This window comes from Acinetobacter sp. BIGb0196 (assembly GCF_011759595.1).
GTDB classification, from domain to species: Bacteria; Pseudomonadota; Gammaproteobacteria; order Pseudomonadales; family Moraxellaceae; genus Acinetobacter; species Acinetobacter guillouiae.
Window position 1 is genome coordinate 1,845,481 of sequence record NZ_JAAOZA010000002.1, and the last position, 107,331, is coordinate 1,952,811.

The following is a 107,331-nucleotide window of genomic DNA, read 5'->3' on the forward strand; positions in this document are numbered from 1 at the left end:
GCTGGACTGTTGGTTCGCGCTGATGTCTTCTGGATTGATTTCCTAAGAACTCAATTGAATATAAAGAAATTTCAAATACACATTACCTCAATGAAGCCATAACGCTCTAAGCGCGGGCATTAAAAACATAAGTCATTACGAGAGGACAAAATGAAATTAAAACTCATTTTTTCATTGTCAGGCAGTGTCTTGCTGACTGCCTGTAGTAGCGCATTTGAATCAGAATTTAAGGATGGCTGCCGTAACTTTGGTGGCAATCGTAGTTTCTGTTCATGCAGTTATAACAACGTAGAACAACATTATGGTGAAGATCGACTTAAGCAGATCAAGAACCTCATGCAATTTCCTGAAGATTGGGAAGATCAAGTACAACAAGCAGGTTTAGCCTGTATGTCTGAATTGGATTAGGAGAGTCTAAGTATGAGAAATCTATTGATCACTTATCTATTGATCATGTTGGGATACTGGTTCAAATTGATCTGGAGCTTTCCAGCTGGCTATTCCAAAGCCTACCTTTTGGGCAGAGCCTTCGTCTGGCCTTTTACCTTCTTAGAATGGCTATTTTCTTAAAACTCACCAAGAAGCATAACAATGACAAATACAAATCAAAGTCCCACACCAAAACCTTACTGGAAAATCATCGGCGTAGTTTTGGTTTTAGTAATAATCGGTGCTTATCTATTGAACCAGCATCTACAACGTAAAGCAGAGCTACAGTTAGCGCAACTGGTTATAGAACAGACCAAAGCCCAAAAAACTCAAACTGCTGACGTAGCCCAAGTTTCATCTGATTCAGCCGATCAAGCTTTACCTGAAGATGCAACAACACAAACTGAGCATTTAGGCCCTAGTGAAGATGACGTTGCTGGTGCGGTCGCAGCAGTGGAAGAGGCCAAAGCCTCGCAAAACTCAGCGACTGAGCATTTAACCATGCAAATCGATTCTGAATACCATGACGGAAAAACCTTAAGTTCGAATGCTGCCAAGTATGGTTTAAAGCCGATCAAAACTGCACCAGCTGATCTTAAGGCAACCGTTTCAAGTATTGATCAAATGTTAGCGTCACATCTCATCGATGTCTGGGGACGATCTAGCCCAGATCAGGTGGCTAAGCGTGTTGAAGGTTGGAGTCAACAGGGCAACAGCATTGCTTACCGTGCAGCATGGGACTCAGATCGTTATCAATGTACCTGGTATGTGGTGAGTTGGAACCAAAGCAACAATCAAGTTTTAAGCGAAGGCTATAAACCTTGTTTTTAAATCATTAACTTTTTTAGAAATTGAATTTTAAAACACCTTTATATCTATTTAGAAACAGGAATATCACGATGAAAAATCTCAAAATAATCAGCTGTGCTTTATTCAGCTTATTTTTAACAACAACAGTGATGGCAAAGACAGAACAAATCGTTTTAAAAAAAGAGGTGGGATTTGGTGAAGAAGCGGTCATTTTTCCAACCACCAAGGGCGAAGTGATCCTTAATCGTTATGCACTTTCAGCAGCCGTTGCCAAACAGATCAAGCCCTATAAAAAAGGACAATGTTTAGAAATCCAGTCTCAACATGGATTCTTTAAAGACACTGGGGATGGGCAATATATCCAGCGTATCCGACCATGTAAAAGTCCATCTGGTTTGGCCATACCTAAAGTCAATCGATAAGCTACACACGTTTAAATCTAAACCGAATCAATCCTAAAAACCACGAGCTGATGCTCGTGGTTTTTTTATGTCTATTTATTCATGAATCAAGGAAAAAACACCATGCAGCAATGCCCCTATTGCCATTCACCGCATGTGCAATTACTCAGGCAAAGTCAACAATCACAATCCAAAACTAAGTTCACGTTCTCATCGTGCTCACCAATGTCACTGGCAACGGTAGGTATGCAAATATCGAAACGGCTGGGGATTAATCCCTTTGTTGGTGGTTTTATTGGTTTAGCCGCTGGAGGGATGTTTTTACTTTACATCCAAGAGCAAGACAATTTGATCACCCTACATTACCAGTGCGAGCAATGTCAGGAACACTTCGAAATTCAACACACTGAATGAATCTAAACAGTCTACTCAATATCTCACTGTGAAATATTCACACTGAATTGATTCAATTCATTATTCACTTAAAAAGAAGGAAAGGCCTTATGGCACATCAACTTGAACAAATGGCTTATGTTGGTCAAACCCCTTGGCATGGTTTAGGTAATCAACTCAGCCCAAATCAACCCATCGAAGTCTGGGCAAAACAAGCTGGAATGGACTGGCAGATTGAAAGCTCTAATGTCAGTTACATGGCAGAAAATCATAAAGGGCAGAATCTGATCCTCCCTCACGATGAGCAACGAGTGCTGTACCGCTCAGATACCCATGCACCTTTATCTGTGGTCAGTCAACGTTATCAAGAAGTCCAGCCTAAACAAATTCTAGAGTTTTATCGTGATTTGACTGAACAATCCGGCTTCGAACTAGAAACTGCGGGGGTACTCAAAGGTGGTAAGAAATTCTGGGCATTGGCGAGAACAGGGCAAAGTACTGCACTCAAAGGTAAAGATGTTAGCAATGGCTATATTCTGTTAGCTACGGCTTGTGATGGTACGCTCGCCACGACAGCACAATTTACTTCAATTCGTGTGGTGTGTAATAACACCTTAGCCATAGCACTAAAAGGTCAAGATGCTAATCGAGGTGTGGTCAAAGTCCCTCACAGTACCAAGTTTGATGCAGACAAGATCAAACAGCAATTGGGAATTTCTGTAAGAGCATGGGATGAACACATGTATCAAATGAAACAGCTGAGTCAACGTAAAGTCACACAGCAAGAAGCGGCTGCTTATTTTGATGCCGTGTTTAATAACACTAGTCTGAGTATCGCTGAACAAGATGAGCGTTTTATTCAATATTACAGGCAAGTTGCCAATAGCGCAGATGCCAATAAAACCGAACCGAATGGACGGGCAATGTCAAAAGTCATGACCATGTTTAATGGGCATGGACGAGGGGCAGAATTATCCTCAGCCAAAGATACTGCCTACGGTCTATTATGCAGTATCACGGAATTTGCTGACCATGAACGTCGAGCCATGAGTCAAGATCATCGACTTGATTCTGCATGGTTTGGTGCAGGGGCAGGCTTAAAACAACGTGGACTAGAACAAGCCTTAAGGATGATTGCTTAAAACAGGTATCGAGATTTTATTTAGACAATATTGCCATCACGCAGAGAATTTGATGACAGATGACAGCCTTGAGTACAAATTTAAGATTGGGGATTTAGTGGTTTTACTTTACCCCATTCAGGGTGTGCAGGTGAGGACAGTGGATGAAATACCACACCCTCAATATCTGGCCTTAGATGGATATCGACACATCTACCATACTGACTTTATCCGTCTTGCAACGTTTGACGAAATTAAGCTGAGTTATCGCATCGACTAAATACCATTTAAACATACTGATTTCAATTCTAATCCCATGCCAAAAAAGTATGGGATTTTTTTATGTCTTTCAAATTAGAAGTTAGAGGAATACATCATGAGAGAAAATAAGGCAAATTTATCCCAACCCTTCATAGGTTCTGTAATAGGATCAAAAGCTTATTCATTACCTTCAAGAAGAAAAAAGCACCCCAAACGCCTAGCTGAAACCAAAACCATGTCACAAGCCGAATGGCTCAATGTACGTAAACAAGGCATAGGCAGTAGCGACTGTGCTGCAGCCTGTGGACTGAATCCCTATATGTCAATGCTTGAACTGTGGATGATTAAAACAGGACGGATTCAACAAAATATTGAGGATGAAAGTGAAGGACATGCGCCCTTATATTGGGGCAAACGCCTAGAACCTTTAGTCGCTGAATATTACAGTCTCCACACCAACTACAAAGTACGTCGGGTCAATGCCGTATTACAACACGCTGAACCTGATAAACACTTTATGTTAGCCAACTTGGATTACTCCGTGGTCGGTGATGCAGATGTACAAATTCTCGAATGTAAAACCGCAGGGGAACATGGTGCCAAGCTTTGGCGAGATGGGGTACCTCTATATGTACTTTGCCAAGTACAACATCAACTGGCGGTGACAGGTAAGAAATCAGCGCATATCTGTGTGTTGATCTGTGGGCATGAAACCCGAATCTTTAAAGTGACCCGTTCAGAATCGGTGATCCAACACATCATCCAAGCAGAACGACACTTTTGGGAATGCGTTGAAAAAGATACCCCACCTGATGCTGATTCATCTGAATCAGCAGCCAAAGCCCTACAACAGCTTTATCCTGAACATGTGCCACTGACAACCACTGATTTATCTGAAGATACGCAAGCCAATCAACAATTTGAACAATTGATTCAAGCACGCCATCAAATCGAAAAACATCAGGAGCAATTTGATCTACTTAAACATCAACTGCAAGCCAAGATGCAACAGGCTGAACGAGCGATCTTTAAAACAGGTTCAGTGACTTGGAAAAAGTCTAAAGAATCTATCAGCTTAGACAGTAAGGCTTTACTCAAATCACATCCTGAATACTTAAACCAATTTCCACAAAGCAAACAGGGTTCACGGCGTTTCAACATCTATGCAGATGATGCTTGAAAGGTCATTAGCCTAAGCAAAACACGAGACTCCACCTAGACATCCCATACCTGAGCGCATGGGATTTTTTTATGCCAATTCAATTTTATAGAAAAGAGGAAACTACCATGATTAAAGGTTTAGCGATTACACCACCAATACTCGGCAGAATCAGTATCGGTAAAGTCGTGGAAAAGAATGGAAAACGGCTGCCTGAGCGGGATGACCAATTTACCATTACTAGCCAAATCCAAGGCAAAGATGGATGGGTGAAACATCCTTTGGATGAACAGCTTCGAGCCAAAGCCCCTAATCAAAAACTTCGTATCATTCCCGTACGGATGATCTTTAATGATCCTGAGCTTAACCTTCGAGCAGAATATACTTTATTTGATCGGCAAACAGGGCGACCTATATGTATCGGGAATGGTGAAACCTGTCAAAGACAAACCAACCAAGGCGTAGAACAATACCCATGCCCATCACCAGATTTATGTCCACTAGCACAAGGAGGTAACTGCAAACCCTTCGGCAGATTACATGTGAATTTAGATGAATCGGATGAACTTGGAACATTCATTTTTAGAACCACTGGCTTTAATAGCATTCGTACTTTGGCAGCGAGACTCAGTTATTACCATGCTGCATCGAATGGCTTACTTTCATGTTTGCCACTGCAACTCACACTCAGAGGTAAGAGTACGACACAGAGCTATCGTACTCCTGTGTATTACGTGGATTTAACTTTAAGAGATGGAAGCAATTTACAACAAGCGATTCAAATGGCTACGGAGATTGACCAACAAAGCAAAGCTTCAGGATTTAATCAAACTGCGCTTGATCAAATTGCACGGCAATGCTTTAGTAATGCGCGGTTTGAAGTGAATGCTGAAGAGGGATTGGATTTGGTGGAGGAGTTTTATATGGAGGAAAATTCTGAAGCTGAACAACAGCCTACAGACTCAAAAACTAAGATAAAGTCTAAACTGAAGCTGGGCGAGTGTTCTGTTCAAGATGTTCAGCAGGGGCTACAGCAATCTGTAAGGTCTGTAAACTAAAGTGTAGGAGAGTTTAAAGATTCTCCTACATTTATTTATTGTTATCTTTTTTTGTTTATCTACAAATAAACATTGAAATTGTGATTAATAATGCTTAATATTAAATTAGTGTTAATTGATTAAGGTTTTATGTGCTCATGTTTTCCCCAAAGCATGAGCATTTTTTTATTCCCTTTTATATACCTATGTTCTCCAATTCATAGGTATTTTTTATTTAAAGATCAGCGTCCTAATTTATTTAAATATAAAATGCACAAAACAAGTTCGCTTTGTATTTTAATTGCACCATTAAGGTTCATTTGTTAAATTATCTTAAATAGTATAAATAGAGTGAGTAATATAAATAGAATTAAAAACAGTATTTTTTTAAATAAAGTATTTATATTTTAAATAGTTAAATTTAGTTTTTTAACAATTGCAAAGAAATAATTATCAACATATTGTGAATTATTGATAAATAATTATATATTTGTGTTGTTATCCTAATATTAAAATAATTATGAATATTCGTAAAATTAAAAAGTTATTTTTTTTACCATTGGTTTACGCTTACCCAATTTTTTTATACGCTGCAGATATTTCTTCAACTTCTGGTATTGTGGATTTAACACAAGAAATCATTCGTCAAGATCAGCGTTTAAATGAAATCGAAAAAAAGTTAAACAATGAAAATATATTATTAGCCCCACAACAAAAAATTGAAAAACTCGGTCGTGATCATGTTGTTGTTACTGAAACACCATGTTTTGAAATAAAACAGCTCCAATTCATCATTAATGACCCCCTGCAAAGTAAGAATCAAAATATTTTCAATGGTTTGTTCTATGACTTAAATCAGCCTAAGTTTGTTATCGGGCAATGTATTGGCACTCAAAGCCTGCAAAATCTGGTGAAATATGCTCAAAACGAGCTGATCAAACAAGGGTTGATTACCACGCAAATTGTGGTCAATCCACAAGATTTGACTCAAGGAAATTTGGTTTTAAATATACATGTAGGGCGTATTCACCAAATTATCTCTAAGGATAAATCTGTAAATAAAATTGAGATATTCACAGCTTTACCAATAAAAAATAATGAAATCTTAAATCTTAAAAATATTGATCAGGGCCTAGAAAATCTAAAACGCACTTCAAATCGAGAAGTGGATATCAAGATAGAACCGGCTGTAGCTCAAGATGGTACTGAATTGGTTGGCTATAGCGATCTTATTGTGACATCTAGACCTTATAAAAAATTAGGATTGAGTTTAGGTGTTGATAACTCGGGATCAAAAAATACAGGGCAATATATCGGGAGTCTAGGGGTTAGTTTAAACAATCCTTTGCAGTTGAATGATTCACTGAATATCAATTTAAGTCATTCATTGGATGATTGGAAAGAAGACTTTAATCAAAGCTTTTATATCAACTATTCAATCCCATTTCGAAACTATGAGTTATCTGCAACCCATAATGAATATAAGTATGAACAAAAGGTCGCAGGCTTTAATGCACCGATTTTATATAGTGGAAAAACCAAGCAAAGTCATTTGACACTTTCACGCATGATCAGCCGTGGTGCCCACCATAAAACCAGTTTTTATACCAAGGGTTATCATAAAGAAAATCAAAATTTTATTGAGAATCTAGAGATCGGTGTACAGCGTAGAGAAACTGCGGGGTGGAATGCGGGTATTCAACATCGACAATATATTGGTCATGCATTACTTGATTTGAATCTTGATTATCGACGTGGCACAGGGGCATTGGGTGCTCAGTCTGCGCCTGAAGAAAGAATTGTAGATATCAATGGCCGACCTTTGGCTGTTGAAGGATATGCCCGCGCTCCTTTGTGGAGTGCTGATGTTCGTTATTCCCAACCTTTTAGAATTTTAAATCATCCTGTTCAGTACCGTCTAAATTGGCGTGGGCAATTTGCACCCAAAATTTTAGTTCCTCAAGACCGTTTTTATATTGCTGGGCGTTACAGCGTTCGAGGCTTTGATGGTGAGGTCATGCTGTCAGGTGATAACGGTCACTATTTACAACAAGAGTTAAGTTGGAATTCTCCTCTTCCTGCGACTCAGTTTTATGCCGCTATCGATCAGGGATGGGTCAATGGACGGAATAGTTATTCTGGACAACGTCATCTGATGGGAAGCGTATTTGGTACACGTAGTTATTTTAAAGGTGTGTATTTAGATACCTTTGTGGGTCATGGTATCGAGGCACCAAAGCTCATTAAAAAAGAATGGGTTACTGGCTTTAGTTTGAATTTTTCATATTAATTAAAATTTTAGGAATCAAAGAAATGAATAAAAACCGTTATCGTATTATTTTTAGCAAAGCAAAAAATATGTTTATTGCTGTAGCTGAAAATATCAAAAGTCAGAGTAAAGCTACAGGTCAAAGTACACATTCAACTCCAATTGCAGAGTCTGTGAATATACAGGATTCAAAATCATTTCATCAATTGTGGCAAGTGAAAAGTATTGTCGCATCGATGAGCTTATTTATGGCATTTTCACCTGTTTATGCTCAAATGCAGGCAGATCCAAATGCTGCAGCTGCACAAAGAGCCAGTATAGGGGTAGGGAAAAACCAACAAGGCCAAAACGTACCTGTGGTGAATATTCAAACACCTAAAAATGGTGTGTCACATAACGTCTATAACCAATTTGATGTATTGCAACCCGGTGTAGTGTTAAACAACAGCCGTAATGGTGCAGGTTCAGTGATTGTGGGGCAAGTAGGGGCTAACCCTTATCTACAAACAGGTGAAGCAAGGGTTATTCTCAATGAGGTCAACTCTTCGGCAGCATCTCAATTTCGAGGAAATCTAGAGATTGCTGGGCAGCGAGCAGATGTGATTATTGCCAACCCATCAGGCATCAATATTCAGGGTGGTGGTTTTATCAATGCCAATAAGGCGATTTTTACCACAGGTAAGCCACAGCTGAATGCTGATGGAAGTATTAAGCAGTTTGTGGTGAATCAAGGGAAAGTCAACGTTAATTCAACAGCAAATAACTTAGGGTTGGGTGGGAATAACAACAATGCCGACTATGTTGATATCTATGCCAAAGCAGTAGAACTCAACGCTCAAGTACATGCCAATCAAGCCTTACAACTGATTACGGGTTCAAACACAATAAGTGAAGACTCAACGTCAATCACACCGAATCAAGCGAATAGTACCACACCAACATTTGCACTCGATGTGAAAGCACTCGGCGGGATGTATGCCAATAATATTTTTATCATCGGTACAGATAAAGGCTTAGGGGTGAGCAATGCAGGGACAATCCAAGCTCTGAACAATCTAGTGATTACTTCTACAGGACAAATCGTCAATTCCGGTCTTATAAGTTCAACCAGTAAAAAACATGGACTGTTAAGTATTAAAACGACAGAAACTGGTACAGCTGGAGATATTAATACCTCTGGGACTATTAGTAGCAACACTTTGATTAATATAGATTCAGGGAATAATCTTAATTTAAATGCTAATCAAATCATCCTTAACAATGGCGGTGTTGTTTCGTCCCCTTTACTCATTAATACCCAAGGGAATCTTAATTTAGCCAGCAATACCCGAATAATGAATGACTCATCAAATGCAGATTTGTATATTGATGCTGCAAACATCAATCTTGCAACAAACTCGGAGATCAGAAGTAATCGTGGTTCTGCGAATATAAACATAAAAAATAATCTAATTGCAGCGCAAAATGCTGGATTGGTTGTTAGTTACGACTTAAATATTGCTACTGGGAATAAGCAAGAACTGAAGGGCAGTCTATTGCAAGCAACTGTAGGCGCAATCAACTTAAAAGCGGGTTCAAATAATAGCAAAGGGTTAATTAATATTCAGGATGGCACAGTCTGGGCAGGTACAAATCTAAATTTAAACAGTTCAGGCGATATTGCGATAAAGAATATGGGGCTGGTTGCAGATAATGCCGTCAGTAAAGTCAAAAATATTAATGCTTATAGTGATCAGAATTTAACATGGGAACATACTGGCACAGCCTTAGCTAAGATTTCAGGTAAAGTACAATTGGATGCTGCAAATAAGCTTAACCTTTTAAATAGTACTCTTTCAGCCAAAGATGATATTAACCTGCAGGCGAATCAATTGGTTTTAGAGAGTGCCTTAACTTCTGATAAGTCGATTAATATTACATCCAAAGTCGGTGATTTAACTTTAAGTCATGCATTGACCGCCAACGGTAATATTAATGCTTCTGCTGATAAGGGCAGTTTAACCACCAGTGGTTTAAAAGCCACATCCAATGGTGGGAAACTTTCCCTGATGGCAGGGAAAAATGTAACGCTTACTCATGCAGGGCTGACCCGATCAGTATTATTGGGTGCTCAGGGAGTTAATGTTGCCTCAGTAGGGGACGGAAATGTTACATCATTATCTACAGATTTATATTCCAATCAGGGCAATGTTTTAGTCAGTTCTAATCTTCGAAACACTTTGACTGACACGACATTAAATGCCACTAAAAATATTGAGGTTTTTGCAAAAGATAATCTGACTTTGGATGGTGTGATTACATTAGGTAGAGCACATACGGCATTAAACTCTAAAAAGAATATTTATATAAACAGCATTGCAGGTGCAGCAGATGTACCTGTCTTTAGTTCAGCCAAATCCTCACAATTTGCATCTACAGGTAGTTTGTCTGTTACTAGTGGTGCAGATATTAATGTACAAAATGCAAAATTGACTGGTGGTGCTGTACTTGTTGAAGCAGGTGGAGGTTTTAACCCAAATACAGCAGTTGAGCTAAATGCAACAGGCAGTGATTTATTAAAAAATGATACGAAGATTAATAGTATTAATGGTGATTTAAGTGTTCAAACGAATAAAACATTAAATATAGATCCTAAAAAAATCACCTTAAAAGTTACTGGTGATATTGAATTAGTCTCTAAAGCTGGTGATTTGAACTTACTTGGTTATGGTGGGGTAGCTGGAAATGGTTCTGAGCAAGTTGTTAAATTAAATACCCTTAATGGTGGGATTAGCTTAACAGGCCAAAATGTAATGCTACAGGGGGCGGAGCTTAAAGCTAAACAAGACATAAATCTTGTTGCAACAACTGGTAATGTTGTTGTGGATGGAGTGAAAAATACTTTAACAAACAAATCTAATAGCACCAATGTTAAAAAAATAATTGAAAACTTAAATGCAGACAAAATACGCATTGCGTCTTTAATAGAGCCACTACATTCGAATCAAATTATTAAGGACTTCATGATTCTAATGGACAAATATCATCTTGCCTATACGCCAAGATATATTGGACATATAGATAATCCTCCTACAGACATGGCAACTCGTAAGCGAATTTTTCAGCTCAGATATGATGCATTTCTACAAAATTATCCTATCTTAGTGTCAATCAATAAGGTTCCAACTAATCTTAATTTCTCTCCACCGATGAAACTGACTTTTGATGGAATTAGTTACAATCCATATTTTGAGGATGTTAAAAATCTGAAAAACAATTTTGATATGGAAGCTTTATTTAGGGGATTATTCAACCTTAAATATTCAGATAAAGATTTAAATCAAATCAATAATGATATTAACTTTTTTAACCAAAATTTAAATGGTTATGAACATTCAGGTTCAAACTTAATATCAAGTGATGGAAATATTACACTTGCTTCGGCAAAAGGGATCAGCATTAGCGGGTCAAACTTCGATGCCCAAAAAGGAGCCGTACGAATTGAGGCGGCGGGTACTTTAGTTGGAGAGGAACATAAAATCCAAGGAAAATATCAAAGTACAGTTCCTACAAGTGTAAAACAAGGTACGTTAAAAGCAAGTGTAATTGTAGATGGATTGCAAGATTCCTATGAAATAGGTCAAGTGGCAAATGAAAATTATCGTTGGAGAAGTCCTGTATCGATAACTACAATTAATGGTGATAAAGGAGTCAAGATTCTTGCCACGGGGAAAGGTGCAACAGATAATTTAATTTTACAAGGTGTAGGAATTACAGCCAATAATGGTGATGTAAACATAGAAGCCTATAAGAACATTATTTTTGATGTAGCGATTGAGAATGGTTACGATAAAAGTAAAACTACTGAAACAAAAAGAAAGTGGTATGGTAAGAAGAAAACCACGACTACTGTAGAAACAGCTGAGCAGAGCGGTGGTGTCTCAGTTGATATTGCTGCAAAAAATATCAATATTAAAAGCCAAGAAAAAAATACAGATAAAATGACGGGTCAAAATCGTACCAGTATCGATATGTACTCGAGTCAGCTTACAGCAAATGGTGGAAAAATAAGTATTCAAGCTGGAGGTGATTTAAACTTTTTGACTGCAAATGACGAGTCATTGAATACGACGGATATCAGTAAAAAAAGTTCATTTATCGGGATTAAACTGAATAATTCTAGGACCACAAATACACGTAATATTAAATCGGAACTCCCTGCAGTATTGAATGCAAATTACATAGGAACGAAATCTGGATTTGATACTCTTTTAAAAGGAACAGTATTTAATTATTTAGATGGCGCTGATATTCAAGCTGGTGGCAACATCAGCTTAGAAAATGCTTCAACAATAGTTTCAGACACTTCGACGAAAAAGAGCAACAGTGTTGTTTGGCAGTCTATGCAAGACAAAGGCTCAATCACTGAAACGGCAAAATTACCAAGTTTTAACGGGCTAACACCGCCAGTTTTTAAAGCAGCAGGGGGGATTAGTGTACAAATACCTGTGGGCGAGAAGGATCAGAATAAAGTACAAATTAGAGATGAGATATTAAGATTAGCAAACCAACCAGGGAATGAATATTTAAAAGATTTAGTTAATCGTAACGATGTTGATTGGAATAAAGCCATTCTTACTCAAAAGGATTGGGATTATAAGTCACAAGGTTTAACAGGCGCTGGCGCAGCAATAGTTGTAATTATTGTTACTGTTTTAACGTCTGGTGCTGCTTCTGGTGCAGCAAGTGCAATTTCAGGTTTAAGTGGTAGTCTAGGTGCTAGTGCTGGGGCCAGTGCTGCAATAGGGGCAGGTGCTGGTGCGGCAGTAAGTACTCTCGCAACACAGGCGAGTATTAGTTTGATTAACAATGGTGGCGACATTGGAAAAACCCTTAAAGATTTGGGAAGTAAAGAATCTGTAAAAGGATTAGTCGCTTCAGTTGTAACAGCAGGCCTATTAAAGCAAGTAGGTACTACACTTGGTTTGAAACCTGAAAGTACATTATTCCCTGATCGTTTAATGAATAATTTTACAAATGCTGTTGGTTCAACATTAGTGCAAACTGCAATTAACGGAGGAGATTTACAGGATAATCTTGAAAAGGCTTTATTGGCAGGTTTAGCCGGTGCATTGCAAGGTGAGTTCGCTAGTCAAATCGGTGGTTCAGGTTTAGATAAAGTTGACCCTAGTACATTTGAATACGTATTACATAAAATTGCACATGCAGCAGCTGGATGTGCAGCCGCAGCTGCAACCAAAGCGAGTTGTGAGGCTGGAGCAATTGGTGCTGGTGTTGGTGAGATTGTTGCAGGTCTTATGATTCCAGAAGGCAAAACAGCATTAGATTTAACGGATGATGAAAGAACACGTATTAAAGATACCAGTAAGATTATTGCTGGAACAACGGCAGCATTTGCTGGTTATGACGTTAATACTGCTGCAAATAGTGCAGATATTGCTGTTACTAATAATTCATTACCCAAATTAGCAACATCAGGTGCAAAAATTGCGAAGAAAGTTATAGATCAAATCAGAAGTTGGCCAGCAAATAAGCCTTTGCAGTCAAGTGATGTTTCTAAAATGTTTAAAGATGCTGGTGTCCAAGAAATCGTCGATGTTGCTGATAATATTAAAACTTTAATCAGCCCAACAGCAACATGGTTTGATAAAATTTCAGCTGCTGTTGATTTAGCTGTAGGGGTTGATATCAAAGCTGGTAAGGATGTAGCTTTGGCAATGAAGGATAAACATATCATTCAGCTTAAAGACCCAGGGCCAATTCACCATATTTGTACTAATAAGAACTGCTTAAGTTCAGCGAGAGGCGGACCTTGGACACCACAATTTCAAAAATATTTTGATGGTGCTGGATTAGATATTAATACGGCAGTTGAGAATTTAGTTGCTTTACCGAATCATAAGGGACCGCATCCAAAAGAATATCATGCTTATGTGGAAAAGGAATTAAGATTAGCTGTAAGTAGTAAGAAGGCAAATACGAAAGAGTATCGTGATGCTGTGATTGGCACATTAGGAAGAATAAAATCAGAAGCTCTGGTCTCTGGTTCACAAGTAAATAAATGGTTAACGAAATAATAGGAGAATCTAATGAACTACTATGAAATTAAAACAGACTTTTATGAATTTCCTCATCAAAATTTTATTACAGAGATCGATGGTTTTGATAATCCAAGAGCCCAGATTGATTGGGATGAGTTCTTAATAGACTACCTACCAAATAGGCCCAAAAAATATAGAGCAACTATAGAAAGTGGTCATGAAGAGGTAGACTTTACTACAACATTTTATGGATTCTGCGTAATTAGTGATAAATTTGCAAAACTATTAGAGAAAGAAAAAATTAGTGATTGTCTAGTTATACCCCTAATTTTTAATAAACAATTATCTCAGCCCTTCTACCTTTTAGTAGATGCTTTGCGGTATGAATGTGTTGATGAAACTAATTCTGATTTTCAAAAATTTCTTGAAGATGATCCTGTAAGGCCTGATCTTGCAGGTAGGTATAGGGCTTTCTTTAAATTAATTATTGATAGTTCAAAAGTAGATAATGCTGACTTTTTTAGATTAGAAAATGAGGATGCAAGTGTTATTGTTAGCCAAAAAATAAAAGATATTTATGATGTTAATCATTTGACAGGTGCAAGTTTTACAAAAGTAACATTAGACTAATTTACTGATGAGGCTGTACTAGATTAGCAATGTCTAATCTATGGAAATGAAGCTAACCAGTTGTAAATTAAATAAGAAAACTCAATTAAAAATGCTAGAGTTTTTCGTACTCGGTGTAACTGCAAGAGCAACTGCTGATTTATTAGAAATTCATCATAATTCGGCTGTTCTTATCTGGGTTTGTGAGTAATTATTAGCTTTTGAAGCGACTTTTCTATCTAGTGTAAGAATTAAATTTGTACCACTACCATTGAATCATCCAACAATATAACAATGGCGTGCTTGGCCTGTTAAATAAATAATGTAAAAGGTGTAGATAGATGAAAGTACAATTCAGCTTTAACTGGACACAAGAAGATGAAGGTGGAGAAATTATTCATTTCCCTGTGGCTGTAATTTATACTGAGGATAGCAGTGGTGAAAAACAATATTGGTCTGATGCTACTCATTTCGTAAGCTCTTTTAATACGACTGAGTCTGTGTATAGACTTTTAAAGATTATTAACCTATTTCAACTTGAAAATATGATGCGAAAAGTTGAGATCTCACACTGGAATGATTTTGAAAAGGCAATTATTGAAGAATCTCATATTAAGTTTAAAGAAAGATTTGGTGATTCTTACCATAATGAACTTGACTTAGAATCCTTTGAGAAAATACTGAACAAATGGATAGAGTATCTATTAACAGTTGATAAGCAAAAAGTTAGTTTTGATATATAACTTAGTTGTGAATACTAGGACCTCCACTGACACTCGTGTATGGCTAAAGGTAGGACAGCGGCAAATCCTCATCTTGGTGCTGGAGGAGGAACTCAATATTTTATTGAAAACTCAGATAAAAAAATCTAACTTCAACAGGTAAAATAATTAAATATGGAAAATAAATTGAATTTACAAATTATATTGGATGAAAAAAATTTAAAAATTGATAACTTAACTATTGATTTAGATAATATTCATTCTTTAAATTTTTTGAAAAAAGAATCAATAAATGGCAAACAACACTACTTTTATAATCAAATAATTTATTTAAGTGATATGGTTGATTTGAAAGTATTTCTGAAAACAGAAAATATGATTTATATATTGTTTCAAACCCCAGAGTTTTTTGAAGAAAACTTGCTTAACTCAAGGATTTTGAAAAGATTCATGAAAAAATATAAATTAGAGCATAGTAATTTCGATGTAGAACATCCTACTAGAGTTATTTTGAATAAAGAAAATCACAAATGGAATTTAGTCGAGTTTACTTACGATCCCAAACAAGGCGATATTTCCATGAGTTTGGAGTTTTAAAACGTAATAATAGAAATTATGCGTTTATTTAAACTATAGCCTACGACCTGTTTTGTATAAAGATCTTTTAATGCCGCTAAATATAACCAGCCCTCATTTGTCCAAATGTATGTAATGTCACTTATCCATACTTGATTTGGGACACTCATTTTGAATTTTTGCTCCAATAAATTACTGTACACAGCACGATCATGATTACTATTTGTCGTTCTTTTAAAGCGCTTATGCCGTTTACAATAAAGTTGATTGAGCTTCTTTATCCTACGCACCGCATATTGGCTGATATCAGAGCCTTGTGACTGTAAATGTTTGCTCAAACGAATATAACCATAGCTTTGCTTAGTCTCTTGATGCGCTATTTTCACCAATAATGTCTGCTGAGCTCTTTGTATCTTTCGTTGACTTAAACCGATTTTCAACCAGTTATAAAATCCTGAAACTGATACTTTTAAAAGCTTTCCCATTAGAACAATAGGGAAGATGTTTCTATGCTGCTTCATGTAGGCGTACCTCACTGATTTTCTTTGGCAAAGTACGCTGCTGCTTTTTTTAGGAATTCTTTTTCCATTTCAGCATTCTTGAGTTGTTGTTTCAGCTTTTTATTTTCTTCAATCAGATCGACAAGATCTGCAGAATACTGTTGTGTACCAACCAGTGTTCCAGATTTGGCTTTATTGTACCAATTTGAAAGAGTTTGCATGGAAATACCAAGGTGTCGTGCTGTTTCTGAAACATTGCCCTTATTTGAATCAATAGCTTTGATTGCTTCAGCTTTAAATTCCGCTGTATAAAACTTTTGTTTTTTTGCTCATGGTAAACTCCTGATGAATGTGTTTAGTTTACCAAGTTAAAGTCTCCATTTTTAGCAGCACACATCAAATCGAATTAAGCTGATTAGTTAAGTACATCCAATGATTGAGTCTCATCATAAATTTTCTCTAAACTTTTTACCCTTCTATTTTCAGTTAAATCTGTAAAAGAACGATCCCTAAGAGAGTTAATCGCACTTGCTTCTTCGCTGGAAGCTAGATTAGAGTTTAAGATATTGTTCCGATTCTCTATATATAAATCAACTTTATCTTTAAATTTTCTCCTTTGTTGATCAACAACTTCCATACGTTCAGTAATTTCTGGTCCAACAGCATTTAATCGTGCTTCTTTAATTTCAAGTTCAGACCCACTTCTGTTTTTTATATTTTGGATTTCATGGTTTAGCTCATTAAATTTTTTATTGAATTTAAGTGCTTCACGAGATTTTTCAGGGAGTCTGTTGATTGCATCATCTACCCGGTGGTTAATTTCTGCTTTACTTAAATTAGGAGAATCTTGTATTTCTAGAATACTTAATTCGTAATCTTCCATTTTATCTTGATCGGAAAATAAGGCTTTAATTTCCACTGAAGTGAAAAAACTAATCCTAAGGCTACGTACAGCCTGATTAAGTTTTTTAACGTTTTCGGTGCTAGGTAATAAAGTAGAAAATTGACGATGAAGTGACATGGTGCTGTTTACATATTGCACATATCTTTTCCATAAATCACCTATGAGTGTTTGACTTGGTTCAGTTAATATTTTACTGAAATAATTAAGACCAAATTCGATAGTACCCATTGCCGTTCTGTTACTATTTAAAAGCTTATCGAAACAGTCTTTAGTTAAATTGTCTAAGATAAGTTTTTTATCTGAATCAAAACTCAATGAGCACTGAATGTTGTTACCAAACGCATCAGTACCTAGGGGTATAAAGTCTTTTAACATTGATCCAATAGTTTGATTATTGATTGCTGACGTATTTTGAATATTGCTAGAAGCACTTTTTTTATCCTCTTGTTGTGTTTGAGATTTAGACCCCATAGAGCGCATTGTAAAAATACCAATTACGATTAAAAAGAATACTAAAATTAGTAAAAGCTTATTTTTCATTAATAATAATTTTCCTTGTTAGATCAGCCATACTTTGTAAAAGAGCCAGCAGCTCAAAGATTTTAATACTGAGTATTGTCCTAAATTCACTAGTTTTAGATTTTAAGACAATACCTTGATAGTGTTTATTGAATTGATCAGACTGTTATAATTAAGCATAAGATAATAAATTTTTACCCTTCTTTATTTTCCAAGGTTTTTAAGGTAGTAATATGTGCCTTTAATACATCAATTGGATTTGGCATAGAAGCCCACTTCGTTGGTTCTTGCCATTTTTGAAGTCCGAACCAAGCAGTTTTAGTAATGTATTGATCATAAGTTCCCATTTGTTCGATATGAGGCCAATTATATATTCCTTTTAAATTACCTAATCGAGCACTACATACTGCAACAGTTCCATCATTTGCTTGTTGGTTTGGGAATAACTTAGTGTCAAAATTGTCAATTTTACCAGTCCAAGAAGTCATGTAGATTTTATAATTATTATTATCAGTACCCTTAATTGTATAAATGTCCGGTGTTCCTACAGTATTATAATCAGCAATATCACTACTTGTTGGGTCTTTGCATAGAGATGTAGGAACACCTTCAGGATAGTTGTCTTTATTATTAAAATCGTCAGCTTTTGTGCTTGAATTTGCTCGTATAGCAGCAAGAATATTCATATAACCTGTTTGTTTCCGTCGTTCCGCTTCATCAGGAAATCTACGGGCATCTTTATCACTTGCATATAATAAATAAGCAGTCACCTCGTTAAATATTTTAATATCATTTTCGTTGAATCGCCCATCAACAATTTTATCGAAGGAACTAAAAATACGACCAGTAAACAGGTTTTGAGCAAAATTGATGAGGGATTGAACAGTTGACCCACCAACTGTTTCTGAAATATCTAATTTACCACTTTTGTTAAAATCTGCTAGAACTGTGTCTGCTGATGGTGAGCCACGGTGTGGGCTCCCAATAGTTGCAATAGAAGAAACCAACTCAGGTGTAGTGCCAGCAACGTAACGAGATGTTGGCCCACCTTGGCTATGTCCAACTAAATTAAATTTAGTTTTGTCATTATAATAAAAAGTTTTTATATATTGTAAATTTTTAATTAATTCTTCTCCTCTAAATTCATTGCTATTAAAGGGCGATATTGTCACAGCAATTGCAGGTGTATTTTGAGCTGCTAAAACAGCTAAAGTAGAGCCCCAATATTCGAAAACAGTGATTACTCCAAATATTTTTATTTTTTCTGCACCAAACAAACCATGTACCAATACAACAGGATTTTGCGTACTCTTGCTTTCATAAGTGCCAACAACACTGTTTACATTAAAGCTTGCAAATGTATAGCTTGAAAAAAGCAAGCATGTAGTTAAGCCAAGAGATTTAGAGATTAATTTGAGTTTCATAGATATTCCTTATCTAGCCAGTTTTATTTGAATCTTAAATTTAATCAAATAAACTAACCATGATTATTTAAGTGGCTTTTTTATTGATAATTCAAACTGCCACAATGATTGACCTTTTGTTGTGATTAAATTTTTAATCAAAATCACACTCAGCTGGAAAAAAACTAAAATTTATCAGCAGATTTTATATTTAAATAGTCTAAATCTTGTTTTAAGAGAATAGAGCTATTCACTATTTAAAAAATAATTCTACTTGATCTAAAGATTTATTTTTTCAACTGAATTATTTTGTTTAGTTTAAAGATTGAAAATATATTTCTATATTACGTATCTATTAATATATTTTTTACTAAAATTTTTATTAAGTCAAGTATGTTTTTTGAGGATTTTTTGTGTTTTAAAACACATTTATGTCGCTATTTTATATTGTTAAAGTTTCATATGAAAATTAAAAAAATATTAATGTATTTTATTTATTTTAAAGAAATTTATTTTAAAGAGATATGCGGTTTTTTATGGTTAATTAAAATAGATTTTTTAAAAATAAAATATGTATTTAATTTGAGGGGTTATTTGAATGGAATGTCATGTTTTTTATAAAAAACAATCTAGCTATTTTATTGTGTACTTAAATTGCCATACTTTAAATTATGTTATAGCTTAAGAATAGATAGGTATAAGTTAAAGTCAAAATTATTAATTCGATATGTGAGGAGCATCCACCCCTTATAGCTGAGCGGTTGTAGTGTTTAAGGTTTGTGAAGAACACGAATGTAAGTAAAAAAATTAAAGTCTAGGAAGGATGATAAAAGATGAAAAAATAGTTTTGTTTCTATGACGATGGTTTTAATTTTGAAAAAGATGACTTTTTATCCATTGAAAAAATGTTGTTCAATACATCAGAAAATCTGATTGGGCATAAAAATCAGATATATTTAATTAATCAAAGAGTTATCCAAATAGATTATTGGAAAATTTTTTACACAAAGAAATTAATGTTTAAGAATATTTTTTAATTATCTAGAAACTAGAAATATATAACACTCGATAATAATTGAGAGGAATCGAAACATGAGTCCAGAATTGATTACCATATTTTTACCAATCGCACTTGCTATTATTATGGCAGGATTGGGCTTGGAATTGACTGTTAATGACTTTAAAAGAGTACGACAACATCCTAAAGTGGTCTTTATCGCATTATTTTGCCAATTGGTTGTTTTGGTGGGTATAGCTTTTGTCATTTGTAAGCTGTTTGATTTACCACCAATGCTCGCTGTGGGATTGATGCTACTTGCTGCCTCACCTGGGGGGCCAACAGCTAATTTATTTAGTTATCTATACAAAGGAGATCTTGCGTTAAATGTTACTTTAACGGCAATTAATTCAGTGCTTGCTGCATTTACCCTTCCGCTAATTGTCAATTTTGCTTTACAGCACTTTATAGATAATGGACAAAATGTCGGGTTACAGTTTTCTAAAATTGTTCAGGTTTTTCTAATTATTTTAATTCCAGTTGGTATCGGAATGTTGATCCGTCACTTTGCACCACATGTGGCTGAAAGATTAAATAAACCAGTACGTATTTTTGCGATTGTATTCTTGGTCTCTATTATTGCACTTGCGATAGTGAGAGATTATCAAAATCTAATGACATATATTGGACAAATTGGGTTGGCAACTTTTGTGTTTTGTGTGTGTAGTTTGGTAATTGGTTATTTTGTTCCTCGGTTATTTGGCGTGAATAGCTTTCAGGCAAAAGCCTGTGCTTTTGAAATTGGGATTCATAATAGCACATTAGCTATGACGATTGCCTTGACCGTGATGGCAAGTAGTATGGCGGCGATGCCTGCAGCAGTTTATTCGTTATTTATGTATTTTGTTGCTGCGATTTTTGGCACATTGCTGAATCGTTTTGAAAAAAAAGAAATAGCATAAATATTAATCACGATATTAAGCAGCGTTTTAACTTTTGAGCAAGTGCTTAATTATCATTTAGTTTCATGGTGAAAATTACAAAATGGTACTTCAAGCATACTGTTGTTAATTGTGAAGCATGCTGATTTCTTCAGGGCATTATAGAACCAGAAATAGTGCAATATCTGGGCAATCTAAAGTTGATCTCACATTTCTTTAGTTTTTAGATGACATTAAATACTGGTTCAATATCGCGATACCTTTAACGCCTTGCAATGAATTAATCAGTACATAGGAGTGTGCTGATTAAATGAAAAATATAGCCTGTTTCTGAATAGTGATTGAATTTGCTGTATGGAGGTAGGCTATTTATCTAAATAAAACATGGAAGAGATTGTAATGTTAAATAATAAAGTAAAATTAGCAACAAGTTTAATCATGACGATGAGTGTTGTAACTGGAGTCAGTGCAGCAGGGCTTGAGCGTTCACCACAACAAATAGACGTTTTATTTGAATCAGGCACTTATGCAGATATTGGTTATACCCATATTTCTCCTGAAATTAAAGGGACTGATGTAAATGATAACCATATTTCAGATATAGCAGAAGATTTTCAAACCTTAAATTATGCAGTCAAAATGGATTTAACACCCGGCTTTCGTTTAGCTGTTATTTATGATGAGCCGTATGGTGCGAAAGTAAAATTTAAAGGAGATAGTAATTTTATTGCAACCAATTTACCTGCTACAAATGCCAATACACGAGTTGAAGTGAAGTCGAAAAACTTGACCACTCTATTGGGTTATAACCTAAATAAAAATTTTATGATTTATGGTGGTCCTGCACTACAAGAACTTAGTGCTGATGTACATTTGAGGGGGGTAACTTATCAAGCTTCTAGTGGTTATAACAACAGTTTTGATGATATTGCAATAGGCTGGGTTACGGGTTTGAGTTATGCTTTGCCAGAGATTGGTTTTCGTGCCTCGTTAACTTATCGCTCTGAAGTTGATCATAATACTACAATTAAAGAAGATGTCCCGTTAGCAGATCTAATTGAATTCCCATACTCACATACAAATAAAGGCAACATTACAATGCCAGAGTCCTTGAATTTAAATTTACAAACTGGTTTAAATCCAACCACTGCGTTGTTTGCTAAAGTTCGCTGGGTACCATGGGGCGATTTTTCTTATTTTGCTCCTGTGTTAAAAGCAACTACTGCGTCATTAGGGTTAGTAGGTGGTAAAGGTGTCCCTCTATTAAAATATCATGATGATCAAACGGCGATAGAGGTGGGAGGGAGTAAACGTTTGAGTTCAAAACTTGCAATTTCAGCTTCAGGATTGTGGGACTCTGGTGCAGGTGCACCAGCGCCAACTTTAGGACCTGTTGATGGTTATTGGGGAGTAGGTTTAGCAGCCAAATATAATATCAATGACAAATTAGCCTTGAGTTTAGGTGGTCGCTATATGTGGTTTGGTGATGTGAAGGGTGAGGTATCTGATGGTCGTATCGTTGGAGATTTTCGTGATAATACAGGCTATGTCATTGGTACTAAACTTTCATATCAAATGAAGTAATAGGTAAATTTAGTATTATCCTAAATACGAAACTAAGCATTAAGTGAAGGGGGAATTGAATAGAAGGGGGAGTCTTATGACTCTTCCAGATATTTTGAATATTCCTATTTTTTAAGTTGTGGATTTATAGTTACTCTTAATTCACTTTAATTATCTGTTCCTACAGCAGATAATAAGGAAGAAAAATATACTTTAAGCTTTCAGTTGGCTTTGTTGCACAAACCTATCTCTAAAGGCTGATTCCACACTATAATTTTCAAATGAATAAGCCTCGCCCTAAAATTTACCGTACTCTTAATTGGTCTTCATACAACCGAGCTCTCATTAATCGTGGAAATATTGCCATTTGGTTTGATCCAAATACTCAGTGGTATGAACAACCGCATGGCAAACAAGGTCGAAATCAAATCTACTCCGATATAGCTATTCAATGCTGTTTAATGATCAAATCTCTCTTTCGGCTCTCTCTACGGATGGTTACAGGCTTTGTTCAAAGTCTGATTAAACTTTGCGGATTAGACTGGATAGCGCCAGACTACACCACGCTTTGTAGAAGACAAAAATATATTGATATTGTGATTGATTATCAAAAAAGTAGAAATGGGCTACATCTACTCGTAGATTCTACTGGCTTAAAATTTCTAGGTGAAGGTGAATGGAAACGCAAAAAACATGGACCCGAATATCGCCGCCAATGGCGTAAACTCCATATTGGTATTGATGCTAAAACCTTGCAAATACGTGCTGTACAGCTCACTACAAACAATGTCAGTGATTCACAAGTACTAGGAGATTTACTTGCTCAAATTCCATTGGATGAAAAGATTGACTCTGTTTATACCGATGGTGCTTATGACACTAAACACTGCCGAAAAGTCATTTTAGATCGACAAGCACATGCAGTGATTCCTCCAAGAAAAAATGCAAAGCCATGGAAAGATCAGCAAGCGAGGTCTATAGAGCGGAATGAGTTATTGAAAACAGTCAAACGGTTAGGAAGATCCCTTTGGAAAAAGTGGTCTGGTTATCACCGTCGAAGTTTGGTGGAAACCAAGTTGCATTGCATCAAATTATTAGGCGATAAATTAACATCAAGGAGTTTCCCTAGTCCGGTGAATGAGATTCATGCACGCGTAGCAGTCTTGAATAAATTCACAGAATTAGGTCGCCCTCATACCCAAGTTATGCCTTAAATTTGAGTGACTTGGGTAAATATTAACTTTTAAATCTTTGTGCAACAAAGCCCTTTAAGAATCTAAGGAACGCCCTCATCTTAACTGAACCCTATAAGTAAGAAACAAGTTATAGAGTTTTTAATGCCTAAATAAAATTAAGATCACATTTGACGAAATTATTTAAAATAGTTTTTAAAAACAGATGGGTAGCTTGTACAGATGAAAGATAAATCCATAAATAATGGTCAAGCTAGATAGCTAATTTTTCCTTTGTATTGGTGACAAAATATTGATGGATGCATGATATTCATAGACAGAAAGTTGTTGGTAATCTCAGATGAAATGAATATGAGATCAATAAATATAAAATTTTATCCCGTAGATTGATGACACATGATGAAGTTTTTTGTTATTGATAATAAAATTTTTTAGTTAAAAAAGAATACAAGGAATTAGGATCTAATTAAGCACAAATTTACCAGTATGCTATAATTCTTAAATAAAGAAGTGTTGGATGAAATTGTAAATAGTTCAACAAGTTTAAGATTGTGATAAAATTAATTTAATTTTTAATAATATTAGCACTTAAATTTTTTTTTGTGAATTATATTGTGTGTTTTAATGGTGGGAAATTGAATGCGTATTAATTTTAGGGTATTATAATAATAGATTTTATATTCTCATATTTCACTATGAGGGTGGATTTTTTAAGGTGAGTTATGTGGGAATTTATTAAAAGCTTTAATACAATAGATACTTATTTAATTGTATCTTTAATTTTATTAATTATTGTAATAGCTTTGTATTTTTATTGATTTATAAATGAAAATATAATTTTTAAATAGTAATTAAAATAATTTTAATTTTTTAAAATGTCTGTTAATATTAATATTTTTTTAAATTTTATTGAATGTTTCCTTTTTTAATTGTTAAAAGGGCTGTTGTAAAGCTCTTTATATATTAAAAAGCATAGCCAATATGCTATAACACAAAGAATTCCAATAACTACAAGTATAAAATCTGAAATATTATAGCCGTATATCGATAGGGTAAAGAAAGTAGAAAAATTAATTGTGTGTAATAGTTTGATTGTTAGATGGCGCATATTGGTTTATTGTAAATAGAATTATTTTATATTTAAAAAGCTTGAAAGGAAAGTTGTTTTTAATTAAATACATATTTATTTTTATATTTAAAAATTTAGTTTTTTATAAAACTATATTTTTCAGCTTTCTAGTTTTAACTTAAATTATTTTGAGGAGAGATTGCTGTCTATTTAAGCTGTTTTAGTAAATAAGGATGGTGGCGAAGAATTTATTTTTACTTCAGGCTGTGAATCTATAAATTTATTAAAATTAGTTAAGTTATGCTCCACCAGTTGGATGGATAATCTATTTATTATTAAGTTGATAATGAGTTAATTATAAATTTAAAGCTGATTATAATGTGAGCTGGTATTGGATTAAGCTATATTGGAATAATTAAATTAAATTTATTTTAATTGTTGGGTTTATATGGTCAATAAGTTGAAATTCAAAATAATTTATTTATAAATTTAGCTAGCTTTCTGAAGCTTAATATAAATCAAATTAAAATTACAAGATTAAGTTGTAAGTATAAATAGCAGAGTTACCAGGGCTATTCTTCTATTTTAACTTTTCTTGAATTGCTGGCTTAAGTTGATATATACTCTAAGTGTGATTATTTGTCATTTCTGGTGATTGATAAGTTGAAAAGCTATAGAGTTCTGCTGGACCCTTCTAGAAGTTTTGATTAATTAATTTTTTAAAAAAGAGAACTTTAGTAGCTATTAACTGACTAAAAACTTTTGATTTAAAATGGGATAAATATATAGTCAATACATATTTATAATGATGTTGATTTATGAATTATATTGACATCCTTGGACATGATTTTAATCGTAGTTTAGAATAAAATTAGCAGTTGAGTTTGCTCTACCCGCTGTTACATTTTTATTTATTGCAACATAGTTAGCGAAAAAATTTAAACGAAAATCCGTAGTATTATTAATTTTCGTTGGACTTGTGAAAATTCCAATTGGTAAAAGAAGACGATCTTTATCTAAAATTTGTATAGCAACATTTTTTGCAGTTGATTCATTTGATAAAGCTAAAAACTGAGGGTTGGTTGCGTATTTTGGTCCATCAAATGAAATTGAAACAGTTTTGGCAGTACAATCCAATAAGCGGATTGAAAAGGGTATAGGCCGTGTTTGATCACCTATATTGATCATATTTTTAGTTCCCCATGTCCCCAATGCTACATCTATACTTTTACTTTCAGGTGCTACAGTGCAAGTACGATCTACAATCAGCGCTTTAAAGCGTAAATTGATTTTTACTAAAGGGTCTGCATATGAAAGAGGTGTGAGTAATATAGTGCTAGCTATAAGAAATTTTAAAATATTCATTAATCTGCCTTGAATTGCATGTGGTTTGTTATTGAAAGTCAACCCGTATGTGACCTTGCGCCGCCACAGGTCCAGCTTGAGGAATTTCGCCTGTTACACTGACTGGCCAAGATTTAAGTATAAAACTACTACGTGCATTATCATCTAAACGAAATGGAATATAGCTATTAATATTATTCGGTATCAGTACTCGGTCACTATTATCAGCTATTTGAAAACCAACATCCGAATTATTTGAAAGAATAATATTATCTTTGGGATTAGCGACTTCAAGTCGTGCGGATAACATTTGTTGCGCATCAATATTCTTACAATCTATTCCAATGTTTTTAGTGATTGTATTAACACCTCGAGCTCTGTTTCCAGCACCTACTGAGAATGCACCTGATGAAATTTGCCCAAAATCAAACTCAATAACATCGCCGACATCAAAACTGCAAGACTGTGGTACTGTAAATGTTGTATTTAACCTAATAATTGCGATGGGTTGTGATGGGTTGTCATTTACCCCACTAGCAGCATAAATCAATCCAATATCACGATTGACTAAAAAAGATTGCCCAACAAACTTCTTTTTAATTCTAAGTTTAATATTGACTCGTCCTCCGGTTCCGTATGGTGGTAAGCAGCTTCCATTACATTCATTACTGACTGAATTTTGTGGAATATTTACAAATGTTTCACGACCTCCTACAATATATACTTGCATAGCGATTTGTAGATAATCGTTATTTGATACATTAAACCATTGAGCCCCGCCATCACTACCAGCAGGTGTTAAGCCTAGTGCTTCTTTAAATGTAAAGTAGGTATTGTAAACATTTCCTGCACATGGACCACCCATGTTATATTTACCACCTATATTTATTTCTCTCCAAGGTGTTGAAAACCCAATATAGTTTTGTGATGAATCAAAACTGTAATCAAAATTGAATTCATGAGGAGAACCAATGGGATAACAGTCTGCTGCATATGCTGAATCAATACTAAGCATCGCCATCATAAATAAAACTGGTTTAATTAAGTTGTTTAATGAAGGTTTGGTCATTGGTCTCATTTAATTATTTCCTATTGGCAATTTAGTTCAAGTGTTGCAATGCCTACATTTGATATTTTTTTATCAAATGTATATGACGTGCTACAGCTTTCGTTTTCAGTCAAGCCCCAAGAAATTTTTAATGTTCCGTTTTCTGCTAAACCACTTAAATATGTTTGTCCATCTTGACCGACGATGCTCGTAATATTTTGTTTTTCTTCTGTCACAGTTGAACCATACGGTACATAAGTACCTAGGTTTTTAATCGTAATAAGTGCTCTTTGCCCAATACGTGTATCAAATTTAGCGTGTACAATAGCTCCTTTCATTGGAACCAGATTCTGTACATTATTTAAAATTTCAGTCTGATCATCTAGAGTATTCGTTTCTAATGCGATACGATTTAAACGGTAGTTTTCAGCAAAAGGTAAAATGGCATAACCTTTTGAATTAGTATGAATATTGGTTGAATTTTCCAGTTTTACATTTTTTGCGCCTTGTGCATCCACTAAAACATTGGTGTCACCCAGTGTTTGGCCTAATGTCAAACCACCTGAATGCAGAATCATGCCGCCAGCAAGATCATAGTTAAAGCTTTTTTCTTTACCGCCGTCACTAAAACTAAAACCAACTCCAGCGCTGCCATATTTTGTTTCTAAGCGAGCAGAAGCTGTACCAAAACCACCTGTATCATTATGACCTTGTTGAAGGTTATAACTGAGTTGACGATTTTCCCCTAAAGAACCGTTAATACCAGTTTGTATTGAATCATTACCAGATGAGTTTTGAACAACACTTGAGTTACTGTATATATCATTACGCACACGATCTCGATGACCAAAAAAGGCATTAAGCGGTATTGCGATACTGGCAGCAATAGAATTGTTTTTATCATTATAAATGTTTGGTGAATCTTGCATTAACCATGATAATGAATAAGTAAAATATTTAAGTGAATTTGAGTAACCAACTTGATAGTTCTTCGATGGTTTTGGCGCATTCCAGTATGATTGATAATTCGCTGAAGCATATAAAGAGCCGTACTGACCTAAGTTTTGATTAATGTTGAGTTGAAAACGGCCTTTTTTAACATAATTTAAATTGTAATATGAACTTGGGTCATAATGAATATTACCAAAGTTATCAAATTTCTCTTCAGGCTCAAATTGTTCCATCGATTTATATGCAACATCATTGAGTGTATAAAAGCCTTTAGTTGAATATCGATAACCTAAAAGTTGTAATGTTGTTCCTAATTTATTCAATGATTTTGAGTAAAGTAAACGATAAGATTGGCCTGTATAATCCTGTTTGTCAGCTAAGGTACTATCGGCATGAGTCATATCAAAAGAAAATGCCCCCCATTCGCCCATATTCTTACCAATACCAAGCAACGCAGATTTATAATTTGAAGCTAACTGTGTTCCTCCAAAAAGTGTAATACCACCACTAAAACCACGATTTAATGTTCCTTGGAAAAATAAGGGATTATCTTGATCTTTATTACCAGTCCTAAACTCTCCCGCTGTAACATCAAAAGTTGTCCGTCCTTCACGTAATAGCATTGGAATACCTGAATACGGAACAATAAAATGTTGTATCGGACCAGCACTTTCTTCTACAGTAACATCTAAATCGCCACTTAATGCCATTGCTGTTAAATCAGTAATTTCAAATGGACCGGGGTTTACATTAGTTTGATAAACAATATAGCCATTTTGGCGAATGGTAAGGATACTTTTACTATTGGCAATGCCACGTACGACAGGGGCATAGCCTTGCATACTGCTTGGCAACATGGCTTCAGAACTATATAAGCGTGCGCCACGAAAACCGGTGCTGTCGAAAATCATGTTTTGAACATTACTGTCGCCAACAATTAATTCACTTTTGAGTGGGATAATTGATTTTTCGACATAATTTTGAACATTATTCCATTTAGATTGATGAGCATTAGCATCTTGATGATTAAAGTAGTTATAGGTCGAAATATTTTTAAATCTGAAACCTGCTAAATTGAATCCAGAATTTAGTGATACAAAAATGTTGTCACTTTTACTAGTTGTATTACCATTTAAATTATAATTTAAGTAAGCAGCAGTAATCCCAGAATCCCATTCAGAAGGGGGAATATAACCTTGTGCATGACTTTTCATCCAAAGTTGTGGAATACTGATATCAAGTCGTTGTAAATTAAAGTTATAAACTACATCTGCATCTAGAATATATTTTTTCAAATCGATACATTTTTCTTCTTTTAATTGTTCTACTTCTGGAAGGTCATATATTTTAACACCTAATAACAATAACCATTTACTATCTATACATGGAGCTAAACCACCAGACACCGAATCACTTTTTTCGGTTTGATTAAAGTTTAATTCTTTACTGACAGTAAAGTTATCATTGACATATACATTAACTCGATAGTTACCTGGTAATTGAAAGCCTTGTTCAAAATTAGATAAATCAGCAACCTGAGAGTTTCCTGTATTTAATAATAAAGCAGGATTAAAATAGTCTTGTGCTTGCACTAAATTAATAGTGAAAAAAAGAGAGCAAAAAGCAGTATTAAAATATAATATTTTTCTGAGGGAATGTAGCTCTATCATGTTATTTACTCTTTGCTTTTATTGGATATTGATTTTCCGCTCTTGGGTAAATGCACCATAATCATTAATTGTTTGGAATGTTATGTTGTGGCCGAAATGGTCTAAAGGCTTTTCTGAAAAAGGATCTAACATAAAAGTAGTTTGTGGTTGAGTATCAACTGTTAAATTTGCGACAGTCATAAAATATGGTGTCGGATTTTTCATTACGACCTTATTTTTTTGAATAGAAACCTCTAATAAACTTGGCGCATCCTCAATACGAATTGATAAATTTTCAGGGCGAATCATCATTTTTATTCGAGATAAAATGGCCAATTGAAGAACATTTTGTTTTTCTAATTCTTCTTTACTCACAGATGGTATTGCTTGAACATTTAAGTAATACAGTGTTTCTCGATCACGCGCTAAAGTTTGATTTGTATTAATAATACGTAACGAACTTTCAGATTTAGCTTCACTTACAAACATTGGTGGAGTCACGATGACACTTTTAATTTTTTTTGATGATGCATCTTCAATCCAAGTATTAATTAAAAATCTTTTATTCGTGGTGCTATTAATCACAGGCATAGAAGCTTGTTTTTTATCTTGTTCGTAAATTAATCTCGTTGCACCTAAAGCGATGCCACCGTTAGCATATGTCGCATTAATACAAAATACTGATGTCACGACAACACTTGAGATGAACTTAAAATAGTTACTTAACATTGTTTGTAATTCCAATATTTTTAGTCAATCTAAACTAGATTAATATAAGAAGGTGCCCCTACTTTAAATAAGAGCACCCAATAATTAATTAGTTATAAGTAATTGTGAAGTTGGCATCAGCATAAGCCTGACCAGCTGTTGCAGCTGCAGCAGTTGATTTATAACGAGCAATGAAATTAAAAGTGTTATTACCATTAATAAGGCTTTGTGCGTTAGAAAGAACAGTACCGTCTGGCGTTAAAATACCACCTTTGCTATCAGAAATTTCTACACCAACTCCAGTAGCACTAACCGCATTCGCAGCAGGACCTGAATGAATTTTTAATAAGGTCGCATCAGTTGTATCTTGAGGACCTGAGAATGCAAATTGAGCAGTTTTAGAAATTGCTGAATCACAGTCAACTAACTTAATTTGAAAAGGTACATTTGAGGTATAATCACCAGCTTTAGTGATTTTAGCAGTACGATGTTGACCAAGATCTACAGTTTGATTTGCAGTATCTGAACTCACAGCACAAGCAGCATTAACAAATTCACCTTTAAAGTGGACAGTACCACCTTCAACAGTTGGTGCTGCTTGAACTAAACTAGATGCAACAAGGGTTGTTGCTGCTACTAAAAAAGAAATTTTCATTTATAACTCCGATGTTTTTTGTTTAGTGTTTCAATTCATAAAAAATAAATAAAATGCATATTGGAACGCATTTTTTGTTGCTCAAACATTAGACTAAATTAAATTTAAAATGTAAAGAAATGTATATTTTTAATAATTAAATACACTTAAAAAATTTCTAGTTTTTATTTTAAGCTAATGACTTATAAATATTTAAATTAAAATATAAGTTCTTTTTTATGGTTTTAATTATGATCTATTTATAGTCGCTAGTGAATACAGTTTTTATAAAGTTAGTAATGCAATGTTAGAAAAGTTTTAAATTAAAATGATTATTACAATGGCAACCCAAGATAGCCTCAGATTTTTCTGAGGGTTGTTTTATTTGAGTAGATCGATATAGAATATTATAAAAGATATGAATTAGAATGAATTTTCATTTTCTAAATTGCTCTTTCATTCATTTGATACAGTACATTCTCTCTATTTAGTGGCTTTGTTGCACAAACCTATCTCTAAAGGCTGATTCCACACTATAATTTTCAAATGAATAAGCCTCGCCCTAAAATTTACCGTACTCTTAATTGGTCTTCATACAACCGAGCTCTCATTAATCGTGGAAATATTGCCATTTGGTTTGATCCAAATACTCAGTGGTATGAACAACCGCATGGCAAACAAGGTCGAAATCAAACCTATTCAGATACAGCAATCCAATGTTGTTTAATGATTAAATCCTTATTCCGTCTGTCTTTACGTATGGTCACTGGCTTTGTTCAAAGTCTCATTCAACTTTTTGGCTTGGATTGGGCAGCACCAGATTACTCCACCCTTTGTAGAAGACAAAAGCATATTGATATTTCGATTTGCTATCAAAGAAGTAGTGGTGGACTCCATCTACTGATTGACTCTACTGGTTTGAAATTTTTAGGTGAAGGTGAGTGGAAACGTAAGAAACATCAGCCTGAATATCGTCGACAATGGCGTAAATTACATATTGGTATCGATGCTGAAACCCTGCAAATACGTGCAGTTCAGCTCACTACAAACAACATCAGTGATTCTCAGGTACTCGGTCATTTACTTAATCAGATTCCACCAGCTGAACCACTTGATTCCGTTTATACTGATGGAGCTTATGATACGAAACAATTTCGAGAAATGATTTCCGATCGGCAAGCTCATGCAGTAATCCCACCCAGAAAAAATGCTAAACCTTGGAAAGATAAAAAAGTTCATTCGCAAGAGCGAAATGAATTACTTCAAACAGTTAAACTTTTAGGTAGGACACTATGGAAAAACTGGTCTGGCTATCATCGCCGAAGTTTGGTTGAAACCAAGATGCATTGCATCAAATTATTAGGCGATAAATTAACATCAAGGAGTTTCCCTAGTCAGGTGAACGAGATTCATGCACGTGTAGCAGTATTAAATAAATTCACAGAATTAGGTCGCCCTCATACCCAAGTTGCCACTTAAATTTGGCTCACTTAGGGAGGCTCTGCCTTTCAAGCCTTTATGCAACAAAGCCATAATGATGTAGAAACTGTTTATAGATATTATTCAAAAGTTATCAAATAAAATTGTTGGACCTCATAACTTAAATTTTTGAGTAAAAAGTTTAAAACCAAAAATAAATTTAAGTTTTTTTATAATTCTACTGGTATATGTGTATTTAAATGTGGTTTTTATATAGGTAAATTTGCAATAGTAAGTAATTAGTGTTACTTATTATGCATTATGTTGTGTTAGTAAAACTGTACGTTTATATTGAATTGTTGAAACTTCAGTATGTTAATATTTTGATGATAGACATTAATATTAATAATGAAAATTTTAGAAGTGGTATTTTATATAGAGAATGAAGATAGTAATAATTTTCTATGTTGGGAATGAATATGTTTCACGTGAACATTTTTTTAATTATTTTTTCGGATATAGTTTATTTTCTAGTCCTGATTAATATGACGTTAAAATTTGTTTGTGGAAGGGTATAGGGAAAGCAATTTCTATGCGGATAGAATAATGACGGAAGACATTTGAAATTTAGTGACATCATTTTTTTGAATATAAAGGTTTAAGAGTTGAAAACGTTGTTTTTTAAAACATTATGATAATGAATTTAATAGTTAGGGAACGAGTCAAAAATAAATGATTTATTTATATTAGCTTATATTTTTATTGATACAGACTATTGATTTTGGTCAACATGTAAAAGTGTCATACCGTATCCCATTCTCTTCCCCAAGGGTTTGGGATTTTTTTATGATAAACCTTGTTTAATTTGTCTGTTTCAAACGAATCTATAAAATATTTTTTAATCAATACCAATTTTTTAACATCTCTTACACCTTTTAAAACCTAATTTGACTGCTAAAAAGATTGAATATGAATTAAATGTTATGTTATAACGTAATTGTGTTTTGGAAGCAGCCCAATTAGAGGACCTAATGTGAAAGTCATAAAAAAAAATTATCAACTGAGTGCCTTATTGATTAGTGTATTTTTATCAGCGTGCGGAGGAGATGACTCAGCTAAATCTTCAACTGAAGTAACTTCAAAACCTCAAGAAGTAAAACAAAGTAATGAAGGACGCTTACTAATCGCCAACGCTGATACTGTACGTCCATTATTATCAACTTTTGATTTAAAGAATCAGAAAGTTATTAATACGATAAGTTTGAATTATGCGCCTTCAACTATGTACAGTAGTCCACAATTTCGTTATGCGGTGATGTTAAGTCGAAATGATGGTGTAGTTCAGTTTGCTGATAGTGGTATATTTAATAAAAATAATAGCATACAGAACAATTTACCTCATCTATTGGCATTTCAGCTTAAAGGGGCTACACCAGCCCACTATCGTAGTTTTAACGGTTTAGCTGCACTGTTTTATGACGGGAGTGATACTGAAGTTTCTAGATTCGATATATTTAATGATTTAGGAATTGAGAAACAGGCAATATCTAGCCACAAGTTACCAAAAAAACATCATGGTGTAGCCGAACCTCGAGGAGAATATGTGCTAAGTACGTATTTACCAAATAATGAAAATATTTTAAGTAAGGTGAAAAGTTACGAAATACATGGAGATCATTTTCATGAAGAGCAAACTTTAGTCAATGGGTGTAATCGACTGCATGGTGCATCTTCAATTCAGCAATATGCTGCATTTGGTTGTGAAGATGGTGTCTTGGTAGTTGAGCAAAAAGGGAGTCAATTTACTGATAAAAAAGTTTTTATTGACCAACGAATTACTACCGTTATAGGCCATGAAAAATTAGAAAAATTTGCAGCATTTGCGACAGGAACACATGCTTTATTTGTTGTTGATCCTAAGAATTTAAACGCTGTAAGTTTAGATTGGTCATCTTCTACAAAAGAGACAGATGGAAATACTCCCGTCAAACGGTTGCAACAAGTGGTTGATTTATCAGGTCATTACCTTGCTATTTTAGATAGTGTGGGTGTGGTGCATGTGATTGATACTCAAACTTGGCGTCGTGTTGGACATATTAAAGTAATAAATAGTATATCTAATACTGAGCTTGCTAAAAGTCGCTTGGTTGTAGCTGGGACATCAGGGATTGTGTTTGTGAATGATACTCATGCAAGAACGATTGTTGAATTAGATTTAAAAGATCTAAATATCAAAAGAACCATACAACTTACAGATGTACCAAATACCTTCACATGGCTAGGCGTACCGCAAGTATCCTAATATTGTGTATAAAAACCAGTTACAAGAAATTGGCTGGTTTTTTGTTTTAAATAACTATAATAAAAAATATAAAATTTTAAAGACTCTAAAATATGAGACAAGTAAACCTCTTTAAATTCAGTACACATCATTGGACGACGTTTTATATAATCCACTCGATCAAGAATTTTATTTGAATAGAATAAATTATTTTAGAATACATCTATAATTATTAAAATTTAATGTGTGTCGGAAAGGTTTTTAAAAATATGCTGCAGGGTGTTTAACAATTTTTCAACTTGTAAAGGAGGAAGGCCATTAAAAGATTCAGCCAAAACAGCATTACTAATTTCATTTATACTTTGAATTGCACGCTCACCTTTATATGTCAATATTACCCGAGTAAACCTAGCGTCAAGAGTGCATGAATAAGTACCAATGTATCCCTCATCTCTTAATCGATGCACAATTTTAGTAGTTGTCGATATTTTGCAAGTTATTATCTTAGATAAGTCTGATATTGAAGCCTTATTTTTACTTTTTAAAGCGAGTAAAATTTGACGTCGTGAATTATCTAAGCCGTATATTTTTAATGCATTGTCAACATTTTTAACATATTGATTATGAGTTTGTGTAATCCAGTAATATGGTGAATTTATTAAATTAAAATCTGATGTTGATGAAAAAAATTTACTATATTTTTTATTCATATTTTAAACACCTTGCTTAGAAAGTCTAGATTTCAATAATAATTAAAATTATTAAGAAAACTATATGAATTTTAAGATATCCTATCACTATAATATGTTTTTCTTTGAGGTTTTTCAATGTTTATTTTAATGTATTTTATTGTGTTTTAATTATATAAAATGCAATTAATAATGTTTTATTTGAAATATTTTTATTTAACAACATGAGAGGGGTTGGAGCTTTCTAATTTACCAGAATCAATTATAAGTAATGACTTAAGTTAGATAAATATTTAGAGTCATTTTTAAATGGAAGCCTAAAAAGAGCTTATTTATTTAGTTTATACTACACGAAAAGGCTCGTTTCCACTTGTTTAAAGTTTTTAACTCAGGAGTGAGAAGATAATATTTTTTAGGACTACTAAGAATTAATATAATACTTATGTTGATCTGAAGATCTTATTATATATTTAAATATAATTAAAACATACTGTGTTTTAATTATATTTTTATTATTATTTTTTTAATAAAAACAATATTGTAAGTAGATATTTAAATGATTGGTTCTATATTTATTGAACGCTTATTGAGCATATGTGATTATGTGTTCTCTTTCACACTTATTTGTGTGAAAGTTAATGAATAATGCATATCACTGGAAATAATATGAATATTTTTACAAAATTGACGCTAACTGTATTGTTAGGCACAGGATATATCGCAACTGCACAAGCTGCTGTTACTGGTCAAGTTGATGTAAAACTCAATGTTTCGACGGGTTGTTCTGTTGAAGGTTCTGAAGTCGCTGGAGCTATGAACCAATTTGGTAGCTTGGATTTTGGTAAAACTTCTGGTACTTGGACTAACGTTTTAACGGCTCAGGTTGCTTCAGCAGGTACAGGTAATCACCTGACTGTAAAATGTGACAGTGCAGATCCTGTTGGATTTACTGTTGCAATTGATGGTGGTCAGCGCGCTGATCGTAGTCTTAAACATGCCACTGCTACAGATGTAGTTAGCTATAACGTCTTCCGTGATGCAGCACGTACCAACCCATATTTAATAAATACAAATCAGGCTTTCACTGCTGCGAGTGGTGAATCTCAAGAAGTTCCAATTTTTGGTGCAATTGCTGCAAATAGCGGTACTGCAAAAGCACAAGGTGATTATACAGACACTTTGTTGGTAACAGTTAATTTCTAATCAGTATACGTAACAGTGAACAGGTTTGTTGTATAACAAACCTGTTTTAAGGAGGAACGTATGCGCCTGATACTTAAACAATGTGTGGGATTACTGGTGTGTAGTATTGTTTCGTCACTCAGCAGCGCTGGGCAGTTAGCCGCTAAGTTAAATGTTCAACTTGAATTAGAGCCTTCATGCCAGATTAACAATCAGTCTGTAAATAATGGAACAACTGGCTTGAATTTCGGTCAACTGAATTTCGGAGAAACTACCGCTGCATTTAATCGTGTGATTGAGACGAGCTTAAGCAATGCTTCCGCATCGGGTTTGACCATTCAATGCCCTGGCAATTCTCCGATAAAAGTTACTTTTGGTGCGGGACAGAATGACAGCAAGGTTCCAGCATCTTTCAGTGCAAATTATTTCCGTGCTATCAGTAATGGTACCGATTTCCTTGCCTACAACATCTTATATGGAACTGCTCGGGAAGCATTAAGACCGAATCAAACCATCACTTTGACCAACAATGGTCAGCCACAGACGCTTAATCTCATCGGTCAAACTGTTAATAATGGTAGGTCAGTGTCTCTTGGGCAATATACCGACACTATTCCAATAACCATTGAATTTTAAAGAACAAAATCATGAAAAAAATAGGTTTAAGTGTTCTACTTATGCTGGCTGGGCCATGCGTATTTGCTGAAACAACAGCAAGTTTTAGAGTGCAGGCGACCATTGAAAATGGCTGCAAACTCAGCAATGTTGAGCAACGACTTGATTTTGGTCGTCATCCTGTTGTGGGACAGGGAAAGTTAACTGGGGAACAGATCAATACTGCACAAAGCTGGAATATCCAGTGCACTGCACGGTTACCAGTAAAGGTCATGTTGAATGGTGGAGATCACTTCTCAAATAATTCTCGACGGATGAAACATGCGCAACAGAATGAATTTGTGACCTATCAGCTTTATCAGAACAGTAATTTGCAGAATGAATATGCCAGTGGGAATAGTTACTCACTGACGCCAACCACTACATCGAATACCCTACTGGGTTTTTCAGTTTATGGTGTTGCAGATTTGAATAATAACAATCAACCACGATCAGCAGGCCTTTATAAAGATACGGTCGCAATTACGATTACATGGTGATTCTATGAGTTTAAATAAAATGAAAATATGGTCGGGCAGGACTTTTTCTGCAGCCACAATATTGATGGTTACCTCACCCGTATTCGCACAGGCTACTTTTTTAATCTGGCCAATTTACCCCAAAATTGAAGAAAATGAAAAGGCCACTGCGGTATGGCTACAAAATACAGGTAGCTCTGATGCTATGGTGCAGATCCGAGTGTTTAAGTGGGATCAGAATCATCAGCAAGATGCTTATGAAGAGCAAACAGAGATTATCCCAAGTCCGCCGGTGGCGAAGATCAAGGCTGGTGAAAAGCATATGTTGCGTTTGACTCGGGCAACCTCTGTACCTGATACAAAAGAACTTGCCTATCGGATTATTGTCGATGAATTACCAATCAAGCTCAATCCGGAAAACGATAAAGAAGCTTCTACAGTCAGTTTTCAGATGCGTTATTCCATTCCCTTGTTTAGCTATGGTAAAGGGCTTGGCAGTGGCTTGACTGAGGTTTCACAAAAAACCAATGCGAAAAACCCTTTGGCTAAACCGATATTAAGCTGGTGGGTCAAAAATAATGAACAGGGCAAACCCGAACTTTATATCCAAAATACGGGTTCAAAATTTTCACGACTTTCAGGAATTAAATTGACTCCAACTTCAGAGCAGATGGCTTTTGGAAAAACTGCCTTTGGTTATGTGTTGGCAAACAGCACCATGAAGTTTGATCTGGACAGCAAGATACTCAACAGCCTGAGTGGTCAAACGAGCTTGTATGGAATCGACAGTTCAGGGGTACAACAGGAATTGATTGAGATTAAAAAACAAGGAGGGGGATAATGGGTTATTTATCTGGTTTAAATTCACCTTCTTTTTTATGCAAAAGCCTGACCTTTATATTGATCTCGAATATACCTATGTTGAGTTGCAATGTGTATGCAAATGGCTTACCTCCACCACCAAGAGATGTTTCAGAAGTCAATGGGTTATTTAAGCTCTATTTGGATTTGGTGATCAATCAATACTCGACACAGCGGGTTGTTCCCATCATAGTCAAAGGTGATCACTATTTTATCCAGCAGTCTAAATTGGATGAGCTACAGATCAAGCTGCCTGCGGATGTACTTCAGCAACAGACCGAAAAAAACCTGACCGATCTGGATGTGTTTACATTGGGGTTTTCAGGTCAAGCCTTGGATTGGGTCAGCCTCAATCAGATCCCAGAATTGAAGTATGCCTACAATTCAGCACAGCAGTATTTTAGTTTGGATCTACCAGCCAGCTGGATGCCAGTGCAGATACGAGGCTTGGACTCTTGGTATCAACCTGAAACAGCTCAGTCGGGTATCGGCTTATTAAATAACTATGACTTTTATACCTATCGGCCAGAGAGTGGCGGTTATAGCAGTACGCTATTTACAGAACAACGGTTTTTTTCACCTTATGGGGTACTAAGAAATTCTGGGGTTTATAGCAAAACAGATTTTAAATCTGTTGGAAAAGACTCAAATCAAAATAATGATGGCTACCGTCGCTATGACACCACTTGGCAATATGATGATCCAGTCAGGGTACTCTCATTTTTAGCAGGCGATGTGATTACGGGAAGTAAAAACGCATGGGGAAGTTCAGTCCGTTTAGGTGGATTACAGCTACAGCGTAATTTTGGTACTCGTCCAGATTTGATTACTTATCCTTTACCACAATTTAAGGGGCAGGCAGCCTTACCCAGTACAGTGGATTTGCTGATCAATGGACAGAAAGCCAATTCAACCGATGTACAGTCCGGTCCCTTTATTCTCAATAATGTTCCGTTTATCAATGGTAAAGGCGAGGCGGTGATTGTTACCACGGATAGCGTGGGTCGTCAGGTGGCCACCTCAGTGCCATTTTATATTTCGAATACTTTGCTTAAACCTGGATTATTGGATTATTCCGTATCGATGGGGCAAATCCGTGAAGATTATGGAATCAAAAACTTTTCATATGGTAAGTTTGCTGGTTCAGCGGATGCACGTTATGGGATTAACGATTGGCTCACCGCTGAAGGGCGGGTTGAACTTTCAGATTCAATTCAGTTGGCTGGACTGGGTTCAGTGCTCAAGCTGAATCAGTTTGGTGTTGTTAGTGGTTCGGCAACCCAGAGCTGGACTGATGGGGAGCTTAATCAATTTAATAATCAGAACGATATTGGTGGTAAAAACCTTAAGGGAAATCAATATACTTTAGGCTATAGCTATAGCCAGCAACGTTTTGGGTTTAGTCTCAATCATACCCAACGCGATCAGGATTATTATGATCTTTCACGCTTACAATATAGCGATTTGATTTCAGCCAATAGTCAGAAAAGTTGGGTTGCAAATACCTATTTTGCCACTGAGAAGTCGGGTACTTTTGGTGTGGCCTATATCCAGACCCAGAACCGAGACATTAAAAATAAACTGATGAACTTGTCTTGGGCGCCAATACTACCTTCCTATATGCATGGTGCGACGGTGTCTTTAAGCGCTAATCGAGATTTTGTGGAAAAAGACTGGAGTGCTGCATTTCAGTTGTCGGTTCCATTTTCCAAGAGCAGATCCACTGCCAGTCTAGGCTATAGCCAACAATCCAGTGGCGATTATGGTTATGTTAACTATAACCGTAGTACACCGTTGGCAGGTGGTGTTGGTGTTGATTTAACTCGACGTTTTAATGAAAACAGTGATGATTTTAATCAGGCACGCGTCAGTTACCGTAACTCATATTTTAATACCGATGTCGGCATGTCGGGTAGCAATGATTACAACTATTGGTTTGGACTGTCAGGTTCGGTGGTGCTGATGTCAGGTAATGTCTTCGCTGCCAATCGATTGGGTGAATCTTTTGCCCTGATTGATACTAACAAGATTGCAGATGTTCCAGTACATTATGAAAATAGTCTGATTGGTCATAGTAACTCGAAAGGTTATATTTTCGTGCCATCAGTGACGCCTTATTATGCGGCTAAATACAGTATTAACCCAATAGATTTACCTTCCAACTTTAATGCAACTCAAGTTGAAAATCGGATTGCGGCAAAACGAGGCTCAGGTGTTGTGATTGGATTCCCAATCAAACAGTCTTATGCGGCAAATGTGTCTTTATTGCAAAGCAATGGGCAGCCCATTCCGGTGGGTGCAATGGTACATCGTGCAGATCAAGCATCGAGTTATGTGGGAATGGATGGGATAGCTTATCTTGAAGATCTGGGTGCAGAAAACAGCATAAGAGTTCAACTGCCGGATCAGCGCATATGTGAGGCGAGCTTTCCATTGGATTTAAAACAAGCGCAGCAACAGATTGTTGTGATTAAATCAGTTGTTTGTCATGAGGTGGTTAAGCCATGATTACGTTAAAAAAAATAATACCTGTAAGTTTATTATACACTGGGTTGATGTTGATTACAGTCCACAGTTATGCTGATTGTAACGTTAGCTCAAGTGGTAATGTTTCGATTGGTACAATTCCTTCAATCATGTTAGCAGAAACTGGAATAGCATCTAATCAGTTTAGTGCAGGCTTAAATTGTAGTGGGTTTAGTTTGGCTTTTGCAAATATGACTTACTTAAAATATCGAGTGGATCAAATGCCAGTAAACTATATAAATAGTGTAACTGGTGAGCGTCTTATAGTGAATTATTTAGATACTAACAATAATCCAATCACTTTGGGGCAAGAAAGGGACATGAGTAGTTTTACAATCGTTAATTTTTTTAGTGGTCCTAATGGTTCACTTCCCTTCTATGCCAAAATTAATTCAGGCCATGCTGTATCCCCTGGGATCTACCGAGCTGAAACACCATTTAAAGTCAAATGGTATTATTCTGTGCCACAAGTTGCTTTCATAGGATTTGGAAGCTTTTTTCAAAGTCATAATTTTAGTCGTGGATTCCTTGGGCTTGGCTTTAGTTGGGGGGGAGGGAGTGATGCATCATTAAACTTGAGTTTAACAGTTTTGCCCGATTGCCGTATTTCGACCAATGATGTGAATTTGGGAACTGCTGCTTTTGCGGATGCCTTTGTACCTGTGCAAACTTCCATGGGCATACGTTGTTCTGCCAAAACATCTTATAACGTGGGGTTGAATAATGGTCTAAATCCTCAAGGGAGTCTTCCTGCACGTGCTATGAAATCTGAATTAGGAAATAATTATTTAAGATATGAAATTTATAAAAATTCAAGTACTGAACGTTGGGGCAGTAATGGGAGTGAGCGATGGTCAAGTGCTAATGCGACCACAAATGCTGGTAATTATGATGCGATAACTCAACAGGGTTATACCTTCACAACAAAAATCCTTGAAAATAATTTAGATAATTTACCTGCTGGTAAATATAGTGATACTGTGACAGTACAAGTTGAATTTTAGAAATGCTGATGATGAAATTATAATGATCACTCAGACGGCATTATGATTTCATCAAATAATAAAAAATAAATTTATATCTAATAAAATTACCATTTATCGGATTTTAGATCCATAGATACATTATTTAAAAATGAGATTTATTGTGGTTTGTTTTGGTGTTTTTTTTATTTAAGTGGGCTGGATATTCAAATAAGGATTATTCATCTTGCTGATTGTTTTATTTGAAAAAATAAATTATATATTTTATTGTGTTTAAAACAATATTTAATAATAAACATATGTTTTTTTTGTATAAAAAATATTATAATTAAATTTTATAAGGAGTTATTTTAGTGCGAGTTTATACATATTTTCGTGTCAATGTTTTTTCTGAAGAGAAGGATGATTATAATAGGTTTCTATCAATGGTGGGTTGTAAGATACCGGAAAGCAGAATGATTCTTGAAGAAGTTAAAGAGGATGTTTCTTTAAAGTATAGAAATAAATTTCTAGATTTAATAAATCACTCTATAGAAAATGGAGATTATTTATTTATAAGTGGATTGGATTCTTTAGGGAGTAATTTTAATGAAATAAATTCAAGTTTAAAGCTGATTTTTAAAAAAAAAGTTAGATTAATATGTTTTGAATTTTCTGGAAATGAAATTAGTGGTGATATTAAAAAACTTTTCATTCATTTTTTTAAAATGGCTTCTGATTTTGAAGAAAGGGTACAAGAATCAAGAAAAATAGTGACTAATAAGAATTTAAAAAGGGCTGGTAGACCCGAAATTCTTAATAATAAACAGAAGGATGAAGCAATGGCTTTATTTAAGAAAGGTCAGAGCGTTTATTCAATTGCAAAACAATTTTCTGTTACTAGAACTGTAATTTTACGATTAATTTCAAAAAAATCTATTGAAATTACATCAGAGGCAAATTAAGTGGACAGTAATATTGGTAATTACAAAACGAGTAGATTTGCAATTGCGCGAAAAAAAAATGATCTTAAAAAAAATATTATTGTTAAGCTTATTTATTTTATAACTTTGCAATCAAAATCTAAAAATAATTATAAATTAAGTCCAAATATTAATAACTGTATTATTAATGTGGAGTCTATTAGTGGTTCGGTAAAGTATGAGGTTTTAGAAATTCAATTTAAAATGAAAATGATATTTTTTTTGAATTTAGGTGAGGTATATTTTATTGATTTAAATCAATCGATTTTTGATCTTGTTCGATAAGATTCTTAGATTTGTTGAAATAATATTTTTAATATATTTCAAAAAGTAAGTATATTGAATTTTATTAAAAATTATTTGTTATTATTTTTATTTAAATTTCTTAAAATAATAATTTAGATATTTAAATTAAATATTAATTTGTCAAATTTTTACTAATTATCTATTAATCATAAAATACTTACTATGAAAGTTATCATGTGGTGTTATAATATAACATATCAATCGATTTAAACAAAGAAAAATCTGCATTAATTAATTACTGAAACTATTGATAATTTTGTCTTATTTCTATTATTAGTTTTGATAAATAAACTAAGTTATGAATTAAAATTCATAACTTAGTACTAAAAACTGTGTCTTTAAATCAGTTCTTTGACATTTGAAAAAGCTTTTCTAAGAATAAAAGATATTTTCAAATTACAATATTAAAGACTAAACCTCTTTCATAAATCAAAAAACGCTCATCTTTTTGTTTAATATTCATCCTGCAAAATTTAAGATTTTCAAGCATAATCTGTGTATGAAATATCTCGATTCAAAAAAAGCTTTCTGATTCTCAGTTTAAGCGTTATACAAGCATATTTTTGTTCGACATTTTCTCTAATGGTTGAACAAATGCAGATGCAAATTCCTTCTAAAGGCAGGCCACCGAAACTCTGTCTTGAAGATCAAGTATTACTCTGCTTAAGCTATTGGAGAGAATACCGAACCTTATTTCATGTTGCTGCAAGCTACGGTGTATCAGAGCCAGCAGCTTCCAGAATTGTTCGTCATGTTTAAGATAGTTTAATCCAGTCAGGTTTGTTTAATTTACCCAAAGATATCCCCAAAGATGAAGGTATAGACTGGAATGTTGTGATCGTAGATGCCACTGAAATTCCAATTCAAAGACCTAAAAAAACAGAAGAAAAGCTATAGTGGTAAGAAAAAGGCTCACACCTTTAAGGTACAAGCAATCCTTCACTGTAAAACTCAGCAAATATTAAGTTTATGCATGAGCAAAGGCGCTGTACATGACTTTGAACTGTTCAAAGGCAATCTGCATTTAGTCCTAACAAATTCATTAATTCTGGCAGATTATGCTATATATCCTAATAGCTTGTTACCATGTAAGGCTAAAAAACGTTGTGAATTAGATCCTTTGCTAAAAACATATAATCGAGAAATTAATAAAAGAAGAATAGGGATTGAGCATGTATTTGGTACATTAAAAACTTTCAAAATCCTTGCAGAGCGTTATCGAAATAGAGGGAAAAGACTTGGCTTAAGGTTCAATTTGATTGCAGGAATTTATAATTTGGAACTGAGTAAAAAGTGAGTTATGAAAGAGGTCTATTGTTGATTTTTATAAATATATGATAATAATTTAAAATTAAATGAGTGAATTTAAATTAAAGTGTGTTTGTAATAATTTGTTTTTATATATGAATATTTGTGAGATAGGTTATTGAAAATTTTCAACAATGTTAATACTTGCTTTTTTGTAGATTGATAATTTCAATTATTTTAAATGTTATTGAAATTATGGAATTTATGTTTTACTAGTAAGTGTAATTTTAAACCATTGGTTATTTTATTTTGGAGTGTAGTATTTATAATGTGTTTTAAATGGTTTATTTAATCGCTATTGCTAGTAAATTTAATAAATATTATTTTGAATATTTTATTTATTGTTTTTTATAAAATTATTTTATATCAGTAACTTATTTTTTATTATTTTAATGTTAAATAATTGTAACTTTATTTTTTATCCATTTGTCTGAAAATTATATCTTTTTGTTTTTTATATTAATTTGAGTAATTATAATGAAATCGTAGTGAGTTTTTCAATTGATGTTGATATTATAATTTTGCAAGGATGTTTACGTGAAAAAAAATTTGTTATGTATTTTTCTTTGTTTTAATTCAGTAGTAATATTTGCTGATAATTTAAAAACTCTGACTGATGAAGAGATGTCATCTATTAATGGGCAGGCTTTGCTAACCTTAAGTAATACGGATGATAAAATTCAAGGGTTTAATTTCTATAAATTAGGACTTGAAGCCGATTTAGCTCTTAATATGAATATTAAAAAATTACAATTAGGGTGTGGTGGCATTAATGGAGAAAATGGGTGTGATATAGATTTTGCTGATGTTTCTTTTGGATGTGTTGAAGGTAGTTCTGGTCAATGTATAACATTGCCTACTACAAATTTAGGTCAACTTATTGGGAATGATAATAATAATATTATTAGTAATCAAAAAAAATTAAAAAGCTTCGAATTGAGGAATCCATATTTACAAATTGCTATAAAAAATGCAAAAGATCCCAATAATAGGCAAATTCTAGGTATACAACTTGGTGCTGAAAATCTAAAAGGACCTTTGTCAATTGGGAATATAAATAGTTATAGTGGGTTTTTAAATGGCAAAGCTAATTTGACTATGCAAGGAGAAACCGATGTATCGCCAGTTAGTCAGTCTGTTGCGCGTTTTAAGGATACTAGCGCTTTTTTAGGATTGAAAGACTCGAACCTTGTAAACTTGTGGGTTCTAGGTCAAGTAGATTATAGAGACTTAACTGTAAATTATGGCACTGTATCAAGAACAAATCTTCCTGTAACCTTAAGTGGAAATAGAGTAACCCAAGCTAAAATTGAAGGACTTCGCCTTGGTGATGCTGTTAACCAAATCACAAATAGCATGGTTGTGGAAAGATCGTGTGTTCGAATTTTTGGTGCTTGTACAGGACAATTTGGTACAGGTGTAGCAAATTTGTTAATGCCATTATTGAAAGGTGGTGTTGGTGATTATGTTAAAAATCAACTGGCTCAAGGATTAAACACATCTGTAGCAAATATTGATAGCTATAAATTACCTTATAACCTTGCAAATCTTCATCAAGTAGAAATTGATTCAAGTTCGTTTGGATTGGCATTATCAGCTCAAGATATAAAATATCCGGGTGCTGATAGCATTTCAACAAGAGGATGGTCAATGAATATGTCACAGGCTTTGACACTTGATATTACTGATAAAACTAGTAGCTTTGTAAGAAATATTGTAGAAAATTCTAACGCAAGAGAAGGAAATATTGTTCAGTTACCTCCAGCGTTTCGAAATTGTTATGGCGGACTAAGATTTTGTTAAAAGTATAACTTAATAATGATTATCTAAATATATAAGTGCCACTTAATGATGATATATTGGAGAGGCTCTGTTACACGAAATTATCCGTAAGGTTTGATTGAGCAATATAATTCTCAGGCCAGCATGTAAAATCTATTGTAAGACCAATTGGTGTTCTTACAAGAACAGTATACTGCGAAGTTGTAATCAATCATGGAAATATCTCTACTGGGTTTGATTCCATTACTCAGTGGTATGCAAAATCAACAAATAAACAAGGACGTAATCAAGCTTACTCAGATACAGCTATTCAGTGCTGTTCAATGGTAAAATTTTTATTCTGGTTAACTTTACGAGTAACCACAGAATTTGTTTAAATTTTAATTCTTCTTTGGGATTAGATTGGACGGCACTAGGTTATTTCTACCATCTATAAAAAACAAAAGCATATTGATATTGCAATTAGCTTCAAACAAAGCAGAGATGAGCTTCCTTGCGTAGTAAACGACTCATCGTCGATTCTACTGGTTTGAAATTTTTATGTGAAGGAGATTGGAAGTGTAAGAAATATCAGCCTGAATATCGTCGTTAATGGCGTAAATTCTACAAAGCTCATGTATCAACTTAAATAGATATCAATAATTCTATAGCTGGTTTTAAAAGTTAAGAAAAAATACAATCACGTTGAAAATATAACCGACTTTAGTTTCCTAATAACCAGATAATTAGGGGGGAGAAGAGTGTACTATTTGTTTAATTTTTTGATTTATGCTTCATCTCAAGTGGCGGTTTTTTAGAATCTACCATTTTAATGGTTTTGTAAAAGTGTAGGTTGTTGTATAGGTTTTAATATTTTTTTGATAAAATTATATATAAATCAACATGAAAGTATCTATGCATCATAGGGGTGTGGGAGGATAAGTCAGCCATTGTTTCCATGCTATTCATGTATGTTAAATCTCTAAATTTAAATAATAAATAAGTTTATTTTGAAAGTTTGGCTATCTAACCAATTCTAACAACTTCTGTGCAAATCTGACCTAAGCAAAGGAAAAAGCATCGCTTTAGTGTACTTTTATTAGTGCCAAAATTGAGTCAACAATGTGTGAGGAAACAAATTGGTTTCTCTCGGTCGCCATCTTAACAAATTGAGGCTGATTCACAAAAAGGAATCCGAAGATGAGTGCGGAAATTAGCAACAAAAAGAAAATGGCATGATCTGCTCGTGCTATTGATAAGATGAAGATAGGGGGTGTCGTAAAAGAGGTGGGTTATCTCTATTTAACTAAAGTGATTATTGTTTTACGCTCTGAAGTTAAGAAAAATATACAAGGTGTGCGAAATTTAAAAGGACAACTTGAAGCAAGACGAACTATATGCTTATGTAATTACAGATAAAATAACATCTGATAGCATCGTCTATACTGATTAATGGCGTAGTTACAATTCTCTAGATATAGCGGGTTCTGCCATCATAAAATTTATCATTCTACGCACTTTGCAAATGGTCAAAATCATTTTTATGGAATCGAAAATTATTGGAATTAAAATCAAAGGTTAGTATGAAAATAATAATATACCGAAAAAGATTATTTCCCTTATTTTTGAAGGAAAGGGGGGCAAGATTTACTACGGAAGTCCAAAACCACTATTGAGAATTTTGAGATCATGGACTGGAATTTAAAGCTCATCTAGTAGGACTCCGTTTTTATTATTAGATGATCAATATTTTTTAAAAACAATTAATTACGCTAAATTAAAGCATCTATATTTATTTATGTTTGGAAGTTAAACAATTGATTACTTAATTTGAAATGGTAGTATGATTAATGGTTTTAATGTAAGGTATTTATATTTATAGAATTTTTCTGATTATTTAGCATTTTTGTTTTATATGATAAACAAAATGTTTAAGATGTAAAGAAAATAATAATCAATAATTTTAAACTTTAACGTCCAGTTTTTTTAAGTAATTATTGTTTTGTCAAAATCAAGCACAAAGGTTAAACGAAAATATAATCGAACTTATCTAAGGAAAGGTGATCATGCATTTATTCTCATTTCTATCTTCTTAACGAGAGTTAAATATCAAGGTTGGAATGATGAACAAATTAAAAAAGTATTAAAAGAAGCGAAAAGTAAAGATTATGAATATTTATATTTTACTTTAAAAATGAGTTTAGATAAGGAAAATATTTAAGGTATATTGGAAATTCAGTTCAAAGGAACTGAATTTCCCTTTTTAATTATTGAGATTTTAATGTTTTTATTTCATTTTCTAAGGCTTCAATTTTACGTTCTTTCTTTTTAATCTTATTTAAATTTCCAGATTTTTGCTCTAGTTGTATTTCTGATTTAAGTTTTTGTATTTTAATTTCTTTTTCTTTGATTTTAGTGTCTGTTTTTTGCTTTAATGTCACATTATTGCAATGTATCTGATTTTCTTTTAGTGCTTTTTTAAGACCATTTATTTCGTATGTATTATTATGTTGTATTGCAATTTTTAATTTACTTTCGATTTCTTGTTGTTTTGATTCGCATGATTGAAAATTTTGAGCATTTGAAGTGTTAATTGATACGAAGATTATTGAGGCTGTAGCAATACATTTATAAAAATTCATTCAGGTTATTTCCTTTTTAGCGTTTGATTGTTTTTATTTTAGTTTGAAAAATATTTATTTATCAAGTTATTTGATAAATAAACTTGATAAATATGATTGATTTCATTTTATTTCTTTAAGTCATTATTAAAATTCAATAATTTGTCTTGTATTGGGTATTTTATTATTTTTGTTAAACTTATCACTCTTTTTCTTGTGAGTTATGAGTAAATTTATCTAATTGAATTCAATAAATAATTTTTTAAAATAATAAATTTATATTTAAATTTTTAAGAAAATTTGTTTTAAATGTATAAGTAATTTGTGTGAAATGTAAAGAATTGTTTATCGCTTAAAGATTATTATCCTCATAGTTTCATTTGGTTTTATTTATCATTTAAAGGTGTATTTATGAAATTAGTAAATCGTTTTCTAGCAATAGCAACTATGAGCATTATGGTTACAGGCGTTGCAAATGCTGCGCCTACAGTAACATTTCAAGGGGAAGTTACAGATCAAACTTGCCAAGCTTCAATCAATGGTGGAACCAATGGCGTGGTTTTACTACCTACGGTATCAGCAAATACGCTAACTTCTTCTGGTGCCACAGCAGGTTTGACACCTTTTACGATTAATGTCACTGGATGTACTGCACCTAGCTCAGATCTTGATATTAAAACAAAATTTTTAGGTCACTCAGTAACTACGAGTGGCAATTTAGGCAATGTAGCAACAGTTAATCCTGCTACTAATGTTGCGATTCAGTTGACTAAAGAGGCTGCTGGAACAACTTCAGTTGTTCTAAATGGGCCAACAGCTGTTGAAGGTCTGAAATTACTCAATGGTGCAACAAGTGCCAGCCATGATTTTGGTGCGCGTTATATTTCTGAAGCTGGTGGTGCAACACAAGGTGCTGTGACCTCAGTTGTTGAATACACCTTAAGCTATCAATAAGGTTTTATCTGATCTGCTACTTAAGTAGCAGATCAATCAATTTTTTGGTTGGAGTGGTAAAAATGAGTAGGTGGATCGTCAATATTATAAAAAGTCATATCTTGATTGGTGGCTTAACCATAATGTCCGCTGCCTTCTCAGGTGTAGTTCTTACAGGAACACGTGTAATTTTTCCTGATGGCCAAAATGAAAAAACGATTTACTTACAAAATAAAGATCAATATCCAAACCTTGTACAAATTTGGCTAGATGAAGGGGATGAAGATTCTACTCTTGAAAAAAGCAAAGCTCCCTTTGTTGTTAGTCCACAGATTTTTCGGATAAATCCAAATACTGGACAAACTGTACGCTTAATATTTACGGGTGAGGAAAACGTCTCAAAAGATGTTGAGTCACTGTTTTATTTGAATTTTTCTGAGTTTCCTGCACTAAAAAAACAAGACAGCGATAGTAGCCGTTTAATGATTGTATTTAAGAATCGTGTCAAGGTTTTTTACCGCCCTAAAAATTTGAAAGGTTCTACAGCAGATGCTTATAAAAAAGTTCAATTTGCCTTGGAAAATGATGGAACAAAAAAGCAATTAAACATTCAAAATTCATCTGAATATTATGTGAATATTAAAGAATTAAGTTTAGTTGCTGGAAATAGCGAAATCGTGGTGAAAAAAAATGACTTAATTGCTCCAAAAGCTAAAGTTAATTGGGTAATAAATAATAATACGCATAGTTTAAAAGATTCAAAAATTAAACTTACCCTTGTTAATGATTATGGTGCTTTAGTCGTCCACGAGATTCCTCTGAATAAATAATAAGCGAGTATAATATTATGTTTGCTGAATATTTTGGCCGTAGAAGCTTATTGTCTATATTTTTAGTAGGTTACTTGATTGGTGGTTATAATTCTGCCGATGCAAATGATCATGTTAATAACGATGGTGAATATATATTTGATCAAGCATTATTCCGTGGGCAATCTGATCATCAAATTAAGCTATTAGAACGTTTAAGTGAAAAAGAAGATATATTGCCAGGCTTTTACAAAGTGGATGTTTTTGTTAACAAGCAAATTATTGAACGTATGGATTTAAAGTTTGTAGAAGACCAACAAAAAAATATTTCTCCATGTTTTGATTTAGTTGCTATAGAAAAATTAGGAATTTCAGAGCAAATTTTGATAAATATTAAAAAACAGCAAGATCAATGTGTTCTCTTATCAAATTATATTCAATCCAGCTCAATAGATTTTAATTTTGAAAAGCTTCGACTTGATATTAGTATCCCTCAAAATGATATGCATAATATTCCACGGGGTTATGTTAATTCATCCCAATGGGATGCGGGTGAAAGTATTGGCTTTATCAATTATCTGGGTAATTATTATCATACTTCATATCAATTACACGACCATTCGCAGACTCAATCTGCTGCATATGTATCATTAAATGGTGGTGTAAACATTGGAAAATGGCAATATCGTCAACAGTCTAATATTAATTATAGTCCAGAAATAGGGACAAAATGGACCAATATTCGTAGTTATATTTCTCGCCCTATAGAACCTATTCAAGGTGTATTGACTTTAGGGCAGACCTATAGTTCTGGAAAGTTTTTCTCAGGGTTAAGTTTTAATGGATTGAGCCTTAGTTCCGATGAAAGGATGTTACCTGATTCATTACGAGGCTATGCACCAACGATTCAAGGTATAGCTAAAACCAATGCAAATGTTTCTATATTGCAAAATGGAAAGGAAATTTATCAGACAACAGTAGCGCCAGGCGCGTTTAAAATTTCTGATTTATATCCTACAAATTTTAATGGTGATTTAATCGTTAAAGTTAGAGAAGCTGATGGAACGATTTCTCAGTTTAGTGTTCCATTTTCAGCTGTACCTGAGTCTCTACGTTTAGGTGCTTCACGTTATAACTTAGATGTAGGGAAAACTCGTGATATTGGAGAGGACACTTTTTTCTCTAATCTTACTTATCAACGAGGAATAAGTAATAGCGTCACTTTAAATTCAGGATTACGGCTAGCAGATGGTTATCAAGCTGGCCTCTTAGGCGGAACATATGCATCACATATCGGTGCTTTTGGTGCTAACTTAACTTACTCTAGAGCAAGTTTACCTGATGAAAATATAATAACAGGTTGGATGACTAACCTGACCTATAGTAAGACTTTTCAGCCTACCAGCACGACAGTATCTTTAGTAGGCTATCGTTATTCAACTGAAGGATATAGAGATCTAGGCGATGTTATTGGGCTGAGGAATTCTTATAAACATGGTTATCGTTGGGAGTCATCGACTTACCAACAACGCTCCCGTTTTGAAATTACGCTGAACCAAAGCCTTGGTGATTACGGGATATTATTTTTATCAGGGTCAGCACAAAACTACCGTGATGGTCGTGATAATGATGTGCAGGCACAAATTGGATACGGCAAAGCATTTCAAAATGGTTTGACGCTCAATCTGGCTGTAATGCGACAACATTATGCTTATGACAATATCATCAACAATAGATTTGATGAAATAGATTCAAAGCTACTTGATAATCGTCAAGATACCTCAGTGAATCTTTCCTTGAGCTTTCCTTTAGGGCGATACAAAAAAGCAAATTTACCGAATTTAGATTTAGCTTACTCACATTCTGAAAACGCTAAAGAGTTTTATCAAAGTACATTGTCTGGTTCTTTAACTCAGGATCAATCACTGAATTATGCAGTAGGTCTCAGCCATGATCGAAATATGCAAGTGACGACTTGGAATACAAATCTCAATAAACGTCTAGACAATAGTAATTTAGGTCTAAATGCTTCAATGAGTGATAACTACTGGCAAGTTTCAACTAATCTGCAAGGCGCATTAGCGGTGCATTCTGGAGGGATCACATTTGGTCCATACCTTGGTGAAACTTTTGCTTTAGTTGAAGCCAAAGGCGCTGAAGGTGCACGACTCTTCAATGGTCAAGGTACACGAATTAATCATCAAGGCTATGCACTTATTCCTGCAATTACACCTTATCGCTATAACAATATTTCATTAGAACCAAAAGGCATTTCTGATCGTGTTGAGATTGAAACAAATGATCAACGTATTGTTCCCTATGCTGGTGCAGCGGTAAAAGTAAAGTTTAAAACCAGAATGGGTTATCCATTACTCATCCAAGCAAAATTGGATGCTGATGAATTTGTTCCTTTAGGTGCTGATGTAATTGATTCGCAAAATAATGTGATTGGAATGGTGGGGCAAAGTGGTCAAATGTATGTTCGTACTCCAGCAAAGCAAGGGGTTCTAACTGTCAAATGGGGCGAAGAATCAGATCAGAAATGTGATGTTCATTATCAGTTGAATGATGAACTTCTTAAACAAACGATTATTCGTCTGGAAGAAACGTGTAAATCTGGAGAGTTGAAATGATCCGCATACAATTCAAAATATTAATTTTATTGGGATTCTTTTTATCTATCTTTGCCCATGCTAACTGTACAAAAGTGGGAAACTTTCTAGCAACTGATGGTACTACTGCACCTATTGTGTTTGGAAAAGTAAACTTAACAAGTTTATATTTACAACCTGTTGGGAGTTTAATGGGGAGTGCTGTTGTCCCTCCAACAAGTTATACCTATGGTGGAGCGAATGCCTCGACAGTATTTTGGGAGTGTGACCTTACAGATTTACCGAATATCCAATTTTTGGTTGCTACAAATGGCGATGATCGAGTAGGGGGCTATTGGGATTTGGGTGGACTCTATGATGGACTTCCCAGTGTATATGCAACTTACTATAAGTATGTTGGTCTTAAACAAACAATGGATGGGGTAGTTTTAACTCGCTATTGGAAATCCTTGCCGGTCAAAAATTATCAAACTGTCGGAAGTAAAATACGAATTAGACTACAAGATATCCCATCGCTTTATGCAGAACTCTATAGAGTTAGCCGTTTAGCACCTCAATCTGGTTCAGGTAGCGCTTATTGTGGAACTGGTATAGACAATCAAATCACGGTGGGTTCATATACCTGTATACAGCCTAATGCATATATTCAATTAAAAGGACCGGGTTTAACCAGTGATAATGTTGGAGAAGATTCGAATACAAATTATAGATTTTGGGGGGTAAATAATGGGATAGGCTATGGAATGCGCTCTGGAAACTCACTTGCGAATCAGCCAACTTGTGTTGCTCGAAATGCGACTCCTATTGTTTTTTTCAATACGATTAATACTCTAGCGCTTGGTGCAAATCAATCTGTACAAGAGAACTTTAATGTATCTATTGAATGTTCCAATCAAGTTACTTCAGGTACAGCAAGTAATCAGACTGCTATTGGTATACAGACTTCAAATGGTGCATTTGCAGCAGCACAACAATTAGGTTTAGTAAATGCCCAAAATGGTGTGACTGCTTTACTCTCAGATAATTATACTGATGCACAGTCAGCAAAAGGTGTAGGAATTTTCTTAAAAAACACAAATACTGGGACAGATATGAATTTTGTTGGTCAGCCAGGTTTAGCAGGTGGGGGTACTGCTGCTGGTTGGTATCCTGTACTAAGTGGAGCGCAAACAGGGGCATCAACAGAGTCAGGCTATACGCATTATCTACATAATTTTACCGCAATCTTAAAAAAACTACCTGGAACTGAACCAATTAAAGCTGGGAAAGTTAATTCCACAGCATATGTATTAGTTAAGGTACAGTAATGAAAATAACAAAATTTACACTATTATGTATTTGTTTGTTTTATTCATTTCTATGTCAAGCTGGGGTATTGGCTGCTAAAACACGGGTAGTTTTTAAGGACGGTGAGCATGAACAAAGTCTAATGTTAGCAAATACTAATGACTATCCTATTATTCTACAAACATGGGTTGATCAAGGAGAAGGGGATCCTGATATTAATAATATGCCGTTTCTAATATTACCACCTTTTGTAAAACTCGCATCAAATGACATTCACGGGCTTAGAATTTTATATAATGGCAAGGCTCTACCAAACGATAGAGAAACTGTTTTTTGGTTAAATCTATATGAAATACCAATGATTAAGCGCCATAGCGATCAAGCTGCGTATATGAATTTAGCAATGAATACTCAGCTTAAATTATTTTATCGTCCTAAACAGATCGCAAAAATGTTGCCTGAAATGATTGTAGAAAAAATACATTTCAAAATCGTTGAACAAGATAAAAAAAATTATATCGAGTGTGAAAATCCCACGCCTTATCATGCTTCATTGATCAACTTAAAAATTGAAAGTTCTTCTCAAAAAATATATATACAATCAGAAATGGACATGATGTGCTACCCGTATTCAACTAAACGTTATGAAATAGCTGGTGAACTTAATAAAAATGATAATTTATATAAACTTAGCTTTAATTTTCTTGATGATGATGGTAATGCAATTCACTTTCAGAAAAATCTGAACCCATTTAGCTAATGATATAGAACCTTGGTATAGTTCTATATGTTCTAATAAAATCTGATGCTTAGCGATTAATCTTTTTTAGATGTACAGGGGAAATTAAAGATGAAGCGTATTTATAGTTTGAAGTCTGTGACGAGCGGTTTAATTGATTTGTTAGAGCTTTTTGTTTTAAAAAAAAATTTAAATGTCGCTAAAATTTCAAACAATTTGCATGAATACAAACGAATTCCATTTACTGAATGGTTAGCAATGTTGAAAGCAATTGAAGAAAAATATAATAGACCATCTCTAGGATTAGAAATTGCTAGATATGTAAAACCTTCACATTTAGGTATTTTAGGATACATCGGCTTATCATGTGAAAGCTTATATGATGCACTGCCTTTTTTTATTAAATATCAAAGGCTCTGTTATGACTTTATGCAAATGGAAGTTTCTATTGAAGATGAAAGCCTTGTTGTTTCATGGGAGTTTGATGCAAACTTTAAAGCGGGTAAGTTAGCGGATGAGACAATGATTGCTATATTTTTTAATATTGTAAACATCATTGTAGCGCCCAATGTTGTGAAGTTGAACAAAGTGGAGTTTGTATTCGATCGACCCAAAAATCCACGTACTTATGAAAAATATTTTGATTGTAATATTGAGTTTTCAAAAAATAGAACAAGGATGTTTTTTGCGAAAAGTAATTTAGAGTTGCCAATAAATAAGGCTGATCCTGTTTTAAAAAATATTTTAAATAGGCAAGCAGACATTTTGTTGACGGAGCTACCAGAGGTGAATTCATTTGATGAGTTGGTGCAACAAAATATTATCAAAGCTATTCATCAAGGTAATATCAATATTGAATATGTTTCCAAAAAAGTAGGTCTTCCTACGAGAATTTTTCAATACAAATTACAAAAACAAGGTTATACATTTAAGCAACGTCTTAACCAAGTTAGAAAAGGACTGGCATTACAATACCTTGAGGACAGGTCATTGAACATTAATGAGATATCAGCTTTGCTCGCTTATAATGAACAAAGTTCTTTCAACCGAGCATTTAAAACTTGGTTTGGTATGAGTCCAATACAATGGAGAAAAGATTTTAATAAAGATGCTATTTGAAATTGGTAAAGTTAAAGAATTATATTCATTTTGTTAAATTCACTAAATTTTATTAGAAATGGCCCAGAAATTACTTCTGTTAAATTTACATGTACTCGCTCAAACCTGATCTGACAGTTACCCTTTTTTAGTGTGTCTGTCAGGTTAAATTTGAGCTAGATTCTTTTCAGCCCAAATTCGCTTCCCTTCAAGTAATGTTTCTAGTGGTGTGTGACCACTGCACATTTTTCTCCTGATATGTTCGTTCAGTATTATAGAATTTTGCCAAACGTCTAGAGCAGCTTGTAATTTCGCTAAAGTACTATATAGCTTCTTCCTAAATGTAATTTGATAAAACTCTTGCAAGATCGTCTTTATGGAAACGCTCGCATATTCCATTCGTTTGTGGGAATGCTGGTTTTGTTTTTGTGTGATCAATATCATTGATGGCTAAACATAGCTCATAATTATGTTGTTCAACCTTACCGCAATATCCAATACCCTATCTGTCAGGATACGCAGCATTGGTAGATCATGTGACTGATAAAATGGTATACAGGATCATTTAAAAAGATCTGCTGCTGTAATCGGTATTTTCGTTGTATAGAGCTTGCGAACGACTTTGCTGTAGGTGTCGATGAAAGTTTGTTGAAAGATTCGACCAACACCTTTGAGATTGCCAATGTAAAAGATATCTTGTGCTCTAAGATATCCTGGATGGTGTATTTCTTTCATGTTTGCCTTTGGCTTGTGTATACGATCACGTTTTGGAACAAAGCTATTGAGAGATTTCATCGATTTATCAAGGCTTGGCCGTAGAAGATGAATGGCTTGTATGATAGGTTTTAGATACGGGTTTGTTGATCTGTGAATGATATTGCTGAACAAGGCCATACGGACTGGTTTTACAACAAAGTTCAATAAAAAAGGTTGATTAGGCTTTGAATGAGCAAGGTGTAGGGTACCTAGATTAGGTGTTATTACTGGTTTATCTATTTTTGCCACGCAACTTTAATGAAGCAAAACTGTTTTTAAGTGCTGAGAAATAAAATGATGAAGGTATCAAAACAAAGCTCTGTAAGCATAAGCTCTGAAACAAAAAGCCAGTTTGAATCTATTTTATCAGCACATTTACCTGAATCGAAATTAGTTGATCAGTTTCAAAGACACAAAAGAAAACTAAGAATTTCGTTGACTGATCGATGTAATTTTAAATGCAGTTATTGTATGCCTGATCATCCGACCTGGTTAGCTAAACAGGATATTTTAAGTTTTGAAGAACTTTATAGATTTTGCGAAGTGATGATTAAGCTTGGCATCACTCAAATTCGCTTAACGGGTGGCGAGCCGTTGATGCGAAAAGGGCTCGTTAATTTTATTTATACGCTCAATACGTTAAGACCATCAGGTTTACAACGTGTCTCAATGACGACGAATGCTTATTATTTAGAAAAATATGCAGTTGAGCTGAAACAAGCTGGGCTTGATGATCTAAATATAAGTTTAGACAGTATTGATCCAGACACTTTTTTTAAAATGACTCAAAAACCCTTAACACCCGTATTAAAAGGAATTGAGGCGGCAAAAGCTGCAAATATCTCAATTAAACTCAACTGTGTTTTGGTCTATGGAGAGAATCATCAGGAAATATTGCCATTAACTGAGTGGGCTTATCGAAATGACTTTGAACTACGATTTATTGAATACATGCCATTGGATCAACCTGAGCATTGGAAGCGTGAGAAAGTCGTGGTTGAGGATGACATTATCAATATACTTTCGCCATATTTTCGCATCGATAAATTAGAGCGAAATAATGACCCAGCCACAATATATACACTCAATCAACGTTTTAAACTGGGTATTATTTCCACCATCAGCAATCCTTTTTGTCAAAGTTGTGATCGTTTGCGTTTAACCGCGACGGGTGAGTTATTTACATGTTTGTTTGCCAATACAGGTATTTCTGTTCGACATTTATTGGATAAAGCTCAGGGAAAACAATTGATAGCAACAATTTTGGATACGGTTTGGCAAAAAAAGGCAGGATATATTGCTTACCAAGCTGCACCCATTCGTAAGATTAGTATGCATTCTATTGGCGGTTGATTTTATACATAGAGATAGAATTGTATATGCTTTTTTTATTTGAAATGAATCGCTTATTGTGAAGTTGTGTATTATTTAAATTGACAGGATTTTTTATGAAAAATGTAGGCATGAAGCCTGAGAGTTATCGTATTGCTACTGCAAGTTCAGAGTTATTCGCGCCTCCGCATTGTTTACAATTATTAGCAGAGGGTAATACTGAAAAAGGCGATGCACTAAAAACAGCACGAATCGCAGGGATTCTTGCAGCCAAACGTACCGATGAGCTTATTCCGCTTTGTCATCCTTTACCTATTTATCGAGCTGATGTCGATTTTGAAATACTAGCAGATCGCGTCAAGATTACGGCAACCGTAGAAACGATTGCGCCAACTGGTGTTGAAATGGAGGCTTTAACTGCCGCAAGTCTGGCTGCGCTCACGATTTATGACATGTTGAAACCGCATTGTGAACCAGATGAACTGATGATTGGTCATTGCAAACTTGAATTGAAAAAGGGCGGGAAATCGCACTATAAACGTCATCTTCGACAAGCTGTATCAGCTGCAGTCATTGTTTTATCAGATAGTGTCGCTTCTGGAAAAAAACCTGATACTGCGGGACGTTCTGTGGTTGAAACCTTAACTGAGGCTGGATTTGATCCAATTCACTATCAAATCATCGCTGATGAGCCTTTGCAACTAAAACAATTGATTTCAGAGTTGGTGCAATCTTATGGATGCATCATTACGGTAGGTGGGACAGGCATAGGCAAGCGCGATATTACTGTTGATACGATAGAACCATTATTGGAACGAGAACTGAATGGCCTGATGGAAGCAGCACGTGCTTTTGGTCAAAGACGGACACCTTATGCTGCAATGTCTCGTGGTGTTGCTGGTTTTATTGACCGTTCACTGGTCATTACTTTACCAGGAAGCCGTGGTGGTGCTTCTGAATCTATGGCAGCGATTTTACCTGCCTTGGTGCATATCTTTGATGTATGTCGAGACTTACCACACCCAGGAGGTTATGAATGAGTTGTTCTGGTCAAGGATTAATAGGTTTAGATCAAGCATTGGCAGCTTATTCTACAGTTGAACCGCGAGCGGTTCAGACTCTGCCACTGGTAGAAGCACATCAACATTATCTGGCACAAGATGTCCTGTCTGAGATTGCATTACCTCTATTTACTCAGAGTGCAGTAGATGGCTATGCCTTAAAAAGCGAAGATATTCTTGCCGGTATTACCGTGTTTGAATTGGTTGGAGAAATACGCGCAGGTATTGAAGAATATGTTCAGATCGAGTCTGGACAATGTGTTCGAATTTTTACAGGCGGTAAATTGCCAGATTCGGCTGATACAGTTGCCAGACAAGAAATAGTATCTAAACTAGATAGCCGAATCAGCTTAAATCAAGCGCTTAACAAAGGGACAGATATTCGTTATCAAGGCGAAGAATTATCCATTGGGACAATATTGGCAAAGCAGGGCCAATATCTAAAAAGTGGCTTAGTTGCATCACTAAGTATGGCTGGGGTAAAAGAGGTCAGTGTTTTTAACCGTCCTCGTATTGCTGTATTGATTACAGGGGATGAAGTCAGCAAAAGTCTTGATAATAGCGCTCAGGTTTTTGATGCGAATTCACCAATGGTTTTGACATGGTTGAAGGAAAGAGGTTTTTACTCGATCCATTTAGAACATGTGATAGATGACGAAACTGTCTTGAAAAAGGCTTTAGCAAATGCCTTAGATCATTACGATTTAGTTATCACAACTGGTGGGGTTTCAGTTGGGGATTATGATTTGATTCGCCCTGTTTCTCTTGCATTAGGGGCAAATGAAATTTTTTGGCAAGTTGCTCAGAAACCAGGCAAACCGATTTATTTTGCTGAATATAAAAAACCAAACCAGTCTTCCTATTTATTAGGGTTGCCGGGTAATCCAGCAGCAGTATTTGTTTGTTTAGAAATCCATGTGTTCACTTTGCTTAAAGCAATGCAAGGTTTAAAAGAAGCCAAACCAGAATGGGAGAAGGCAAGCTTAAGCGAAGCTGTAAAGGGTGATAGTCGAGAACAACTGTTGCGTATGAAACTGAATGTTGATGAGCAAGGGCAACTTAGTGTTTCAAAACTCAAAAAACAGCAATCGCATATGCTAAGTAATTTAAGTGAAGCGAATGTCATTGGTCGAATTCCAGTGTTTAACAATGCTGAAAATTGCCCCAAATTCATTGAGTTCATTCGTCTTTAGTATTTTGAGTCTGATACGCTTGGGTAACAATAAAATGTCTCAATATCCAAATACTGACTTAGTCATTTTAGCTGGTGGTCAAGCTAGACGGATGCAAGGTAAAAACAAACTTTTGCAGCAGTTTGATCATGAAATGCAACTGCTTAAAATCTACCATCAATTTTGTGATGAGGTTGCGAAAATTTGGGTGAATAGTCATCAGGACTGTATTGTTTATCAGGAGATCATCGCTGAAATAGCCTGTTTTTCAGATGATCAGGCGGGATTTTTAGGGCCATTAATGGGAATGAAAAGCGCATGGGCACATGTAACTACAGATTATATTCTGTTCATTCCCTGCGATATTACTTTTATCCCTAAAGATGTCTTATCAAAAATGCATCAAGCTTTATTGGAGGCAGAAAATTCTCAAGCTGTATTTATCTCTATAAACGAACAAAACCTTTACCCCTTTTGTTTGTTGAAAAGAGACAGCTTAGCTACGCTCGAAAAGCATTTGGCTAATGAACAATTAAGTATTCGAAAATGCTTTGATGATTTGAATCCAAAGGTCGTTAAATATGAAAACCCTATAAGTTTTCATAGCATTAATTCAGAACAGGAGTTAAGACTATACCGTGAAGAATTACACATATTCAGTCGTTCAAATTCAATTTAGTTCACCCTAAATACTCATTGTGGCGCTATGCTTAAGTAAAGGTGTTAAATGGCAGAGATTCAAATTAAGATTGAAACTTATGGTGCAATTGAAAGACTGTTACCTAAAGATTTAAATTTTTCTTGTGTTGAAAATAGTATGGTCTCAGAAATTTTGCAGCAAATTTCTGATCAATATCCTGATTGCGCTAGTCTTTTAGAGAAGTGTGCATGTGCGATTGGTGAAGAAATTATTCCCCGTCGACATCGATTAACAAACCATTGTACATTGGTTTTATTATCCCCTGTAGCAGGAGGCTAACATGACAGATAGATCTCGGATTAAGGAAACGGATCTGAGTTTAGATGATTTTAAAACCATTGATCATTTTCCTGAATGTGGTGGTATTGGAATTTTTATTGGAACGGTTCGAAATCACCATGAAGGTCGCAGTGTTAAGGCATTAAAATATACTGCTTATAAGCCCATTGCTGAAAAAATGATTCGTGCAATTGAGCAAGAAATACAAAACAAATATGCAGTATCATATATTCAGGTTATTCATAGAATTGGCGCTCTAGATATCGGAGGCAAAGCAATCATCGCAGTGGCTTATGCGCCGCATCGAAGAGAAGCTTTTATGGCGTGTGAAGAGGTTGTAGAACGTGTAAAACATGAAGTTCCAGTATGGAAAGAAGAGTTTTACTCAGATGGTTCCAGTGAATATGTTGCTGGCTGTTGTATCCGGAAAGATGAAGATGTTTCGCATAAACATCTTCATTTGAATTCACATTCTCATTAAGTCGTTGTAAATTAAGCAGCTTAAGTTATAAGAATGATGAATGATTATTATGAAAAGTTACCATGTAAAGTAAATGAATTTTTTCTTGAGCTGATTTTTTAATCAGATAAGCCATTAAAGAGGGCACTCAAATGAACGATTTAGAAAAAAATAAACCTGAAACAGAAGGCCAAGAACGCCATATTCAGGAGAATACTAATTTCGCGCGTATCGAACCCTATACGCACCCAGCTGGAGGTTGGGGCGCTTTGTTGAGTGTTGCTAGAAATTTAAAAAGGCAAGAAGTCTTTGCCAAAGGCTCAATTACATTAATGAATATTAACCAGCCGACAGGTTTTGACTGTCCTGGTTGTGCATGGCCTGAAAAAAAAGATACGCACGCATTTAACTTTTGTGAAAATGGTGCAAAAGCTGTTGCATTCGAAGCAACCAGTAAACGAGTTACTCCCGAATTTTTTGCGCATCACACGGTGAGTTGGTTAGCTGAGCAAAATGATTTTTACCTCGAAGATTTGGGGCGACTCACAGATCCAATACGTTATGACGCGGCTACAGATAAGTATGTCCCAATTTCTTGGGATGATGCATTTAAGCTTATCGCTCAACATCTTCAAGCTTTGGATCATCCAGATCAGGCAGCATTTTATACATCTGGTCGGGCAAGCAATGAAGCGGCTTTCTTGTACCAGTTATTTGTCAGAAGTTATGGAACAAATAACTTCCCTGATTGTTCAAATATGTGTCATGAAACCACCAGTATTGGTTTGAAGGATTCAATTGGGCTTGGCAAGGGTACCGTTACTTTAGATGATTTTGATCAAGCGGATACCGTATTTAGCTTTGGGCATAATCCTGGTACCAACCACCCTCGAATGTTAGGAACTTTACGTGAAGTATCGCGTAGAGGTGGAAATATTATTGCGATTAATCCAATCAAAGAACGTGGATTAGAGCGTTTTCAGGATCCTCAAGCAGCAATTGAGATGATGACGAATGGCAGTACGCCTATTAGTCGCTTTTATTTTCAGCCGAAAATTGGCGGAGATTATGCGCTTCTGTTAGGTATGATGAAGCATCTTCATGAATGGGATAAACAGGCAATACTCGCAGGTAAAACGGGGGTATTTGATCGGCAGTATATTGCTGAGAATACTGTTGGCTTTGATGAAATGTTAAAAGAAGTTGACCGAACAGAATGGCGTGATATTTATCAGTATTCAGGTCTCTCTCCAGAAAACTTAGAATCAATTGCTAAAATGTTTTGCGAGTCTGAGCGTTCGATTTTTTGTTGGGGGATGGGCATAACACAACATAGACACGGCACTGCGAATGTTCATATGTTGGCTAATTTACTTTTGGCAAAAGGACAGATTGGTCGTCCGGGAGCAGGCCTATGTCCAGTTCGTGGGCACAGTAATGTGCAGGGTGATCGGACCATGGGGATCAATGAATTACCAAGTGCAAAAATGCTGGATGATATTGATCGTGTTTTTAACATTAAATCGCCACGTAAACATGGCTATGGTGTGGTAGAAACGATTAAAGCAATGTATGAGGGCGATGTTAAAGTCTTCATTGCTTTAGGCGGGAATTTTGCAGTTGCGACACCTGACACTCCATATACTCAAGAAGCGCTTAAACGCTGTTCACTGGTTGTAAATATTGCAACAAAACTCAATCGTAGCCATCTCGTGTGTGGTAAAAATGCCTTGGTTCTTCCATGTCTAGGTCGTACCGAATTGGATAAGCAACTGAAAGGGAATCAGGCGATCTCAGTTGAAGATTCAATGAGTAATGTTCATTTATCCGCTGGGCGTAATGAACCTGCATCAAAGAACTTGCTTTCTGAACCTGATATTGTTGCACGAATGGCTGAAGCGACATTACCTGACTCTAAAATTAAATGGCGTTGGTATGTTGAGGACTATGATCGTATACGTGATTCTATTGAAGAGGTTTTTGAGGAATTTAAAGATTTCAATGGGCGAGCCTATCAACCAGGTGGTTTCCATCTTATTCATCCTGCCAATGTTAAAGTTTGGAATACCCCTGTGGGTAAAGCACAATTCCTGATTACACCATTAACCCAAGTTTATAACGATCAAGAAAATCAATTTTCTGCCCAGTATACGAAGAGCAAAGTCTACACCTTAATGACGATTCGTTCGCATGATCAGTACAATACGACCTTATACGGCCTAGATGACCGCTATAGAGGTGTGTTTGGCCAGCGCCGTGTATTATTTATAAATCAACAAGATATTGATGAAGCAGGTTTTGTTGCTGATCAATGGGTTGATATTGAAAGTGTATTCTCTGATGGGGTAAAAAGAGTCGTGAAAAGTTTCCGAATCGTTCCCTATAATATTCCACCAGGAAGTCTGGCCGCTTATTATCCTGAAACCAATCCACTGGTTGCGCTTTCAAGTCATGATCAATACGCCAAGATTCCAGCTTCAAAAAGTGTTCCTGTTATTTTACATGCTGGCGATGCACCTGAGCACTTCAATTTATTTACTGAGGTCGATCCTGAGAATGCAGAAAAAAAGGTTGAGATTTAATTATTTACTGGTTTATTGCAGGATACGTGAAATTGGATAGTAACCTATGATTGCTATCCAGAATTGTAAGGAAAGCTCAAGTTGGAACCACTATTTTCAGGTTATGCGTCAGTTCAAATTACACGATTTGATCAAGATAAAACAGATGTTCAGTTTGATCAGGTTGTTCAAGAATATCCTATAGCATTGGTTTATAACGGTATATCTCATGCTGTGATGATGGCTACACCAACTGATATCGCTGAATTCGCAAAAGGATTTAGCCTTTCTGAAGGAATAATTGCAAGTTTAAAAGAACTTTACTCGCTTGATATTATTCACAACAATTTTGGTATACAGGTTGAGATGAAAATTTCATCAAAAGCTTTTATGGCATTAAAACAACACCGCAGAATGCTGATTGGTAGAACAGGATGTGGTTTATGTGGTATAGAAAGTCTTCAACAACTTCAATTTTCATTACCAAAAATTAGTTCTACAATTCAATCAGAATGGTTAAGAGAAATTCCTAACGCAATCAAACAATTAAAAAACCAGCAAAAGATTACCGCTGTGACTGGCGGAGCTCATGCTGCTGCTTGGGTTGTGGAGGGGATCATTCATGCTATTTTTGAAGATGTTGGACGACATAATGCGCTAGATAAATTACTGGGCCATATCTCAGCAGAGAACTTTGATTTGTCAAAAGGATTTGTGGTGATGACCAGTCGAGCAAGTTACGAACTGATTAGAAAATGTGTTGTATTAAATATCGCATTACTTGCAACAATTTCTGCGCCTACCAGTATGGCAATAGAGATGGCACAAGCTTCAGGTCTCACATTGGCAAGCTTTTGTCGGGGTGACGGCTTCGTTCTTTATAGTCAGTAATGCTTAGCGATCAATTTTTTGTTATTCAAAGGAAGATGTCGATGAAAAAAATTTTATTCAGTTTAAGTTTGCTTGCCATGGGCCATGCTTATGCAGAAGATACAATCACAGTCTACGCTGCAGCCAGTTTAACCAATGTTCTAGCAGAACTAGATCAAAAATATGAAAAGAAAAATAATATAAAAATTAAAACATCTTATGCAGGTTCATCGACACTGGCAAAACAGATTGAAGCAGGAGCACCAGCCAATTTATTTATCTCTGCCGATGAGCAGTGGATGAATTATTTACAAGATAAAAAATTGATTAATCCTAAAAATAGAAAAAATCTACTTGGTAATCGTTTAGTATTGATTAGCCCGAAAAATCAAAACATACCATTCAAAATGACCCCATCATTTGACCCAACTACCGCATTTAAAGGCAAGCTTTGTACAGGCGATACCAAAAGTGTTCCTGTTGGGAAGTATGCGAAGCAAGCTTTAACATCATTGCAGTGGTGGGAAAAAATTCAGCCGCGTTTAGTTCAAGCAGAAGATGTTCGCGTTGCACTGAATTTTGTGGCACGTGGGGAATGTAATGTGGGGATTGTTTATTTAACTGATGCTGCAATTAGTCCAGATGTTAAGGTTATTGCTGAGTTTCCGTTAAACACGCATACACCGATTGTTTACCCAATGGGGATGGTAAAACCGACCCCTGAAACTGTTAAGTTTTATCAATATTTACAAAGCAATGAAGCTAAAACCATATTTAAAAAATATGGCTTTAGTGTTCTTAATTAGAAATCGGCTATGTTTGATGTACTGTCATCAGCAGAAATTGAAGTCTTAAAACTCTCTTGTAAAGTTGCTGGTTTTTGTCTGATTTTTAGCTTGATTCCAGCCATTATCGTTGGCTGGATTTTGGCACGTAAAGATTTTTTCGGAAAATCATTATTTGAAACATTGATTTTTTTACCTTTGGTGTTACCGCCAGTTGTGCCAGGTTTTTTACTTTTACAAGTTTTTGGTAATCGAGGCTTCTTAGGGAAATATTTAACGGAGTTCGGCCTAGATTTTGCATTTAATTGGAAAGGTGCAGTCTTGGCTTCGGCAGTGATGGGATTTCCATTATTGGTCCAATCGATTCGTCTGGCGATTGAACTTGTTGATCAAAAGCTAGAAATGGCTGCAAAAACTTTGGGCGCATCTGCATTTTCAACATTTCTGCATGTGACTTTACCTTTAGCGAGTAGTGGTATTTTAATTGGTGCAATCTTATGTTTCTGTCGTAGTTTAGGAGAGTTTGGCGCAACAATTACATTTGTGGGGAATGTTGAGGGTGAAACCAGAACTCTACCGCTTGCGATGTATAGTTTGATGCAACAGCCTGATATGAATCATGCATTGCAACGTCTGATTATGATTTCATTGACTGTGGCATTTTTGGCATTATGGTTTGCACAGTGGTTTCACCGCTATCAAAAGAAAAAACAGAGTTAACGTAATGCATTTCGATTTTAAAATAACCCTGAAATTTAATAAATTTAATTTAAATCAGCAATTTAAGTCTGATGAAAGTGTGGTGGGATTATTTGGACATTCTGGTTCAGGTAAAACCAGCATTTTAAATGCGATAGCTGGCTTACGTACGCCACAACAAGGCTGGATCAAAGTAAACCAAGATACTTGGTTTGATCATGAAACAAAAATCAATGTCCCCACTCAAAAACGCCGTGTGGGTTTAGTCTTTCAAGATGCCCAATTATTCCCACATAAAAATGTTATGGGGAATTTAAAGTTTGGATATAACCGAATTGATGTTGAGCGACGTCAATTTGAGTTGGACTATATCATTGAATTATTAAAGCTAAGCCATCTACTTGATCGGATGCCAATACACCTTTCTGGTGGTGAAAAACAGCGTGTAGCATTGGGTCGTGCGATTTTATATTCGCCGAATATTTTGCTATTAGATGAACCTTTATCAGCCTTAGATGCAGAGCATAAAGCTGAAATTATTCCATTCTTTCAACAAATAAAGAATGAGATTAAAATTCCTATGTTATATGTGACTCATGATATCGAGGAAGTCAAACTGTTAACAGATAGCATTTGGCACTTATCATGATTGTCGATTGGGTTTAATTTGAAAAATTCATTTTATATTTTTTTAGAATAAATTGGGGATATTTTAGAAATTTAGAACCATAAAATAAATATGGCAACTCAATTCTAGATTTGTATAACAACCTATGTTAGAAAAATAATAGGGTTACTAGAAAATGACTGCAAGAGAAATTAAAAGCTCTTTTAAAGCACATCAAGGTAGCAGCGTTTAATCGAAAACTAATAGAGCAAATATTAAAGTAAGTACTAAGGTAGACAAAATTTGTAATTCAAACTTATGATTTTTAATTTTATCTAGTGATATGATTTAAAACAATAAAATGAAATGAGATTGCTCCAATACATCATTTGTATTCGATTTTTAACAAATAGATGAATTAAAAAATAGCTGTTTTGGTAATGATAAGACGTGGTTAAAAATATGCATTATTTGCATACAAGATTTAATTTTTGCATTGTCGTTTTATAAAAAAAAAAGCAACACTTGCGACAGCGGATTGTTGAGCCAATTTTTTTAACGAAAAAGTAAAGCCATCGCTATGTAACCAAAATGGATAATCATCAAAGTCTGTATGTAAGATCAAAATTTTGATGTAAATAATATTAAAGAAGGAATTTGTTTTATGAATCAAAAAAAATTACTCAAATATATTTTGATTGCAATGATATCAGGAGTATTGGTGGGTTGGGTATGCCATAGTAATTTAAATACCATACAAGCAACTGAAATTTCTTCATACTTCAAGATTGTCACTGATGTCTTTTTAAGATTAATTAAAATGATTATTGCGCCTTTAGTATTTGCAACAATTGTTTCTGGCTTGGTATCAATGGGAAAGTCATCTTCTTTAGGATCAATTACCTTAAAAGCTATGAGTTGGTTTATTGGGGCATCTTTACTTTCACTTTTACTCGGTATGAGTCTAGCAAATTTTTTCCAACCTGGTGCTGGAATGAACCTGACTATTCCGAAGCAAGCTATCGATGTTGGTGTTAGTGCATCAGGTTTAAGTCTACAAACTTTTATTACTCATATTTTTCCACGCAGTTTTGCTGAAGCAATGGCGAATAATGAGATTTTGCAAATTCTAGTTTTTTCAATTTTCTTCGGTTCCGCATTAGCCTATGTTCAGCACGAAAATGAAGCTACTGTAATTGGCCGGATTATTGATGAGCTTTGTCGAGTCATGTTCCGCATCACAGATTATGTTATGGCTTTTGCACCTGTTGCGGTTTTTGCGGCAATTGCTTCTGCCATTACAGTCCAAGGACCTAGGTTAATTCTTGATTATAGTATTTTTATTGGAGAATTCTATATCGGATTACTGATTCTTTGGATGATCCTCATTTCATTCGGCTACATCTTCTTGAAAAAAGATGTATTTAGATTGATGCGAGTGGTTCGCGAGCCTACCATATTGGCATTTGCTACAGCCAGTAGTGAGTCAGCATACCCAAAAACGATGGAGGCTTTAGACAAATTTGGGATCCCTAAACGAATCACCAGCTTTGTGCTTCCATTAGGTTATTCATTTAATCTTGATGGGTCTATGATGTATATGGCATTTGCTGTTTTGTTTATTGCTCAAGCTTATAATATTGATTTGAGCTGGACTCAGCAGGCTTTAATTCTAGTTACGTTAATGATAACCAGTAAGGGAATTGCTGGTGTTTCTCGTGCATCTATTGTCGTTATCGCTTCAACTCTAGCCATGTTCAAATTGCCTGAAGCTGGTATTTTATTAATTTTAGCAATCGATCAATTTCTAGATATGGGACGTACTGCAACTAATGTCATTGGCAATAGCATTGCAACTGCTGTAATTGCTCGTACAGAAGGCGATAAATATGAGCATGCTGAACAAGAGAATGAAGTGATTGACTCAAATGCTACCCCAGTAAATCGATTAGCAGATAATTGCTAATCTGTTTTATGTAGCATATAAATAACCTACTAAAAAAGAGTATCAACAGTGATTTTAAATAGCAAGCTTGATGTTGTATTTATCACTTAATTTAATGATCACTATGTTGATGCGGGTTTTTAAGATCATAATTAAAATACCATATGCTAATTTTTTATTTTTTTGGTGCAGTTATTGATCTCCATATCTGATTAATACTATTTGAAATAACAATTTTGTGTCTGATAATGTAGACATCTTGAGATGTATTATAGTTTTTGTTATCTATTATTTTTAATTTGTTTTCGGAGATCTCTTTTTCAATTAATAATTTTGGTAGCCATGCTATACCCAAACCTTGTATAACTAATTCTTTTAAATCACTGGCATTATCTGTTTCATATAGAGTTCGATAATTTAGATTTTTTTCAATCACCTCATCAACGCAGTTTCTTAAATATGCTTGTTTACTATATGCCAATAGGGGGAAAGGCTGATCAATTGAATATTTAGGAATACCATTATCAAGTGCAGTAACAGGGAGTATTTCCATTTTCACAATTTTATGAAAGACAAAAAGAGAAAGATCAAGTTGCTGTAATGTTTTTTGATCGCAATAGCAAATTAATAAATCACAAGAGCCATCTTTGAGTAAACCCAGCCCTTGTTTGAAGTTGGATGCAATAATTTCTAATTTTAAATCTTCTAAATTTATTAATGAATCATTGATAAATCGTGGGAAAAATTGGGTTGTTAAGGAGTGTGATACAGCAAACCTTATATTTAATTCATTATTTTTAATATTTTTTTCAAGATAGTTGATTGTTGCATTAAGTTGGTTTTGGATGTTTTTTGAGGAAGCTAATAAAATTTGTCCCGCTTCGGTAAAATCAATATTTTTACTATATCTTTTTAGAATTTGGAATCCAAATGCATTTTCAATGTTCTGAATTCTCCGTGTAAATGCAGATTGTGTGACATGTCGTACCTCTGCTGCTTGAGAAATTGATTTTTCTTGCTCTAGAGCAAGTAAGTCTTCAATCCATCGAATTTCTAATGTCATAACTAATACTTAATGCAGACTTTTATAAATTATAATATATTATGTGGAAAATTAATGTATTAATATTTTTAAAAAATATAAGAAATAATTTTAATATCAGTTTTCTATTGCTAGGGATTTTTTTTGATAATTATTAACCAATTTTTAGAGTATACGCTATTATAAATATTGCTTAATTTAAAATGAATGGTTTTTAAAGTATATTTTTTAGAATCTTAGCTATAAATAATCAGGTTCTAGTCAAAAAAAAGCATTTTTGCTGAGCTTGTTAATTTTCTTTACGATCTAATAAAATCTGATAATTTTGATAAAGAAAGATTAGCAGAAATAATATTAACTATTGGAAAATTAAATATAGGAAATTATAGATATTTAAGCCATTTAGTGACAATCTTAAGTGAAGAGTTTTCTATATTCATGTTTGATTAAATCATGAGATGATAACTTTGTAGAACCAGTCTTGGCAGTAGCTCAAAATAAATGAGTTATGTCATATTTTTGTGGACTTTTCATTGCTAAAGTATAAATTTAGTTATAAATGGGTAGTAAGTTTTTATGATACAAAACATAGAGTTAAGGTGGTTGTATGATCTTATTGTTTTAGAAAAGTATCGAAACTTTACAGTTGCCGCAGATATAAGAAATATTTCGCAATCCTCTTTAAGTAGACGTATTCAGACTTTAGAGAACTCTTTGGGATTTGAAGTTTTTGACAGGGATACATCTCCTCTAAAATTGACAGAAAAGGGCAAGCTATTTCTTTTACATGTAAGAAGTTTATTAGATGATTTTGAATACAACATCGATAAAATTAAAGGTACTAATGATATAAGAAGTAGAGTAACTATAGCTTCAGCACATTCATTAGCAGGATATATTTTTCCTAAAATTTTGGGGAATTTAAAAAATTATCAAGAAAAAATCTTTTATGTTGAGTCAATCAATGTAAATGAGACAGTTGATCATCTAAGAAATGGGAAATGTGATTTTATCGCTTCTTTTTATGATGATGAGCTTATGAACACTCAATTTTTATGCCATAAACTTTTCTCAGCAAAATTATATTTAGTTACGGCCCCAAATCATTTAGGGTGTCCTAAGTTTTCCCTTGAAGATGGTTCGCTTCCTTTAATGAATTATACCGATGATAGTTATATGGGAAAGAAAGTAAATAAATTTCTTCAAGAACATCAATCTCATTCTTTTAGTACTACGTTTGTATCATCAATGAGTATCTTACTTAAAGATATGATTAAAGGGGGATATGGTGTGGGCTGGTTGCCAGATTACAGTATCCAAGATGAACTTAAAAATAATGAACTCATGGTTATTCCTCTAAAAAACTCTGTGTTATCTGTTGATATATATTTATATAGAAGTAGTTCTAGATTGAATGCCGCATCAGAAGGATTATGGAGTTTTGTTAAAGCTATAGATTGGGAAATTACATAGATGGAAATAAATCCGTAGCACTTTAGTTTTTTAAATAATTGTACTTTTAAGTTTGTAGCTCTGATCTAATAATAATGTTTATATCAGTCTATTGCACACACCAATAACTCAAAAAAGTGAAGATATTCATACAGTCAAAATTATTAAAATAAAAATAAAATCATATAGGTTTATAATCATTTAATATGTTTATACAAAAATATCATTATTGTTTAGCCTATTTTTTAGTTAATCATAATAATTAAACTAAAAGGTATTTTAAATATCAACATCATTCCCCAAAAAGTGCATTAAAATGATGCAAAACTTATGCATTTTTTAATATAGCTATGCAAATTATGCATCATTATATAATGCCTAGATTTAATTAATCTAATTAAATCAATAATTTGATATAAAAATTTAAAAAATACAAATAGAATGCTTATGCATTTTTTGGATTTTACATCTATTTTTTGCAAACTGATAAATTTTTTTCTTGCAATGCTAAGTTCATATAGTAATTGCTCGGAAATGGATATGAATAAACCAATTGGAATTTTAGGTGGAATGGGGCCACAGGCGACAGTTGATGCCATGAATAAAATTATTAAAAATACTAGAGCAAACTGTGATCAAGACCATATTCCGGTCATAACTGTATGTATTCCAGACATACCTGATAGAACAAAATCCATTTTGAATAAAAATGATAAACCATTAGAAAAGATGGTTGAATATTTACGAATTTTAGAAAATGCCAATGTCGGATGTATAATCATTCCATGTAATACTGCCCACTTTTGGTTTGATCGGTTGCAAGAATCTACTCATACAAAAATGATTAGTATTGTTGAATCAGCTATTCAATATATTAAAAATAGTAATATTCAGGAAGTCTGTATTTTAGCGACTACGGCTACAATTAGTACTCAACTTTATCAAAAGGAATTTGTTAATAATAAAATTAACTTCACTATTCCTTCTTCTTTTTTTCAGAATCTAATAATGGAAAGCATTTATAAGTATAAAGCTGGAGAATATGCAAAAGCTAAAGAAATAATGAACAGCATTATTAAAAATTATACATTAAAAGATGATAAAAAGTTCCTTCTTGCATGTACAGAAATTCCTCTAATTTTAGAAGATTGGATTAAAATACATCCGGATTTATTCATAGATGCAACTGATTTATTAATTAAAAATGCAATTAATTGGTACCAGTATAAGCATTGCTAAAATATTTGAAATAATTGCATAGAGGAATTTTTAACTAAAATAAAATCTGTATTGGATTTTGAATTTTTAGTTTTTAAATTGAAAGAAAAGATATCGATGAAATTTTTTGATGATCAAGAGGGGTATTTATTATTTTTATTGAAATGATTTTTTTAAATGTGAGAATTTAATAATCTATTTTTTATTTGAATTTTATCTTTGATTAATATTCAAATACTTTTAATTAAAAAGGAAATCTATATATGAAAGATGATGTTTTAAAATACTCCAAAATTTTAAGATTATTTTCTGTTACATTCATAACGCTGTTAGGCCTGACGGCTTGTAATGATAGTTCAGACAGTAAATCTACAAATACTCAACAACAGGCATCAAGTAAGGGACCTACTTTACAAGGAAAATTTATCCCAATTTATGAACCTGCTCTAAATGCAGACAATAGAATTGAGGAAGGTCTTTGGCGTAGTCGGAAGTTATTAGAAGGCTATACTGAAGAAATGAATGATTTTGTTAATATTCCCTCTGATATCAAAGTTATTGCAAAAGAGTGTAATGAAGCGAATGCATTTTATGACAGTGATAAGAAAACAATTGAACTATGTTACGAATTGGGTGCAGAAGAAAGGAAAATGTTCACTGAAGCTGGCGATTCGGGTGTCATATTAGAAAACGAGTTATATCAAAGTGCTGTGGGAACTTTATTCCATGAAACTGGGCACGCCCTTATTGCAGAGCTCGATTTAAAAATTACGGGTAGAGAAGAAGATGTAGCAGATCAGTTGGCAGCATATATTTTAACTTATGACGATCAAGATAAAGAGTACCTTCTTACAGTTTCAGATACCTATGGTCTTGCTGCAAGAAGAGCGACTTCATTGGATGATTTACTTTTTTATGATTCACATTCTTTAGATGCACAACGTGCTGTAAATTTTCTTTGTTACGTTTATGGTTCTGATCCGAAGAGCTTCCAGAGTCTTATAGATGATGAGTTGCTTCATAAGGAACGTGCTGAAGACTGTGAACATGAATATCAACAAATAGTTGATGCTTGGGATTCTTTACTTGCTCCTTATTTTAAAAAGAAAAAGAATGCTTAGTTATCTTCGAGTTAGTCGTGGTACCAGATTTTTCTTTTTAGTAAGACATATTAACAGGAACGTTATTGAATTTATGATCGTTTAAAAAGGATTGTAATATTTTTAGCTTTAAGAAGCTTGTTGTGCAATCTTATATTTAACTGATTTTCAAGATTGGGTTGTTTCATGTTGCTATATTATTAATATATTTTAAATATATTAATTTTAATCTAGATATAACTCTTAAATTATATGATGTTTAAAATTAGGTGGATGATATGGGAATAAAACGTATTTTAAAAATTTTATTTAAGATTAATATATTATTTTTCTTATTTACTAATATGGTTTTTGCGGCTATGCCCCCAAGTGGGCAACTGAATAATAGCTTTTCTGAAGCTGCTGGAGGAAATAGAAGTTATTTCGTTACTTTACCTAAAAATTATACCCCATTGAAAAAATATAAGTTGGTATTGGTTTTTGCGGGAACAGATACTACAGGTAAAGAAATGAAGGATTGGTTTGGGCAGGGATGGAGTTCTTCGGCTCATGGATTAGAAAAAAATATGCCTGATACTATTTTTATTTATCCTGATCAAAAATGGCGTTGGGGAGTCGATAAAGGTTGGGCCTTAGGGCCAAACGGTGGGGATTTTTCTGGAAATCATGATATCAAATTTACTGAGGAATTACTTTCTTTAGTTAAGCGTAACTATTCAATTGATTCAACAAGAATATTTGTTACTGGGCATTCTTGGGGAGGCGATATGGCTGCTGTAGTTGGATGTTCGCTAGGAGATCAGTTTAAAGCAATTGCACCAGTTGCAGCCAATAGTCCATATTGGTTTTATGATGATAATAATAATGCTGTTAAGTGCAAAGGTAATCCTGCAGTTTGGACTGTATTTGGCTTGGCAGATGATTTTTTTGGCAGTAAGAGTCCAAATGGATTGTTTGGAAAAGAGCAGAATACATTTTGGTTAGATAATCATAAATGTAAAACCTCTTCGACTAAAAAACTATCAAACGAAACAACTGAATACACCCAATGTCAGGTCGCACCTGTAAGATTGACTCTTTATCAACTTGGTCAGTATTCTGGAGGTGGAAGTTTAAAAGGACATTACCCACCAGATTATTTCTTAAAAGACGTTTCAAGATGGTTTGCTAGTTTTTAAAAGTAAGAGTAATTTCTTTAATTTAGGAAAAATAATTTTTTTAATGTGCTTTTATATGGAAAATTTAATTAGACTTCATTAATGAAGTCTAATTAAATTAGATATATTTAGTCAATTCAAACTACAGTTGGAATATATCCAGATGTCAAAATAATGATTAGCTCAAGATATAGCCAAAAGTAAGAAAAAAAACGGAAAAATATTTATCAGAAGGCTTCCTAAATTTTTATTAGAATATTGTTAATACTTTTATTGTAAGTTGATAATAAAATTAAGTAAATTTTAAATCAAACTTTTTTGCACCACTTTTTTCAAAACGATCTTCGAGTTTATATTCATAATGCCTTTAATCTTATTGAGCTTATTGATGATAAATTGAGAAAAAGAATCTAGGTCTTTTGTTGCCACCCACAAAACATAGTTAGATTCGCCAGTAATAATATAAACGTTGACTACTTCATCAAAATCCCTAATTTGAGTCATAAAGGTGTGATGATCTTCATCTGTAAGATGAGCCAACTTGATTTCTACCATTGCCTCTATTTTGATACCCAATTTCGCATAATTTATTTTCGCTTGGTATTTTTCAATAATTCCATTTGATTCCAAAATCTTTACTCTACGATGACAAGCAGAAGCAGATAAGTGCACAAGATCAGCCAGATCTTGATTGCTTAAGCGTGCATCTTCTTGCAACAGTTTTAGAATTTTAAGATCAATAACATCTAAATCCATGATGGGATATCCTTCAAATATAATCCATTTAATTAGAATTATATATCAAAATATAAGAAAATGACTAGATACTATCGAATAAATCATATTTTCATCATGATAATATTTAACTAAATAAAGGACGATTTCCATAAGGAGAAAACATGATTACACGTGAACAATGTCAAGTTTGGGATAAAGAAGACCCACTAGCACAATTTAAAAACGAATTTTCACTTCCAACAAATGTTATTTATCTTGATGGTAATTCATTAGGTGCTCGACCCGCCAAATCATTAGATTTAGCACAACACGTTATTTCTCAAGAATGGGGCAATGACCTGATTAATAGCTGGAACACCGCAGATTGGTGGGGATTATCTACGCGTTTGGGAGATAAAGTTGCTGAATTAATTGGTGTAAATGCTGGTGAAACGGTTATTTCCGATTCAACGACATTAAACCTTTTTAAGGTCTTATCTTCAGCTGTGAAAATTCAAGCAGAAAAGGATGCTTCACGTAAAGTAATTATTGCTGAGAAGGATGCCTTTCCAACGGATATCTATATCATTGAAGGATTTTTGGATCTTATTCATCAAGGCTATCGTTTGGAATTAATTGAAAACGAAAATGACTTAGATGTACTCTTAAATCAAAACGATGTTGCTGTGGTGGTGCTTTCACATGTGAATTATCGTACTGGCTATTTGTATGACATGAACGAAATTAACCAAAAAATTCATGCTCAAGGTGCTTTGATTATTTGGGACCTTTGTCATTCTGTTGGTGCTGTTCCGATTGAATTAAATCAGACAGATAGTGATTTTGCGATTGGATGTACTTATAAATATTTAAATGGTGGCCCTGGCTCTCCAGCTTTACTTTGGGTTAATCCGAAGCATCACAATACGTTCTGGCAACCCTTATCTGGATGGTGGGGGCACAACAAACCTTTTGATATGGCTCAAAACTATGAACCAGCAGTAGGTATTCGTCGTTATTTATGTGGCACTCAAAGTATTATTTCAATGAGTCTCATTGAGTGTGGTTTAGATATTTTCCTCAATACCAGCATGGAGAAAATTCGAACAAAATCGCTAAAGCTGACAGATTTATTTATGGCTTTAGTCGAGCAAGAATGTACTGACTTTGGATTCGAAATGATTACCCCAGTTGTTCATAAACATCGTGGTAGTCATGTGAGTTATAAACATCAATTTGGTTATGAGATTATCCAAGCTTTAATTAAGCGCGGGGTAATAGGTGATTATCGAGAGCCTGAAGTATTGCGTTTTGGAATCACCCCTTTATATCTCGGTTTTGTTGATATTTGGGATGCTGTACAGCACCTAAAGCAAGTCATGATATTAGGTGAATGGGAGAACAGCGAATATCAAGTTCGCGGGCAAGTCACTTAATTTAAGTTGCTTTATAAACAAAAATACATTTACCCAGGAGGGGTTTATGAATAATTTTGATGAAATTCAAACTAGGGAATCGGGCCTACATAAAAAATTGACTGCAAAGCAAATGAGTATGATTGCCATTGGTGGTGCGATTGGTACTGGCTTATTTATGGGAAGTAAGTTTGCGATTAGTTATGCGGGTCCTGCAGTTATTGTCAGTTACGCTATTGGTGGATTAATCGCTTTTGCACTGATGGCATGTCTTGCAGAAATGACGGTTCAGCACCCGACCTCAGGATCTTTTGGAGCTTATGCAGAACACTATATTAGTCCATTAGCTGGGTTCTTAGTGCGTTATAGTTATTGGGCTTGTATGGTTCTTGCTGTTGGTACTGAAATTACCGCTGTCGCTGATTATATGAAAATGTGGTTTCCAGATGTTCATGCTTGGTTCTGGATCATGTTTTTCTCAGGGACTTTGCTCGCGGTTAATGCTTATAGTGTTAAAGCCTTTGGACTGGTTGAATATTGGTTCTCTACCATTAAGATTTTTGCCATTATTGTATTTATATTACTCGCAATTGGAATTCTCACGCAAAATACTGAGCAAAGCCATATCACGGCTCATTTAACTGATCATGGGGGATTTTTCCCAAATGGTTTTAGTGGGGTCTGGATTGGTGTCATTATTTCTATTTTTAGTTATCTTAGTATTGAAATGATTGCTGTGGCAGCAGGTGAAGCTGCTGATCCAGAAAAAGCGGTAAAATATGCGTTTAAGAGTACGGCTGTACGGTTGATTCTATTCTATTTACTGTCACTATTTTTAATTGTGACGCTAGTACCATGGACTGAATTGATTGGAAAAGATGCAACTAGTCCGTTTGTTACAGTCATGAGACTGGTCGGTATCCCATATGCGGACAGTATTTTAAACGCTATTGTTGTTGTGGCCGCACTTTCAGCGATGAACAGCATGCTCTACATTTCAACCCGTATGCTTTTTAGTTTATCACGTGCAGGAGATGCTCCAAAAATCTTTGGAAAAATCCGCAGCAATGGTGTGCCTATAAATGCATTAATGCTGTCTGCTATAGGGATTGGAGTTGCGAGTGTAGTTTATAGCATTAATCCAGAGTCAGCATTTCCTATCATGATTGCACTTTCCATGTTTGGTGCATTATTTACTTGGGGAAGTATTTTTGTAACACATATTTTTTTCCGAAAACATCTTGCAAGCCATCAAACGGTACTGAAATTTAAAATTCCAGCAAGTCGATTTATTTCTGTACTAGGTTTGGTCAGTATATTTAGCATTATGATTACAACTTGGTTTACCGACGAGTTTAAATCAACATTGCAGTTTGGTATTCCATTTTTAATGGTGTTATTAATAGTTTATTGGTTTAAAAAGAAAATTTCTTGAACGAATGGAATAATATTAAAACAATTCACTGTCTATTAAATCGTGGAATGGGTGATAAGGAATAGTCTTATAACAATGCAAGATAGCATGTTAAACATCAAGCAATTTATTGAGGTCTAATGACATTAAGCTTTTATATAGGTGAGTAGCATAATGTTAGCTAGACCCAGTGAATAGGATGGGATCTATAAAATAGAATATAATGAGTGATTTTTCATTATTATTTAAATTTTATTCAAAATATCGTTGTAATTAACCTAAAAATTAGAAAGATTGTTCAAAAATGATTGTTAAAATTATGATGAGTAAAATGTAAAACCTTAAGTGAAGGACTCTCTTTCTGGCTGAGATTAATAGAAAACTAACGCTATTAACTCAATAGTTTTGCTTTGAAAATACCGTAATGGATGAAATTACAGAAAATGATGTGCTGTGATTTTTAAAGACTGTTTTATATAAAGGGAATTAATATGAAAAATTTAAAAAAATATTTGTGTGTTGCTATTTCAACTTGTTTTATTGGCCAATTGAGTTTTGCAGCAGATGAACAAGCTTTTAATCGTACTGATACACAATCAAAGAGTTTAAAGAGTGCGACACCGAGTTATTTGCAGCGTCAAGCTAAACGAGTTAGAGCGACTCCACCGCCACGCGATGGTATGCATCTTGTTATGTTGGGGACTAGAGCAGGACCTTTCCCAAGTCTAAGGGCAGCGACATCAACAGCACTGGTTGTAGATGGTCAAGTCTATGTTATTGATGCAGGATCAGGTTTGGTACAACGCTTTTATGAAAGTGGTCTGAATTTTGGCGATGTGCGTGGGATTTTTATTACACACTTGCACTCTGATCATGTGGATGATCTCTATCCATTTGTGAATGTTAACTTCCCTAACTGGAAATATGGCAAACAAGAAATTGCATTGGTTGGACCAGATCGTGCTGACTCGAATGGTAAATTAGGTGATGATGCTGGATTTGGTCATTTACCAAATACTAAATTAATCCATGCTGAGGACCCAACGCCAGGCATTAAAGAATTAATGCAGCTGCATTTTGCTGCGAATGCTTATGATATGAATAATGCAATTCACACAGTACGTCGTGCAGATGATCATCCACGAGATTTAACAGGAACAAATGGTCAAGGGATGTTAAATATTATGGCATTACCTGCACCTAAAAATGCCAGTCCTAGCAATATGTCACCTGTGATGAATCCGATACAGGTCTATCAAGATGATTATGTAAAAGTGACAGCAGCATTGGCTCAGCATCCACTGGTATATCCAGCTTGGTCTTATCGCTTCGATACTAAATATGGATCGGTCACATTTAGTGGTGATACTGCTCCAAATGAAAATTTACTTCGTTTGGGTAAAAATACCGATATTTTGATTAATGAAGTGATGGATGTAAATGCAGCCGTAGCAGTGTTTGCAGGTACACCTTTAGAAAAAACCATGACGACACAGATTTTAGATGGTCATACAGCGATTATTTCAGGAACAGATCCTCGTAATCGTAAATCAACCTTAGGTGTGGGTGCATTTGCTACGAAAATGGGGGCTAAGGGATTGGTATTGAACCATATTTGGCCCGATAATGAAAAAATTAATAGTGAATATCTACAAACAACAGCAGGGCGTGAGTTTAAAGGTCCTGTCCATGCGAGTGAGGATCTTGATGTAATTAATATTGCTGAATTTATCCAGAATCAAGGGAATACTCATAAAAAATAGTTTTATGACGATATGCAATCTAAAACCGAATTGGTTATCCATTTCGGTTTTTTTGAAGAGAATAAACCAAGAGAAATTTGGTTTTTAATAACACATAAAATCGATGAGATAATCCTAAGGTCGTATTAATATATTTTTCTAAAATTTCTAATAAATGTGATATTAGGTTTAACTAATATGAACATTAATAAGAGATTATTGAATAAATTATTAAAAAAACTATAGTAATATGAGTAATTATAAAATTTTGATACTTTGAGTATTTTGCCGTAAATGTGATCTTTAATATTATGGTTGTTGATGTTCTGAATTGAGTAAGTAAAAAGTTTAAACAATTTTAATCATAATTTTCATATTACATTGAAATACACGGATAATATTTAATTGTTATAAATTTCATCATGGTTAGAAAGGATAGTCTAACGATTTAAATCTGAATGACAAGGATGTAGAAATGTTAAAAAGAACATTAAAAATTGTGTGTTCCACATGGGTAATACTAAATGCAACAACAGTATCTGCTGAAGTTGAGCTGATCCACCAAGATCAAATTTTTTCTGATCAAGATAGTTTGACAGTTAAAACACATGGGAGCATGCGCTTACAAGCTTTAAACTTTGATCAATATAATGCGAACAATCAAAGTCAAAAATATCGTAGAAATGGTTATAGTGCTGCGAGCCGTATGTATTTAGATCTTGATTATAAATTGGATGAAAATACACATTTAATTGCAGGGTATCAAAATTATTTTAATTTACCAAAAATCTTGGATTGGGATGGTCATTATGCTAAGAATGATGAAGAGTTCACAACGATTCAAGCATATGTGGGTATGGAAAATTCTCAATATGGCACATTAAAGTTTGGCAAAATGTATAGTATTTACCATGATGTCGTTGGAGTAAAAACAGATCTTTGGGATTACGATATGCTAGGTCAAGTTTCTACGTGGAGTCCTTTTTCATTTCATGATGGTACATTAGTTTCAAGTAAAACATTACGTTATGAAAAGAAAAATCAATATGTTGATTTTTATGCAGCGTATTTATTTGGAGATGAAACCTCACTGAACAACTTCCACTATAAGTTGAAATCAGGTGAAGAGATCGCAACCGATGTTCATTTGAGCAAAAATTTACATTGGGGAACTTCTTATAAACATAATCAAGTCAGTTTATCTGATTCACAAGATAATCATGATCTATCTCAACATGTAATCGCTACAGCTTTATATTATTTTGATGGTCAATGGATGTGGGGAGTGGGAGCAGGATGGTATAAAAACCTAGTGCCGAATAATCTTGCGCGCAATCAGCCAGCACCTTATGGCGTAGAACATTATTTGGATACTGAAGCTTATGGTATTGAATACTATGCAGGATATAAGTTTAAAGTGCAAAATTATGGTATTCAATCGATACAACCTTATGTTATGGGTGATCATATTAAATATACTCAAGGTGAGGATTTTTCAAGACGCGATTTGGGAGTAGGTATGGCATTGCGCTTTAATTATGGTATTGGTTTTGACTATGAACGATTATATACCAGTGATAGTAAAGAAACGCCTGATCTGCATTTATTTAGACTTCGTTATCAATGGTAATCATCAGTAGTTTTCTTGCATAAGTTTTTTTAAAGCATAAATCTATATTAAACCTATCATTCTAGCCTTCTTTAAAGTGGAGAAGGCACTTTGAATAGCAGTATGATTTTCTTAACATGCTTATTTTTTGATTTATTCAATAGAGGTCGAATTATTTTAAATAATTTTGATTATTAGATGTAAGCTTTAATAAATAATGATAAGTATTGCAGGTTATATTGAGTATCGCTACAAGTTAAGGTGAATTAGAGTCAATAGCCTCATAATTTTTCATTATGTTGAAGATAGCTTAAATAAACAATATAGATGATGGGAATTCTAGTTTTTTGGATATCTTAATATCTATGCTTATATTTTTAATCACAAGCTAAAGAAAATAATATTTTTTATGTTGTAGTCAGATTTTTAAACGCTGGAGACCTTTTGCAAGGGGACTTATTTTAGTAATAATTTCATACTCAAATAGTATATAAGTTCTCAATTAAATTTGTTATAAAGAAAGATACAAAATTGATTTTCTACATTGTTTATGGATAAACAGAGCTTAATATTTTAAGTAAAGGAATTGGCACGTAATTTGCCCCTTAACAAGTATTGAGCGTTAGCTAGGTGAAAAGAATATGTTATCACTAAGCCAAGAGATGGATCTAAATCACTATTCCCGTCAGGCAGAATTTGCACACAGTTTAATGTCCTCAATATGTGGGGAGCATCACTTAGATACATGCGGTCGAAATGTCTTGGATTTTCATTATGAAGGGATTCGATTACCCCACAAGCGTATGGCGATCGGTAAGATCAGCTATGGTGCAAATGTACTCATTAACACGTCTAATTTAAGGGCATATAGTATTAGCTTACCGATTCAAGGTAAGCAGACTTTAGCAATCAATGGCACCAATTATATTTCCAGTGCTGATAAAGGGCTAATTTTATCTAATGCAGATTTGCAGGATTTAGCGATTGATAAAGATTGTAAAAAATATCAAGTGGTTATTCCTGAAAAAAGTATGCAGAAGGTGTTAGGCGAATTACTACGTCGGTCTGTTGAAGAGCCCGTGGTTTTCAATCCTGAAATGAGTTTGAAGATTGATCAGGGTATCGGGATGTGGTGGCAAAATATTGATCATTTTTTGTTGTTGCGATCTCAATACAAAAGTATGCAGGGCTTACAACTTTGGTCAGAGGATTATGAAAATTTCCTGATTAAAGCTTTATTACTCTCGCAAGAAAATAATTATTCAAGCTTGTTAAGATCCTTATCTGATCAACAAGCGCCAGAATACTTACGTAAGGTATGCGACTATATTCAGAAGTATGCCCATGAGGAGATTCGTGCAGAAGATTTGCTAAGATTAGCTGGCGTATCAAAGTCTAAATTATATGCTGAATTTCAACAGTATTATGGAACAAGTCCTTTGACTTTTTTACGTAGATATCGTTTACAACAAGTTTATAAGACCTTAAGTACCTCTATGGATAAAAATATTTCCATTTCAAAATTAGCTTTTGATTGGGGATTTAATCACTTGGGCCGTTTTTCGCATGAATATCGTGAAGAATTTGGAGAGAATCCAAGTGAAACTAAGAATCGAGTAAAAATATAATCTATTAATTCATTCGCGCTTTTAACCCGATTCTTTCCAAAATGGGAAAGCGTTAATAAACCACTTTAGTCTCTTGCTTAATGTGCGAGTCGTTGATTATTTTAAAATGGAATTACACAGCATTATTTACAAGCGCGTGCTTTGATCATTCTTTTTAGACTTGTCATATCGAGAGGCAATTTTTCTCTACTTATTAGCTGTATTAGGTCATGATCTAACAAATTAATAACAACCTATACTCGCCATCCTTTTCAACGGGCGCTCGATGAACGCAAGGTAAAACCTGTTGTGTTGGATAATCTACCGCTAAGCGCCAAAGATGTCCTGAGCCTAAATTTACAGGTTCTGAGTTGGGTTTCGGCTGGTAATGCAGATCAAAAAAATACTCTTGCAGAAAGGTTTCAAATTCTGCTTCAGGACCGTCATGTAATGCTTTAAGCTTTTCCCTGATTTCTGGGATCAAAATTTTTTGTTCCACTTGATCATTGGAGATGATGTCACTGGCAGCGCCATGATAGGTACATAAAAAAGTATCTGTTTCAATGGGTGAACGATCAACATGATACGAATATACATCTGTAGAAATGAAATCCAGATCTTGATCCCGTTCATAATTTTTAAGTAAATTCAGTGAAGGCGAAGCGCCGAAATCAGTTAATAGTTGTATATCGTTTAAGATGATGTCCCTTGCCAGAATACCTTTTTCTGAAAGTTGTAGTGCTAAAAGATCTTCAGTGGAAACTTCGGTAATATTTTCTTTTAATTCAAGTTTAGACACAATTTCTTTAAAATCACCCAGCAAATCTCTGTTCCAACAAATGGCATTTATCTCGCCTTGAAATGTCGTATTTACAAGTTCAGAAAAAGTCGTTACTACACGAACTTGATTGTTGTCAGAAAATGCAGGGTGCATATTAGAATTTAATAAATCAGAAACCATGTCTAATATATTCACTCAGCTTGGTAGAATCAGCTTTATAGAAGTTGGGACGAATCGCACAGAAGCGTGCATTACATGTAGCGTTAGACATAGCTTACTGAACAACAGGGTATTGTTGCAATGTATTGCTAAGTGAGATGGACTTTAACAATGGCTTTTATTGAGAACTTTTGCAAAATTGCAGATTTACTTATTTAACTATGGCTTATTGATGTGGTGAGCAAAATCTTGTTTAAGATAATCTTGTTCAGAATAGTAGATGACAAGATATTTATAAAAAGTGGCAATCAGCTTCTATCATAAGTCCTTATTAAAACCATAATTCAACATAAAAGCCCTCTCATCCTCGCCTCAGCCCAAAGGCAATTTCAATATCAAAACGATTCGCTCAATATGCTCATTTTTTGATTTATGAAAAAGATCTAATGATTTCTAAAATAAATTTTATGCATTGAATTTTCATCTTTCACAGTATTCCGCACTGATTGGATAATCCTCGCAGATTTTGGACAGACGTTAAATACCTTTCACAGACATGATAACGCTAACAGTTAGGTCTGGAGTGGATGAAATGTCAGGTCAATATATTGAAGTAAAAACACAAACAGGGAAGTCATTTGCTGGGTATTTGGCAATTGCAGAGGGCGGAAAAGGGCCTGGGATTGTACTGTGTCAGGAAATTTTTGGTGTGAATGCAGCAATGCGTATCAAGGCTGATTTTTTGGCTGAGGAAGGCTATACCGTATTGGTTCCAGATTTATTCTGGCGTACTGCACCCCGCATTGAACTGGGTTATACCGAGCAAGATTTTCAAAAAGCCTTCGAGCTTTATCAACACTATGATGAAGATCAAGGTGTCGAAGATATTCAAGATAGCTTGAATTTTCTCAAAACTTTGGAGAGTTGTGATGCCACTGCAGGCTTAGGTGTCGTGGGATATTGTCTGGGTGGAAAACTGGCGTATCTGGCAGGTTGTCGTATTTCTGAAGTGGCCTGTGCTGTGGGTTATTACGGGGTAGGAATCGAGAAGACACTCGATGAACTTGAAAATGCCAAAGGGCGAGTAGTTTTACATATTGCTGAATTAGACAAGTTTACACCGCCAGAGGCACGCCAAAAGATTCTGGATGCTGCCGCCCAATATAGCAATGTTCAGGCTTATGTCTATGAGGGTGTAGATCATGCCTTTGCCCGACCAAATAGCGAACATTATCACAAACCTTCCGCACGTTTTGCTCATGAACGCAGTATTACCGCACTGCATCAAAGTATCGGACCAGTTTATGATTTGGTTGCACTTTGGGAGGCGCATATCCGTTATGAATTTGATACACGCAATGTACCTGCCACTATGGCAACCATGGTGGCGCAACCCTATGTCAATCATATTCCAACATTGACAGGTGGTGTGGGATATAGCCAACTTGCCCGCTTCTATCAATACCACTTCGTTCATCAAAATCCAAAAGATATGAAGATCACGTCGATCTCACGCACTGTTGGTTCAACACAGGTGGTGGATGAATTCATTATGAGTTTTACCCATGACAGTGAAATTGACTGGTTACTGCCGGGAGTCGCGCCAACAGGGAAGTATGTTGAGATTCCTATGCTGGGTGTGATTCAGTTCCGTGGCCCAAAACTCTGCCATGAACATATCTACTGGGATCAGGCATCCGTTCTAGTTCAAATTGGATTACTCAATCCTAAAGGGCTACCCGTTGCTGGTGTAGAAACTGCTCAAAAACTACTGGATGAAGATTTGCCATCCAATACCCTCATGCCGTCTTGGTCAAGCAGCGAAGGCAAATCGTTTTAACTATCTAGGAGTGGAATATGGATATTCAATTGAATCAGAAAATCGCTGTGGTCAGTGGCGGCGCAACCCTGATTGGTCAGGCCGTAGTTCAAGCATTGGTCGATGCAGGTGCAAAAGTCATTATTCTGGATATTGACCAACAAGGACAGCAAGTGGCAGATGCCATGCACGGGCAGGCGCAATTTATTCAAACTGATTTAAGCAGTGATGTGGCGATTGTAAACGCAGTGAAAACAATTCACGACAGCTTTGGCAAAGTTGATTATTTGGTCAATCTGGCCTGTACCTATCTGGATGATGGCTTTAAATCCTCACGTGAAGACTGGTTACAAGCATTGAATATTAATCTGCTTTCAGCCGTCGAACTGACCCGTGCGTTTTATGAGGATTTAAAAACCAAGCATGGTGCGATTGTCAATTTCACCTCGATCTCCGCCAAATTTGCACAAACAGGACGTTGGCTTTATCCCGTTTCAAAAGCAGCGATGCGACAACTCACCCAGTCCATGGCGATGGATTTTGCAGCAGATGGGGTGCGGGTTAATTCGGTATCACCTGGTTGGACATGGTCACGGGTGATTGCCGATGTCAGTGGCAATAACCGAAGCAAAGCTGATGCCGTAGCAGCTGACTACCATTTACTGGGACGTCTAGGTCATCCCGAAGAGGTGGCCAATGTGGTGCTGTTTTTACTCTCGCCAGCCGCAAGTTTTGTGACAGGCGCAGACTATGCCGTCGATGGTGGTTACTCCGTCATGGGGCCTGAAGGGAATCAACCAGCTATTCCACGTTTAGCCGATGAAGCGTGATAGCAAATCAAACATTTAAAACACTCAATGAATTAAAAAATATGGGAGAACCATGATGCGTCGTATAGCTATAGTAGGAGCGGGTCAATCTGGATTGCAGCTCGGTTTAGGATTATTAGACACAGGTTATGAGGTGACGATTGTCACCAACCGTACTGGTGATGAAATTCGTCAGGGCAAGGTCATGTCGAGTCAGTGTATGTTTCACACGGCCTTGCAAACAGAGCGTGATGTTGGACTTAATTTTTGGGAAGAGCAATGTCCAGCGGTTGAAGGGATTGGATTTACACTGGTCAACCCAGAAACAAAACAGCCTGCCTTTGCATGGAGTGCGCGATTGGAGCGTTATGCACAATCGGTAGATCAGCGCGTCAAGATGCCGTACTGGATGGAAATGTTTGAGCGTCGTGGTGGTCAGTTGATTATTCAAGATGTTGGAATAGATGAACTGGAACAGCTCACTGCTGAATATGAGCTGGTCTTACTGGCCGCAGGTAAGGGGGAAGTGGTTAAACAGTTCGAGCGTGATGAAGCGCGTAGTTGCTTTGATAAGCCACAACGCGCGCTTGCTTTGACCTATGTAACAGGTATGAAGCAAATGTCGCCGTATTCTCGTGTGACTTTTAACGTGATTCCAGAAGTGGGTGAATATTTCTGTTTTCCTGCGCTTACAGTTACAGGTGCTTGTGAAATTATGGTGTTTGAAGGCATTCCCGGTGGGCCGATGGATTGCTGGCAAGATGCGAAAACACCAGAACAGCATTTGCAAATGAGTAAAGATATTTTAAACAAATATGTGCCTTGGGAAGCAGCACGTTGTGAAAATATTGAATTAACCGACGCTGGTGGCTATCTGTCTGGACGTTTTCCACCGGGAGTGCGTAAACCGATATTAACCCTGCCATCTGGTCGTAAAGTTTTTGGTATGGCCGATGCATTAGTGGTGAACGACCCAATCACGGGGCAAGGTTCAAACAATGCCGCCAAGTGTAGCAAAATTTATTTCGATGCCATTTTAGCGCATGACAATCAAACATTTACAGATGAATGGATGCAACAGACATTTGAACGTTATTGGGCATATGCCGAAAAAGTCGTGGCTTGGACCAACAGTTTATTGTTGCCACCACAACCGCACATGATTGAGCTTTTGGCGGCGGCTGAGCAGAACCATGCCATTGCTTCGAGTATTGCCAATAATTTTGATAATCCACGCAATTTTGCTCCATGGTGGTTTGATCCAGAACAGGCGCAACGTTTTATCGAATCGAAAAGCTGTCAAAAAGTGGCTTAATAGGGAAGCAAAGTCAAAGGTGAATGGTATGAATATCAACACATTGCAGGAACTGGATTTAAAACCAATTGATACGGAAAATCCAAGAGAAATCCGCAACCTGTTAGGGCAGTTTGCTACAGGGGTTACGGTGATTACAACCCGTGGACGAGATGGACGAAAAATTGGGATGACAGCCAACTCGTTTTCTTCACTATCACTCGATCCGCCGCTGATTTTATGGAGTTTGTCAAAGACTGCACCAAGTTTATTGGATTTTACTGAGGCCGAATATTTTGCGATTCATATGCTGGCACAAGAACATCACTCACTTTCAGGGCATTTTGCCCGTGGTTCAGAGGATAAGTTTGCCAACATTGCACATCGTGAGTGTGAGCGCGGTTTACCGTTACTAGAAGATGTATTGGCAACATTGGTATGTAAAAACGTAAATCAATATGAAGGGGGGGATCATCTGATTTTTATTGGTCAGATTGAACATTATCAACATCGTATTGGTGAGCCTCTGGTGTTTCATGCGGGCAAGTATCGTATTGCTGCAGCGCATCCAGAACTGAGTATTTAACAGCAACAATCACGATCAATTTTGATCGTGATTTTTTCGGGGATCGAAAATGAAAAATAATGTGATCAAAAGAGGTTTTCTTGCTGGAACAGTGGTCTTAACAGCGGTTGCAGCACAGGCATATGACTTGCCGACAGTGAATCTGGGCATGACCAGTTTTCTGGATGGTGGACTGCCTGCTGGGCCGGGGTGGTATTCTCAAACGTATCTGCAAAATTATGATTCGAACAAGTTAAAAGACAATCAAGCTCATCGGTTAGCTTTACCCAAGACCGACTTAAATTATCAAGTCATTGTTGAACAAGTTAGTTATCTGTCCGATGTGCGTGTAGGTGAACACGCATCGTTAGGATTGAATGTGCTGATTCCATTTGTCAGTAAAATGGATATGGATGATGGTTTAAATAATGCCGCGATTAAAGCCCAAGGGGGTTTTGGTGATCTGATGATTGGGCCATTTATCCAGTTTGACCCAGTCATGGGCAAAGATGGGCCCAAATTCGTACAACGTTTTGAATTTCAGGTCAATTTACCGACAGGGAAATATGATCAGAATAAAAATATTAATCCGGGCAATAATGCCGTCTCATTTGATCCATACTGGGCAGCAACTTATTGGTTTAATCCAAAGTGGACGGTTTCTACACGTCTGCACTATTTGTACAATTTTAAAAATGATGATCCAAATTATAGCTTCGGTCTTGCAGATGATATTCAGGCAGGGCAAGCGATCCATGCCAATTTTGCAACCGACTATGCGCTTACACCACAATTACGCTTAGGGATCAATGGTTACTGGCTCAAGCAAATTACTGACACGGAAGTAGAGGGTGAAAAATTAACAGGCACACGTGAACAAGTGTGGGCGATTGGACCGGGGGCGATGTATAGCTTTTCTAAACATGATCATATCGTGACAAATGCCTATTTTGAACAGGATGCAAAAAATCGTCCTGAAGGAACTCGTTTGCAATTACGCTATATTCATCACTTCTGATTTGAAACGCTATGGCAACATACTGACAGATATACTTGACCTATTTAGATACGTCTAAATAGGTTTTTTAATTATTTATAATGAATAAAATCTCTAACTAAATCTCATCGGTTGTTTAAGAATATGGCTTAAACCTAAGATCTTGCTGTTCAAGGGTGCTACGGCGTGTACAAGAGGGTAATTCACCATAACGACGTTTATATTCCTGAGAAAAACGTCCAAGATGACTAAAGCCCCATTTAAACGCGACATCTGTGACTGAGACATGCTCATTTTGTAGGAGTTCCATATGCGCTTGTTCAAAACGCAACTCTTTTAAATATGACATTGGAGTAGTGTTTAAAAAGCTTTTAAATCCTGCAAACAAGGTACGTACGCTTACGCCTGCCTGTTCAGCCAATTGTTCAATGGTTAAATTTGCGTGTAGATTTTCACGCATATAGGCTTCGGTACGTTTGACAAAATAAGGTGAAATGGCTTTTTCTCGGTACTGATCGATTTGATGCAATAAGCTGTTGGCTTGGCCGTAAATCAGGGCATTAAATAGACTCGATTCAAACTGCTTAAATGCCATTGGGTGATGCAAAGGATGCTGTTCACAAGCAAGCGCATCCATCAATGTACGCATCAATTGGAAAAAATAAGCACCACCTTGGGTAGAAAGATCAAGCTTGGGTTCAAAAATAGGAGGGTGCTGCTGTGCATCTGGAAGATGCTGGCGACAGTGCTGTAAAAGGTCATCTTTATCAATTTTGAGAATCAGTTGTGGGGAGTTGGCATGCCAGCGCATTTTTAGCGATTGTTCGGGTGAGATTAGAGAGGCAACTTGCGGATAAGAAATAAATTTTTGTTGATTCATTTCAATTTCTGCATATCCCTGTGTTGGAATTTGAATCAGATAAAATTTTTCTAAATGGTCAGGTTCAATATAGACATCGGCACTGTATTCAAGACGACTGATGGATAATCGTCCTGCTTTAAGATGGTGCATGGATGAGTGAAAATCGTTTTGTTGTTGTACGATTTTTAATAGATGCGGTTTGAAGATTTGCCCAACACTTTTGCAGGTTTCGCCCAAGTCTTGATGCTGAAAGACTAAGTTTTGCGATGAAAAAATGGGGCATTGCTGTAAATGACGTCCATTGAATTCCATAGTAGGATCGACCTGACTCATAAATATTCCTTTTGGCTGGCTTGTTTATTACAGCTAATCTTTATGTCACATGATGACCTGATTAAAATGCACTAAACAATACTTAAAACTTTAAGTGGCTGGCAGTGATATAAAGAGTTAAGCAAAAAATAGACCAAGTAAAATACCTCGATACAACATATTTTTAGTCTAGTTTGGCGTGATCAAATCAATAAAAACGTTATGGTATTTTTAAAAAAATAAAGGATAGCGTTGATCATGCTTTGTACTCTTTATATGATCCTATTCCTTAAGATCTATCTCTATGTATAGCAAATCTGACTAAAATGATCAATTTATTTTTGGTTGTTTTTATTGGTTTAACTTATTGAATAATATAATTATATTAAAAATCCTCATATTATTGCAAATATCAGGATATCACAAAACTGAAATATTCAGGCCACGTAGAAAAAATATTCAAATTCCATCAATAAATCATTCTAGGATCTCGCTATTTAATAAGTTTTGTTGCCCAATTAAGATTCGAATCATTTTGAGCTTAACCCTGCTGTGAGTTGGTGTCATATCTTAAGATATGACACGCATTTTGTTGTTAAAACTAAGTTCTAACCGTATTGCTCTGTAAGAATTTCTCACTGTAAATCGAACAATCTTCGATAGATTGCTCATCTAGCCAAGATTTAACGGCTTCGATCATCGGTGGCGGGCCACATAAGTACATATCAAAGCGCTGTTGTTGAAGTTGTTGTTTATCCAGATGTTGATGGATATAGCCTGATTTTCCTTGCCATAGTTCTGAGGCGCTTGAAATGATCGGATGATAACTAAAGTCTTTGATCTTTTCTGCATAGGCGATCAAACGCTTTTGTTCACATAGATCGGCTTCTGTATTGACACCATAATAGAGTTGCACTGAGGGTTGATTTGGTTGATCGGCAATATTATCGAGCATACCTAAAAAAGCCGATAAACCTGTACCACCTGCAATAAAGATCAGAGGGCGTTCAGCTTCACGTAGATAAAAACTACCTAAAGGCGCTTCCATCATCAGGCTTTGTCCAATCTGACAACGTTCTCTGAGATAATTACTCATTACACCATCTGGCAGCAGACGAATTAAAAACTGAAGTTGATTGTTGGCATTGGGACGATTGGCAAATGAATAAGAACGCCAATCGTCAGTCTCTGGAATTTGTAAACGTGCATATTGACCTGGTAAAAAATTCAGTTCCTTGTCAAAACTACTGGCATCCAGATGCAAGATCGCGGTGGTTTCTGAAACCAATTCAACAGCAGTAACCACCGTGGTGATTTTTAAAGCCTCACCCGCATTACAGATTTCGGAACTATGATCGAAATAAAAAGCGGCATTAGACTTAACCCGTGTCTGGCAAGCCAGCATTTTACGTTCAGCCAAATCACGTTCGCTTAATGCATCCTCATCAACATATTCTTGTTCATAAATACCCGTTTCACATTTCCCCTGACAGGTTCCACAAACACCTTCACGGCAATCGAGCGGGAGGTGGATTCCTTGACGAACCGCTGCGTCCAACAGCAATTCGTCTTCCTGTACTGCGATAAAAAATGTTCTACCATCGGCAAAGTTGAGTGCAACAGAATGACTCATTGTATTTCTCCTTAGACGTGATAGAAATCGAGAACCGAATCTATCTTGTCATTAAGCAATACGCTGTGTTGACGACGAATACGGAAACTATCTTCAGTTGGACGGAGCAAATAAGTGGCATGACCATAAAAGCATCCTTCAAGGCCCTGACGATTATAAAGCGTGCGCCAACTTACCTTTGCCTCAACCAAACCATCTTCTTGAGTCTTTACTTGTACATTGTGAATATTATGTTGAGTGCGCGGTAAAGGCGTTGCAGAAGCTGCTTTTCCAGTACGGATACGGAACACACGATCTTCAAGTCCTGAACGATCGGGGTAATAAATATAGGACAAGCCTTGATTGGGATCTTGAACGTAGTGATGGTCATCAATCCATTGCGGGATATGATATTCACTATCTTCATCATAGAGTTCAAGGTAAGCATCCCAATCATAGCGATCACACAGTTCCGCCTTTTTATAAAGGAATTGAGACACTGCAAAATGAAGTTCTAGAGACATGGTTACACCTCATCCGTAACAGATTGATTTAAAAAAGTGACTTCTTGCATCTTAAGTGCTTTTTTATTGAGTCCATTGAGGAGCAGGCGTTGCCAGTGACCATGCTGGTTGACATATAGCCCTTCATGAGTAAATTCACGCCCTGTGATCACGGGTTCAATACCAAGATCTTGTGAATTTTGTGATGGGCCATAATTCCATTGATGATAACCGCGTGAGATATCACTCCAGCGTTCTAAACGGCCCTGAAAGCCTTTTTGTTGTTCGCGGAATTCCACCAGATCATCTGGTGTACCCAATCCTGATACATTGAAAAAGTCTTCAAACTGACGAATACGGTTACGACGTGCCTCCGCTGATTCACCTTTGACACCAATACATTGGCTGATGACTTCGGTTTTATTCCATGCCACAGGACGGACAATACGCAGTTGTGAACTGATCTGATCCATAAAGAACAGGCTTGGATAAAGGTTGAGGTTACGTAAACGGTGCATGGCCCATTTAGCGCGCTTTTCCCCAAACCTTTCCAGCAGATAAGGCATCACCACATCATAACCAGGACGTACCGCTGGATTTGGCATATCACTAAACAGCACACTATGTCCATTTTTAAAGCTAAACCAACCATCATCCGTTTCGGCATCACCCGCACCTAATTTACTATAATCAAGTGTGTCAAGTTCACTGCCATTGGCTGCGTTAACTTGCTGGCGATGTTGAACGGTGGAAACATAGTTATAATGCACGGTACTAACATGATAGCCATCCAGACCATTTTCATTTTGTAGTTTCCAGTTACCTGCAAAAGTATAAGCAGATTTACCTTGTAATACTTCAAGCTCACCTGTTGGTGATTGATCAACCATCAAGTCAAGGAACACTTTAGTATCACCTAAAAAGTCTTCCAGTGAATCTGTGGCCTGAGTATCCAGACTGACAAAAACAAATCCACGATAGCTGGCGATACGGCCTTGTTTTAAACCACGGCTGGATTTATCAAAATCTTCACAATATTCGTTTGGCGCTTTGACTTTAACCAAACGCCCATCGGACTTATAACACCAAGCATGAAACGGGCAGGTGAATACAGACTGATTGCCTTTAGCCACACGGGTCAAGGTTGCACCACGATGCTCACAGGCATTGACCATGGCATGTAGTTCGCCTTTACCATCACGGCTGATAATGATCGGTTGTCGGCCAATCTGTACTGTAATGAAATCATTGTTATTGGCAATTTCACTTTCATGGCAAGCGTAAATCCAGACTTTTTCAAAAATGAGTTCCATTTCGAGATCAAACAGTTCTGGTTCGGTAAACATATCGCGAGCAATCCGATAAACACCATCATTTGGTCGAAAATCGATACAGCTGTGTACAAAATTTTGCCATTCGGCGAGGTTACGTGCAGTCATGGGCTCTTCCTCTGTCCAATCAGTCCTTTGTTTGATTGAACCGCGATTTAAAGAAGGGCTCTATCCAGATTTTCCATGTGTTTATCCACTTTATGCAGATTAAATGCTTGGATACATTTTTGTTGAGGAGATTGCGATAGGATTGTTGAATCAGTTTTATAAATCAAAGCATGTACACTTTTGAAATGAATAATATTTTTGAATTGAACTTCGCCGTAATTTTGTTTTTTAAGTAAAATTTTAATGATGGGGATGAAAATGGACAAAGTGTTTGCCAAAACGGGGGGAGGCTAAGCTTTAAGTCGCAACTCAATCATTTATATTCTAAATTGATATCTTATTGAACTTAAAGCGTTGCATTGGAAAATGAAGTTATTATGACTTACAGCTATTTAAGGTAAAAAAGTCTCCTGTAAGTAACTCCATAGCATTTTTCCTTGAATTTCTTCAATCAGCGCACAAGAACGTCGAACTAGAATTCCTGATTCCTTGGTGTGTTTTTCAGTATAGGTGAGAACAATGCTTTGTTCACTTTGCATCAAAATTTGTTCATCATAAATTTCGATCTTTAGATCTGGCATCTTGCCCTGATTATTGCTAAACAGCCCTTTGACATCGGCCAAGGAAAAACGCTTTCCAGCTGCACCGACCATCTCAAAATGATCGGAAAAATATTCAATAAGTAGGGGAAGATCTTGTTCTGTATGTTTCCCGTTAAAAATACGTTCAATCAGTACGTGCATGCTATGTATACTTTCAATTGCATCTTGTTTTGACAGTGGCATATCCATTTCCTATGAGAGGTGTATTTTTTATATTATGTAAAAATAAATGTAAAATTCAATATTATTTTAAAATTAAATTTTTAACGTATGTTTCAAGATCGCTCCCAAAAATAATTTCCAATTTAAAAAACATAGCATCTTATTGATATCTATTATTTTAAATAAAATGAATTTGTTTGAGTCGAACATTGTGACGCAAAAGGTATAACTATATACTTAAAATAACATGGAAAATTCCATGTAAAAATAACTATAGTAGGCTAAGCTTTTCTTTATGAAGGTGGATAGGAAATGGATATTTCCTCGAATACGCGACGTCTTCTTAAAGATACCAATCATAAAAATGCATGGACAAGGAAGAAAAATGGATACTCATTCACCAGAGTCAACAGGCTCTCATTCAAATACATATGCATGGTATGTTGTTTCGCTGTGCATGTTGGCTTATATCTTTTCATTTATAGATCGGCAAATATTGGCACTGATGATTGAACCAATTAAGGCCGATCTAGGATTGTCAGATACCCAATTTAGTCTATTACATGGTCTCGCCTTTTCGTTGTTTTACGCCTTTATGGGGTTGCCACTGGCCTATTTGGCAGATCGATTTTCTCGACCAAAAATTATTGCAGTCGGGGTGGTGTTTTGGAGCATTGCAACTGCATTCTGTGGCTTAAGTAAAAACTTTATTCAACTGTTTTTAAGCCGTATGGGTGTTGGGGTGGGCGAAGCTGCTTTATCTCCTGCCGCGTATTCAATGTTTAGTGATATGTTTAGCAAGGACAAATTAGGTCGTGCTGTTGCAGTATATTCAATTGGTTCATTTGTCGGTGGAGGGATTGCTTTTCTGGTCGGCGGTTATGTGATTGGCTTGCTTAAAAATATGGACACCATTCAGGTTCCTTTATTTGGTGCATTAAGAGCATGGCAAGCAGCATTTATTATCGTAGGCTTACCTGGAGTGTTTATTGGCTTACTGGTGTTACTTACGGTGAGAGAACCGCAACGCAAAGGTCAGCGTTTAAATGCACAAGGTCAAGTTGAAAAGACCAATATGAAAGATGCGTTTAAGTTTATCAAAAAACATAGTCGTACTTTTACTTGCCATTATTTAGGTTTTACTTTTTATGCAATGGCGCTGTATTGCTTGATTAGTTGGTCACCAGCATTTTACATGCGTAAGTTTGGCCTTACACCGACAGAAGCAGGCTATATGCTAGGCACGGTGTTATTGGTGGCAAATATTCTTGGCGTATTCTGTGCAGGCTGGCTCAATGACTGGTTTATTCAAAAAGGACGTAAGGACGCGCCAATGATTACCGGTGTGATCGGAATCGTAGGATTAATTTTACCAATTATGGTCTTTACCCAAGTCAATGAGCTGTGGCTTTCTGTGGTATTTCTGGTCCCTGCCATGTTTTTTGCCTCTTTCCCAATGCCAATTTCAACCACAGCAATGCAAATGCTGGCACCGAATCAGTTGCGTGCACAAATCTCAGCTGTATTTTTGCTGATCAGTAATTTGGTTGCGGTTGGGATCGGTACCACGTTGGTGGCATTGATTACAGATAAAATCTTTGAAAATCCACTGATGGTGGGGATGTCTTTGTCTATCGTGGGTACGATTTCATGTGTGTTGGCATTTATCTTATTGAAAAAGGGCTGTAAGGCATTTAGCGCCAGTATGCAGCAGGAACATGCCTCTTAATCCAATGGTGTTCTCAATCAGTCACAGCGCCCATTCTTTGTAATGGGCTTTGTGACTTGTTTGGCCAATCCATAATCAGGGAGTGAAAGAATGGAACAGTTTTTCAAATTGGATTATCTAAATGAGCTGCTGTTGTTTAAATCGGATGATTATCAAACCATTAAAGATCAGGTCAGCTATTATTTAAGCCCTCATCGTTTTGAGGTGGAAGTGCGTGAACCGTTAAATACCCGTTTAAATGGCTTTCGCTTTGGTAATTGTGCCTTGTACGATCTTAAATATAGTGCCCCTGTGATAATCACCATTGATGAGGTTTCTGATTTTTATTTATTTCGATTGACACTGGAAGGTCAATGTAAAGTCGGTATAGAAGACCAACAGGTGCTACAGTCAGTCGGGATTATGTCGATTACGCATCCGCATACTCAACAGCAAATCCAGACCAATCAGCATTGCCGAAATATTATTTTAAAACTTGCTCAACATGATGTAGAAACCCAATTGTTTAAAATGTTGGGGCATACCAGTCATGAACCGGTTGTCTTTGATATGAGCCTGTCCTGTACCGAAGAAGGCATAGACTCGATTATTGAAACCCTCAATTATTTGTGCCATGCCTATTATCATATTCAAAATTGGAGCTTTATCTCTGCGAGTTTTACCCAGTATTTAATTGAACTGATTTTATTGAAGATCCCAAATAACTATAGTGCCCAGCTTAATTTGCAAAGACAGCATATTTTGCCTGGCTATCTAAAAAAAGCACAAAAATATATTCAGAATCATTTAGAACAACCGATTTCATTAGCAGATTTAAGCCAGTGTTGTGAGGTGTCGATCCGCACATTGCAAAAAGGCTTTAGCCAGTATTTACAACAAACCCCAGTTGAGTATATCCGTGATCAGCGACTTGAACGGGTACATCTGGCTTTGCAGCATGCTCAAACCAATGAAACAGTGACGGATATTGTGTTGCGTCACGGCTTCCAAAGTTTAGGGCATTTTTCTACGCTGTATAAAAAACGCTATGGGTGTTTACCTTCTAAAACTTTAAAAATGAGTCCTGTTCAAATGAGTACAATGCTTTCGTAAACTGAACACGTGTTGCGTGTTTGGATAAGCGAGCAGGTTATTGCACTTCTATGATGAATTGAAATAAATCAGGAAGATCAATGATGAAAATTACAGTTTTAGGTGGCGGTCATGGATGTTATGCAGCTGCGGCAGAAATGGCTGAAAAAGGGCATGAGGTGCTGTTATGGCGCCGTGATTCAGATGCTTTGCAACAACTTGCTGCCACTGGGCAATTAAAGATTAAAGATTATCAAGGCGATCGTACTGTGACGGTGGGTTTTGAAAAGAGTCAGATTAATTTGTCTGATAATTTGCAAAGCGCCATTGAACATGCTGAGTTGATTATTATTCCATTACCTGCGACCACACATGATGATTTAGCCCATCAAGCAGCGCCATTTTTTAAAGCTGGGCAAGTGGTGTACTTACCACCAGCGACATTTGGTAGTTTTATCTTTGCCAAGGCGATGCAACAAGCAGGTAACACTGCGCAAGTGGCATTTGCAGAAACGGGAACTTTGCCTTATTTGGTGCGTAAACATGGGGTGAATCAAATTGTGATTAGTGGTTATGCGACCCGTTTACCCACAGGCGTATTTCCAAGTGTATTGTCACAACATGCATTTCACGTGCTTAAGCAGGCATATCCTAGCGTTGAACCCGTTGAAGACAGCTTAAGTGGTGCATTGATGAATGCTGGACCAATTATTCATCCACCTTTAATTTTGATGAATGCGGGTCCACTTGAACATTTTGAAGCGTGGGATATTCATAACGAAGGTACTCAACCCTCAATTCGTCGTGTCACTAATCAACTCGATGCGGAACGAATGCAAGTACGTGAAGCATTGGGATATGCCGCACCACATTTTCCTTTGGCGGATCATTATAATCATGAAGGTGAGGGTGATGAATGGATGTATGGACGTGGGGCACATGGAAAATTAACCGACAGCGGTGACTGGCGTGAGGATATCGACTTAGATTCACATCGCTATATGTTAGAAGACACTCGTTTAGGATTATCTTTTTTAGTTTCTGTGGGACGTTGGGCCGGTGTTGCAACCCCTGTTGCTGAAGGATTGTTGAATATCGCGTCAGCGGTCACGGGTAAGGATTTATATCAACAAGGACGTACTTTTGAGCGTTTAGGTCTGGCGGATAAAAGCCCAGCAGAACTTCAAGCGATTTTGCAACAAGGAGTCTAAAATGCAGATGATCGAAAAAATTGCGGTGCTTGGCGCTGGACGTATGGGCAAAGCCATTGCGATTGCATTTGCCTATGCAGGACTAAACGTTGATTTGATTGATGCAAAACAACGTAGTGAAGCTGAATTTGAACAATATCAAACTCAAATTCGTGCTGATTTACAGCAAGAGTTACAGTTGCTTGAGAAAATTCAGTTTATTCAAGCAGACCAGCAAGTTTTTGTTTTGGATAAGATTGCGATTTTATCTAAACAGGCTGCTACAGGCATATTGCCAAGCTGTGCGTTGATCCTTGAGGCTGTACCAGAAGTAAAACAAGCTAAACAAGAAATTTTTGCTTGGCTGGATCAATATCTTTCACAGCAGTGTATTGTGGCTTCGACCACATCGACATTTTTAGTGACGGATATTGCGCAAATGATTTCGCATCCTGAGCGAGTGGTCAATGCACACTGGCTAAATCCTGCTTATCTCATGCCTTTGGTGGAGTTAAGCCGTTCTGACCAGACCTCAAATGAGGTGCTGACTCAGCTTAAGCATTTCCTACAGGTGATTGGTAAGGTACCTGTGGTTTGTAATGCCAAGGCGGGCTATATCGTGCCAAGGATTCAGGCCTTGGCAATGAATGAAGCGGCACGTATGGTTGAAGATGGAGTCGCTTCGGCAGAAGATATTGATATTGCTATTCGTACCGGTTTTGGTTTGCGTTTTTCTGTTTTAGGCTTATTGGAGTTTATTGATTGGGGCGGTGGCGATATTTTGTATTATGCCTCGCAATATTTGCAAAAAGAGCTGGGTGAACGTTTTCGTACACCTGAAATTATTGCGGAAAATATGCGGCAGCAGCGTAATGGCCTTCGTGAAAAGCAGGGCTTTTATAATTATGCGGATGTGGATATTCATCAATATAAACAAGATGTCTTACGAACCTTTTCAGATCGAATTGAAAAAAGTAAGCTAAAACCACCGTTTAATATTTTACAGTCCACAACGTGATGAACCGAACAATTCGCCCATTGCATTCAGCTAATGGGCGTTTATTTACAGCTTTTAGCTTGATGGCATCAAATTGAATAGCTTTTTCAACTGTGCGTTTAACTGATGTAATTCCTCATCTTCAAAGGCATTTAAAATCCCAGATAAAGTCACTTGGCTGATTTGATTGATCTGCTCCACTAGTTCTTTGCCTTTGTCTGTGAGCTTGACCATCGAAATACGTTCATCAGACTCTGACGAAAAAACCTGCACAATATCATCTTCAACCAAGCGATAAATGGCTTTGGTTGCTGTGGTCAATTTAAGGGTAGAGAGGTTGGCAATTTCGGTAATACTGGCTTGTTGCAAAGCATTGGTGCTTAAAATGATTTTACGACGTGTATTGTCGATACCTAGTTTTTTTATTGACTTTTCAATAAGTTGTGTATATTTACCATTCACTTGAGAAATCCAAAAGAAAGGATAGCTTTGTAAACTGCTAGGTTCATTATTAGGTAGAAATTGTTCTAAATGAGTAAGCATAGCAAAGTGATAACTTTATAAAGATGAATATTCATCATTATACAAAAATTAAAGAAAAAATCTTTGCTCTTTCTGATAAAAACATCTTGACAATTACATTACTTTTTCCGATATTGGTATTAAGTACAAAAATACATGGAAAAGTGAATGAATATTGTTGTACAAGACGTACAAATAGGGCGCGGTGCTTTAAAAGTCATGGTGAAAGATTCCATTGATATTCAAGGTCTAAAGACCATGATCGGGAGCAAAGCCTTGATGGATAAGCCTTCTGCAACAAAAAATGCAGAAGTGGTAGAGCGTATTTTGGCAGCGGATTGCCAAATTACCGCAAAAACCAATCTACATGAGTTGGCTTTTGGGATTACCGGGATCAATCCTGTTTTTGGCACTGCAATCAATCCTCAATATCCTGATCTAATTCCAGGTGGTTCATCGAGTGGGTCTGCTGCTGCCGTAGCCGCGGGACTGGCTGATTTCACTTTAGGTACCGATACTGGTGGTTCAATTCGTATGCCTGCGGCATGTTGTGGGGTGTATGGTTTTAAACCGACATTCAATCGCGTCAGTCGTCAAGGGATACATCCGGCCATGAGTTCGTTGGATTGCGTGGGACCATTTGCCGCTTCGGTTGCAATGATTGAAACCGCGATGCAGATAATTGATCCAAGTTTCCATGCTTTGGAAAAATTAGCGCATACGCCGAAACTGGCTTGGCTTGAGGTAAATGCGAACCCAACGGTATTGAACTGTATTCAGCAATTTCTTGCTCAGGCGAATCTGTCAGCTACACCAGTGAAATCTGAATGGTTTGAACCTGCTTATGATGCAGGGATGCGGATCATTAATTATGAAAATTGGCAGGCGTATGGCGAGTTAACCAAAACCGGTTTATTGGGTGACGATATCCATGCTCGCTTGCTCAAATCTGCGCAAACCACTGTGCAACAAGTAAAAGAGGCGCAAGCGGTCAAAGCACAATTTATCAATGAAATTGATGGCTTATTGGAAAAATATGATGCTGTGTTACTGCCAACCCTTCCGGAAATCCCACCCAAATTAATCGATGCAGAACATATGGTTGCACTGTTGAACTTAACTTCATTGGTGCGTCCATTCAATTTATCTGGTCATCCTGCAATTTCAATACCGCTCAAAACCAGTGAAGGGCAACCAGTGGGTTTACAAATCGTGGCAAAACGAAATTCGGATGAGCTGGTGTGTGCAATTGCGAAATATATCGTGGATGCATCGCAATAAATGACAAGGAGTTGGGTAATGAATAATTTATCGACAAAGGAATTTGTAATGGACACAACAATAACGGAATTAGAAGCACTCTGTCAGGAGATTCGAGAACGTGCTTGTACAGGCGAGTTTGATAACCAAGCGTATGTGAGTCAAGACATCATCGATAAGTTAAAGCAGATTGGTGTCTATCGTGCATTGGTACCGAAACGTTTTGGCGGCAATGAATGGTCACCTCAACAATTTTGTGAGTTGATTGAACGTTTGTCTAAAGCAGATGGTTCAGTGGGCTGGGTTGCGAGTTTTGGGATGAGCCCTGCTTATTTGGGTAGCCTGCCTGAAGCAACGCTTGAAGAATTATATAAAGAGAGCCCAGATATTGTATTTGCAGCAGGTATTTTTCCACCGCAACCCGCAGATTTAAGAGCTGATGGCGTGGTGGTGAAAGGTCGATGGAAATTTTCCAGCGGTTGTATGGGGGCCGATATTATTGGAGTGGGGATTAGTCCACAGGTCAATAACACCACACAAGGTCTCCCACGTTTAGCAATTATCCCAGCAAAACAAGCACAAATCGAAATGACTTGGGATACAGTCGGCTTAAAGGGAACAGGCAGTCATGATCTACTAGTCGATAATGTCTTTGTTAACAATGACTGGACCTTTATTCGTGGTGAACCGTCTAAACTTTCGGAACCATTTTTTAAATATCCATCACTGTCATTGGCAACACAGGTGTTAACTGTGGTCGGGATCGGTGTTGCAGCAGCAGCGTTGGAAGAATTCCAAAAGTTAGCGCCTGGCAAATCATCTATCACAGGTGGTGCTGAAATTGCCAGTCGCCCAGTCACTCAATATGAATTTGCCCAAGTCGAAGCTGAGTTTAAAGCAGCGCGTGTTTGGTTCTACGACACTATGCAAATCGTTTGGAATGAGATTATTGCAGGTGCTACGCCAACGCCAGAACAGATCAGTGAGATGCGTTTGTCTTGTACCCATGTTGCTCGAGTTTGCGCACGTGTGACGCGCAAAATTCAAATGCTGGCGGGCATGACTGCAATTTATACCCATAACCCATTTAGCCGTTTTGTGAATGATACCAATGTGGTGACTCAGCATGCCTTTATGGGCGATGCCACTTTACAAAATGCCGCTTTGGTGAGCTTTGGTATGCAGCCAGCACCTGGTTATTTATAAGCCGAATTTAAATAATCACGAGATGTCCAAGGATGAATATGACATGAATAGCCAGATGGATTTGACCGTTATCCTACAACGCTTAGAGCAGCTCGAAGCACAAAACGCGATTCGTAATTGTATTCATCGTTATATGGAAATTTGTGATGAATTAAATGCCAAGACTGACCTCAATGAATTAATGGATTTATTTGATCAGGACAGTATTTGGGAAGGGATTGGTGAGAAATATGCGCAATCTTTTGGTCGCTATGCTTCATGGCAAGCCATTTTTGACATGTTTAAAAGCTATACCCAAGCCGAATCACATTTTGTGATGAATGCGCATTTTGTCAGCTCAGAACAAATTTATATTGCAGGCGATCAGGCCAATGCAAGCTGGTTGATGTTGCAAACCTCGACCTTTCTCAATGGAGATAGCCATTTAAATGCCGCAAAACTCCGCGTGAAATTTAAACAGCAAACCGATGGTCTATGGAAGATCAAACATTTTCAGACTGAAAATATTTTTAGTCGCCCCGTGTCTCACTGGAACAGTACAGCGATATTGCCAGTACCGTCTCAGCAATAAGTTATGGATAAATTGAAAAGGATAATGGATATGAACAGTATTATTCCAATGCAGAATATTAATATTGATTACAGCGAGTTAGTTCAAAGTGATCGTGCGCATACCTCTTTATATAAAGATGCGCGTGTCTTTGATGATGAAATGGAAAAGATTTATTACAGCACTTGGGTTTGGGTGGCACATGCCAGCGAAATTCCAGATGGTGGTAGCTATAAAACCATTAATATTGGTAAGCAACCTGTGGTCGTTGTACGTGACCGTAAGAAAAAAGTCCATGTATTGCTCAATCGTTGCCGCCATCGTGCAGCAACGGTATGTGAACATAAAAAAGGCAAAACCAACAGTTTTGTTTGCCCATATCACGGATGGAGCTATGCACTGGATGGTTCATTACGTGGTGTACCTTCACCTGAAAGTTATGGTGAATGTCTGGATAAATCAGAGTTTCCATTGATTAGCCTACGTGTTGAAGAATACAACGGTATGATTTTCGCCACCTTTAAAGATGATATTGAACCTTTAGAGGATTTCTTAGGTGCAGCGAAAAAATGGATTGATTTGTTTATGAAACAAGGCGCAGGTTATCCAATTAAAGTATTGGGTGAACATCGTTTCCGTTTCCCAGGCAACTGGAAAATTCAACTGGAAAACACCACCGATGCCTATCATTTCCCGCTGGTACATAAGTCATTCTTAAGTTCAGTTGATGAGAAGACTGAAGAATTATTTAATTTTGAAAATCAACCTGGCTATGTTGAAGATTTAGGCAATGGGCACAGTGTCATGGTGATGATTCCTGAGCTGGTGGATTTAGATGAAGAGTTGATGGAACGCCCAATTCAGGAACGTTTTGAAGAGCTTGCTCAAGCGTTACGTGATGAAGGACATGAAGAACTTGAAGTACGCCGTATTGTACGTGCTGTGGGTGGTTCTGGTTTTAACTTAAACCTGTTCCCAAACATTGCCTGTTCAATGGCCTTTTTCCGTGTCATGCAACCGATTTCAGTCAATGAAACTGAAATTCATCATTCCGTGATCACGATGGATGGTGGTCCACAGATTGCCAATCAATATCGCTTACGTCTACATGAACATTTCCAAGGTCCATTTGGTTTTGGTACACCTGATGACTCAGAAGCGTGGGAACGTGTGCAACATGGTGCCAATGCTGGTCATGATTTATGGATCATGTTGAACCGTGGTTTACCCGGTGAAGTAAAAACTGAAGATGGCTTAAAGAGTGATGTCAGTGCAGAAACTGGAATGCGCGCTGCTTATCAGCAGTGGAAAAAGATGATGACGGCTTAAGGAGAGTAGCATGAACATGAATTTGCAATTATTAAATGAAGTGACTGCTTTTGTTTGGGCTGAAGCTGACATGTTAGATCACAGTGAATACCGTGAATGGCTCAATCTATGGAATGAAAAAGGCGTGTATATCATTCCGATTGATCCGACACTCAAGGATTATGAAAATAATTTGAACTATGCCTATGACAACAATCATATGCGTACATTACGGGTAGAACGTTTGGAAAATGGTGAAGCGATTTCGACTGCACCCAAAGCCAATACCGTCCGTAGCGTGTCACGTATCCGTGTCGTAAAAGATGAGGATGGTGAAATCATTTTACGCTGTGCACAAAACCTTCGTGAATTCCGTAAGGAAAGCTTGAAACATTACACCGCAGATGTGATTTTTCATTTGGTTCGTGATCCAGAACAAGGCTTTAAGATCAATCGTAAAATTATCAACTTAGTCAACTCGACCGATACTTTGGCGGGTATCAGTTACATCCTCTAGGAGCGCAAAAAAATGAAACAGGTTGTTTTAGTCACGGGAGCAGCATCTGGTTTAGGGAATGTGATCGCCGAATATTTTGCAGCACAGGGGCATCAAGTGATTGTCTCTGCCAGCAGCTTAGAAAAGGCTGAAAATGCCAAAGCTCGTAGTCCTAATGCGGAGAATATGTTTGCGTTAAAACTGGATATTTCAGTTGAGCAAGATTTTCATGCCGCAGTGCAGTGGATTCAACAAAAATTCAGCAAATTGGATGTGTTGATTAATAATGCGACGGTCACTAAGGCAACTCCTGTTTTAGAGATTACTGCAGCTGACTTTGACTGGATCACCCAAGTGAATCAGCGAGGAACCTTTCAAGCGTGTCAGATTATTGGCAAATATATGGCAGATCAAGGCTATGGCCGTATCGTCAATATGGCTTCATTGGCAGGGCAAAATGGAGGTACTGCAACAGGAGCACACTATGCTGCAACCAAAGGTGCAATTGTAACTTTGACCAAAATCTTTGCCAAAGAGTTTGCTGCTAAAGGTGTGACTGTGAACGCCGTAGCACCTGGGCCAATGGAATCACCGATTGTACACAGTGTGGTATCTGACGAGAAAA

General features: G+C 35.8%; 89 protein-coding genes and 5 pseudogenes (1 of these 94 only partly in view). 74 read left to right on the forward strand and 20 right to left on the reverse strand.

The genetic code is table 11. The features are described from left to right. The 14 genes and pseudogenes from FHR28_RS21265 to FHR28_RS21335 all read left to right on the forward strand — a co-directional run. Positions 1-23, forward strand: partial view of a hypothetical protein gene (locus FHR28_RS21265; RefSeq protein ID WP_166783502.1) — the final stretch only. Its footprint begins 313 nt before the window's first position; 23 of the gene's 336 nt are visible here — the last part of the coding sequence; its start codon lies beyond the left edge, outside the window; its stop codon occupies positions 21-23. Positions 24-150: 127 nt separating this feature from the next. Continuing rightward, positions 151-408, forward strand: a complete 258-nt coding sequence (locus FHR28_RS21270; protein ID WP_166783503.1) for a hypothetical protein — start codon at positions 151-153, stop codon at positions 406-408. A 183-nt stretch (positions 409-591) separates the two neighbouring features. Next, positions 592-1,260 (forward strand): hypothetical protein, encoded by a 669-nt coding sequence (locus tag FHR28_RS21275; RefSeq protein WP_166783504.1) that lies wholly within the window; start codon positions 592-594, stop codon positions 1,258-1,260. A gap of 68 nt (positions 1,261-1,328) precedes the next feature. Then, positions 1,329-1,661, forward strand: a complete 333-nt coding sequence (locus FHR28_RS21280) for a hypothetical protein (protein ID WP_166783505.1) — start codon at positions 1,329-1,331, stop codon at positions 1,659-1,661. A 102-nt stretch (positions 1,662-1,763) separates the two neighbouring features. Continuing rightward, positions 1,764-2,054 (forward strand): hypothetical protein, encoded by a 291-nt coding sequence (locus FHR28_RS21285; RefSeq protein ID WP_166783506.1) that lies wholly within the window; start codon positions 1,764-1,766, stop codon positions 2,052-2,054. An 89-nt stretch (positions 2,055-2,143) separates the two neighbouring features. Further along, positions 2,144-3,175 carry a DUF932 domain-containing protein gene (locus tag FHR28_RS21290; RefSeq protein ID WP_166783507.1) on the forward strand — a complete coding sequence of 344 codons (1,032 nt, stop codon included), beginning with the start codon at positions 2,144-2,146 and terminating at the stop codon, positions 3,173-3,175. Between the two features lie 355 nt (positions 3,176-3,530). Further along, positions 3,531-4,595 (forward strand): YqaJ viral recombinase family protein, encoded by a 1,065-nt coding sequence (locus tag FHR28_RS21300; RefSeq protein WP_171527385.1) that lies wholly within the window; start codon positions 3,531-3,533, stop codon positions 4,593-4,595. A gap of 107 nt (positions 4,596-4,702) precedes the next feature. After that, the gene (locus FHR28_RS21305) at positions 4,703-5,632 is read left to right on the forward strand and encodes a hydrolase or metal-binding protein (RefSeq protein ID WP_166783509.1); all 930 of its coding nucleotides are present in this window, start codon (positions 4,703-4,705) and stop codon (positions 5,630-5,632) included. Positions 5,633-6,131: 499 nt separating this feature from the next. Continuing rightward, complete coding sequence (locus tag FHR28_RS21310; protein WP_166783510.1) at positions 6,132-7,901, forward strand: ShlB/FhaC/HecB family hemolysin secretion/activation protein; 1,770 nt, start codon at positions 6,132-6,134, stop codon at positions 7,899-7,901. Between the two features lie 23 nt (positions 7,902-7,924). Next, complete coding sequence (locus tag FHR28_RS21315; RefSeq protein WP_166783511.1) at positions 7,925-13,957, forward strand: DUF637 domain-containing protein; 6,033 nt, start codon at positions 7,925-7,927, stop codon at positions 13,955-13,957. A 12-nt stretch (positions 13,958-13,969) separates the two neighbouring features. Then, entirely contained in the window at positions 13,970-14,551 is a 582-nt protein-coding gene (locus tag FHR28_RS21320; RefSeq protein WP_166783512.1) for an imm11 family protein, read from the forward strand. A 46-nt stretch (positions 14,552-14,597) separates the two neighbouring features. Continuing rightward, a pseudogene (locus tag FHR28_RS21325) lies at positions 14,598-14,729 on the forward strand (IS1595 family transposase); the annotation flags it as partial. 142 nt (positions 14,730-14,871) lie between these two features. Then, a complete protein-coding gene (locus FHR28_RS21330) occupies positions 14,872-15,273 on the forward strand; it encodes a hypothetical protein (RefSeq protein WP_166783513.1) in 402 nt (133 codons plus the stop codon). A 165-nt stretch (positions 15,274-15,438) separates the two neighbouring features. After that, complete coding sequence (locus tag FHR28_RS21335) at positions 15,439-15,849, forward strand: hypothetical protein (protein WP_228722118.1); 411 nt, start codon at positions 15,439-15,441, stop codon at positions 15,847-15,849. A 17-nt stretch (positions 15,850-15,866) separates the two neighbouring features. Here FHR28_RS21335 and FHR28_RS21340 read toward each other — a convergent pair. The 3 genes and pseudogenes from FHR28_RS21340 to FHR28_RS21350 form a co-directional block, all read right to left on the reverse strand. Further along, a pseudogene (locus FHR28_RS21340) lies at positions 15,867-16,612 on the reverse strand (IS3 family transposase); the annotation flags it as partial. A 131-nt stretch (positions 16,613-16,743) separates the two neighbouring features. After that, complete coding sequence (locus FHR28_RS21345; RefSeq protein ID WP_166783515.1) at positions 16,744-17,772, reverse strand: lipase secretion chaperone; 1,029 nt, start codon at positions 17,770-17,772, stop codon at positions 16,744-16,746. A gap of 173 nt (positions 17,773-17,945) precedes the next feature. Further along, entirely contained in the window at positions 17,946-19,175 is a 1,230-nt protein-coding gene (locus FHR28_RS21350; RefSeq protein WP_166783516.1) for an esterase/lipase family protein, read from the reverse strand. A gap of 1,071 nt (positions 19,176-20,246) precedes the next feature. Between FHR28_RS21350 and FHR28_RS21355 the strand changes: the two genes are divergently transcribed. The 3 genes from FHR28_RS21355 (at position 20,247) to FHR28_RS21365 (ending at position 23,869) form a co-directional block, all read left to right on the forward strand. Then, a complete protein-coding gene (locus FHR28_RS21355) occupies positions 20,247-21,113 on the forward strand; it encodes a bile acid:sodium symporter family protein (protein WP_166783517.1) in 867 nt (288 codons plus the stop codon). A 378-nt stretch (positions 21,114-21,491) separates the two neighbouring features. After that, positions 21,492-22,676 carry an OmpP1/FadL family transporter gene (locus FHR28_RS21360; RefSeq protein ID WP_166783518.1) on the forward strand — a complete coding sequence of 395 codons (1,185 nt, stop codon included), beginning with the start codon at positions 21,492-21,494 and terminating at the stop codon, positions 22,674-22,676. Positions 22,677-22,936: 260 nt separating this feature from the next. Continuing rightward, positions 22,937-23,869, forward strand: coding sequence for an IS5 family transposase (locus FHR28_RS21365; protein ID WP_166783519.1), 933 nt, complete (start codon positions 22,937-22,939; stop codon positions 23,867-23,869). A gap of 1,897 nt (positions 23,870-25,766) precedes the next feature. On the opposite strand, the gene FHR28_RS21370 is transcribed toward FHR28_RS21365, so the two are convergent. The 5 genes from FHR28_RS21370 to fimA form a co-directional block, all read right to left on the reverse strand. Then, positions 25,767-26,282 (reverse strand): fimbrial protein, encoded by a 516-nt coding sequence (locus FHR28_RS21370; protein WP_166783520.1) that lies wholly within the window; start codon positions 26,280-26,282, stop codon positions 25,767-25,769. A 28-nt stretch (positions 26,283-26,310) separates the two neighbouring features. Beyond that, positions 26,311-27,339 (reverse strand): fimbrial protein, encoded by a 1,029-nt coding sequence (locus FHR28_RS21375; protein ID WP_166783521.1) that lies wholly within the window; start codon positions 27,337-27,339, stop codon positions 26,311-26,313. A gap of 11 nt (positions 27,340-27,350) precedes the next feature. Beyond that, complete coding sequence (locus FHR28_RS21380; RefSeq protein WP_166783522.1) at positions 27,351-29,852, reverse strand: fimbria/pilus outer membrane usher protein; 2,502 nt, start codon at positions 29,850-29,852, stop codon at positions 27,351-27,353. A 96-nt stretch (positions 29,853-29,948) separates the two neighbouring features. Next, positions 29,949-30,638 (reverse strand): fimbria/pilus periplasmic chaperone, encoded by a 690-nt coding sequence (locus FHR28_RS21385; RefSeq protein WP_166783523.1) that lies wholly within the window; start codon positions 30,636-30,638, stop codon positions 29,949-29,951. Between the two features lie 88 nt (positions 30,639-30,726). Then, complete coding sequence (fimA, locus tag FHR28_RS21390; RefSeq protein ID WP_166783524.1) at positions 30,727-31,272, reverse strand: type 1 fimbrial major subunit FimA; 546 nt, start codon at positions 31,270-31,272, stop codon at positions 30,727-30,729. 525 nt (positions 31,273-31,797) lie between these two features. Between fimA and FHR28_RS21395 the strand changes: the two genes are divergently transcribed. Then, entirely contained in the window at positions 31,798-32,730 is a 933-nt protein-coding gene (locus FHR28_RS21395; RefSeq protein WP_166783525.1) for an IS5 family transposase, read from the forward strand. 973 nt (positions 32,731-33,703) lie between these two features. After that, positions 33,704-34,972, forward strand: coding sequence for a hypothetical protein (locus FHR28_RS21400; RefSeq protein WP_166783526.1), 1,269 nt, complete (start codon positions 33,704-33,706; stop codon positions 34,970-34,972). Positions 34,973-35,190: 218 nt separating this feature from the next. Here FHR28_RS21400 and FHR28_RS21405 read toward each other — a convergent pair whose 3' ends face one another. Further along, positions 35,191-35,661, reverse strand: a complete 471-nt coding sequence (locus FHR28_RS21405) for a MarR family winged helix-turn-helix transcriptional regulator (protein ID WP_166783527.1) — start codon at positions 35,659-35,661, stop codon at positions 35,191-35,193. 645 nt (positions 35,662-36,306) lie between these two features. Between FHR28_RS21405 and FHR28_RS21410 the strand changes: the two genes are divergently transcribed. The 13 genes and pseudogenes from FHR28_RS21410 to FHR28_RS22185 form a co-directional block, all read left to right on the forward strand. Continuing rightward, positions 36,307-36,843, forward strand: coding sequence for a spore coat U domain-containing protein (locus FHR28_RS21410; RefSeq protein ID WP_166783528.1), 537 nt, complete (start codon positions 36,307-36,309; stop codon positions 36,841-36,843). Positions 36,844-36,903: 60 nt separating this feature from the next. After that, positions 36,904-37,458, forward strand: coding sequence for a spore coat protein U domain-containing protein (locus tag FHR28_RS21415; protein WP_166783529.1), 555 nt, complete (start codon positions 36,904-36,906; stop codon positions 37,456-37,458). A gap of 11 nt (positions 37,459-37,469) precedes the next feature. Further along, complete coding sequence (locus tag FHR28_RS21420) at positions 37,470-37,976, forward strand: spore coat U domain-containing protein (RefSeq protein WP_166783530.1); 507 nt, start codon at positions 37,470-37,472, stop codon at positions 37,974-37,976. Between the two features lie 19 nt (positions 37,977-37,995). Further along, complete coding sequence (locus FHR28_RS21425) at positions 37,996-38,796, forward strand: molecular chaperone (protein WP_166783602.1); 801 nt, start codon at positions 37,996-37,998, stop codon at positions 38,794-38,796. After that, positions 38,796-41,324, forward strand: coding sequence for a fimbria/pilus outer membrane usher protein (locus tag FHR28_RS21430; RefSeq protein ID WP_166783531.1), 2,529 nt, complete (start codon positions 38,796-38,798; stop codon positions 41,322-41,324). The genes FHR28_RS21425 and FHR28_RS21430 overlap by 1 nt, the downstream gene beginning before the upstream one ends. Next, entirely contained in the window at positions 41,321-42,346 is a 1,026-nt protein-coding gene (locus FHR28_RS21435; protein ID WP_166783532.1) for a spore coat U domain-containing protein, read from the forward strand. The genes FHR28_RS21430 and FHR28_RS21435 overlap by 4 nt, the downstream gene beginning before the upstream one ends. Positions 42,347-42,678: 332 nt before the next feature. Then, the gene (locus FHR28_RS21440) at positions 42,679-43,269 is read left to right on the forward strand and encodes a helix-turn-helix domain-containing protein (protein ID WP_166783533.1); all 591 of its coding nucleotides are present in this window, start codon (positions 42,679-42,681) and stop codon (positions 43,267-43,269) included. Then, positions 43,270-43,572 (forward strand): hypothetical protein, encoded by a 303-nt coding sequence (locus tag FHR28_RS21445; RefSeq protein ID WP_166783534.1) that lies wholly within the window; start codon positions 43,270-43,272, stop codon positions 43,570-43,572. Between the two features lie 621 nt (positions 43,573-44,193). Further along, the gene (locus FHR28_RS22180) at positions 44,194-44,352 is read left to right on the forward strand and encodes a helix-turn-helix domain-containing protein (protein WP_228722135.1); all 159 of its coding nucleotides are present in this window, start codon (positions 44,194-44,196) and stop codon (positions 44,350-44,352) included. A gap of 85 nt (positions 44,353-44,437) precedes the next feature. Next, positions 44,438-44,890 carry a transposase family protein gene (locus FHR28_RS21455; protein WP_166783535.1) on the forward strand — a complete coding sequence of 151 codons (453 nt, stop codon included), beginning with the start codon at positions 44,438-44,440 and terminating at the stop codon, positions 44,888-44,890. Between the two features lie 548 nt (positions 44,891-45,438). Continuing rightward, entirely contained in the window at positions 45,439-46,704 is a 1,266-nt protein-coding gene (locus FHR28_RS21460; protein ID WP_216076345.1) for a hypothetical protein, read from the forward strand. 109 nt (positions 46,705-46,813) lie between these two features. Beyond that, a pseudogene (locus FHR28_RS21995) lies at positions 46,814-47,272 on the forward strand (transposase); the annotation flags it as partial. 795 nt (positions 47,273-48,067) lie between these two features. Further along, positions 48,068-48,367, forward strand: a pseudogene (locus tag FHR28_RS22185) (IS1595 family transposase); the annotation flags it as partial. A gap of 562 nt (positions 48,368-48,929) precedes the next feature. On the opposite strand, the gene FHR28_RS21470 reads toward FHR28_RS22185, so the two are convergent. Then, the gene (locus tag FHR28_RS21470; RefSeq protein WP_004721683.1) at positions 48,930-49,304 is read right to left on the reverse strand and encodes a DUF1090 family protein; all 375 of its coding nucleotides are present in this window, start codon (positions 49,302-49,304) and stop codon (positions 48,930-48,932) included. Positions 49,305-49,694: 390 nt separating this feature from the next. Between FHR28_RS21470 and FHR28_RS21475 the strand changes: the two genes are divergently transcribed. The 6 genes from FHR28_RS21475 (at position 49,695) to FHR28_RS21500 (ending at position 56,782) form a co-directional block, all read left to right on the forward strand. Then, the gene (locus FHR28_RS21475) at positions 49,695-50,237 is read left to right on the forward strand and encodes a fimbrial protein (protein WP_056515326.1); all 543 of its coding nucleotides are present in this window, start codon (positions 49,695-49,697) and stop codon (positions 50,235-50,237) included. 62 nt (positions 50,238-50,299) lie between these two features. Continuing rightward, positions 50,300-51,046 (forward strand): molecular chaperone, encoded by a 747-nt coding sequence (locus tag FHR28_RS21480; protein WP_056515329.1) that lies wholly within the window; start codon positions 50,300-50,302, stop codon positions 51,044-51,046. 17 nt (positions 51,047-51,063) lie between these two features. Further along, a complete protein-coding gene (locus tag FHR28_RS21485; RefSeq protein ID WP_166783536.1) occupies positions 51,064-53,658 on the forward strand; it encodes a fimbria/pilus outer membrane usher protein in 2,595 nt (864 codons plus the stop codon). Beyond that, positions 53,655-54,944: a fimbrial protein gene (locus tag FHR28_RS21490; protein WP_166783537.1), complete on the forward strand. Its 1,290-nt coding sequence runs from the start codon at positions 53,655-53,657 to the stop codon at positions 54,942-54,944. The genes FHR28_RS21485 and FHR28_RS21490 overlap by 4 nt, the downstream gene beginning before the upstream one ends. After that, positions 54,944-55,684, forward strand: coding sequence for a molecular chaperone (locus FHR28_RS21495; protein WP_056515333.1), 741 nt, complete (start codon positions 54,944-54,946; stop codon positions 55,682-55,684). Before FHR28_RS21490 ends, FHR28_RS21495 begins: the two co-directional genes overlap by 1 nt. A 90-nt stretch (positions 55,685-55,774) precedes the next feature. Next, the gene (locus FHR28_RS21500; protein ID WP_056515336.1) at positions 55,775-56,782 is read left to right on the forward strand and encodes an AraC family transcriptional regulator; all 1,008 of its coding nucleotides are present in this window, start codon (positions 55,775-55,777) and stop codon (positions 56,780-56,782) included. A 144-nt stretch (positions 56,783-56,926) separates the two neighbouring features. Here FHR28_RS21500 and FHR28_RS21505 read toward each other — a convergent pair. Continuing rightward, positions 56,927-57,490: pseudogene (locus tag FHR28_RS21505) on the reverse strand (integrase core domain-containing protein); the annotation flags it as partial. A 321-nt stretch (positions 57,491-57,811) separates the two neighbouring features. On the opposite strand from FHR28_RS21505, the gene moaA reads away from it, so the two are divergent. The 12 genes from moaA to FHR28_RS21565 all read left to right on the forward strand — a co-directional run bounded on the left by moaA (position 57,812) and on the right by FHR28_RS21565 (position 70,009). Continuing rightward, positions 57,812-58,870: a GTP 3',8-cyclase MoaA gene (gene moaA, locus FHR28_RS21510; protein WP_166783538.1), complete on the forward strand. Its 1,059-nt coding sequence runs from the start codon at positions 57,812-57,814 to the stop codon at positions 58,868-58,870. A gap of 95 nt (positions 58,871-58,965) precedes the next feature. Next, positions 58,966-59,889, forward strand: a complete 924-nt coding sequence (gene moaCB / locus FHR28_RS21515; RefSeq protein WP_034614123.1) for a bifunctional molybdenum cofactor biosynthesis protein MoaC/MoaB — start codon at positions 58,966-58,968, stop codon at positions 59,887-59,889. After that, positions 59,886-61,103 (forward strand): molybdopterin molybdotransferase MoeA, encoded by a 1,218-nt coding sequence (locus FHR28_RS21520; RefSeq protein WP_151957353.1) that lies wholly within the window; start codon positions 59,886-59,888, stop codon positions 61,101-61,103. Before moaCB ends, FHR28_RS21520 begins: the two co-directional genes overlap by 4 nt. 34 nt (positions 61,104-61,137) lie before the next feature. Then, entirely contained in the window at positions 61,138-61,761 is a 624-nt protein-coding gene (gene mobA, locus FHR28_RS21525; protein WP_151957354.1) for a molybdenum cofactor guanylyltransferase, read from the forward strand. Between the two features lie 48 nt (positions 61,762-61,809). After that, on the forward strand, positions 61,810-62,061 hold the full coding sequence (locus tag FHR28_RS21530) for a MoaD/ThiS family protein (protein ID WP_004820361.1): 252 nt from the start codon (positions 61,810-61,812) through the stop codon (positions 62,059-62,061). 1 nt (position 62,062) lies between these two features. Further along, entirely contained in the window at positions 62,063-62,542 is a 480-nt protein-coding gene (locus tag FHR28_RS21535; RefSeq protein ID WP_166783539.1) for a molybdenum cofactor biosynthesis protein MoaE, read from the forward strand. 131 nt (positions 62,543-62,673) lie between these two features. Continuing rightward, positions 62,674-65,103: an FdhF/YdeP family oxidoreductase gene (locus tag FHR28_RS21540; protein ID WP_166783540.1), complete on the forward strand. Its 2,430-nt coding sequence runs from the start codon at positions 62,674-62,676 to the stop codon at positions 65,101-65,103. Positions 65,104-65,184: 81 nt separating this feature from the next. Beyond that, positions 65,185-65,973, forward strand: coding sequence for a formate dehydrogenase accessory sulfurtransferase FdhD (gene fdhD / locus FHR28_RS21545; RefSeq protein ID WP_166783541.1), 789 nt, complete (start codon positions 65,185-65,187; stop codon positions 65,971-65,973). A 41-nt stretch (positions 65,974-66,014) separates the two neighbouring features. After that, positions 66,015-66,758 (forward strand): molybdate ABC transporter substrate-binding protein, encoded by a 744-nt coding sequence (modA, locus tag FHR28_RS21550; RefSeq protein WP_166783542.1) that lies wholly within the window; start codon positions 66,015-66,017, stop codon positions 66,756-66,758. Between the two features lie 9 nt (positions 66,759-66,767). Further along, complete coding sequence (gene modB, locus FHR28_RS21555) at positions 66,768-67,457, forward strand: molybdate ABC transporter permease subunit (protein ID WP_166783543.1); 690 nt, start codon at positions 66,768-66,770, stop codon at positions 67,455-67,457. A gap of 4 nt (positions 67,458-67,461) precedes the next feature. Further along, a complete protein-coding gene (locus tag FHR28_RS21560; protein ID WP_166783544.1) occupies positions 67,462-68,085 on the forward strand; it encodes a molybdenum ABC transporter ATP-binding protein in 624 nt (207 codons plus the stop codon). A 622-nt stretch (positions 68,086-68,707) separates the two neighbouring features. Further along, on the forward strand, positions 68,708-70,009 hold the full coding sequence (locus FHR28_RS21565; protein WP_056515364.1) for a dicarboxylate/amino acid:cation symporter: 1,302 nt from the start codon (positions 68,708-68,710) through the stop codon (positions 70,007-70,009). Positions 70,010-70,163: 154 nt separating this feature from the next. On the opposite strand, the gene FHR28_RS21570 is transcribed toward FHR28_RS21565, so the two are convergent. Continuing rightward, entirely contained in the window at positions 70,164-71,051 is an 888-nt protein-coding gene (locus FHR28_RS21570) for a LysR substrate-binding domain-containing protein (protein ID WP_166783545.1), read from the reverse strand. Between the two features lie 555 nt (positions 71,052-71,606). Here FHR28_RS21570 and FHR28_RS21575 point away from each other — a divergent pair. The 4 genes from FHR28_RS21575 (at position 71,607) to FHR28_RS21590 (ending at position 75,978) form a co-directional block, all read left to right on the forward strand. Continuing rightward, on the forward strand, positions 71,607-72,503 hold the full coding sequence (locus FHR28_RS21575) for a LysR substrate-binding domain-containing protein (protein WP_166783546.1): 897 nt from the start codon (positions 71,607-71,609) through the stop codon (positions 72,501-72,503). 519 nt (positions 72,504-73,022) lie between these two features. Then, positions 73,023-73,721 carry an aspartate/glutamate racemase family protein gene (locus FHR28_RS21580; RefSeq protein WP_166783547.1) on the forward strand — a complete coding sequence of 233 codons (699 nt, stop codon included), beginning with the start codon at positions 73,023-73,025 and terminating at the stop codon, positions 73,719-73,721. Positions 73,722-73,963: 242 nt separating this feature from the next. Beyond that, entirely contained in the window at positions 73,964-74,821 is an 858-nt protein-coding gene (locus FHR28_RS21585) for a DUF4344 domain-containing metallopeptidase (protein ID WP_166783548.1), read from the forward strand. A 257-nt stretch (positions 74,822-75,078) separates the two neighbouring features. After that, positions 75,079-75,978 carry an alpha/beta hydrolase family esterase gene (locus FHR28_RS21590; protein WP_166783549.1) on the forward strand — a complete coding sequence of 300 codons (900 nt, stop codon included), beginning with the start codon at positions 75,079-75,081 and terminating at the stop codon, positions 75,976-75,978. Positions 75,979-76,260: 282 nt separating this feature from the next. Here FHR28_RS21590 and gigD read toward each other — a convergent pair whose 3' ends face one another. Further along, positions 76,261-76,713, reverse strand: coding sequence for an Lrp/AsnC family transcriptional regulator GigD (gigD, locus tag FHR28_RS21595; RefSeq protein WP_154130233.1), 453 nt, complete (start codon positions 76,711-76,713; stop codon positions 76,261-76,263). A gap of 143 nt (positions 76,714-76,856) precedes the next feature. On the opposite strand from gigD, the gene kynU reads away from it, so the two are divergent. The 5 genes from kynU to FHR28_RS21620 all read left to right on the forward strand — a co-directional run bounded on the left by kynU (position 76,857) and on the right by FHR28_RS21620 (position 84,482). Beyond that, positions 76,857-78,110, forward strand: coding sequence for a kynureninase (gene kynU, locus FHR28_RS21600; protein WP_105714277.1), 1,254 nt, complete (start codon positions 76,857-76,859; stop codon positions 78,108-78,110). 46 nt (positions 78,111-78,156) lie between these two features. Then, on the forward strand, positions 78,157-79,524 hold the full coding sequence (locus tag FHR28_RS21605; protein ID WP_166783550.1) for an amino acid permease: 1,368 nt from the start codon (positions 78,157-78,159) through the stop codon (positions 79,522-79,524). Between the two features lie 470 nt (positions 79,525-79,994). After that, positions 79,995-81,266 carry an MBL fold metallo-hydrolase gene (locus FHR28_RS21610; protein WP_166783551.1) on the forward strand — a complete coding sequence of 424 codons (1,272 nt, stop codon included), beginning with the start codon at positions 79,995-79,997 and terminating at the stop codon, positions 81,264-81,266. Positions 81,267-81,720: 454 nt separating this feature from the next. After that, positions 81,721-82,875 (forward strand): porin, encoded by a 1,155-nt coding sequence (locus FHR28_RS21615; RefSeq protein ID WP_166783552.1) that lies wholly within the window; start codon positions 81,721-81,723, stop codon positions 82,873-82,875. Positions 82,876-83,495: 620 nt separating this feature from the next. Next, positions 83,496-84,482 (forward strand): AraC family transcriptional regulator, encoded by a 987-nt coding sequence (locus FHR28_RS21620; protein ID WP_105714281.1) that lies wholly within the window; start codon positions 83,496-83,498, stop codon positions 84,480-84,482. Positions 84,483-84,696: 214 nt separating this feature from the next. Here FHR28_RS21620 and FHR28_RS21625 read toward each other — a convergent pair whose 3' ends face one another. Beyond that, entirely contained in the window at positions 84,697-85,395 is a 699-nt protein-coding gene (locus tag FHR28_RS21625) for a DUF1826 domain-containing protein (protein WP_166783605.1), read from the reverse strand. 598 nt (positions 85,396-85,993) lie between these two features. Here FHR28_RS21625 and FHR28_RS21630 point away from each other — a divergent pair. From FHR28_RS21630 to FHR28_RS21650, 5 genes are read left to right on the forward strand one after another with little or no spacing between them, the layout of a single operon-like run. After that, positions 85,994-87,241: a dienelactone hydrolase family protein gene (locus FHR28_RS21630; RefSeq protein WP_151956978.1), complete on the forward strand. Its 1,248-nt coding sequence runs from the start codon at positions 85,994-85,996 to the stop codon at positions 87,239-87,241. A 17-nt stretch (positions 87,242-87,258) separates the two neighbouring features. Continuing rightward, on the forward strand, positions 87,259-88,050 hold the full coding sequence (locus FHR28_RS21635; RefSeq protein ID WP_105714284.1) for an SDR family oxidoreductase: 792 nt from the start codon (positions 87,259-87,261) through the stop codon (positions 88,048-88,050). 55 nt (positions 88,051-88,105) lie between these two features. Then, positions 88,106-89,344: a styrene monooxygenase/indole monooxygenase family protein gene (locus FHR28_RS21640; protein ID WP_056515442.1), complete on the forward strand. Its 1,239-nt coding sequence runs from the start codon at positions 88,106-88,108 to the stop codon at positions 89,342-89,344. A 28-nt stretch (positions 89,345-89,372) separates the two neighbouring features. Next, complete coding sequence (locus FHR28_RS21645) at positions 89,373-89,909, forward strand: flavin reductase family protein (protein ID WP_171527387.1); 537 nt, start codon at positions 89,373-89,375, stop codon at positions 89,907-89,909. Positions 89,910-89,958: 49 nt separating this feature from the next. After that, on the forward strand, positions 89,959-90,906 hold the full coding sequence (locus tag FHR28_RS21650; protein ID WP_004721622.1) for a SphA family protein: 948 nt from the start codon (positions 89,959-89,961) through the stop codon (positions 90,904-90,906). Positions 90,907-91,021: 115 nt separating this feature from the next. On the opposite strand, the gene FHR28_RS21655 is transcribed toward FHR28_RS21650, so the two are convergent. From FHR28_RS21655 to FHR28_RS21675, 5 genes are all read right to left on the reverse strand, one after another. Continuing rightward, entirely contained in the window at positions 91,022-92,080 is a 1,059-nt protein-coding gene (locus FHR28_RS21655) for an AraC family transcriptional regulator (protein ID WP_004721620.1), read from the reverse strand. Between the two features lie 580 nt (positions 92,081-92,660). Further along, the gene (gene antC, locus FHR28_RS21660; protein WP_004721619.1) at positions 92,661-93,692 is read right to left on the reverse strand and encodes an anthranilate 1,2-dioxygenase electron transfer component AntC; all 1,032 of its coding nucleotides are present in this window, start codon (positions 93,690-93,692) and stop codon (positions 92,661-92,663) included. An 11-nt stretch (positions 93,693-93,703) separates the two neighbouring features. Next, positions 93,704-94,195 (reverse strand): anthranilate 1,2-dioxygenase small subunit, encoded by a 492-nt coding sequence (antB, locus tag FHR28_RS21665; protein WP_056515392.1) that lies wholly within the window; start codon positions 94,193-94,195, stop codon positions 93,704-93,706. A 2-nt stretch (positions 94,196-94,197) separates the two neighbouring features. Further along, positions 94,198-95,613 carry an anthranilate 1,2-dioxygenase large subunit gene (gene antA / locus FHR28_RS21670; protein WP_056515395.1) on the reverse strand — a complete coding sequence of 472 codons (1,416 nt, stop codon included), beginning with the start codon at positions 95,611-95,613 and terminating at the stop codon, positions 94,198-94,200. Positions 95,614-96,005: 392 nt separating this feature from the next. Beyond that, on the reverse strand, positions 96,006-96,398 hold the full coding sequence (locus FHR28_RS21675) for a DUF4440 domain-containing protein (protein WP_096733761.1): 393 nt from the start codon (positions 96,396-96,398) through the stop codon (positions 96,006-96,008). Positions 96,399-96,762: 364 nt separating this feature from the next. On the opposite strand from FHR28_RS21675, the gene FHR28_RS21680 reads away from it, so the two are divergent. The 4 genes from FHR28_RS21680 (at position 96,763) to FHR28_RS21695 (ending at position 101,385) form a co-directional block, all read left to right on the forward strand. After that, entirely contained in the window at positions 96,763-98,106 is a 1,344-nt protein-coding gene (locus tag FHR28_RS21680) for a spinster family MFS transporter (protein WP_004721612.1), read from the forward strand. Between the two features lie 90 nt (positions 98,107-98,196). Then, complete coding sequence (locus tag FHR28_RS21685) at positions 98,197-99,198, forward strand: AraC family transcriptional regulator (RefSeq protein WP_166783553.1); 1,002 nt, start codon at positions 98,197-98,199, stop codon at positions 99,196-99,198. Positions 99,199-99,281: 83 nt separating this feature from the next. Beyond that, positions 99,282-100,388: an NAD/NADP-dependent octopine/nopaline dehydrogenase family protein gene (locus FHR28_RS21690; RefSeq protein ID WP_166783606.1), complete on the forward strand. Its 1,107-nt coding sequence runs from the start codon at positions 99,282-99,284 to the stop codon at positions 100,386-100,388. A 1-nt stretch (position 100,389) separates the two neighbouring features. Then, a complete protein-coding gene (locus FHR28_RS21695; protein ID WP_151956972.1) occupies positions 100,390-101,385 on the forward strand; it encodes a 3-hydroxybutyryl-CoA dehydrogenase in 996 nt (331 codons plus the stop codon). 54 nt (positions 101,386-101,439) lie between these two features. On the opposite strand, the gene FHR28_RS21700 is transcribed toward FHR28_RS21695, so the two are convergent. Continuing rightward, positions 101,440-101,907 carry a MarR family winged helix-turn-helix transcriptional regulator gene (locus tag FHR28_RS21700; RefSeq protein WP_004721604.1) on the reverse strand — a complete coding sequence of 156 codons (468 nt, stop codon included), beginning with the start codon at positions 101,905-101,907 and terminating at the stop codon, positions 101,440-101,442. Between the two features lie 147 nt (positions 101,908-102,054). On the opposite strand from FHR28_RS21700, the gene FHR28_RS21705 reads away from it, so the two are divergent. The 6 genes from FHR28_RS21705 to FHR28_RS21730 all read left to right on the forward strand — a co-directional run. Further along, the gene (locus FHR28_RS21705; RefSeq protein ID WP_166783554.1) at positions 102,055-103,167 is read left to right on the forward strand and encodes an amidase; all 1,113 of its coding nucleotides are present in this window, start codon (positions 102,055-102,057) and stop codon (positions 103,165-103,167) included. 18 nt (positions 103,168-103,185) lie between these two features. After that, positions 103,186-104,352, forward strand: coding sequence for an acyl-CoA dehydrogenase family protein (locus FHR28_RS21710; protein ID WP_166783555.1), 1,167 nt, complete (start codon positions 103,186-103,188; stop codon positions 104,350-104,352). 43 nt (positions 104,353-104,395) lie between these two features. Then, the gene (locus tag FHR28_RS21715; RefSeq protein WP_166783556.1) at positions 104,396-104,923 is read left to right on the forward strand and encodes a nuclear transport factor 2 family protein; all 528 of its coding nucleotides are present in this window, start codon (positions 104,396-104,398) and stop codon (positions 104,921-104,923) included. A 30-nt stretch (positions 104,924-104,953) separates the two neighbouring features. Beyond that, positions 104,954-106,231, forward strand: coding sequence for an aromatic ring-hydroxylating oxygenase subunit alpha (locus FHR28_RS21720; protein ID WP_166783557.1), 1,278 nt, complete (start codon positions 104,954-104,956; stop codon positions 106,229-106,231). Between the two features lie 10 nt (positions 106,232-106,241). Continuing rightward, entirely contained in the window at positions 106,242-106,727 is a 486-nt protein-coding gene (locus FHR28_RS21725) for an aromatic-ring-hydroxylating dioxygenase subunit beta (protein ID WP_004721595.1), read from the forward strand. Between the two features lie 12 nt (positions 106,728-106,739). Continuing rightward, a partial coding sequence (locus FHR28_RS21730; RefSeq protein ID WP_166783558.1) for an SDR family NAD(P)-dependent oxidoreductase occupies positions 106,740-107,331 on the forward strand: 592 nt, incomplete at its 3' end.

What these genes read in the sequence shown, in the direction of transcription:
- FHR28_RS21585 (WP_166783548.1), top strand. Translation starts at nt 73,964, where the DNA reads ATGAAAGATGATGTTTTAAAATACTCCAAAATTTTAAGATTATTTTCT.
- FHR28_RS21500 (WP_056515336.1), top strand. Translation starts at nt 55,775, where the DNA reads ATGAAGCGTATTTATAGTTTGAAGTCTGTGACGAGCGGTTTAATTGAT.
- FHR28_RS21635 (WP_105714284.1), top strand. Translation starts at nt 87,259, where the DNA reads ATGGATATTCAATTGAATCAGAAAATCGCTGTGGTCAGTGGCGGCGCA.
- FHR28_RS21625 (WP_166783605.1), bottom strand. Translation starts at nt 85,395, where the DNA reads ATGCACCCTGCATTTTCTGACAACAATCAAGTTCGTGTAGTAACGACT.
- antA (WP_056515395.1), bottom strand. Translation starts at nt 95,613, where the DNA reads ATGACTGCACGTAACCTCGCCGAATGGCAAAATTTTGTACACAGCTGT.
- FHR28_RS21650 (WP_004721622.1), top strand. Translation starts at nt 89,959, where the DNA reads ATGAAAAATAATGTGATCAAAAGAGGTTTTCTTGCTGGAACAGTGGTC.
- FHR28_RS21570 (WP_166783545.1), bottom strand. Translation starts at nt 71,051, where the DNA reads ATGACATTAGAAATTCGATGGATTGAAGACTTACTTGCTCTAGAGCAA.
- FHR28_RS21355 (WP_166783517.1), top strand. Translation starts at nt 20,247, where the DNA reads ATGAGTCCAGAATTGATTACCATATTTTTACCAATCGCACTTGCTATT.
- FHR28_RS21695 (WP_151956972.1), top strand. Translation starts at nt 100,390, where the DNA reads ATGCAGATGATCGAAAAAATTGCGGTGCTTGGCGCTGGACGTATGGGC.
- FHR28_RS21675 (WP_096733761.1), bottom strand. Translation starts at nt 96,398, where the DNA reads ATGCCACTGTCAAAACAAGATGCAATTGAAAGTATACATAGCATGCAC.
- FHR28_RS21375 (WP_166783521.1), bottom strand. Translation starts at nt 27,339, where the DNA reads ATGAGACCAATGACCAAACCTTCATTAAACAACTTAATTAAACCAGTT.
- FHR28_RS21485 (WP_166783536.1), top strand. Translation starts at nt 51,064, where the DNA reads ATGTTTGCTGAATATTTTGGCCGTAGAAGCTTATTGTCTATATTTTTA.
- FHR28_RS21405 (WP_166783527.1), bottom strand. Translation starts at nt 35,661, where the DNA reads ATGAATAAAAAATATAGTAAATTTTTTTCATCAACATCAGATTTTAAT.
- FHR28_RS21615 (WP_166783552.1), top strand. Translation starts at nt 81,721, where the DNA reads ATGTTAAAAAGAACATTAAAAATTGTGTGTTCCACATGGGTAATACTA.
- antC (WP_004721619.1), bottom strand. Translation starts at nt 93,692, where the DNA reads ATGAGTCATTCTGTTGCACTCAACTTTGCCGATGGTAGAACATTTTTT.
- FHR28_RS21435 (WP_166783532.1), top strand. Translation starts at nt 41,321, where the DNA reads ATGATTACGTTAAAAAAAATAATACCTGTAAGTTTATTATACACTGGG.
- FHR28_RS21350 (WP_166783516.1), bottom strand. Translation starts at nt 19,175, where the DNA reads ATGAAACTCAAATTAATCTCTAAATCTCTTGGCTTAACTACATGCTTG.
- FHR28_RS21480 (WP_056515329.1), top strand. Translation starts at nt 50,300, where the DNA reads ATGAGTAGGTGGATCGTCAATATTATAAAAAGTCATATCTTGATTGGT.
- FHR28_RS21535 (WP_166783539.1), top strand. Translation starts at nt 62,063, where the DNA reads ATGACAGATAGATCTCGGATTAAGGAAACGGATCTGAGTTTAGATGAT.
- FHR28_RS21630 (WP_151956978.1), top strand. Translation starts at nt 85,994, where the DNA reads ATGTCAGGTCAATATATTGAAGTAAAAACACAAACAGGGAAGTCATTT.
- FHR28_RS21520 (WP_151957353.1), top strand. Translation starts at nt 59,886, where the DNA reads ATGAGTTGTTCTGGTCAAGGATTAATAGGTTTAGATCAAGCATTGGCA.
- FHR28_RS21620 (WP_105714281.1), top strand. Translation starts at nt 83,496, where the DNA reads ATGTTATCACTAAGCCAAGAGATGGATCTAAATCACTATTCCCGTCAG.
- FHR28_RS21725 (WP_004721595.1), top strand. Translation starts at nt 106,242, where the DNA reads ATGAACATGAATTTGCAATTATTAAATGAAGTGACTGCTTTTGTTTGG.
- FHR28_RS21605 (WP_166783550.1), top strand. Translation starts at nt 78,157, where the DNA reads ATGAATAATTTTGATGAAATTCAAACTAGGGAATCGGGCCTACATAAA.
- FHR28_RS21680 (WP_004721612.1), top strand. Translation starts at nt 96,763, where the DNA reads ATGGATACTCATTCACCAGAGTCAACAGGCTCTCATTCAAATACATAT.
- FHR28_RS21420 (WP_166783530.1), top strand. Translation starts at nt 37,470, where the DNA reads ATGAAAAAAATAGGTTTAAGTGTTCTACTTATGCTGGCTGGGCCATGC.
- FHR28_RS21270 (WP_166783503.1), top strand. Translation starts at nt 151, where the DNA reads ATGAAATTAAAACTCATTTTTTCATTGTCAGGCAGTGTCTTGCTGACT.
- FHR28_RS21705 (WP_166783554.1), top strand. Translation starts at nt 102,055, where the DNA reads ATGAATATTGTTGTACAAGACGTACAAATAGGGCGCGGTGCTTTAAAA.
- FHR28_RS21330 (WP_166783513.1), top strand. Translation starts at nt 14,872, where the DNA reads ATGAAAGTACAATTCAGCTTTAACTGGACACAAGAAGATGAAGGTGGA.
- FHR28_RS21370 (WP_166783520.1), bottom strand. Translation starts at nt 26,282, where the DNA reads ATGAATATTTTAAAATTTCTTATAGCTAGCACTATATTACTCACACCT.
- FHR28_RS21395 (WP_166783525.1), top strand. Translation starts at nt 31,798, where the DNA reads ATGAATAAGCCTCGCCCTAAAATTTACCGTACTCTTAATTGGTCTTCA.
- gigD (WP_154130233.1), bottom strand. Translation starts at nt 76,713, where the DNA reads ATGGATTTAGATGTTATTGATCTTAAAATTCTAAAACTGTTGCAAGAA.
- FHR28_RS21310 (WP_166783510.1), top strand. Translation starts at nt 6,132, where the DNA reads ATGAATATTCGTAAAATTAAAAAGTTATTTTTTTTACCATTGGTTTAC.
- fimA (WP_166783524.1), bottom strand. Translation starts at nt 31,272, where the DNA reads ATGAAAATTTCTTTTTTAGTAGCAGCAACAACCCTTGTTGCATCTAGT.
- moaA (WP_166783538.1), top strand. Translation starts at nt 57,812, where the DNA reads ATGATGAAGGTATCAAAACAAAGCTCTGTAAGCATAAGCTCTGAAACA.
- FHR28_RS21275 (WP_166783504.1), top strand. Translation starts at nt 592, where the DNA reads ATGACAAATACAAATCAAAGTCCCACACCAAAACCTTACTGGAAAATC.
- FHR28_RS21415 (WP_166783529.1), top strand. Translation starts at nt 36,904, where the DNA reads ATGCGCCTGATACTTAAACAATGTGTGGGATTACTGGTGTGTAGTATT.
- modA (WP_166783542.1), top strand. Translation starts at nt 66,015, where the DNA reads ATGAAAAAAATTTTATTCAGTTTAAGTTTGCTTGCCATGGGCCATGCT.
- FHR28_RS21640 (WP_056515442.1), top strand. Translation starts at nt 88,106, where the DNA reads ATGCGTCGTATAGCTATAGTAGGAGCGGGTCAATCTGGATTGCAGCTC.
- FHR28_RS21685 (WP_166783553.1), top strand. Translation starts at nt 98,197, where the DNA reads ATGGAACAGTTTTTCAAATTGGATTATCTAAATGAGCTGCTGTTGTTT.
- FHR28_RS21610 (WP_166783551.1), top strand. Translation starts at nt 79,995, where the DNA reads ATGAAAAATTTAAAAAAATATTTGTGTGTTGCTATTTCAACTTGTTTT.
- FHR28_RS21645 (WP_171527387.1), top strand. Translation starts at nt 89,373, where the DNA reads ATGAATATCAACACATTGCAGGAACTGGATTTAAAACCAATTGATACG.
- FHR28_RS21385 (WP_166783523.1), bottom strand. Translation starts at nt 30,638, where the DNA reads ATGTTAAGTAACTATTTTAAGTTCATCTCAAGTGTTGTCGTGACATCA.
- FHR28_RS21305 (WP_166783509.1), top strand. Translation starts at nt 4,703, where the DNA reads ATGATTAAAGGTTTAGCGATTACACCACCAATACTCGGCAGAATCAGT.
- FHR28_RS21540 (WP_166783540.1), top strand. Translation starts at nt 62,674, where the DNA reads ATGAACGATTTAGAAAAAAATAAACCTGAAACAGAAGGCCAAGAACGC.
- FHR28_RS21365 (WP_166783519.1), top strand. Translation starts at nt 22,937, where the DNA reads ATGAATAAGCCTCGCCCTAAAATTTACCGTACTCTTAATTGGTCTTCA.
- FHR28_RS21410 (WP_166783528.1), top strand. Translation starts at nt 36,307, where the DNA reads ATGAATATTTTTACAAAATTGACGCTAACTGTATTGTTAGGCACAGGA.
- FHR28_RS21345 (WP_166783515.1), bottom strand. Translation starts at nt 17,772, where the DNA reads ATGAAAAATAAGCTTTTACTAATTTTAGTATTCTTTTTAATCGTAATT.
- FHR28_RS21590 (WP_166783549.1), top strand. Translation starts at nt 75,079, where the DNA reads ATGGGAATAAAACGTATTTTAAAAATTTTATTTAAGATTAATATATTA.
- FHR28_RS22180 (WP_228722135.1), top strand. Translation starts at nt 44,194, where the DNA reads ATGCAAATTCCTTCTAAAGGCAGGCCACCGAAACTCTGTCTTGAAGAT.
- FHR28_RS21655 (WP_004721620.1), bottom strand. Translation starts at nt 92,080, where the DNA reads ATGAGTCAGGTCGATCCTACTATGGAATTCAATGGACGTCATTTACAG.
- FHR28_RS21475 (WP_056515326.1), top strand. Translation starts at nt 49,695, where the DNA reads ATGAAATTAGTAAATCGTTTTCTAGCAATAGCAACTATGAGCATTATG.
- FHR28_RS21560 (WP_166783544.1), top strand. Translation starts at nt 67,462, where the DNA reads ATGCATTTCGATTTTAAAATAACCCTGAAATTTAATAAATTTAATTTA.
- FHR28_RS21690 (WP_166783606.1), top strand. Translation starts at nt 99,282, where the DNA reads ATGAAAATTACAGTTTTAGGTGGCGGTCATGGATGTTATGCAGCTGCG.
- FHR28_RS21320 (WP_166783512.1), top strand. Translation starts at nt 13,970, where the DNA reads ATGAACTACTATGAAATTAAAACAGACTTTTATGAATTTCCTCATCAA.
- FHR28_RS21490 (WP_166783537.1), top strand. Translation starts at nt 53,655, where the DNA reads ATGATCCGCATACAATTCAAAATATTAATTTTATTGGGATTCTTTTTA.
- FHR28_RS21715 (WP_166783556.1), top strand. Translation starts at nt 104,396, where the DNA reads ATGAATAGCCAGATGGATTTGACCGTTATCCTACAACGCTTAGAGCAG.
- FHR28_RS21430 (WP_166783531.1), top strand. Translation starts at nt 38,796, where the DNA reads ATGGGTTATTTATCTGGTTTAAATTCACCTTCTTTTTTATGCAAAAGC.
- FHR28_RS21700 (WP_004721604.1), bottom strand. Translation starts at nt 101,907, where the DNA reads ATGCTTACTCATTTAGAACAATTTCTACCTAATAATGAACCTAGCAGT.
- FHR28_RS21530 (WP_004820361.1), top strand. Translation starts at nt 61,810, where the DNA reads ATGGCAGAGATTCAAATTAAGATTGAAACTTATGGTGCAATTGAAAGA.
- FHR28_RS21285 (WP_166783506.1), top strand. Translation starts at nt 1,764, where the DNA reads ATGCAGCAATGCCCCTATTGCCATTCACCGCATGTGCAATTACTCAGG.
- kynU (WP_105714277.1), top strand. Translation starts at nt 76,857, where the DNA reads ATGATTACACGTGAACAATGTCAAGTTTGGGATAAAGAAGACCCACTA.
- FHR28_RS21575 (WP_166783546.1), top strand. Translation starts at nt 71,607, where the DNA reads ATGATACAAAACATAGAGTTAAGGTGGTTGTATGATCTTATTGTTTTA.
- mobA (WP_151957354.1), top strand. Translation starts at nt 61,138, where the DNA reads ATGTCTCAATATCCAAATACTGACTTAGTCATTTTAGCTGGTGGTCAA.
- FHR28_RS21280 (WP_166783505.1), top strand. Translation starts at nt 1,329, where the DNA reads ATGAAAAATCTCAAAATAATCAGCTGTGCTTTATTCAGCTTATTTTTA.
- FHR28_RS21720 (WP_166783557.1), top strand. Translation starts at nt 104,954, where the DNA reads ATGAACAGTATTATTCCAATGCAGAATATTAATATTGATTACAGCGAG.
- FHR28_RS21300 (WP_171527385.1), top strand. Translation starts at nt 3,531, where the DNA reads ATGAGAGAAAATAAGGCAAATTTATCCCAACCCTTCATAGGTTCTGTA.
- FHR28_RS21565 (WP_056515364.1), top strand. Translation starts at nt 68,708, where the DNA reads ATGAATCAAAAAAAATTACTCAAATATATTTTGATTGCAATGATATCA.
- FHR28_RS21425 (WP_166783602.1), top strand. Translation starts at nt 37,996, where the DNA reads ATGAAAATATGGTCGGGCAGGACTTTTTCTGCAGCCACAATATTGATG.
- FHR28_RS21360 (WP_166783518.1), top strand. Translation starts at nt 21,492, where the DNA reads ATGTTAAATAATAAAGTAAAATTAGCAACAAGTTTAATCATGACGATG.
- FHR28_RS21580 (WP_166783547.1), top strand. Translation starts at nt 73,023, where the DNA reads ATGAATAAACCAATTGGAATTTTAGGTGGAATGGGGCCACAGGCGACA.
- antB (WP_056515392.1), bottom strand. Translation starts at nt 94,195, where the DNA reads ATGTCTCTAGAACTTCATTTTGCAGTGTCTCAATTCCTTTATAAAAAG.
- FHR28_RS21290 (WP_166783507.1), top strand. Translation starts at nt 2,144, where the DNA reads ATGGCACATCAACTTGAACAAATGGCTTATGTTGGTCAAACCCCTTGG.
- FHR28_RS21315 (WP_166783511.1), top strand. Translation starts at nt 7,925, where the DNA reads ATGAATAAAAACCGTTATCGTATTATTTTTAGCAAAGCAAAAAATATG.
- modB (WP_166783543.1), top strand. Translation starts at nt 66,768, where the DNA reads ATGTTTGATGTACTGTCATCAGCAGAAATTGAAGTCTTAAAACTCTCT.
- moaCB (WP_034614123.1), top strand. Translation starts at nt 58,966, where the DNA reads ATGAAAAATGTAGGCATGAAGCCTGAGAGTTATCGTATTGCTACTGCA.
- FHR28_RS21495 (WP_056515333.1), top strand. Translation starts at nt 54,944, where the DNA reads ATGAAAATAACAAAATTTACACTATTATGTATTTGTTTGTTTTATTCA.
- FHR28_RS21470 (WP_004721683.1), bottom strand. Translation starts at nt 49,304, where the DNA reads ATGAATTTTTATAAATGTATTGCTACAGCCTCAATAATCTTCGTATCA.
- FHR28_RS21710 (WP_166783555.1), top strand. Translation starts at nt 103,186, where the DNA reads ATGAATAATTTATCGACAAAGGAATTTGTAATGGACACAACAATAACG.
- FHR28_RS21455 (WP_166783535.1), top strand. Translation starts at nt 44,438, where the DNA reads ATGCCACTGAAATTCCAATTCAAAGACCTAAAAAAACAGAAGAAAAGC.